We start from the raw sequence: 115343 nt of genomic DNA on the forward strand, positions 1-115343 counted from the left end.
TCAAGAAGCTAATCATGGACTACGATCCAGATGTTATCGAGGTTATGGTCCACCTTAACCCTTGGAAAGCAAGCAAACACACGCTGCTGTCCTAATCACTTACCCACACACACCCACCACACTAACAATTAATCAGCGAACAAAAAAAGAGGAGAAGGTCTAGCCCCATCGGGCGACCTTCTCCTCTTCCCTTATACAAATAACCTCACTTCATTTACGCCACTTTATTAAACGTCATAATCCAGATGGAGCCTGCGACGATCGTCAGAACAATGATCAGCCCAAGAATAAGCACCATGAGATTATACCGCGGCTTACCCTCTTCCTTCAGATGCATAAAGTAAACCAGCTGCACTACAAATTGAAGGATTGCAAATCCGAGCAATACAACTGTAGCTGCTGTACCTTCCAGCATATCGTTCAGGACTATAATGAGTGGTATTGCTGTCAGTACAAGCGACAAAATGAATCCAATGACATAAGACTTGAGCGATCCATGTGCTTCATGAGCATCATGGGCACCGTGCGAGTCGTGAGCCTGATGTTGCGCCATCTTATATCACCTCCAACATATAAACGATTGTAAAGACAAAGATCCATACCACATCTAGGAAATGCCAGTACAAGCTAACAACCTTCACCTTGCGACGAGTGACGGAATTAATGCCATGTCGACCTAGTTGTATCATAATCGCGATCATCCATACTAGACCAATTGATACGTGAAGACCATGTGTCCCAACAAGTGTGTAAAAGCTAGACCAGAATGCACTTGTAGAAATTGTCGCACCTTCATGTACCAGGGTCACAAATTCCGATATTTCCAATGTAAGGAACGTCGCACCCAGCAACACGGTAACAATCAACCAACCAATAAGCCCTTTGCGATCCCCTTTGTTCATCGCCAGAACAGCCAACCCACTTGTGAAGCTACTCGTTAGGAGGATGAATGTTTCAGCGATAACCCCAGGCATTTCAAACAACTCAGCCCCTGTTGGACCACCCGCAAAGCTTCCACTAAGCACCACATAAGTGGCGAATAGCGTCGCGAACATAATACAGTCCGTTATCAAGAAGAACCAGAAGCCCATAAACCGCAGTTCTTCTTGGTCATGATGCTCTTCATGAGCATGCTCATCATGATGCTGTGGCTTGGCAATAATATGGTTTCCTGAATTCGCCATTAGACAGTCCTCCCTGCAGCAGCTTCCGTGCGTCTAATTTCTTCAACCGAAATATAATAGTCTGTTTTGTAGCGGAACGAGTGAACGAGCATACTTGCAGCCACACCGATAAGCCCAGGTATCGCTAGCCATAACCAATCAAATACGAATCCGAACCCTACCAGGAAGAAGAATCCGGACATCACAATAGGAATTCCTGAATTTTTAGGCATATGGATCGGTTCGAGCTTAGGCTTCGGTTTTGGGGCATGCCCTTGAGCAATACGTTGCTTCTCTTCCCACCAAGCATCCGCCTCATCTACACGCGGCAATATTGCAAAGTTATACACTGGAGCTGGAGATGGTATAGACCACTCTAACGTCCGTCCATCCCACGGGTCGCCCGTTGTATCTTTCTTCATGAACTTAATGCTGTGCAGGATTTGCCACACTTGGAACAGGAACCCGATTCCCATGAGGAAACCACCAATTGTAGAAGTAAGGTTAAGCTCATAAAAGCCTCTATCCCAACCGTAAGTGCTGACACGGCGGGTCATTCCCATTAAACCAAGGACATATTGCGGCATAAAGCATACATAGAAACCAATGTTCCACGTCCAGAAAGCCCATTTACCAAGCTTCTCGTTCAGCTTGAAGCCGAATACCTTAGGCCACCAGTAATACAGTCCAGCGAAGAATCCGAATGCAACACCACCGATTAACACTTGATGGAAGTGAGCGATTAGAAAATAGCTATTGTGGAACTGGAAGTCTGCAGGAGCGACCGAAAGCAGCACCCCTGTCATCCCACCTACAACGAAGCAAGGAATGAAAGCAATCATCCACATCATCGGGGTTGGGAAGGAAAGCCGTCCGCGGAACATGGTGAACAGCCAGTTAAACACCTTGACCCCGGTCGGTATGGCTATGATCATGGTCGTAAGCGCAAAGAACGCGTTGACGTTCGCCCCCGATCCCATCGTGAAGAAGTGATGCGCCCAAGTAAAGAATGACATTAAACTAATGCTCATTAAGGCGAATACCATCGATTTATAGCCAAACAGCCTCTTCTTCGAGAAGGTTGCCGCGATTTCAGAGAAAATCCCAAAGGCAGGGAGGACAACGATGTAAACCTCAGGATGTCCCCACATCCAGATCAAGTTAATATACATCATCGGATTACCGCCACCATCTAGGGTAAAGAAATGTGCCCCCAAGTAGCGATCTAAGAAGAGTAAGGCTAGAGTAATCGTCAAAATCGGGAACGCCAGGATGATGGTTAGACAGCTGGAAAGAACGGACCAAACAAACATTGGCATCTTCATCAGCTTCATACCCGGCGCACGCATTTTAAGAATCGTAACAATAAAGTTGATCCCCGTCATCAAACTCCCGATCCCGGAAATCTGAATGCCCCAAATGTAGAAGTCCTGTCCTACACCAGGACTATGGGAAAGCTCCGACAATGGCGGATACGCCAGCCAACCCGCATCCGGTGAACCTCCAATAACGAACGACATGTTAAACAACATCGCTCCAGAGAAGAATAGCCAGAAGCTTAGTGAGTTAAGGAACGGAAACGCAACATCCCTTGCTCCGATATGCAGTGGAACGACTAGATTGAACAACCCGAACATTAGCGGCATCGCCATGAACAAGATCATGATGACACCATGGGTCGTGAAGATCTGATTATAGTGTTCCGGAGTTAAGAAATCTAATTCTGGAACCGCAAGCTGCGTACGCATGAGTAGAGCATCCACTCCGCCTCTGAAGAGCATTAAGAGAGATGCGATAACGTACATAATCCCGATTTTCTTATGATCGACGGTCGTCAGCCAATCCTTCCATAGCCACGTCCATTTTTTGAAATAAGTAAGTGCAGTAACAACCGCAACTAGAGTAAGCACGATGGAAACATCGGCTCCATAGATGAGCGGATCACCCGTAACGAAAAACTCGGATGAGAAATCCTTAATTTTGTCCCACATGCCGGCACCATCCTTTCCCTTTATTCATTGTTCATATGTCCTTCATGATTCATGGAAGGCTCTTCCTCTTTCATAGGCACGTCAGAATCATTCATTTTCTCGTGATCAGTCATGTTCTCGTGATCTGTCATGTTCTCGTGATCTGTCATTTCTTCATCACTCGAACCATGATTATGCGCACCGTACTTCGTCACAATCTTGTCGTACAGCCCCTCGGGAATTGAAGAAAAGGTTTCAACCTCCGACACACCCGGTATAGCCAATTGCTCATAGCCTTCCATCGTAAGCGCAGGGGAAGAGCCTTTAATGCCTTGTACCCAGGTGTCGAACTCCTCTTGAGAGGTCGCCTTCGCCTCAAAGTGCATTTTCCCAAATTCACGTCCACTAAAGTTAGCGCCCATACCTACATAGGAACCAGGCTCATCTGCAATAAGGTGCAGCTTCATCGACATTCCGGACATCGTATAAATTTGACCACCCAGCTGCGGAATCCAGAATGAATTCATCGGAGCATCCGAGGTCAATTCGAATCGGACTGGCACATCTTCTGGGAATTGAAGGTAGTTCACCGTTGCAATTCCTTGCTCTGGATATTGGAATAACCATTTCCAGTCGAGCGAGGTGACTTGAATGACTAGCGGCTCCGCCTCATGTTCAAGAGGCTTGGAGGGCTCGAGCTTATGAGAGTATTGAACTGTAATGACAGCCAATATCGCAATAATGACGATCGGAATCCCCCACCAGATGGTTTCCAGCTTCGAGTTATGTGACCATTCAGGATCATACTTCGTCTTGTTATTAGGTTTGTGTCGGTATTTCCATACTATATAGAAGGTAAGAATTAAAACCGGCACGATGATAATCAAACAAAGTACGGTAGAAATAATCATCAAGTCCATTTGTTGCTTAGCGATGATCCCTTTAGGATTCAGTACGATCAGCTCGTCCGTGCAGCCAGTCATTAGAATCGTCATCACAATTAATGATAGGACGGCCGTTAGGCGCCGTAGCCCTTTCATCATTTCCATCTCCTCCATCTTCACGTTGCCTTTGTGCTATTTATCACATTATCAGAAAAAAGAGGCTAGTTCCTTACAGTTAACAAAGGCGTCAAACAAACGTTGAAAATTCGCAATACTTTGTTCACCACTTCGACTAACTGTGACTTTTATTACACCACTACCCCCAAGCATAAACAGCTAACGCCATCCTTGAGGATGGCGGGAAGACGTTTATGTCGGAGGCGATTCAGATAACACAAAAAGACCATCTCCACAGAAATTCACATTCTGTAGGGATGGTCCTTATTTAATGTAGATGAATTGAGTTATTCCGTAGTTGCGGCCGCTGGGGTGACCTCTTGATTTTTCTGCATAAGAGGAGCAATTACACCGAACAGCATAATTTGAAACCCTCCAATTAGAAAACCAATGCCCACCATCAAGCCTAGATTTCGATCATTAAACTGCGTGAGGTTCATGACGCAGCAGAGAACACCTACCGCAATAACGACCATGGCAACCCACTTCAGCATTCGTGACATTTCTTTGTTCTTCATGAGGTCCAACTCCTCTCCGTTGAAAGCGCTATATGTGAACATTGTAGCACGGAGTTGTGACAAAATAAAGACAAAATTCACAAGTTGGACAAAAACTATTCTTTATTCCGCTACTGCTGATGATGAGGTCGTCCCACCCGTCACAATTGTAGTCGTCTGATCGGTACTCGGAGAGGCTTCTCCCGCATTCGTCGTATCGGCTTTCGCAGCGTTATTGAATTCTTCAGTCAATAGCTGCTGCCCTTTTACTTGAAGATTATCAAGCGCTTCTGAGATGGTAGCCTTTCCGTCCTTCACATTTTGGAACTCCTGCTGCGTCAATCCATCGAATTTTCCATAGAACTGCTGCGGGAGCTTATCATAATCCTTGTACATATTGTTCTGAGCCGGCTTCAAGCTATAGAAGGCTTCCATATGATGTCCTTCTTCATCGGCGACATATTTGGTCCGTGTTGGAAAGCCTCCGTTCTGGAGCTTCGATGTAACTCTTGCAAAGTTATCACCATTAATGTAGCTTACAAACTTCCATGCCGCGTCTACGTTTGCGGAATTGGCATCAATCGCGAAGATTTGGCTAAGGTTTACCGATGAGCTTTCATCCGGTGTCTGCGGATTGACCGGCATCGTAACGACATCCCAATTTTGCACACCTTTACCCTTAAGTACATTTTTCGCTTCTTTGATCTGATTGATTAAATAGCTGCTCTCCATGGTCATCGCGACCTTCCCGCTAATGAATGGATCCCTCATGAGATAATCTTCATAGCTGGAAGAGCCACCGTTCATTTGATTAGGGTCCTCTGTGAACAATGCCCCGGATTTAATCGCTTTATCCGCGGTCTCGAATGACGTTTTCCAAGAATCGGTGTTGATCATCAACTGCTTCGCTGTTGGATTAATGTACGATAAACCCATAGAGCTACCAATCGTCATACCCAACTGATAGAGATCTGACTGGTAGCCGGCCTTCAAGCCATATACCCGGTCTTCTTTCGATCCTGTCGTCGGGAAACGAGCAGCAATTTCCAACAGCTTCTCCCAGCTCATTCTATCTTCCGGCAATGGAATGCCATGCTTAGCAAAGAGATCCTTATTATAGAAGATAGCCTGACTGTAGAATTCCGGTGCTAACCCGTACAGAATACCATCACTTTTTTGTTTGATATAATCAACGACTCCCGGCGCAATTCCTTCGAGATCATACTTGTCCTTCTTAATAAAGGACTCCAAATTGTATAGCTTACCCTCACCCGCCATACGAGCATATTCATCCGTACCCAGCATGAGAACGTCCGGCTTCTGCTCCGCAATGAAATCCTGCATCGCCTTCTGCATGTCCTTGCCTTCTTCATAATTAACACTTTGTGTAGAAGCAACTTCGATCTCGATATTAGGATAAAGTGCGGAGAACAACATACCATATTGCTGGTAAAAGCTTCTTTCGTCGTAGTGCATCACTTTTATTTTCGTTATCGTATTGTCCTTGGAGTCATTGTCAGAGCTACTGCAGCCAGCAAGCAGTCCTGCAGTTAATACCACTGGCATCGTCATTAATAACACCTTATTAAAACGCATTTAAACACTTCCTCTTCCATTTGATTTACATATTGTACCATGATTGGACAAGCTCATATCTTAAGAATAGCTTAAGCATTTGATTTAAAGCCCATTTACAAGCCTTAAACCTCCCTCTATTTATTTTTAACCAGTACCTTGCATTATTCAATACCGCATGTTAAATTATAGATGAAACAGCTACTAATTATTAATCAGTACTGAATATAGACGCTTATTAGTCGAGGTAGGAGGCAGTGAACTTGGATATTAATACGCAATTTAAAAAGGGCGTTCTCGAGCTATGTGTTCTCGTTCTTATCCAGAAGAACGATCGTTACGGCTACGAACTCGCAGAGGCTGTATCGGAGCATGTCGAAGTCGCAGAAGGTGCGCTTTACCCCCTTCTACGTCGGTTAGTCAAGGACGGTTACTGTACGACTTATTTACAGGAATCTAATGAAGGCCCCCCAAGGAAATACTACCAGCTAACACCAGAAGGGCTGCTTTATGTCAAAGCTCTTACTATCGCTTGGAACGAGTTCGTGAAAAATGTAGGCAATTTGATCGAGCAAGGTAATTTCCCAAAATAATAGAACCTCCCCAACTTTAGTCTAGGTTTACTATCAACTCACGTCGGATATGAATCGGTTGATCTTACGATATAATTAAGAAATTAATGGAAGAGGGATCACTCATGAATAAACAGGAGTTTATTGAAACACTCCGCTACTATCTCGTCTCATTACCTGAGGATGAGCGGAACGAGCTAATAAGAGATTATGAATTGCATTTTATTCACGGCGAGCAGAATGGTAAGACAGAGACAGATATCTCTAGGGAACTTGGTGACCCCCTAACGCTGGCACGAGAAGTTATTGGCCACGACGCTCTACTCCCACCCCCGTGGACACCCTCACCGGCACGACAACGTCCGGATATTCCCCGGTTCGTCGGGGTGTCAATTGTACTCTTTTTTCTAAATCTAATCGCCATTCCTGTATGTGTAGCGTTATGGGCTACTTGCCTTGCATTAGGCATAGCAGCAATCGCTGGAATTCTGTCACCGTTGATACTCGTACTAGAAACGTATATGTACAATAGTTATGCGCCAGTCAAGTTGTTCACTGCAATAGGGATGGTTGGAATCGGGATGCTACTAGCTTCACTGACCCGTTATTTCAGTAAGGGGCTGCTAGTAGGTACAAATAAATATAGCCAATGGAATTACAAGACATGGAGAGGAAGATAATTAAATGAAAAAGTTTTGGTACTTTACTGCCATCTGCTTAATTGCAATCGGGGTTATAGGCGCTCTAGCCATTGGACAGAAATCAGATGGAGATCTCCCTAGCTTTGAGAAAAAGTGGACCTTCTCTGCTTCTGATCTGCGCAATCTACACGTTGTGAGCGACTACCCTGTTAATATTTCTTTTGTGAAGAGCACGGACGGTCAAAACTCTATTCACCTTAACGGGAGTGGAACGGAGAAAATGATTGAGAAGGCGATGGCAACTGAAATTTCCGACCAAAGCCTTAAGCTTGATCTAACTCGTTTACCTAAGAAGTATATTAATTTTTTTGATTTTAACTTCTCTAATCAGACGAAAGAAGAGCTCGTGATCTCTGTCACTGATGATTCCCTGTTGGAAAAGCTGAAGGTCTCACTGGATTCTGGGAATATCACAGTAACAGATGCAGCCCTTGTGCAAATCTCCTCAGCAGAATTGTCCACCGACTCCGGAAATATTACACTTGATCATTTCAAGAGCAATTATTTGAACCTTGATGCGGATTCAGGAAATATTAAAGGGAACCATGTGACTGCAGAATTAGTGGCCTCTACCGACTCCGGAAATATCACACTTGAGAACATGACGGGAAGCACCAATATCTCAGTCGACTCAGGTAACGTGAAGCTGTATAAACTAGATACATCCGATACCGATATCTCCGTTGATTCAGGCAACGCCTATGTTCAGGTGCCCTCTAGCTTCGCAGGATCTTACGATCTGAAAGTCGATTCCGGTAATATAAACGCCCCTGAATCCAAACATGAGACCAACGAATTCGTGAAGATTAGGACCGATAGCGGGAATATTAAAGTCGAACAACAGCAATAGGCATCATGAGAGCCCATTTATCCCACACACCGACATTTCTCTTCCCTACACGAGAGATGCGGTGTGTTTTCTTATGCTTATAACCTATGAAATCTTAATTTGTGGCTGGTATGTATCTCCAACTTTAGTCGGGGTCATCTCCAAACTTGAGGCGGTTACGACGAAGGTCCAGCAGAAGCTACAATAGAGTTATCGTTATCCAGCAGAGATTTACGGGGTAAAGACGCGGATCATATCAAGGAGGTTTCCCCTTTGTATTCTATCCTTCAAATTGTCATCTATTTCTTTGTATTTATTTTATTTATTCTATCTTGGTTTGCAGGCAGTAAAGCTTCTCGCTTACTCTATGGTGGATCGTCTGAAAGACAATGCCGCAAAACACGTAAGCAAATGGTTTGGGCAGTTTATGTTACACTCCCCGCTATTGGGGTTATCATAACTACACTTCTCATAGCGTCTTCTAAGGGATCAGCATTCTGGGAGCTTAGCTTGCTGCTACATCTCCCCTTAACGATCATTCCACTGCTCGCTATTTGGCTCCTATCCATGCCAAGACTTTGGAAGCTGTGGAGCTTAACTCGCAGAACAACCATTGCCCCATTGCCTGTAGACATCCGTAAGCTCGCAGGTCACCCTTGGATCATTGTCCCTTTTCAAATGTCGGCTCTTGGAGCGGCAACGGTTTTCTATTTCCTGATTGTAACGCCTGATCCGCTTCACTTAACGAAAGCAATCATTCCCATTGTCATTTGGGCGGCCACTTCCGTAGCAATATGGTTTGTGCAAGACCGACGTTGGCAGAGGGTTGCTCGTTCAAGTTCGAGCTCAGCTATCCAAGCAATCCCCTTCCAAGCCTTGAGAAGAGCCCTTAGGGTTTTCGGTATTTTCTAATTCACTGGAGATACCGCATCCTTCAGGAGTCGGTTCATGTCGTCCTGATACAGTTGCCTTTCTTCACCGTTCCAGCCCAGCAACTCAGACATTGCCAATGAGATGGCATCGCTCCATTGAAGCACGGAAGCCCTATCGAAGTAGAGTCTTCCTGTACGCCTGACCCAGAAGTCCTCTGGCTTAGCTGCCCCTTCATGCTCAATGGCATAGATGAGCTCAAGTGCCAATGTCAAAGGAATTCCGTACGTACTTGCCAGACCCTTGGCATCAGCCGCTATCCGATAGAGCATGGGTGCATTCGAGCCATAACGACGAGCAATTCTCACCGCCTCTTCTTGATTCAAACCACACGCCACTCCCTCAGCGACTCGACCCCTCACATAGCTTTCGAATGCCTGCGATCCCCCCACATCACCACCGGAAATCGTCATGTCTTTCGTTCTACACGTCGCGTTCGCGTTAATGGAATTCCCGTCTCCCTCCTTCACTCCAAGCTCCAGCACACGATTAACAACCGCTTCAGCCATCTTTCGATAACCCGTTAGCTTGCCTCCGGCAATAGACAGCATTCCAGATGTAGATAAGAAGATTTCGTCGCGGCGAGAGATTTCCGAAGGATCCTTGCCCTCCTCTTGAATAAGTGGCCTTAAGCCCGCCCAGCTTGATTCAACATCCTCTTCCGTAAGCTTCACACTAGGGAATATAAAATTAGCTGCCTCTAACAAATAGGCTCGATCTTGTGCTGTAAAGGTAGGGTGCGCAGTATCCCCTGCATAGTCCGTGTCCGTCGTTCCAAAATACGTTTTCCCATCACGAGGAATCGCGAACACCATTCGTCCATCCGGTGTGTCAAAGTAGATCGCTTGGCGTAGCGGAAACCGCTGTTGATCGAATACGAAGTGTACACCCTTCGTTAACCGAATCGTCTTCCCTTGCTTGGATTTATCCAGCTCCCGCAATTGGTCCACCCACGGCCCGGTTGCATTAACAATCCGCTTAGCACGAATCTCGTAGGTGTTCCCGCTTAGTAAATCCCGAACAACGACTCCTTTTTGTTGCCCCGCTTCGTAGATAAAGGACTCCACTTTGGCATGGTTCACCGCTGTCGCTCCATGCTCAACCGCTTTCTTCATCACTTCAATCGTTAGCCGAGCATCGTCCGTACGATATTCGACATAGTTGCCACTCCCCTTAAGTCCTGCTTGCTTGAGCAGTGGTTCCTTAGCCAACGTCTCAGCGACGTTCAACATCTTACGACGCTCCTGCTTCTTAACCCCCGCGAGAAAGTCATATACACGCAATCCGATCGAGGTCATTAAAGGTCCGAATGTGCCGCCCTGATAGAAAGGCAGCAGCATCCACTCAGGAGTCGTTACATGTGGCCCATTCTCATAAACGATAGCCCGTTCTTTACCGACCTCAGCGACAACCCCGATCTCAAATTGCTTCAAATACCGGAGTCCGCCGTGAATCAATTTGGTTGATCGACTAGACGTTCCCCCTGCGAAGTCCTGCATCTCCACTAACGCGGTGCGCAACCCTCTCGATGCGGAGTCCAGGGCGATTCCAGCGCCAGTAATCCCTCCTCCAATAACGAGCAGATCAACCTGTTGAGAGGACATTTCTACTAAACGCTCTGCTCTCTTCAAACTGGATAACGTATTAGGGCTAGGGATACTTTGTTTATGATTTGAATGTGATTTGTTCGACATGAGGTTTCCTCCTATGAATGAGAAAAAACCATGACAATGGCTTTCGTCACCCGAGAAGGGTTTCGAAAGTCTTGACATGGTTTCTCCTGTACTCCAACCGTTATTAACTTGTAGGATGAATATAACACTATTCGCCTTTGAAAGCTATCGCGGCTTTTACTGCACGGTGCCAGCCTTCGAACAGCTCGCTCCGCTTGGTCGCTGAAATTTGGGGTTCGAACGTTCGATCCACCTTCTTTAATCGGCGAATTTCTTCGCGTCCACTCCAGAAGCCAACGGCCAAACCAGCCAGATACGCAGCCCCAAGCGCTGTTGACTCATTCTCGACAGGTCTTTCGACTTGGATGTCTAGCATATCGCTTTGGAACTGCATGAGGAAGTCATTCATAACCACACCACCATCCACACAAAGCGACTTCAGCATGAGCCCCGCATCCTGCTCCATCACCTTCAGGACATCCTTTGTCTGGTAAGCAAGAGCTTCCAAGGTTGCTCTGACAAGATGTTCCTTCGTTGTTCCCTGTGATATGCCGAACATAGATCCTCTCACATCACTGTCCCAATGGGGTGTACCGAGACCAACGAAAGCCGGAACAAAATATACCCCATTCGTTGATTCCACCTTAGAGGCCAGAGCATCGGTTTCTCCCGCATCTGAGATTAGCTTTATTCCGTCGCGGAGCCATTGTATGGCAGACCCTGCAACAAAAACGCTGCCTTCCAGAGCATACTCCATGACCCCGTCGATTTGCCATGCAATCGTCGTCAACAAGCCATGCTCTGAGGATTTGGCTTCCTCTCCCGTGTTCATGAGCATAAAGCAACCGGTTCCATAAGTGTTTTTCGCTTCACCCGGCTGAAAACAACCTTGTCCGAATAGTGCCGCTTGCTGATCGCCCACGATGGAAGCGATTGTGATTTCCGCTCCGATGATCTCCTTATCTGTATGTCCATATACCTCAGAGGTTGATCGAACCTCTGGAAGCATCGAAGCAGGAATATCAAGAATCTGGAGTAACTCTTCATCCCATTGCTGAGTATGGATGTTATACATGAGCGTTCGAGAAGCATTAGAAGGATCCGTTACATGGATACGACCTCCCGTCAGCTTCCAGACTAGCCAGCTGTCGATTGTTCCGAACAACAATTGTCCCTTTGAAGCCTTCTCCCTAGCTCCTTCGGTTTCCCGCAGCATCCAAGCAACCTTTGTCCCTGAGAAATAAGGATCAAGCAATAGCCCTGTCTTACTCTGAAATAACGCTTGATGACCAGCCGATTTCAGATCCGTACATATTCCCTCCGTCTGCCTGGACTGCCACACGATGGCCGGCCGGATCGGGTTACCTGTGATACGATCCCAAATGACAGCGGTTTCACGTTGGTTCGTAATACCGATGGCTGCGATCTCTTCTAAGCTGACATCCGCGCTTAGTGCTGTCTTTCGAATGACCTGAATTGTGGATTGCCAGATCGCTTCCGCATCTACTTCCACCCATCCCGGCTTATCGTACAGAAGTGAAATCTCTTCTCTCGCCATATGAGAGATATGACCTTCTCTATCAACGAGTAAAGACCTGGTGCTCGTGGTGCCTTGATCCAATGCTAGTATATAAGTGCTCACAACAAGACTCCTTTCAAATATGAGACATGTCCATCGACCACAATTCCCGCCGCGACGTTGTTACCGCTACTGCCCCGGCACACAGCGCCTCCTCTTGCTCACTTACCGTGCGGATCATCCCACCCGCAATAACGGGTATGCTCGTTCTCTCCTTGACCTCTGCAATCAGATGGGGAATAACCCCCGGAAGCACCTCAATGAAATCGGGCTTAGCTTTGATAGCTAGCTCAACACTTTTCTCCATTGCTCCTGAATCTATGAGGAAGATTCTCTGAATAGATAACAGTCCATTCTGCTTCGTGCGCTGAATGACAGACATCCTTGTTGATATTAGCCCTGCAGGACGGATCTGCTGGCACAGAAACTCTGCCGCATATTCATCATTTTTGAGCCCATCGATCAAATCCGCATGTAATAAAATTTTCTTACCTTGGTGCTCCGCTAGCTCAATGATCGGCCGCAGCATTCCGATCTTCCCACCCAATAACACAATATATTCGAAGGGAGAGCTGAGGAGCTTCTCCAGCTCTTTCATCTGCTTGACTGCTGGTAATACCCTTTGCTTACCAAACGGCATGGAGTAATCCCCCTTCGTTAAGGATGATATTCCCTACCAATATGACAGATGTTATTAACGAAGACAATGATTTATTTATAAGCCATTTGCTCAAATGGGCACCTCTCTAGAACCTTTGTCGCTCCGCATAGCGCCCCCAATGCGGGCTTCTTCCATCAACATCAACAATTCCGTATTCGTCCGATAAGCCCCAAGATGTCAGTGCTTTTCCTGACATTTTCATGAGATCCGGGTCTGCAGCCAATGCAGCTAAACCACGACCAAGGAACAATGGAGTTTCCGACTGTAGAAAATGAGGATCCTTCTTCCCTGCATCCATCCAGTTGTTCTCCGTAACTCCGAAATGCTCCAGCATTTCCTCCGAACGCAGAAATCCCGGGGTCACAGATACAGCTGCAACTCCATGTGGACGAAGCTCAGCAGAGAGCGCCTCAGCCAGATGGATGACCGATACTTTGGCTAAACTATAAGGCAAATTACCACGGTAACGATAATCGTGTCCGTCCGTAACTTCCACAATAAGACCCTGTCCTCTCTTTACAAGAAGCGGAGCCCCGTAGTAGCTCGTAATCATATGAGATTGCACCGCTCGTTGCTGCATGAGGAGCGCCTTGTCCAGATCTCCATCCCAAAACGGAGTCCCCCATTCCGTCAGCTTCTCGCCCCCCCATACATCATTTACGAGGATATCTAATCTTCCTTCCTGCTCCTCATTCACTCTATCGAACAAAGCCTTTACTTGTTCTCCTACCGTATGATCCACCTGTACGGGAATGCCACGTCCTCCTTGCTTGGTCACAAGGTCCGCTGTTTCCTCAATCGTCTCAGCGCGCCCCATATCGGAAGGATTCCCTCTAACGCTTCGTCCAGTTCCATATACCGTAGCACCCGCTGCCCCAAGCATCATCGCTATCGCACGCCCCGCTCCCCTAGTCGCACCAGCTACAACTGCCACCTTACCCTTTAATGATTTCATTATCTTAACGCCTCCTCAGCTTCTGAATCCTGTACTACCTCAGTGTATCGTCTATATATGACAACTCCTGTCATATATAAGTGGTATGATTAAAAAAAGAAATAAGATGAGATGAGGAAACAACACGATGAGAGCGAACCGCCTTCTGATAATTATGTCTTTACTGCAAGCTCATGGACAGCTTTCTTCGCGCGAGCTAGCCGAGCAACTAGAAGTGTCTGAACGAACGATCCATCGCGATATGGAAGCATTAAGCCTGTCAGGAATACCCGTATATGCGGAACGAGGCTCCAAGGGCGGCTGGCTATTATCTGAAGGTTATCGAAATCAAATTACGGGAATGACAGCCGATGAAATTCGCTCCCTACTGCTCATCCATTCTTCCAGCGTTGTGAAGGATCTTGGCTTAAACGACCAAGTGCAGACTGCATTCCGTAAGCTACTCTCGGCGTTACCTATACCCGCGCAAAGAGACGCGGAATACGTACGTGAACGCATCCATGTGGATGGCGCCGGTTGGCATTCCCCGGCACCCTCCAATACGTCAATCCTCCAAACCATACAGCAATGTGTATGGGAGCAGCGAAAGTTGAACATCTCCTATCGTAGCTGGGATACCGATTCAGATACGCAGCGAACGGTTTCCCCGCTTGGGCTTGTAGCCAAACAAAGCATCTGGTATATGATCGCGCAAACGGGTGATAACGAGATCCGAACTTTCAGAATCTCCCGATTGAAGGTCGCTTATTCTCTCGAAGAAACCTTTACTCGTCCCGAAGCCTTTCATCTAGCTTCCTACTGGGAGCATTCGATGAAAAGTTTCAAATCAAGCCTGCCAAGCTACCTTGCTCAAGTAAGAATTGCCCCTACTCGATGGAACAAATTTTGTCAGGAGCGATATTTGACTGTTCAATCTCACGAATTATTGGAAGACAACAATTGGATTGAAGCGACCGTGGAATTTCAAGCCATCGAATCCGCTTGTGAAATCTTGCTTGGACTTGGAAGACATGCACAAGCTCTTGCTCCAGAGCCATTACGCCATGCCATCAACCAAGAAATCGAAGCGATGGCATCGTACTATGCCGATAGCACTCCGAGTATCCGATGACCTCTATAGCTGAATTCCTTAACTCGCAAAGAAAAAGAGAAGTCTGATCGACTTCTCTCCGCGTGCTTCTATTCATTCATCCAGCTAGAGATTTCTTGGAAGTACGCAATAAATTGATCCGAGGTCATTGGTCGGCCAGTGAAAAACCCTTGAATTCGATCGCACTGTAGCTGCTGCAATCTCTGTAGCTGGCCTTCCGTCTCAACCCCCTCCGCCGTTACGGATAAGCCTAAGCTATGCGACATTTCAATAACCGCCTTGGCAATCGCATCGTCATCCGAGTCCTCTATCATGTGCAGGATAAAGGACGGGTCAATTTTCACAATATGTACAGGCAGCTTCTTCAGCCATAGAAGCGAGGATTGACCGATTCCGAAATCATCTATGGCGATTTTGACGCCGATATCCACTAGCTCGCCTAGCATTCTAATGCTATGCTCCATATTCTGAACCGCCGTATGCTCGGTAATTTCTAAGCAGAGATTAAACGGTGCAATGCCTGTAGTCTGAAGAACATTCCTAACTATGCTCGGGAAATTCTCCTGTTGAAATTGTAAAGTTGAGATATTCACTGAAATAACCAAGGACGGCATTCCGGCGTGAATCCAACGCTTACATTCCATACAAGCCTTCTCTAGCACCCATTGTCCAATGGGTACGATGAGTCCTGTTTCCTCCGCTAAAGGAATGAATTCTCCGGGTTGAATGGTCTTTCCGTCCGGTGTATGCCATCTAATTAGAGTTTCCGCACCGTAAACCTTCCCCGTTAAGAGGGAAACCTGAGGCTGGAAATTCAGTGCGAGCTCATTCCGCTCCAGGGCATATCTTAGATTGTTTTCCATGTTGAAGCGTTCCACCCTCTTCGAGCTTAATGCTGGCGTATAAATCTCAAGACCATTGCCGCCGTTCTCTTTTGTATGATACATCGCCAAATCAGCATATTTAATTAAGGAATCTACATCCTCCCCATGATTCGGGTACAGGCAAGCCCCAATACTTGCCGATAAGTAAAATTCCTGACCCTCCAAGAGGAACGGCTTCGTCAGCATCCGAAGTATCCTGTCCGCAACAAGCTTTACATCTTCTACCCCTTCAATACGGGATAACAGCACGATAAACTCATCACCGCCCAGACGTGCGATAATATCATGCTCCCCAACGCATTCCTTCAGCGAATGTGAGGCGTGCTGCAGGAGTAAATCACCCGTTTGATGACCAAGAGTGTCATTGACGATTTTGAATCGATCTAGATCAATCATCATGACGGCTAATCTATTCCCATCCTGGACTCTATTTTCCATCGTGGTAAGTAAATGTTCTTTGAAGAACAATCGATTCGGGAGACCAGTAAGTGCATCTTGATAGGCTAGCTGAATAATTCTAGCTTCGTTTGCCTTCTTCTCTGTAATATCGGTCAACGAGCCAATAATTCGAGTCGGAATGCCCTTGGTATCGCAGATGATATCTCCAGCAATGTACAACCAGACAAGCTGCTTACCCGCGCCTTGGAACCGGAACTCTAATTGAATAGGCTTATCCTTCTGAAAAGGTTGTATGAAAGCTAAGCTAACTATAGGCTGATCTTCCGGATGAACAAAGGACAAGAACAAATTAGGGTCTGACGATAACTTCGTGGTTGCCCCGCTTAAGATCTTGTGGGCGCGGATGTTCCATTCGATTCTATTGGTGTCCAAGCTCCAATCCCAGATGCCATCATTTGTCGTTCTCGATACGACTTCTAGCTTCTCAGCAATCGATCGAACCTGATGAAACAGTAACTCACGCTCTAGTGCGACGGCCAGAATCGTAAAACTATGACGAGAAAGATCATTTGCGACATAATTGCTCAACGGGTCAAGCGGACCCGCTAGAGCGATATAACCCCAGTTCTGTAAATCTGATTTGACTGGATGGAGAATAACAACATCCTCTCCACCAGGTCGAGTCCTAGGCGGTAGCATATCAACGGGAGGGAAGTTTTGCAGCCGGTACCTCTCCCCTTCTGTGGGTACAGGATCTCCATTCTTGCTGAAGACTTGCCGCACAACCAGATGCCTCTGACCCTCCTCGTCTTCTTCCCATAATGCTAAGCAGCCCCAATGAGACAAATTCCAGAACAGCTTGGAAATATGGATCTTGTCGCTTTTCGTGGCTACGATTAGTCCCTTGGTCATTTTGTAGTTATTGTCTGTAATTTGATGAAGCGAGAGGCGTAGCTCCGATAGACTTTTCATATGACGATCGAAATCACTCGATGTTGAGAACTGCGTTCTTTCCGAGCAACCGCACGACGTCCTAGCCACGAATTGAGCTGCAACAATCGTTTCATTGCCCTCAGGAAGCTTTCCTTCAAGCTTCTCAAATACCCGATCGACCGCTTCTCTAGCCATATTCTCGAAAGGCTGTCTAACCGTAGTCAACGAAGGATAATTCACCGCAGCTTGATGAATATCATCAAATCCAATAACCGCATAATCCTTTGGGATAGAGTAGCCCTTAGACTGTAGAGCATCAATCGCTCCAAGAGCGTTTAAATCTGTACCCGCCACCACTGCGGTAAAAGAATTCCCAATCTGGAGCAGCTGCTCTAAAGCTCGCAACCCACCTTCTAATAAATTGTCTTCCGTTCTGACAACCAGACGTTCATCGAAGGGAATTCCTCTTTGCTCTAAAGCGTCCTTATAACCTAAATAACGTTCATACAAATCGTATTGATCAAGGTAGCCTATGAACGCAATTTCTCGATGACCATGATCGATGAGGTGATTTACCGAAATACTCGTACTCATCCGATTATTAACGAGAATGGAATGTCCCTGTGGATAAGGCGATTGATATCCGACACAAACAAAGGGCTTATCACTCTTACTCAGCATTTCAAGGAAAGAAGCACTAGCAGTAGGTAAGACTAATATCCATGCATCAACGAGCTCGAATGCAATCGGATCCTCCAATGCAGTTATTCCCAAGTAATCATCCGCCACCTGCACAGCAAACAATGTGGACTGCCTTTCACGAACCGCTTGGTGGATATGTGGCAATAACCGACCGTAGTACTCTCCGTCCAAATATGGTGCAATCACACCAAGTCGATATGCCATAGCCGCATTGCCCCCTAGCCTACAAAATGTTTCTATTATTTAAATCATATACTGACAAATTTCAACATATCCCTTCGAAATCCTCTTGTCTGTGTACATAATTCATGAAAAACTTGCAGACAAGCCACAAAAAAACATGAAACCCTCTATATTGAAGGCTTCATGTCTCCTGCACGTCTTAATCATTTGTATCGAATTCGCTTGATTTCGACACGGTTATTTCGACTCGAAATAAAATAAGTTCGGCTTGCTAAGGTACAGCTTACGGAATTTGAGGTAGGATACGATTCTCCATGGAATGACGTACCCGAGCAATACCGTCATAATTAATGCAGCCATCGTTTCCGGATCCATCCCACTTAAATAATCTCTGAGCAGAAAACGGATAGCGAGCACTCCTATGAAAGAGATAAAGAAGCCTATGTTTTTGACCGCATAGATTTGTTGGTCGTCTCTGCGTTCGTAGTTCGTTGTAAAGATAAGCGGCAAGGAGAGAAGTAATCCAATCGCCATCGCTGTGCTCCATTCCCAAGCGGGTGCATGCGCCTTCGGATTTAAGATCAGAAATAAGCTAGGTATTAAGAATAGCAAGGGCATAATGAGACGGCGTCCATCCCCTCGAATAGGTCGGAACATTCCGCGGGTTCTGCGCCAAATGACTAATAAAGTAACTAATATCGCAATTGAATATACTGAAGAATCCATGTGGGTCACCTCGTGTTTTTGATATTTTTAGCATACAAGAAAGCTGGGGTATCAGTTAGTGACTTTCGTCATGAATCGGCGTTGCCAAAAGTAATGGAACAAGCATAAACGGATGACGCCGTCCTTTCATGGCGTTCAACGTTTATATCGGAGACCTATCAGAAAAGTATAGAAAATTATATACTTTCTGATAGGTCAAGAAAACAGGATAGACTTCTCACAACCTCTTGCAGGCTTGCTTTTAATTTGGCTATGATGGATGAACAAGAAGTAAAAACTAGACAGTTCCAAAGAACAGGAGTGAGCCTGAGGATGAAGGTTGTTGTTGTAGGAGCAGGTGCAATAGGGGGATTCATTGCTGCAAGAATGCTAGAAGCGGGTCTAGATGTGACTTTATTCGTGCGAGAAGGAAGAAAGCGGGCACTAACGGATACGGGTCTTATTGTAAACAGTCCTACCGGTAATTATCTGGGTCATCCCCCGCTTCTTGTGAGCGGACAGCCCGGAGGTCCATTTGATTTAGTCATTATCGCTTCCAAAGCTTATGGACTTCCCGAAGTTCTTGTTCAATTAAAACCTTATCTTCATGAGAGAACCGCTATTATTCCCTTCCTTAACGGGATGAAGCATATGGAACAAATATCGGACGCATTTCCCGGACTTCCTCTGCTCGGAGGCGTTGCACGCATTGAAGCGACACTAGGGGAAGATGGGTCCATTAAGCATCTGAGCGCTCATCATCGTTTTACGTATGGAAGGTTCCGTAACTTCACAGACGAGGAGTACGAGGCATTAAGAGCCGTCTTAGCTACTGTGCCGTTGTTCATCGAGAAATCAGACATCGAAAGAGATCTCTGGGAAAAATATGCCTTCATTGCCGTACTGTCTGGATTAACGACTCTGTTCCAAGCACCTGTAGGAGACATACGCGATACTCCAGGAGGGATGGATACGTTCAGACGGGTTCTCACTGAAACGACCAATGTCATTCGTCATGCAGGAGGGGATCTGAAGGACGATCTCGTTGAGAGGCTGCTTTCGACGATTAGTGGATTGTCACCCCAAAGCACGTCGTCCATGTTGCGGGATCTCTTGCAAGGATTGCCTACAGAGTCTGTCCATATCCAAGGCTATCTCGTAGAGTTGGGGCATCGTCACAATTGTGATATTCCCCTGTTAGAAGTCATCTACCAACGGCTCGCTATCTACGAAAAATCCCGAATCGCCTCTCTCCTGAACTAGTATGCGAGCGAGACGTTAACTCGGGAGGAATTTGACCGCTCGGGGGCGGGTTAGCGCCCGCTTCCTCTCGGTTTTCGGTCCATCCAGTTACTATCCCGCCATTAGACCCAAATTATCCAGCATCACCTTACCGGGTCCTTCGTTAAAATAGAACGTAATGCGTGACCATTGTGATGGATCAAACTCCGCGTTTTCGTCGAGAAAGGCGTCAATCGGAAGCTCGTAAGTTTGAAATACTGGCTCCTCGACATCCTTGAACTTCCCTTTAGACAGGACAGACTCCATTCCCGGCAACCAAGTAAATTCCGTCGCCACCTGCGGCTTGACCTCCATAAATTGATCTAACGGCAACCTGACGGAGTTCCCCGAGTGATCTTCCACTTCAACGTCTATCGAAAGGTTGGATTCCATTAGCTCCTCGAGCGCCTCGACTTGCTCCGGCTCGCCGAACTCCTCCTCATCCTTAAGATCACGCACCATATTTGCTAAGGAGAACATCAGAATATCTTCCTCCTCTATATCGCTTACCGTTGATGAACTTAGATGTATCGTGTAAGAGCTTTCGTCTTCCCACTCTAGTTCAACCCCATTATCCCCCTTGCCCTTACCCTGACGATTCAAAGCATCCGTATGTTTCCACTCCGTCATATCGGTCGCTTCTGCAGCTATGCCAGGTGAAAGCACCTCTCTGTCTGACCCTGTAAAATCGGCAATGGCTCGGAAACTACCGCTCTCGTATTGATTGAAATATCTGGTTGCTGGAAGGAAATCCAGGCCCGCTCGATAATCTCGAAACAAGGAATCGTACTGCTCATTATCTTGCAATACCGCCTGCAGGAATGCCGAGACGTACACTTGAGCTACCCGCCTCTGTTGCTCCGGCTCAAGCAATTCCTTAGGTCGAATGAACAAACCTGCCGGCAAGGCATTGTCGGATTTCCCCCACTCCGTATTAAATTGGCTGTGGTTGGCATCCTCTATATAGAGTGATGCCTTGAACGCTTCTGTATTACCGGTAAAATTAACTCGCCCATACTGCCTGTCTCCATAGAAGTTGACGAGATCCGCATCCTTCGCACCCTGCAACGTTAAGTAAGAGACATCCTTAAGCTCCGTCCATTCCCCTTCTACAGCAGTATCCGTTGGCGCGAGTGCAACGACGGCTTTGATGGAATAGCTATCCTCATCCGGTAAGCTCTTGTCTTCCGCAAACCATGAGCTGCTATCCGCTGCCATCGCAGCAGCTTGACCGCCGCGGGAATGCCCTAGCAATGCGATCTGCTGGAAATCTATTCGGTTTTTGAAGGGCGAGCCTTCCTGCTCGCTGAACTGTTGAATTTGTTGGATATGCTTCAACAAAATCCATGCGCGTAGCTTCATGTCTTGCTCAGGAATGCCAGACCACACCGAATAGTTCAGATAGTTCTCATCGACCGATATCGCGACGATCCCTTTACTAGCCAATACTTCACCCAAATAGCCATAACCGCCATCCGAAAACTTCTCCATCAGATGATTGCCATGGACCATTAGCACAAGAGGAAAGGGGCCATCTCCCTCCGGCATCCAAACCCTGCCGTTCAACGGGAGATTCGTCTCATCGAAGCCCCAGAATTTGTCTCGCAACCAAGGCCAGCTACCGATATAAGCCGATGCATCCACCGACGTAGACAGCTCTCCGGCTTTCTCTCCGAATTCGGAGCGGTGCCGATCTTCTCCGCTTCCATAGGTGAAGGAGCTGACAACAAATTCGCCGGGCTCAGATGGATCGGAAGAGATAGCTGCTAAGGAATGCACCTCATTACCCTTGGCAGAGCCTGCTCCGTCAGCTCTATCAGCATCCGCGCTCGACATCGACGGAAGCAGACGCGGATAACCCGACGCTGCATAAGAAATGAAGAGGACGAGCGTCACCATCATGCCCAAAGCAATCTTCCTGAGTTGTGGCCGAAGGCGCACCACTCCTCCCACCAGGAGACCAAGACTTGCAGCACCCACGGTACAAGTTGCAGAGAACCCCAGCGCAGCCTTCCAACCGAATTCAGAAAAGTACAGTACGAAATAGACCAGCACTCCTGCGTAAATCAAACTGCCTACCGTAAATCGAGGCACCTTCGCGCCTATGATCGCAAGAATTGCTCCAATCCCTGCAGACGATATAGCAATGGTGATCGTATTCAACGAAACACCCATGACGACGTCAAACAAAGTGCCGAACCCGGTCGGCATGCCAAGCGCGGAAACGCCAACCGCCAAGCAGCTAATCAGCCACAGGGCAACGATTGTGAATTTCCAAAGCCCCGTATCCCGCTCATAGGCTACCGACAACCGTTGCTTCATCCATGATGCGGCTCTCTTGCGCCGGCTTAATGCAATATATTCAAGATTCATAGATTTCACCTCTAATCATGTAGACAATCTCTGTCTACCTTGATTATATCGCGATTTGCGAGTGTCGAGCTATTCCAAAGTCTAGAAATCACTTGGGAAGCAAGCATAAAAAAAAGGGTTACCCCTTAAGCAGCTCATTCAGCCGCCCTCGGAATAACCCTAGCTCACTCATTTACTTGCTGATTTGTTCTAACATTCTAAGCAAAACTGTAACAGCCTCTGCTCTTGTCGTTTGACCAGCAGGAACGAATTTGTTCGCGCCATTACCGCTTACGATAGCTAATTTCTTCAGTGCTGCCACTGAGTCTTTTGCCCAAGTAGGAATATCCTTGTCATCGGCAAAGCCCGCTTCGGCATTCGACTCAACCGTCACTTTAAGTGCAGTCGCGATCATTGAAGCCATCTCCGCGCGCGAAATTGCCGCATCTGGACGGAAGGTCCCGTCCTTATAACCTTTAATAATGCCTGCTTGTACAGCTTGCGCGACCGCTTTCTGTGCCCAAGCTCCGATCTTCGCTGAATCGGAGAAAGTCAACGCAGATCCTTCCTCTTGCGGCTTCAACGCATTCATCAGCATGACCGCGAACTCCGCACGAGTTACGGTTTTATTCGGTTTAAATGTTCCGTCTGTGTAGCCCTTAACGATTCCATTGCTTACCGCTTGCTTGATGTTAGCCTCAGCCCAGTGACCAGAAATATCACTGAATTTAACATCCGCTGTAGAGTCTGACGAATCTCCTTGGCCTACGGCGAGTACAGCAAATTTAGTAAAGTGATCTACATCGACGGTAATATGATTGCCGGTTACTTTGCCGCCGATTTCTACCCATACCTTCTTCACTTCGTCGTAATAGAATACGGACGGCTTTTGATCGCCCTTAAGTTTTGCTGGATCGAATACAAAGGTCAACGTTACCGGTTTACTGAAGTTCTCTGGGAAGTTTTTCAGAATCTCAAAAATTGAACTCGCTAGAATTTCTCTATTCGTTAACAGGTTCTGAGTTGTTAACAGCTTCTCTATCGTTAATTGCAGTTCTTTACTCGTAGCATTCGCAGGAATAGAGACCGTAATCTCATCTCCCAAGCTAACTACCCCTGTCCCACCTGCAGGAAGCGTTAATTTACCATTTGTGGAGGTTATTACGGATGGACCTCCACCTCCGAATCCACCACCTGAAGCGCGTGTCACGGATACCGAATAAGTTTTCGATGTACCGTTTTTTGCGGTTACGACAATCGAAATAGCGTTCCCGCCGACTATCAGACCGATAGCTCCGCTAGACTGCCCGCTTGCGACCGTAATTCCGTTCACAGTCATCGTAGCATTGATGTCGCTCACGCTTGCTCTCACGGTAACACTGGATACGTTATTAGCAACGCTTGCCGAATAAGCGGTTGTTCCAGGTGCGAAGGTGGGATTAAGATTGCCGGTCGACAGCGTCAGCCCGCTCAAGTCCGCATTGCCTAGAGCACCATTCGCCTCAACGACAAGATCTTGAGTACTTACGTCATTCCCTTGTCCGGCAACAATCTTGTACGTTCCCGCCGCTTCACCGCTACCTAAAGTAAACGAGATTGAAAACGTACTGTCAGCCGCGTTCACTTTCACAATATCGTAGAATACAACGCTATTACTAGGACGAACAACTTTAACATTAACTTCCGAGAATGATGACGTTCCCGAGATGGTTACGGATTCCCCAATATGAATCGATGAAACGGCATTCAAGGAAACGGAGGCACTTGCTGCGGATGCCGTGAATGGTACTAACCCGATGATAAGCATCAGGGTTAATATTAAACTGAATTTTGGAAGTTTCATTGAGGTCCCCCGCCTCCGTTTTGATTCAACATCAAGTCGTATTCCGTTTGCGTCACTAGCGTTGTCATCTTCAGACCAACATTTTCAAAATCGTTGCTGAAATGATTTACTACAAACGCTTTAACCGTATACTTATCATTCGTAGCTGCATCTATTACGTTGAACTGCGCAGAATATGTTCCTGTATACACATCCAACTCTGAAGCTACAATGCTTACAGGTGTATTTCCGTCCATCAATTCAAAGACAACCGTTTGTGTCGACCCATAATTACTATCAATATAAATATCTTCATTTCTAAGTAGATTGACTTTGGCCAGTATTCCGCCTTGCGTGCTGATTACCGGTGTAGTCATGTAAAAGAGTTCGGATGAATGAAATGCATATCCTCGAACTTCTTTCCTACTATAACCGTCCGCATCGATATATACGTAAAATTCGATACCTTTATCAAACACACCCTTATTGATCGTAAGCTTGCCTGCAGTTAAGGTGTATTCCGAGTCGGTTAAATTCCTCTCAACATTATTGTCATATCTTCTTACGATCACATCTCTTACTTTACTTCTCCATACCGCATCGTCCTCAAATATGAATTCACTTGCTGCATTACTGAAGAAATATCCCTTAAGGTCAGGAGTGTTGTGTGCAATCACTGTTTTAATTTCTAAGTTCTTCATACCACCAATGATATGCGAATAACTTACCGCTTCTTTTTCAACAATAACTTGAAGGGTGCCGCTTTTCTTCGGAATATCGAATAGAACGACCAATCTGTTTCCTTGGATTGTCACAACATCTTTCTCGGTTAAAGGTAAGAAAGTTACGCCTTGATCCGTTGAAACCTTGATCTTTTCTTTTAAATGCGATGACCCGGCAACAATCGTATTGTCCAAAAGATCGAGATTAAACTCTAGGTTTAACCAACGACCATTATGAGAGATGTTTGCTTTGTTAAAGTTTAATGTTTTTTGAGGGTACAGATCTAAGCTTGGTACATCATACAAAATATTTCCTGCTGTGTCTTTCAAAATGTTCGACTCAAAATAAATGTAATACCGAGTTTCATTCAATGGTGAATTAAACTGAAGAGTCATAGTATTTCCTGATATTACCACATCATTAAGGAGGCTGCTCCTCACATCATTCCAGTAATAATTACGTATATGTGTTTGGGACGCTATCGAATCTGTATTACTCACCACATCTTCATCAAACACATATGTCAGATTCATTAAATCACTGGAAAAATAGTAGTTTATCAGTTTCGGTGCCGTAGAATCTCCTACTCCTCCTGTTTGAAGCGTAGAGGTTACTGTATTATTTTGCGAGATATTTCCGTCCTTGTCCTTTAGCACATAACCATTAATAGCTATCTGATTATTTCCGCCTGTGAGGGCTTGCGCGAATCTTATGATAAGTTTCCCGTCTTCAATGGATACCGTATCACCAGCGATCAAAGTTGTTTCGACGTCATTCTTCAATAATTTAATGTAGTCTTTTAATTCACCTTCAATCGCATCCGTATTCTCGAAAACACTCTCGTTAAAAGTAATAGTCACCTGTTTGTTATCCTCGCTAATTACTGCGCTTTGAATAACTGGTGGTGTTATATCTAGATTCATCTCATCATTGAGATTACCTGCGTTATCCTTGAAGGTGCCGCTAGCAATTTTAATACGCGTATTCTTACCTAAAATAACTTTCATACCGTAATCATTTTCTAAATATATCCAATTTCCATAAAATTCAATATACATATGTTCCGGAAGTGCCTCAAAGGTCACTCCATCCGTCGAAATACTCAATTTGCTTCGTAAAAAGGTCTCTATATTTTCGGTAGTGTTATAATATAAATATTCATCAAAATACAAATCCACCCAAGAACCATCCCCGGAGTTTGACCCTACATAAGCAGGAGCCTTAAGATCCAACGGCTCTGTTGTTGCGTTGCCCTCATAATAAACACCAGGTTGGAGCACAAAATATTGACCTTGAATTTGAATCTGATTGACATCTCCTGTTAAAGGGACATCAAAAGTAAGGACGAACACGGTTTGATCGTTTCCATCGGGAGATGTCGGCGTAACAGTCACTGTATTCGCAGCAGAATCAGCCGTCATGCTCACAAATGCACCTGGATCGGTTCTTTTCACATATACAGCATCCGTAACAGACACATCTGATAAAGGGTTCATCAACACATTTGTAGTCAATGTAACCGTTTTATGATCCGCGCTGATGGTACCATCAATGATATTTTCATCACTGATCCATCGTGTATCAGCCGCATACGCCGTGCTTCCACCCGGTGTTAACAGTCCAGTCAACCCGCCCAGTACCATTAACATGGCCAAGAAGATCACTGTTGCTTTTTGTTGAATTTTTCTCATTTTATTCTTCCTCCTATAATTCTTTCATTTCAGACTAAAAATAAGTATATCCGACGCCAATGACGGCAAAATGACAAACTCCAACACAAGGAAATGCAAAAAATAAGAGCCCTCACGATCGGGGCTCTTGATTTTCCGTATGTCCTATTCTATGAATCCAGCTCTGACAGCAATTCATCGTATAAAGCAGCAGCTTCAGGAGAAGGTTCAATTCCAATTTCTTTATGTAAAGTGTCCTTATATTGCATATATCGCATTGTTAAAGCTTCCTTGTTCTTCTGTAATGCCAAAGCCTTCATAAGCAGCATCATGGATTGTTCGTCCAGCTCGTTGTGGGCAATGAGCTTCATCAATAACCGGATGGCCGTACTCGTCTCATTTCTATTTAACAAGCTGACGCATAAGCGATGGGAGAATGAAGTATATAGCAGTGATATCCGCTCGACCTCATTCCACGCCCAATCAAAGGCACGATCTCCAAACAAATTCCCCGTATAAAGCTGTTCAAGCTCTAACGCCTGTTCGATAAGGGTCTCATCCACTTCCGTCATCTGTCTGCAGCCTTCTTCAAAACGTAGAAGATCAACACGCACATCGTTAAGACTTAGCGCATAATGGTTGTTGTCGGAATGCAAATACTCCTTCAGTCCAACCGTATCCAATGCCTTGCGCAGTTGATAGACCGTCGTGTTTAAATAACTTTCAGCATTCTTCTGTGGCATGCCGCCAAACATATCTTCAATGATACGAATTCTAGATACGAATCTACCTTTATGGATGAGCAAATACCCGAACAGTTCCGCACTTTTACTTGATTTCCACTTGACCCTCTCGCCCCGTGAATTCTGAATATCGACCCCACCTAAGCAGTTGAACGCAACTTCATTAGAGGCTGGCTCCCGCTTCGCTAGCAATAAACGTTCTGATCGTTTTTCAGTAAGTGCTCGTTGAATTGTTTTGTGGAGCCTATCTTGATCAACAGGCTTTACGATGTAGTCGAAGGCATAGACATCGAAGGCATATATCGCATATTCTTTGTGAGACGTTACAAAGACCAGCTTCGTCTGTCTGCCATTCTCCCGTAATCGTTGGGCAAACTCCATTCCGCTCTCCCTCGGCATGCTAATATCTACGAATACCAGGTCCACCTCGTGGTTCATTAAATAGGAAAACGCAGTTTCCGTCTCAAAGAACCTTCCCACAATCTCAACATCTGAAGCCTTGGCAAGCATCCGGTTCATAATGAGATGCATCGCCTTTTCATCATCGATAATGATGACCTTCATCACATTGCCCCCTTCAAGCTCGATCTTATAGATGGAGCTTCGGGAGGAGTTGGGATAGAGAAATAAAAGGTGCTGCCTTGCGAAGGTACACTGTCAAACCAAATATCCCCCCCGTTTAAGCGAACAAACTCCCTACATAAGGTGAGTCCCAAACCTACGCCTCGCTCACCGGCAGTTCCGGCTGAAGAGACCGGATACGCTTCCTGCAGCAACGAGTTGGCTTGGTCTGCTGATATTCCTTCTCCTGTGTCACTCACAGATACAATCATTTTATCGCTAATACGTTCTGCTTTTAATCGGATGCTGCCTCCGTAATCAGTAAATTTAATAGCATTGGAAAGTAGGTTTCGGATAATCAAATCGAGCATTTCTTTGTCAGCATAAACAAACGTATCCCTAGGGATTTCGGATATCATTTGAATGTGCTTGCCCTCGCTACGAACTATCATTAAACGCAAACTGGTCTGAACCGTGATAGCCAAATCCCTTTCAATCGGTTTAAAAACCATGCCACCCCTTTGGCTCCGAAACCAATCCAGCAAGCTTTCTACTAATGTAAATGTATTCTGAATTTGCTGTCCCATTTCGTGTACGATTTCCTCATGCTTCTCGCCGCAAGCCTGCATCTCGTCCTCCATCAGTTCCATCAGATTGACGAGTACGGCAAGAGGATCGCGAATATCATGAGCAACAACGTTAAACATCTTATCCTTAAACGTATTCAACTCGCTTAACTGTCTCGCATTATCGAGCAGTCTATCCTCTGCCCGCACCACTTCCGTTACATCACTTAATCTAAGCATTTTGCCAACGGGCATTTCCTTGTTATTGCGAATTAGCGATAGTTGGACATTATAAAATGGTTCATCCGCTCGACCTGAAATTTGGACTTTGCTAACGGAGGAAGGCTCTTGCATAATCCTCTCAAGCAGTAGGGGATAACGGGAAAATACTTCAATGGCTGGGTGCCCCACTTCTTTTTTATGTAATCCTTCAATGACCCGATGTGCCGAGTCGTTAAAACTGATTAAATTGTGGTCCAGATCAAACACGATAACCGCATCCTGTATCGATTCAAATACTTTTCGCAGAGCTAATGGGGCTAATTTCAGCATGTCGAAATGATAAATACCTAACATATAGAATATACCTGAGAAAACAAATCCAAATGGAGAGAGGTCAATGGACACGCCGAATACACCGCTGAGATAAAGGAGTGGAAATCCAAAAGGACCACAAGAGCCGATCAACATTAAGGCTATTTGCTTCTTCATGTGAGGCTTCGCTTTTCGATACATTTGAATCAGTAAACCCATTCCTATTACAATAAGGATATAAGAATAGGCAATATGAAGTTGGTATAAGGGTCCTTTCACCAAAGAAACCAAGGGGAAACCTTCCGACTCATTTAACGTCATGCTCTTGTAAAACAAATGATGCCACTCATTCGTATAATGAGCCGTAAATGTAACCATAGGAATAGCCATCAACAGCGCAACAACCCATTTTCGAATGAACGATTGATAGCCCGTATACTGCAACAACATAATAAACCAAAGCACAGGTCCAAAAGGAATGCCGATATATTCAATGCGAAGCCAGAAGCGTATTTGCTCTAATGTCTCACTGACAACTTCAAAGGCATATCCGAATGAGTAAAATACACCGGTTAACAGAGCCAAGCCATAGCTAATCGCAATTGGAAGCTCTCTTCTTTTCCAAGATAGATAGCACATGACCAGCGAGCAGCAGGTGGCTGCTATCAGCAGTACGGATAGATACAGATTGTAATTCATAGATAATCCAAACCCCCGTGCAGGATCTTATCTTTCATTCTGCACTTCTATGCTATCAGAATTGAGATAAAAAACCATATAAACCTTTTTATTTGCTTGAATCACAGAAAAAGACCCTTCCAGCGTCATTTCGACGCATGAAAGAATCCTTTTTTTAATCCAAACTCGGAGCTTCACCGCTCGCTCTTCTCTTAACTCCGTTACCAAGACGTCGCAAAACCTCTTGCATCTCTTCTGGATGGAGGAGCTCAATCGGCGATACACCTTTATCGAATTGAAAGTTATCCCCTTCGATCAGGACAATATATCTACCATTCATTCGGGCAATATGAATGTTATTACCGTAGTCGTCCATATGCCCCTTAATCGTAACATCATCTAATTTGAACTTGAGCTCTAGATCAGGCTGCAACTCCACAATATGCTTAGTCGCCTCTACGACATGCTCATGTGTCCATTTTTCCTGCAAATCGCGTTTTTCCCCAGCCGCCCATACATCGAACAGTTGCTTTTCCTGACGCATGGCAATCGTTTCTTCCGTCTCCGATGTCTCTTCAACATTCTCGACGCTATGATAAGGAATATCGGCGCCTTGCCATTTGGTTTCCATATATTGATTGACCATTTCCATTACCTGCTCAGAGACGATTTCCGGCTTGGACTTCTCGTAGCTAACATACTTCAGAAAATCCTCAAAATATCTCGCATGAGAAGCCTGATGAATCTTGAGCTCCCATTCCTCCAGTATTCCCTCTTCTGGCATGTGCGGGTATTGAATGGACTTGATATTCTTCGCGTTAATCGCCATTTCCACCTGGGAGATCAGGCTCTTCTCATCCGACACCCGTGCGATCTTCGATTCGAAATCACACTTAAATAAGAAGAGGAACGGATCATCGAACAGCTCATTTAGCTTAGCCGAAGCCAGGACGAATGCCCCACCTCGGACCGAATTGGTGTCCATATAGATACGAAGCAGGTCATCGCTAAAGTTCTGAAATTCTGCTTTGTCCTCAGCCGTCCTCAACCTTTGAAACAAGTTATAGTTGGGATTGCTCGTCAGATCGTGCCCAGGCTCCACGACAAAACGTCCAATTTTCGTCGGCACTTGCTCCGACGCTGCGTTAATTTCCGCTTTTCTTTTGGCGATGCGCTTGAATTCTCCATCAAGGAACGACTTCAGCTCGCTATCCTGGTATTCCTCATGTGTTAGCGTTTGATAATGCTTGTATTTCTTAGGGCCATCCGGATCGGTTCCCTCTGTTTGAATAACAAAGAATGATAAATATTGAACGGCAAATTTCATATTGATCTCCCTGTCGGCTAATAGGTAATCGTACAGTCTAATCGAATATTATCAGGTTCGGCAAGGAACGACAACCCTTGTGTTACGACATACCCGAGTCAGATTGTGTAAATAGAAATCAACCCTTTGGGAATAGTATGGAGGTGATCTTAACTTTAGGAGGGACCTTTTTTCCAATGGACGACACGCATGAATTTGTAGAAAAATTGCATGATACACAGAAGAAGGACAAGCAGAACAAGAAGCGCCAAGGGGATTCCAGCGAGAAGGCCGGACAGAAGCTGCCAGGTAAGCAGCATAGCACAAATAAATAAGATGTTGTGATGCACAGTGGATTGAACAAATGGACTAAGGTACAAAGATTAGCCCCACACTCGGAAGAGTACTGGGGCTTTTGGCTATATTCAATCCTGATTCACTCTACGATATCCGTGGAAAAGAAGAAAGCCGGATCCTCTCGGTCACACTCCGCTAACGTAAATTCTGTTCCTTGCTGATTGATGCTTTTGCAGAATGTTATTACTTTAGTAGGGGAACCGAAGCTATCCCATGTATTATCAAAAGTGAACTCAATCGTCTCACCGTCGAATATCAGGTCTTGAAAAATCGCTCCTCCTTCGAGGGTGTAGGAAGTCATATGCACTTCACTCGGAGTCCCCTTCTTCACATCCTTCATAAATTGAGTCCACTTATCCAGATTCACTAATTTACCATGTTCGTTCACGACTTCTCCATTGTTCGCTGCCTGCTCGGCGGGATAGGTAATTCCACGGATGAGTTCACTGAGCTTATCCGCGGCTTCTTCTGACACTGTGTAGCCTGTACCCGTATTGGATACATAAGTATACATACCAGCGCTGTCTTTCTGCGGGCTCAACCATAAATGAACGGTAGTTTGTTGATCGTCCCCATCTACGAATATCAGGTCATAGTCAGGCTTCCTGACGTCTAGAATTCCATTTATTTCTACCGCAGATTCTAATGACTCCGTGAACAAAGCGATTTGTTCCGGTTCTTCAAATGTAGCCAGCACCGCGGGATTTACACTTCCAAAACGTTGCGAGCGGCTTATCGTCACTTGCTTAACATTCAGCTTGCCCCAGCTCACAGGTATGTATTGTTCTGCCTGAACAGGTGCCTTTGTTGAAGCTTCCCTAGGTGGATTTGAACTTGCACCCGAGTTTGCTGAGCTACACCCCGCAACCCCTATAGTCAGAACTAGAAGCCATATTAATCTAATCATTCTCATACACCCCCACTTGAACAGACGTTAACTTTGGAAATTTGTTGCAGATAACGCGAATTAACACTTACCTATTTGCATCTACAGCAAAAAGCCCCATCATCCTAATCCGATGATGGGGCCAGCTTTATGTTGAGACCCTTAATGCTTATGCTGAGTCTCCGCCAAACGTACGAGCATGTGCGCGAGCGTGTGCTGTTCTTCTTTCGTGCCGACCTTCCACAGCTCTTGGAGAAGCATCTCTTCATTATTGCGAGGCTCCTCATGACTAGCTAGATAATCCGCTACCTTCTGAGCAATCTGAGCCATTTGCTCCTCGTTCATCCCAATACTCTCGGCCAGCCTAATCCGCTTGTTAAGGTAAACCTTAAATTCACCAAAATTTCTTAGAATCCGATCTCTTTCTCCGGGGGCGATTCTTGAGATCGCGCTATCTACCTTACTCGGATCAATGTCACCGTCTTTAGCCACGACATGGTTGTACTCACTCATCTGAAATCCTCCTGTAGCCAAGTGCTTACATTAACATTTTATCCGAGTTTAATGGATTTGAACCGGAGACAGGTTTGATACACCTTTATAAGCCTTGATTTGAAAGCTTAACGACTTCCATCAGACTGATTTTACTTTTCGATAGATCCTCATATAGCCACGGCTCTTGGACATGATCGACGAATAACACCCCATTGAGATGGTCGATTTCGTGTAGCATACAACGAGCTAACAAGCCTTCTCCTGCTAGCTCAACCGTTTCTCCCTGGCGATTAAGAGTCGTTATTTTTACCTGATTAGCTCTATTCACATAGCCGTGATAGCCGGGAAAGGATAAGCAGCCCTCTGCCCCCTCTTGCTCCCCACTTCTCTCTATAATTTCCGGATTAATGAGCTCAATTAAGCCTTCTCCACAATCCATGACGACGATACGTCTAAGAATTCCCACTTGTGGAGCAGCAAGCCCCGCACGACCCTCCGTCGCATAGAGCGTCTCTGCCATATCATTGAGTAGCTTAATAATTTTGGGCGTTATCTCTTCAACTGGCTTGGCTTTCTTACGTAAGATCGATTCTCCAAAAGGTACAATATTCAACACGGACATCTCAATTATGCCCCTTCCGTATATTAAGGTGAAGTATGAACCTAATGTACTATACTGCAATCACTTCCACAACAGCCTACTATTCTACAGAAAAAAAAGGATTTCCGCGCAACGCAAAAACAACGAACAGGTGCATGAAGCAGGCAGCAACTGTTCGTTGTTTTATTATTTTACCCTTCGAATGTGAGCATCCCGAAACGACTTGGCACATGGAATTGGATTGCCCCAGTCGGCGACCAAGCCCAAAAATGTCGCTCTCCTTGCTGGTCATCATCGATCCGATATAAGTTCCAGCGCCATACTGTCCCGGGGGCAGGAACGTTGCCCACAGCGGAGAAGGGAATCTGTAGCTCACAGCTCCAACTTCCACCCTCTCCTACGACAACCGCCGTCCGCATCCCTTCAGCATGCCAAGAAGTGTCTGCCGTGAACGAACCCTGAAGATTGTTATGGACGATTGCATCAAAAACAACATTGCGTGGGCTGATCTCAAGCTCATAATAGACTTCTCCACTGCCGGAGGTGTCTATAAACACTTCTACAACATCTTCCTCGTAGAGCGGAGCGTCATGCTCCGTCATTGTCGCCACGACATGGTCATCCTCGCATTCAAATCGGATGATGAGCTCCTCCTTCGTCCAGCATGCTTTCACAGCTGTCCGAAGTCGTGGCTTGTCTCCTTCCAGAACATCCACTAGCTCAACTTCCTGGATCGTTGACCAATCGATTCGTGACGTATCTGATTCGGTACTAGGATAGCAGCTATAATTCATATCCGTAGGTAGCTCCCTTCGCACAAGGTTTACACCGAGGTCTAACTCCGCTGCCGCACCTCGGAATTCATGTATAGCAAAGGATTATTGCTTTACATTTACCCAAGCGCCACCGTTGTCAGCAGAAGCCAACTCAGCCTCGATAATATCGATACTTCCCATTGTACTCCTTGGTGTCGCCGTTAGGAATGGCTTTTCTTCCAATAACGTTTCAACGAAATACTTCAATTGGAAATAGTAGCCCATATCCGCAGATAGCTCTGGATTGAAGCCAGCACCTTCATTCGGATTAACCTTTACCGAGTCGCCTGTAAACTGCACATTGCCACGTTCAAAGTTAACTTTAAAGCCCATTTCAAACCCGAAATCGCCTTGAAGAGTCCAATCCACATGTGCATTCACAATCTTGCCATCTTCATAGCGATAGCTCGTAGACGCAATATCATATCCGCTGCCCGGAATCATGTTGCGACCGTTACAAGATACAGCCTCCGGCTTGCCAAACAACCAGTGTATAGCATCCGTGTCATGAACATGCATGTCCATTAGAGCGCCGCCGCCCTTTTCCTTTTCCAGAACCCAAGGTCCCCAAGATGGCGTGCTGCCACCACGGTAGAAATAACCACTTACTGCGTTTCCGAAGGTGTCGTTATCCACCAAATCCTTCAGGTAAACATAAGCTGGCCAGAAGCGCAGACATTGTCCAATCATGAGCTGCTTGCCGTTAGCTTCAGCTGCTTGAATCATCGCTTCGCAATCCTCAGCGTTCAGAGCCATAGGCTTCTCACATAAAACATGTACTTTGGCATCCAAGCATTGTACCGCTATCGCCCTGTGAAGAAACGTCGGCAACGTAATATCCACAACATCTAGCTGCTCCGCCGCTAACATCGACTCTACGGACGTGTATTTATTAAACTTGCTATAATCAATAGTAGACGACGAAGTATCAATGTTACCCGCCGCTCCGCCGCCATTCAGCTTCGATTCGTCCGCATCGCATATGGCAACGACTTGGATTTGCGCGCCTTCTTGCGCAAGTCGAATGTAATTTTCCAAATGAGTCTTGCCCATAAAACCTACGCCGATAAGACCAATTTTCAACATATTATCGTTCAGTCCTCCCTAAGATGGCATCCATAGAAGCCGATGTATTATAGATGATCTGTTTCGTATTTTGCTTGTAAGGAGGAATCATCTCCGCAGTGACATAATCGTCATATCCGATTGCTTTCAGCGCTTGAACAACTCCGTTGTAATCAACATCTCCGGCAAGAAGATCCACAAACCCGTGTAGGCCGCCGGCTTCTCTGCGGTAGTCCTTGAAGTGCACCTTTTTAATTCGTTTGTTCAAGATCGAAATCCAATGCTCGGGGTAACCCGAATATACGACATTGCCGACATCAAAGTATGAGCCAACGAATTCCGAACCGATTTTGTCGATAAAATCGCGCATTTCAAGTGGAGAAAGCAAAAATTTATTCCATACGTTCTCGATACCGATCGATACTTTATGCGCTTCTGCCTCGGAGGAAAGCTTGGAAAATCCCGCAAGTGCGTTATCATACGCCCGGTCGTAAGGCACAACCTCAGCATCTGGAATGAAATCAACGCCTACCGCGCCTGGCACGACCAGGATTGTATCTACGCCTAAGATTGCTGCGGTTTCCAACTGCTTCTTAACGATGTCCTGAGCCTTTTGACGAGTCTCAGCCCGTTCACTCGTAAGTGGGTAGCTCCAATATAGACCGCTGGCCAAGCTCGACAATGCAATACCAGCATCATCTGCATACCGGCGGATCTCACGAATTTCTGCTTCGGTACTCTCCAGACTTAGAGGCCCGTTCTCATTTAGGGATAGCTCGATTCCTTCGAACCCTGCATCGACAGCTAAAGAAATACTATCCTCGATGCTTAAGTCCGCCGGAAATGACCAAATATTAATTCCTTTTTTCATCCTCATCATCCTCCAGTTCTTCTCTTCTAACTGTTATTATATAGAGAAGATGTACCTGTACATTTAGCAAATCAGCCGATTTATTTGCACTATGAGATTGGCTAATCGCTAGAGAAGCCTCTAGTGCCGAAATGGAGACGGTTATGAATGGATTTCACCCCGCTTCTACTTAACGAAATGCTAACGATTAACAAATTAATCTCTTTTCATTATTTTGAGTATGCAAAAGGTTATGCATTTGAGGGTGAGCAGCATGACTTCTGGGAGTTTCTATACGTAGACAAGGGCTCTGTGGAAATTAGATCAGACGAACGCACCCTCGAATTGTCGCAGGGCACGATTATTTTCCATAAACCTGGGGAGTTTCATACGGTGAGAGTCGGGGAGCAGCATAAACCGCCTAACCTAATCGTAATTTCATTCGAGTGCAATTCGCACTATATGAGTCGTCTCGATCATCAAGTGATCTCGCTCGGAAGCAGGGAAAGAAATTTACTCTCCCTCATCTTACAGGAGGGCTTTCATTCCTTCTCTCCTCCCTTCGATGATCCGCATAGGCATAACCTGACAAGAAAACCAGAGGCCCCATTCGGAAGCGAGCAGGTGCTTAAAATTTATTTGGAAGCCCTACTCATACAGTTGATCCGAATCGGAGAAGAGGGGACAAGCACTGAGGGTAGCCGTAAGCCTTCCGCTATGCAGAGCGAGAAAGCCGAACAGAAGGTTGTACAGAACATAGAAGCCTACATGAAGGAACAGCTTTCCGAGCAATTAACGCTCGATCAGCTATGCAAAGCGGTGCATCTAGGCAAAAGTCGTCTGAAGGAGATTTTTCAATCGCAGAAGGGCACGGGTGCCATTGAATATTTCAAGCTACTCAAAATACAAGAAGCAAAGACGCTCATCCGCGAGAAGCACTACAACTACACAGAAATCGCGACTATGCTCGGCTACGCATCGATTCATTATTTCTCACGTGATTTTAAGAAATCTACCGGTATGTCGCCATCCGAATACGCGCGGACTTTGAAAGCACGAGCAGACTCCACCGGTAATTTAGACTAACCACGATGTAAATGAACGATTTCTTTGCAATTGTCCTCCCTCCCTTCTAACAATTCTAATGTTTAGCTGAGTTACTCAAGAGGGTAATGATTTTCAGCAACGCATATACAAAATTGTTCAACTTGGAGAGGGGTATTTCAATTATGGAAACCAATACGGCCAAAAAAAGATGGATCACTTTGCTTCTTACCGCTACGATGAGCGTAGCCTTACTGTTCGGCGCTACGGCTTGCAACGACAATAATAAGGACGGGACGGACATTATCGTTCCAGACACTGACCCAGTAGTGCCAAGCCCGACAGCAAGCGCTCCATTAGAATAAGGATATGACAAATAAACCGCGAATCGTGTCTCAACACGTTTTGCGGTTTATTCATGTTTCCATCCCTTTAACCTTTAACGTCTCCATTCCTCCGGCAACAACCGAGAATATTGCGGCTGTAAGTATCGGTCATCAATGAGCATGAGTACGCCTCGATCTTGCTCTGAACGTATCAGCCTTCCACCTGCCTGTAATACCTTGTTCATTCCAGGGTACACATAAGCGTAATTGAAACCGTTGCGACCTTCTTCGTCGAAGTAACCCTTGATCAAATTGCGTTCCAAGCCGAGCTGCGGCATCCCTACCCCAACAACGACAACGCCTCGAAGCCGATCGCCGACCAGATCGATCCCTTCCGAGAAGATACCGCCCATAACCGCAAATCCGATCAATGTCTGTTCATTGTCCGCGGCGAATGCTGCCAGGAAGCTCTCTCTAGCTTCTTCCACCATTTCGGATGTTTGCAGCAGCGTGCTCACCTTCTCATTGCACTCCATAAAAGACTCATATACGCCGTTCATATATTCATACGAGGGGAAGAAAAATAAATAGTTACCCGGCTGCTCATTAACCCGCTTCTGAAGCAAGCTGACAAGAGCCGCTTTCGTACGTTCACGATCCACATAGCGTGTAGAAAGAGGAACAACAGATACATCCCACTGCTCCTTAGCAAAAGGTGAACCTAGCGTTAGCGAATAATCCTCCTCCTCTGAGCCCAACATATCCATGAAATAGTTAAGTGGAGATAATGTTGCTGAGAAAAACACATGCGAGCGAAAGCCTTTCCCCATCTGTCTGAGCAGACTCGACGGATTCATGCAGAACATTTTCAACCGAACATCATTTCGCACGACTTCTGTATAAGTAACGTAGCTTTCGTCGTATAGCTTCCCGATTCTAAGGAAGCTTAGAGCGGCGAAATAGATTTCAAGCAGCATTCCACTTACCACACCCGAATGACTTCCCGCTAATTCCCTCTCCGCTTCGGCAACGAAAGCTTCCACCAATTCCAACAACTCATCCGGTCGTTCTTTGCTAACCGTAACTTGTTCGGCTGACTGCTTCTTAAGCGCAATAAACCACTTGTTTATCGCTTTGGCTGCAGCATGAATATTCGGACGAGCACCCTTGAACTCACGCTCCAGCCCGAGAAAATCCTTCTTCTCCAGCACAGCCGAGTACATTTCCCTAGCACGATCAATCAGGTTATGCGCCTCGTCAATAAGCAAAGTAGTTTGATGCTTATACTCTGCGGACAGCCGCTTCAATGCAACACGTGGGTCAAACATATAGTTGTAATCGCAAATGACCGCATCCGCACCGTAAGCCACATCAAGGGACATTTCGAACGGACATACCGTATGCTTCCGTGCATACGTCTCAATGGTGTCCCGATTCATTAAAGTTTCGTTGCCTAACAGATCTAGAATCGCACCATTAATCCGATCATAGTAGCCATCCGCATAGGGGCACTTTTCTTTCCGACAATCCACTTCCTCTTGGAAGCAGATTTTGTCTTTCGCCGTTACCGTTACAGAACGCAGGTTCAAACCTTGAGCTCTCATGAGAGCTAGAGCATCCTCCGCTGCAGTTCTTGTAATCGTTCTGGCCGTCAAATAGAAGAGATGCTGCACCTTCCCTAAGCCGATTGCCTTGATGGTCGGATACAATGTGGACATTGTTTTCCCTATACCCGTGGGCGCTTTAGCGAACAATTTACGTCCCTCTTCAATCGACTTGTAGACAGCGCCCACTAGCTTCTTCTGCCCTTCACGGTAACCCGGAAAAGGAAACACCAAATCTGCTATGCTTGCATCTCTTATTCGTTTGTTCCATTCAAGTAGGCGAGCATAGGGCGCATAGCGTTCGACGATGTCTGTTACATAGAGCAGCAATTCCTCGAAGGTTAACTCCTGATCGAACCGCTTCTGCTCCTCCGTCTCCACCTGGACATAAGTTAAGCGAACTCGAATGCGTTCTACTCCGTGATCCAAAGCGTACATATATGCGTAAAATTTGGCCTGCGCCCAATGAACCGGGGACGAATCGGCTTCCGTCATTGTACCGATATCCCTTGACGTTGATTTGATCTCGTCTACTGTCACGCTACCATCCTCGGCGAACAGTAGCCCATCACAACGTCCGTCCACGACAAAAAGGAGATCCTCATAAGGAATCTCCGCACTCACGTACACTTCCTTCTGATCCTGATCTTCATACTGCTTTTGTATTTTCTGATGTGCTTTCGTGCCCTCCGTCAGCGTACTCATTGTCCGAAACCCAGAGTCGAGGCTTCCACTACGGAACACATATTCGACAAGAGCTCTCACCGATAGGGCAACCTGATCCAGCATCATACCTAGTCTCCTAATAAAAAGAACATTTGTTCCTTTATTGTAGCACAATCGCTTACACATCGCTGAGGCTCGATCAGAGTTAGGGATAGCGTTAAAAAAAGGATCGATCAGCGGATGCCTTCGCGCCTCTCATAGCAACTCCCTGCACAACAGGAAAAGCCCACGACTCGGAAGCCGCGGGCTTAAACCTTTCATCCTATCGATTCAACTACACCAACCGATGAGACTTCACAACTCGATTACTTAAAAAACGCCGGAAGATACGGCTTGTTCTTCTCCAGCATCTCATCTAACATCGCCTTAGCTACATTGACTGATGGCACCAACGGATGGCTCGCCATCGCTTGAAGGGCAATCGCTCTGTCGCCAGTGATCGCTGCTTCAATCGTCAATCTCTCGTAGGTTTTGACCGCGTGGATCAATCCTTTCGCCTGCTCAGGCACCTTGGAAACCGGAAGTACAATCGGTCCTTGCCCAGTGACGACGCAATTGACCTCAATAGCTGCATCCTCGGGTAGGAAATCAAGAGTTCTTCCATTTGATACGTTGAGAGTCTGGATGTCACGTCTGTCGTTATATAGGGAAACCATTAGATTAACAGCTGCTTCCGAATAATAAGCACCACCGCGTTGCTCTAATTGCTTCGGCTTTTCTTGTAGATCCGGGTCCTTGTATAGCTCGAATAGCTCATCCTCTACCCGTTTCACGACTTCTGCACGAGTGCCGTTCGCTTTCAAGGAAGCTAACTGATCTTGGAGCATGACATCCGTCAAATAGAAATATTTCAAATAATAAGACGGAAACCCGCCCAATCCCCGTAGAAAATCAAGATCCCACTCCGTTGCTGGAACGTTCTTACCGGAATACTCTTCGCGTTTGTCCAGCAGCTCCGTGAGCTTATCTTCACCGTCAACTTCGATTCTCGTCACCCAGTGCAAATGATTCAAGCCTACAAACTCTGTATAGAGATGGTCTGGTGTCGTTTCGTATTTCTCACTTAACCACTTGTGCAATCCGATCGGAGCGTTACATAACCCGATGCTCTTCACTTTAGAATGACGAGCGATGGCTTCCGTCACCATGCCCGCCGGATTCGTGAAATTAAGCAACCAAGCATTAGGGGCGAGCTCTTCAATATCCTTACAAATATCAAGCAGCACCGGAATGGTGCGAAGAGCCTTCATCATGCCCCCAGGACCGGTAGTTTCCTGTCCGATTACACCGTATTTGTTCGGAATGTGCTCATCCCACTTCCGAGCTTCTAGCAATCCAACGCGCATCTGTGTGGAGATGAAATCAGCCCCTTCGATCGCTTTGCGACGCTCCAACGTTAAATGAACCTCAATTGGGAGCCCTGATTTATCGACCATACGCTTAGCTAGTTCCCCTACGATCTCAAGCTTATGCTTGCCTGCCTCAATATCGACTAGCCATAGCTCTCTAATCGGCAATTGCTCATAGTTTTTAATAAAGCCTTCTACGATTTCTGGTGTATAAGAGGAACCTCCACCAATGACTGCGATTTTCAAACCGTTAGCTTTTACCATCTGAGTCCATCTCCTTGTTAAATCTATCTATAAATTTGTTTATCCTTAAACTAAGCTATAGTCCGATATCATTGAAAGTTGTTTATATATCTGTTCAGGCAAGGCGATTCCGCTAGCTTCCACAGCAAGCCATACCGCACCGATCACTGGCTCTATCTGTAGCTTCGCTAATCTAGCATTCGGCGCTATTTCCTTCATCGCTTGCTCAATATAGGAATGGATGAAGTCTCCTTCTCCCCGAGTCAGAACACTTCCCGCAAGAACAACGTCAAAGGTGTCATTTTCCATAGCAAGCCGCTTAACGACCGCATGTACAGACTTACCGAGCTCCTCGCCTTGATGGCGCAAAATATTAATTGCAGCCTTATCCCCTTCGCTTGCTGCCACGAACAAGAGCTTAGTTACGCGAATCGGAGGTACTTTATTCTGATCCATAAAATCGTCAAACATTGTTTTCACATCATCGTATCCAAGATCTTCTAATAGGAGCTGAGTTAACAATGTTGGAGGCTCCCGTCCGTCCCAAGCACGTATTACCGTTCGGAAAACCTCAACACACAACGAACCTCCACCGCCGAAATCGCCAAATAGATACGTAAATCCACCGCACTGATAGAACTCTCCATTCGGATTCACACCTGCGCTATTCGTTCCAGTACCGCATATTAATACGATCCCGTACGGACGATCGGTTCCCGCTCTAAGAGCAATCATTGTATCGCAATTGATATCATGCTTTGGAAACCCCAGCTCCGCAATCATAGGTCGCAAAATTTGATAATCGAATTCCCTGTCCGCACCTGCTAATCCGAAATAAGCAAATTCGATATCCTGCTGCTTAAGTCCCGCCTGCGCTAATGCCATCTCAACGGATTCACGAATATTCGCTTTTGCTATTTCATAGCCCGTCTGATGGTTACCGTTACCACTATTCCCTTTACCTACAATCGTGCCTTCCTCATTGACGATTAAAGTATATGTCTTGCTTCCACCAGCGTCGACGCCTAGATAATACTTCAAAGCACCCACTCCTGCCTTCTATATCTCTTATGTTTTCCGTGCGGTTGATTCTCTAATAATGAGTTCGGGCTCTATTTGAATCGTTACGTTCCGTTTCGTTGAATCGTTAATTGCAGCTAACAGAAGCTCTACCCCGGCTGCGCCAATTTTATCTGCAGGCTGCCTGACCGTCGTTAACATCGGCCGAAACTCCGAAGCAAAGGTTTGATCATCGAACCCCACGATGGACATATCCTGGGGAATGCGATAACCCTCATTTAAACATGCGTCCATAACACCCAAAGCAATGTAATCATCGGCTGCGAACACCGCGGGTGGCAATCTACCTGAATCAATCCACTGCTTGGCAATTCGGTACCCCGTCGGTATATCGAATGTCCCTCTTTCAATACAATAGGGCTTTAATCCAGCTTCCTCTAATGCGAACAAATAACCCCGCTCCCGCTCCCTACTACTGAGGTAAGGGTCAGGTCCTGCGATATGAGCAATTTCCGTATGTCCAAGTTCGATCAGATGCTGCGTCGCTTCGTATCCCCCCTTGAAATTGTCCACGATTATGGAAGTTACAGAGGGATTCCTTCGTGAATTATCTATCAAAATAAATGGAATTTTCTTCTTCTTGAGTTCCATAATATATTCATCTTCATCACTTGGAGATAATAGAATGACGCCGTCAACTCGGTCTTCCTGGAACAATGAGCGATGAAATGCATCTTCGTAGCTCTTCGAAATGGACAACGCCAGAAAATAACCATGCTCAGCAAGCCTATCGTTAACCTCTTTTACAACAGCGTCGAAGAAAGAGTCTTGAAGCGTCGTTATCGTTAACCCTATGATTCCCGTTTTACCGCGTGCTAGACTGCGAGCGGATGCATTAGGATGATAGTCGAGCTCCTTCATGGCTTGCAGTACTTTTTCTCTATTTCTGAGACGTACCGATGGCGAATTATTGAGCACTCTTGATACCGTGACCACAGACAAACCTGACTTCTTGGCTACATCAAAGATATTGACTTTCATTAACTTACGCTCCTGTACGAAAAAGTGAATTTGTAATTAACGTACCACAGTTGGAGCAAATATTCATGTCCTGACTGCAACTGTATTACGGAGGAGGAATGAACCCTTCCCTTCCTCCCCCGTATTTGCCATTTACTTGTTCACACGCTCTAACAGAGCCTTCAATTTCTCCTCAATGCTAGGCAATACTTCCTCTACCTTCTTGTCACCATTCTCGACAACCGCTAGCTCGTTAATGAACAATTCATTAATTTGGGAGTAGTTAGAGATTAAGTGATTATAAGATTCAAAGCCGTATTTGTAAGCCCCTTCGAACACTTGCTTGATTTGCTCAGGATCGATACCTTCGAAGTTGCCGTAGTATTTCTCAGCTGCCTTCTGGTTCACTGGAGGATTACCTCCACTTAACTCGATCGACTTCTCTTGCACTTCGGTCGTAATCAAGTATTTGATCCACTCTAGCGCTTCCTTCGGATGCTTGGAATCCTTCAAGATGAACAATGGATCGACATACAGAACACTTCTTACTTTCTCATTCGGTCCTTGTGGAACAGCTGCTACACCAATCTTGAAGTTGAAATCGCTGGATGCAGCCAAACTCCATGAGCCAACGACGGACATTCCGATCTTGCCAGATAGGAACGGATCACCGAATTGACCGGATACGGATTTAGAGAATGCTGGTGTTGGAGAAACCTTCTGATCCCAGATGAGACCATAAACCTTCTTGTATGCTTCGATGACTTCAGGCTTGCTTAGATTAATTTCTGAAGGCTTACCGCCATTCGTCCATGTGTCGTCGGAATACACGTTAGCACCGAAGTATTGTGGTCTTTGATCCCGCTCTCCAAACCCGAAATCAACGCCATATTGCGCTTCCGCCAGATTTTTGGAGTCTACTGTCATCTTTTTCGCGTAATCGACCATTTTATCGAATGTCCAGCTCTTGTCTTCATAATCCGTTGGCGGATACTCGAGCTTCGCCTTGTCGAACAGATCCTTATTGTAGAGCATGACCGTAACGTAGCTGTTAAGTGGAATCCCATACGTTTTGCCATCTACTTTGTAGATGTTCATTACATCTTCAGGGATGTTATAGTCGGCACCCGTTAATCCATTGAGGTAAGGTGTCATATCCATAAGCATGCCTTTGTTATAGTATTCCATGAACCCGCCGTAGCCCCAGTGAGAAGTGACATCAGGCGCATTCTTAGCTGCTATGGAGGACTGCAGCTTGGAATCGAACTGCTCGTATGGCGCCTTCGTCACCTTGATCTTGATGCCGGGGTGACTCGCTTCGAAATCTGGAATGAGCTTCTCGACGAAAGTACGATCCGGCGAGTCAATCGTATAGTGGGTAATCGTAACCGTCTCTCCCTCTTTACTCTTACTGCCACCATTACTTGAGCATGCCGTCGCGACTAATCCGAGTGCCAAACAGCTTAGAACGACCTTCCCCATCTTCTTACTCATCTTTTTTCCCCCTAATAATAGTGATGACGTCTATGTGAGTAGTTACTTGATGCCGGTAAGGACAATTCCTTGGACAAAACGTCTTTGCGCAATTGCGAAAAGAACGACGATCGGTAGCACGGACAGCAACGAAGCCGCCATCATGAGATTCCATGGTGCAATCCGGAACTTCGATGACAGCATTGCCGCCATTCCGATTGGAAGGGTGAAATTTTCTTGCGAGTCCAGATAAAGGACTGGAGCAAGTAGATCATTCCAGCTCCAAATGAAGGAGAAGATCGCTACCGTCGATATAACTGGGCCGGATAAGGGCAGCGTTAAGCTCCAGTACAGGCGGATTTCTCTGCAGCCATCTATCCTCCCGGCATCGTACAACTCATTAGGAAGCGTAGAGAAGAATTGCTTTAATAGAAAGATCATGTAAGCAGACGCGAAAAACGAAGGCAAAATCAGTGGCAGCAACGAATCATGAAGACCAAGCTTCGTGAACAATAGGAATTGAGGGATCATAATCGCCGGATATGGTAGCATCAGCGTGCTAAGCACGAGTACGAATAGGAACTGGCTTCCCCTTGCACGATATCGAGCAAACCCGAATGCAACGAACGAGGAGGAGAATACTGTCCCTATGACCGTCATGATGGCTACAATTAAGCTGTTCATATATTGCTGGCCGAATTTTATTTCCTCATTGACGAACAGCTCCTTGAAGTTTCCCCAAGCGAAATCTGCTGGTATCATCGACGGTGGAAACACGAGCATCTCTTTCGTCGATTTCAACGAAGTGGATAACATGAACAATAAGGGCATAATCATTGCGACTGTGACTAGCAAGAGAATGAGGAAGCCCACAATCTGAGCGAGCTCTACTTTTGCCTTTTTCCGCTTAGGAGGTAACTGCTGCGCTAGTACAACTTCGCTCACCGTTCACTCCCCCCTTCGTAGTAGACATAGCGGTTCGACATCTTCATAATGACGAAGGTAATGGCCGTGATCGCGATCAGCAGTATCCATGACATAGCTGAGGCATAACCGTAGCGGAAGTTCTTAAAGGCATTGATATAGATGTTATACACGTAAAACCAAGTCGAGTAGTTAGGACCACCTTGCGTAATCGTGTAAGCTTGTGTGAACACTTGGAAAGATTCGATAAGACCAATAATCAACTGGAATAGAAACACAGGTGAGAGAAGGGGAAGTGTGACGTTCCAGAAGGAACGGAGACGACCCGCACCATCGAGCTTCGCGGCTTCAAGCAAATGTGCCGGAACCCCCTGTAAGCCTGCCAAGAAAATGAGCATTCCGCCTCCCAAGCCCCAGAAGGACATAATAATGAGCGCCCACATGGCATACTTCTCGTCTAGGAACCAATGGATCGGATCAATTCCGAATAACGATAAGCCGTAGTTGAATAGTCCCGCTTGAGGATTAAACACCCAGAACCATAACAACGCCATCGAAACCCCTGAGATCATGCTTGGAAAATACATCGCCGTCCGGAAAAATCCACGAAACGGAATCTTCTGATTGATCAGGATCGCGAAGATCAATGACAGAGCCAGTGTTAACGGTACGCTTATGAACGTATACTTCAGTGTCACCTTGATCGAATTCCAGAACTGATCATCGTGAAATAGCTCGCTGTAGTTGCCGAATCCGATAAATTCGGGCGCATGGATGATGTCATACTCCGTAAAGCTGTAATACAGAGATGCAAGTACTGGAAGTAAAGCGAACACGATAAATCCAATTAGCCACGGAGAAACGAAAAAATAAAACAATCTTCCTTCGCGGCGACTTTCCTTTGTTGACTTCACCCCATGAGCCCCCTTGAACAGAACTTTACTTCAGCTTCACTCTACTTCAACTCGAATCCCTTTGACGACCCTGATTTAGCAAACCAATCCCCATTCCAAACGGATCTCGATCCCCCTAAGCCGATGACCCTTGTTACATCTCATCTTCCAAAAGTTTAATCGCTTTAACTTTCGTGTTAAAAAAATAACCGATTAGCTACAGGTGAACATTTGATCAACAAGGAAATTAACCGAAAATTACCAATCTCGTTAACATTGATCATTCACCATAAGTTAAAGCGATTAAACTTTAGGTTTATTATATTATGGGTTGTTACCGTTTTCAAGTATAACTTTTCTCGAAAATATAAATTTCCTCTTCGGATCAAATACCGTTCAAACAATAAAGAGGTCCTCTCAGAAGCTGAAAAACTACCGAGAAGACCTCTAATCCTATTTATACGCCTAATTAACTAGCTTGCAAGCGACGAATTCTCTCCTCCAAATCAGGGTGGCTGGAGAACAAGGCACTACGCTTCTTGCCACTGATCTGTAAAGTCGTAATCGCCGTTTGCTGGCTATCCTTCATCCGCCCCTGATAAGCCTGCAGCCCACGCAGAGCGTGGATCATCTTATCTTTACCCGCTAAATGTGCTCCACCTGCATCCGCGTGAAATTCGCGGTGTCTAGAGAACGCGAGAACAACCATACTTCCCAGAATCGAGAACACGATTTGAAATACGATGACCGCGATAAAATGAACGATAGGCGCTATGTCATCCTTAACGAATCGAGAAACTGCCCAAGCAGCAATACGAGATAAGAATACAACAAAGGTATTTACAACACCTTGAAGCAGCGTCATTGTGACCATATCCCCGTTCACGATATGAGCTACCTCATGGCCAACAATCGCCTCGACTGCATCCTCGTCCAGCTCATTCAATAGTCCCGTCGAGACGGCAACGAGTGAGCGTTTCTTCGAAGGTCCTGTCGCGAATGCGTTCACTTCATTAGAGGGATAGATTCCGACTTCAGGCATATGCATCATACCTGCAGCACGGGACAAGCGGTGCACCATATCGACAAGCTGGCGCTCCCCTTGCGATAGATTTGCTTCCGGCTTCAGTACCTGAACATTCATCATTCGTTTAGCCATCCATCGGGACATCGCAAGCGAGATGAACGCTCCAGTAAAGCCAATAATTGCGCTGAAGGTAAGCAACGATCCAATATCGATTCCATCTTCAGTAATATAGTTGCCTACTCCGAACACGGAGAAGATAATGCCGATTGTCGTCATCACGAGCAAGTTGGTCAAGATAAACAATAATATACGTTTCATTGCTATTGTTTCCTCCTAAGGGTGAATAGAGTAGAGTACCTTGTCTTTCAATATTATATTAACTATATACGTAAGTAAGCCTGCTTCCGATTCAAAAAATCAAAAAAAAGGACGAACCCGCTACAGGTCGCCCCTCTCTATAGTCCGTTCGAAGCTAGCTTTACAGACGATTAAAGCCTTCTTCTCTGAGGTATTCTCTGGCCTCACCATATGACTCAAATGCCATTTCGAGATTTAAGCCTGAGAAAATATAGAACATGTCGTCCTCGAATTTCAGAACCAACTCATTACGATCAGAGTCAAACCACTTCTCTTCTCGTCCTTCTACCCACGACGTGTCTCCGGTCAAGGACTGAATCGATTGCTCAACAATAGATCGCAGTTCTTCCGCGCTATAATCCCTAACATTGACGAAGCCTTTGTCATCCGTCTCATAGCCATCAATCTCACCTGCAAAAATATATCCATTGCCATTCGGGTGGAAATGAAAGCCGACATTCTTCTTCTCAATTACGCTCTGGTCATAATGAAAATTAACGCGACCAAGCGATACGTCTCTACGTTCTAACTGGGGAAAGGATTCCAAGATCACGAGCTTCTCTTCAAAACTTAGCATATGTGCATTCCGCCTCACGGTGTATTGTCGCTTGTGATTATATCACGTTTCATCGCATCATGTGTAAACCACGACTCGATTTTCTTACTTACCCATAGTGATAAGCCAATAAATAGCACAACATACATAAGCTCAAAGGGATGCTCAATGAACCGGCCAAAGTCATGTCCAATAATCGATATCGACATAACCATGATCGCTTTACCGAACACAATCGCAATGAGAAACGATCGCACCCTCATTTGAGCGATTGCTGCTGCGATATTAATGACTACGAACGGTCCGACCGGAAAAAGGCTAAGTAGGAACACATAGCTGAAGGCATTCCTTCGAACCCACAATAAGCTTTTCTGTACCTTTGGCTTCTTCGACCACTTCACGAAATACGGATGCCCGGCAGCTTTACGTACAACTAAGAACGTAACCAAGCAACCACTAACAATACCTATCCAAGAATATAGAAAACCGAGCCACAAGCCGTATACCGCCGCATTAACCCCGACAATGAGAAGGGTAGGCAATGGAGGAATAAACGATTTCATGAACGTTAATGCTATGCCTGGAAAGGGACCAAACGCCCGATATTGCTCTAATAAATCCTTCAGATTCTCCTCTGTCAGATGAGACAGAATCTCAGAAATGCTCATGCTCGACATGCACCTATTTTCGATTTACAGTTGTGAAGTTATTATACCATGAGTTCAAATAAACTTCTTAATCGATAGAGAAAGGAAAGAGGCTGCCCAAAAGTTTTCACTTTGGGACAACCTCTTTCCTTGATCAACCTTATTTCTTAGCCTTGTCTGGCAGCTGCTTAACGTAGCTGTCCGACAGATTGAGAAGCTCGAGCGCATGCTCATACTGCTCAACAGTTGCTCCATTCTCGTTTCCTTCTTGCCCTGCGAATGGATAATTCTTTCCATCATCGAAACCGATTCCCGGTATGAATATACTCGAATCCGAAATAATCGAACCTGACGGAAGGAAATGCCTCATAGGCAACACGTTGGACGTCGTCTGATTAAACAAATCTTGCCCAAAATGAATTTGGTTCGCAATAGATATACCCATTAAATTTGCTACCGTTGGCAAAATATCAATTTGTCCACCGGTTTGCTTAATTTCTGCCGGATAAGTAACACCCGGAGCGTGCAAAATAAGTGGAATGTTGAACATTTCGGTATAGCCGTATTCATGACCGAGGATTTCCTCCATCAGTCCTTTTTCAGTGCTATCAAGAGAATACACGGGTAGTCCTTGATGGTCACCGTACAGCAGAAATACGCTATTGTCCCACAATCCGCTTTGCTTCAACTCATCAATAAACTTTCCAAGAGCATAATCGGAATAGTTCTGCGACAAGATATATCTCCCAACTAGCGTATCGTCGAACTGTTCCGGAAGCTCCATTTGATATTTTTCTTCTGGAATGTTGTAAGGATGATGCGAGCTCATGCTAAGAATCTGTGCGTAAAAAGGCTGGTCGCTTTCATCCATCTTCTTTAGTTCTTCAATGGTTTTCGAATATAACACTTCATCTGAAGCACCGAAGGCGACATGATCCTCATCTCCGAAGAAGCTCTTATCGTAGTATTGATCAAATCCGATGGCATCGTAAAGCTCTTTACGGTTCCAGAATTCAACATCGTTCGTATGGAACGTAGCTGTATGATATCCCTCTGCGTTCAGCAGTTTCGGCAAGCTCGGAAGTTCTTTTTTCACATAATTCTTAGTTGCTGGCTCGTGCTTGGGTACGTATAACGACGTATTCACCACGTATTCCGCATCGGATGTTGTACCTTGCCCAACCGACGTAAAGAAATGATCAAAGTTGAAGTTTTCCTTCGCCAGCTTATTCAAGTTCGGCGTGATTTCCTTACCGTCTATGGTGAGCCCGATTAGGAAGTCCTGGAAGGACTCCATCTGAACGATAATTACGTTCTTTCCTTTGGCCGCTCCGAAATACTGCGGATTCGATACAGCAGTAACACCCTTCAGGTTGTCGATTACAGGCTGCGTGATGTCCTTCATGTCCACCATCGCCTTATCCTCGGTACTATCGGCAAATATGGTGTATACCTCATAATTCAGTATACCCATTCCTTCCGCCTGCTTGTTCTCATTCATACTCGCCCGATTCGGCCAAATGCTAAAAAAGCATAATACTATGGAAACGATGAACAGCGAGGAAAGAACTGTTCTACTAATTGGTTTCAGGTTTATATGGATCCGTTTAGACTTATTTCTTAACCATACCTGAATACCAATTAAGACTACGATGTCCACAAAGATAAGCAAATAATAAGGATCCATGAGAGAATATGTGCTCTCTCCAACTTTAGTCACTTTGTCCGCTTGGCTAATCGCATGATAAGTTACGATGATTCCGTAGTATTTGTAATACATAAGTACTGTAAAATAGAGAAGCGTGAACAATAGATTAGCTATCGTATAATAGAGCAACTTTCTCTTCTTGGAAAACCATTCTATCATACAGAAAACGAGCCAGAAGAAAGGAATTTCCGTCAGCATTGTCATCATAGAAGGTCCATCTTCAAATACGACAAACCAGGCCAAACAGCATTTAAACAGCAAAAGAAGCGTAAACAGAGTAAACCGCTTGTTGCCTAATCGAATTAATAAACTCATTATGCCTCAATCCTTCCCCCTTCAGATCTTCTCTCTCTATCACATCCCTCTATTATATACGCAACAATACTCAAAAGGGATTATTAAAATTGTCTAAATTATTCCCAAAACCCGCAACTAATTCCGTCTAGCTTTCGTATACAACGCCGCATGTTGAATATCAACAAAAGAAGCGAAGAACCCTTTTACAGGCTCTTCGCTTCTTCTAATCCCGCTTAGCCAACCGTTCCTGAGCTAATCGGATCATCTCACGCACCATCGTCCCTCCGATTTTACCCCCAACCTGTCCGGCCTCTTCCGTCGTAAGATTTCCGTTATGCCCACGCGTTAATGGTACGCCCAGTTCCTCGGCTACCTCGTATTTAACGTCGTCAGGACGCTCAGGATCAACTGAGTACCCTTCCGCTCGCATGACCTCCGCCTTAAAATCTCGGACACCCTGCTCCGCACCCGGTACAGCCAGCTTTCTTCTTCTAGCCATATTCATTCCCCCGCTTCCGATCAAATCGAGTCCACCCTATATGATCCGTATTCCACTCACAAGCGGCACGGTTATTCAGGCTTCGATCCTATCGTACCCGGCAACGACCAAATTATTCGGCACACCTCTCTGTAGCTTAAATTTCAGCCTGTTCCATCCATAACTCATACAGTCGACTCAGATTGAGCTGAACTTCTTCCCGTTCTGCCCAGCTCCGCTCAAGCTCAGTTGGATCCTGATGATCTGCCGACTCGTGCAGAAGATTATCCCATTCAAGCAGCTTCTGCTCCAATCCAGCAATATCTTGCTCCAGTTGCTTCTGAGTACTCTCACTCTCCGGAACAGCCTTGGGTCTGGGAAGCTTCTTTGGTGCAGATGGATGAACAGATGCAGATGAATCTCTATCGTTCAGTGAATTCACTTTGGATATGGCTTTCTTTTTGCTTTTTCTTTTATATTCATCAAAATCACCCAAATAGACGCTAACCCGCCCCTGGTCGAGCTCCCAGATTTTCTGGGCCAGACGGTTGATTAGATACCTGTCATGCGTTACTGCTAGAATGGTGCCCGGGAATTCCTCTAACGCATCCTCTAAAGCTTCTCTAGACGCAATATCCATGTGGTTCGTCGGTTCATCGAGAATGAGCAAGTTCGGTTTGCGTAGTACAAGCAGTGCAAGTCTTAACCTCGTCCATTCTCCACCGGATAGCAAGCTCACAGACTTGAATACATCCGCCCCATAGAACAAATAAGCCGCCAGACGCGATCTCGCTTCTCCTTCCTCCAGTCCAGCCTCCTGACGAAAATACTCCAACACAGACTGCTTCGGATCCTCAGGATAATGCTGCTGGGCCAAATAGCCGATATCGACGCGAGAACCTAACACCAATCGCCCGTCATCCGCTTCTTCCTCCCCAAGAATGAGCTTAAGCATCGTCGTTTTGCCCGACCCATTGTGTCCGACCAGCACTACCTTTTCTCCGTATTCCAGCATGCCAGATGCTTTGTCCAGCACGGTGGATTCCCCAAAGCTCTTACTCACCTCTGCAAACTCGATGACGCGCTTGCCCGACCGGTCCTGCGGCTTCAAATCGAAATCAGCTTCCCTGCGATCAATCACAGGCCGCTTTAGCTTCTCCATCCGATCCAGCGCCTTCTGCATCGATGCTGCTCTTCGAAAGAATTTGCCGTTGTCGCCAATTCTGCCCCATTCCAACAGCTTCTTGATCGTTTCCCTCATCTTCTTGATTTTCTTCTGCTGCTCTTGATAATCCGCGAACTCGTGAAGCAGCCTCTCTTCCTTCTCCTTCACATATCTCGAATAATTCGTATGGTAAATCGAGGATTCTCCATCCTCCAGTTCGACGATCTTCGTGACAACCCTATCCAGAAAATAGCGATCATGGGATACGATCAAGCAAGCACCTTCATATTTAATCAAATACTCCTCCAGCCATTCGACACTCGCCATATCTAGATGGTTCGTTGGTTCATCCAGAAGCAGCAGGTCCGGTTTGCAAATCAATTGGGATGCTAATGCTACCTTCGTCTTCTCTCCACCTGATAATGAACGATAAGCTCTCGTATACCACTCCCGTTCAATCCGCAACCCATTAGCAACTTGATCAATTTGCGCATCCATTTCATATCCACCGTCGCGCTCAAAGCGCTCTTGAAGCGCTGAATATTCGCGAAGCAACCGTGACAGCTGCTCTGGATCGTCTGCGGCTTCTGGCTCGGACATCTGTCCCTCAAGCTCTGTCATCGCAGATCTGCATTCAAGTACCTCTCGATAGCCAAGAGCTAATACGTCATATACCGTACGACCGGCGACATCCTCCGGAATCTGCTCCAAATACCCAATGCGGGTGTCTTTACGAATGGTCAATAAGCCCTCGTCTGGTAATTCCAGCTTGGATACCAAGCGCAATAGAGTCGTTTTGCCGCTTCCGTTACGGCCAACGAGCCCGATTTTCTCCCCGTGATGAAGCTCAAACGTGACATTTTCCAGAATAAGCTGTGCACCGCTATATTTTTTAACACTTTGACAATTCATTGTTAACATGATGGGGTCCCCCTAATTTAGAAGGCCTCCTCACCAACCTTGTTCATGACAAATGACAACAAAAAAGACGTAGGGAAAATTCCCTACGCCCATTCGGATTTATCCGCTCTGGTTAAGGTAGGAGCCTTTTCGTGAGTTGTGAAATTGTATCGTTCCAAGTGGACAGACTTCTCCCGTCTTGAAAGAAACCATGAACGATGCCAGCCATCGCAAGGGGAAGCCGGCTAACTTGGTTATTCACGAACTCTCGATTCATCCTACCTTCACCTCCTTTAATTCAGTACTTTGAGATTACCATGAAGCACGCTATGCGCGCAAGGACAGATCGCCCTATAAATTATTATTCATTTACATCCGATTCCACATAACGCTTAAGCGCGTCGAGCTTGTTTTCCCAGAATCGTTCATAGAAGGCTAGCCAGCGCTTGAGCTCTTGCAGTGGGTCTGCGTCTAGACGATATCTCGTTTCTCTGCCGACCTTTCTTTCCGTAACTAAGCCTGCATCGGCCAATATACGCAAATGCTTGGAAACAGCGGTTCGTGTCATTGGAAAATGGCTGCTGATCGCGTTCACCGGTAGCTCCTGATCGACTAACAATCGAAGAAGACCTCGTCGAGTCGGATCGGCTATGGCCTGGAAAACATCATGCTTCTGCACAGAAGCCTCCGCACTAAGCCTGGACATGAGCCCCCAGCTTCTGCACCATCCCAGTCCAGCCACCATTCATCCGTTCGCGAACAACCTCATGAGGTTCTCCGAACTCCGTTGCTCCTTCGGCTGCCCATCCGCCATGGATCAGGGTAAATTCCGTTATATCCCCTTGCTCAACTAACTCAAACGTTAAAGTCCAGTCTTTACCCCAGTTGAAGGAAAGACGATTAGGCGGATCAATTACCGTAACTTTGCATGGGGACTTGCCGAAGGGACCAGCATCGAGATGGAATTCGTGTCCTACTACGGGTTCGAAATCGTTAGGCATAAACCAGACAGAGATTCCTTGGGCAGTCGCCACTGCATCCCACACCTTCTGTATAGGTGCATTGAACACTTGTGTTTGGCGAATATCTGGCAGCTTATTAGGCATTGGTTGAGTCATATGAGTCCCTCCTATTTATGAAACCTTTTGGTTTCCTTTTTGGATTATACGACACCTTTTGGTTTCGCGTCAATTTTGTTCTTCCCCCTTCGTCCTGACACCAGTACGTTGCGCATGAACAACCAGCTAAGTATTGGCGAACTTCCAACTAATAGAAGTAAGCTATTCAGAACGATTGGCGCCCGGCTAATAGATAAGGTAACCATGAATATAGCCATCCCAACAATTCTACCTACATTGAGGGCTAGCTCTCTAGCCACCACGTACTCCACCCGTTGTCGAACACTATTCTCGTCTTGCCCGATTAAGTCGAATACAGCTGAGGTCATCGGTAGCATATAGAGAGGGAAGAACAAAGCAGCACCCACACCGAAAATAAGCAAAGTCGTGAAGCTTATCCCGAAGAAGAAGGGAAGGATGACCATTGTTATTGCAATAACGCCAACCAACATACCTTTATTTCGCCAAGCAGGTTTCAGCCATATACCCGTAGCCAAGAAGCTTATGAAGCCTACGACTGACGTAATTAAAGCATAATTCCCCAGCTTTAATTCACTGCCCGTCTGAACGTAGATGAGCACTCCGATGATCACACCAAAGACACTTTCCCGAACACCCTGCGCGACAAGCGCACCTAATACAGGTCTCCATGCGGTTTTCGGTTTGCCCAAGAGTCGATACGGCAATTTCCAATCGTAATGTCCTTCCGTTCTTCTATTGTGAAGGAAGAAGCTCACCCCAATACCCGCTACGAAAATGACGAACGATAGGATAAAAATAGCTCTGTACCCGCTTTCGCCCGCCATACGAGAGATCAGGAAACCAGAGCACCACGGTATGATCATGCCCACAAGCGAAGCGATCACACCTGCCCAGCCATTATATCGATCACGATTATGAGCATCGGTCACTTCGAAATAGATCACGTTATAGGACAGCCAGAATAATCCCGTCGCGATTCCTTGAACGATACCTAGTACCCAGATCCATTGAAGGGCATGTCCTCCCAGCAACAGAACTAAGGCATAGAATAATGCAGATACCCCAATACCCAACCTTAAATAAATCATTTTATTGCCTTCTTTTACTCCGTTACCCGCTACCCAGAACGTGATCGCCATGAATAGATGGGACAGCAATGTAAACCACCCAATTTGTATATAATCATTACTGGCTTTCCATATGTAAACTCCGAAATACGTGCCTGAGAGCGCGCTTGCCATAATGAAAAGTCCATTAACTGCAAGCAGTAGCCATGTCTGTCGGTCCAAGTGTCCAGGATGATTGATCGACGGTTGCGGTTTAAGCATGTACGCCTCCTCTATCAGGATGGGGTAGGATCAGATTACCGTTATAACCTACCCCAAAGAAGCGTAAAGAAACCTTGCTATAGGAATGAATATTCACAACATGGCGGTGCTCCAAAAAAAGACTGTTCTCATGGCTATCATCAGATAGCTCTAAGAACAGTCTTTGCAGCTTACTTAGGACGTTCAATTTCGAAAATCTCACCTAGTCGCGAATAGGTGTTGCCAGCTAATCGGCTAATCGGATCGAGCTTTCCATGATCAATGTACCCTTGGTTATAAATGGCTTCATCCATATGAAAGTAAACGATTCGTCCGATCAGCAAATCGCATGCCGGTGAACCTTCTTCCCCACCGAGGAGGATCACTTGCTCCAGCACGCATTCCATTCGAACCTTCGCTTCGGCAATACCAGGAATGGCAACCTTCTCGCTCGCAATCGGTGTAAGCTCGGTTAGGGCGACTTCACTTTCCTCAGGCGGGAGATTAGCTGCTGTTTCGTTAATCTGCGCGATGATCGAATGATCTGAGATATGGACAACGAACTCTCCCCTCTCCACTGCATTCCTTGCAGTATCCTTGCGCTCCCCATTCCTTCTCTGTACGGATATAGAGATCATCGGAGGATTAGCTGTGACGATATTGAAATAGCTATAAGGTGCCGCGTTCAAGATTCCGCTCGAAGACAAAGTCGTCACGAACGCGATAGGTCTCGGGATGATGCTCCCGATCATCAGCTTATAGTTATCCCGTTCGCTCTGATCGGCTGGATTAAGGGAGATCACGGCTGCACCTCGAATCGACTTCTGAACCACGCCGCTGCAGCGTCGACTTCCGTTGCGGTCAATCGGTGACCAAATCTTTCCCAATGGACGGTAACATCGGCTCCCGCCTCAGACAACAAAGCCCTAAGGTCTTCCGTCTCTTGTGGCACGCATATCGGATCATTCTCACCCGCGGCGATGAAGATAGGCACTCCCGACAGGTCCGGTAGAGTCACGTCCCTAATCGGAACCATCGGATGGTGGAGGATTGCGGCCTTTAAGGAACCCTCATAGTGGAACAGAATACTCCCCGCAATGTTAGCTCCGTTGGAATAACCAACAGACACGAGATTGTGACGATCAAAGCCGTATTCCTTCGAAGCCTGCTCTAAGAAATCGTTGAGCTCTTTCGTACGGAAGCGCAGATCCTCGATATCAAACACTCCCTCGGCCAGTCTCCGGAAATACCGTGGCATGCCATTCTCCAGCACATTTCCTCTAATGCTCAGAACCGAGGAATCAGGCGATATTATTTCTGCTAGCTGCAGAAGGTCATGCTCCGTACCCCCTGTACCGTGAAGAAGAACGAGTACCGGTGCACTCTTACCTTGCTTGTAAATATGCTTCATTGTTGATCAGCCTCCAATATGCGTACTTGAATAGGTGGAAGTCCCTCTTCGATCTGTGCACGTTGATTCTCGAACCATTCCGGCAGCATCAGCTTCTCGCCCATCGTCTCCGCCGGCTCATCCCGCGCGAATCCCGGTGGATCTGTTGCGATCTCAAACAATATTCCACCCTCCTCACGAAAATACAAAGCATTAAAATATTGACGGTCAATGAGGGGCGTCGGCTGAAATCCACTTTCCAGCACGAGATTTCTCCATCTCGCATGATCCTCATCGTCTTGCGCACGCCAAGCAATATGATGGACAGTTCCCGCTCCGCCAACACCTGGGGCCATCGGTTCCACGTTCACATCGATAATGTTTCCTAAATCTCCAGTCGCTTTGAACCGAACAAAGTCACCCTCCTGAGCAATTTTCTCAAGACCTAACACCTGTTCAAGCGTCGTAGCCGTCCTAGCTGGAGCCGTGCTGAATAGAACGGCACCTCCGAAGCCTTTAATCGCTTTATCTACGGGAACACCACCAAATGTCCATTGGCTTGCAGGTCCTTCATCGCGCTCAACGATCTCAATCCGCAAACCATCCGGGTCGGCAAGCTGCACAAGCTCCTCGCCGAATCTCGTCGTTAGCGTTATCGGAATATTCATTTTCGTGAAGCGTGCTTTCCAGAAGTCGAGACTTCCCAACGGTACAACGTAGGAGGTGATTCCCACTTGTCCTCCCCCGATGCGACCTTGGCGTGAATGAGCCCAAGGGAAAAATGTAATAATGGTACCTGGGCTCCCCGCATCATTGCCGAAATACAAGTGATACACCTCTGGCGCATCGAAATTAATCGTTTTTTTCACAAGTCGCAATCCTAACACTCCCGAATAGAAATCAACGGTTGCCTGCGCTCCTCTTACAAATGCCGTCACATGATGAATACCTGTTGTTTGCTGTCTCATATCGTTTACCCCCTCCAAAATAAGTGCATAACTTTAAGAATCTTCAATTAAAGATATTATATCAAACAAGAAATGGTTTAATTCTTGAAAGAAGGGGCTGTCCCAAAGGTGAAAACTTTGGAGCAGCTTCTATTTTTTACAACGCATGACGTGAAATAAGCTTTATAAAACCGTAAGAAAAACGGAGCTAACACAAGCCTGCTATCACCAAGAACATAGACTTACTTATGGACATACAATCCCTTATTTGTACAAATCCCCTCTATTTTCGATAGATGCGGACATATGTTCCGTTATTTGCTTTAAATCATAGAATTAAGGGGTTATTCCCCCTATATAACGGCTCTCATGTCCGCTTCACTCCTAAAACCCTATTGAAATTTCAAATAACGGATCTGATGTCCGATCAGACTTTTGAGACACCCTCTTAAGACACCCTCTTAAAGCCTTCCTACTTAAAGCTTTCTTCCGCATGCTTACCTAGCTTCTTAAGGAGCTCGCTAACCACTTTCTTCTCATCGTCGTTCAACACGTCTAATACCTGATGGATGACTTGAGCATGTTGCGGGAATGTATCCTCGATGAATTGTTTGCCTGCATCTGTAATCTCCGCATAAACGAGGCGTCTATCCTCTGTGCAAGCCCTCCGCTGTACGAAATGCTTCTTCTCAAGCTTATCAACAACGTAAGTAATGTTGCCGCTGCTCATGAGCACCTTGCCTCCAATTTGCTGGAGTGGCTGCGATCCCTTATGATATAGCAGCTCTAGCACACCAAATTCCGTCCGATTCAACCCGTGCTGCTTAATATCCCGGTCTGCGTGTGCATTGGTCCATTGGAGTGCTCTATTTAAGGCAATGAAAAGGTCCAGTGAAAGCTCGTGATTTTCAGCCATCTAGCAACCCTCCCCCTCTAATCATTAGACTTACTTTCCTCAGTGCTAATATCTTAAATTTAAGATAATACAATTTGAAGAGAATGTCAACATCTATCGCTCGTTATTCTGTAAACTAGAACAATCGCCCACCCCCATTACAGGAGTAGGCGATTATATTTTGTACCCATTAATACTTGCTTAAGCATAGAAGACCAGCTTATCGTTCTTTACCATCCGCAAATACCGAGGTACCCCGTTGCTCACGAGCCCAAGCCGCAACCCGTGCAGGGTCACCTTCCCAAAGTCTTTCTTTGCCCCATTGGTTTGCTGCTGGTTTGCTCTCACATTCAACTCGAATGACTGGGAATAGTCTTGTAGGAGCTTCCCTCGGTAAGCCTTTAATCAAGAGCTCTTCACCGTTTTGTTCAAAATCGAGCTGCGTGCCCGTCGTTAACAACGTTACGCACTTCACACGAGTGGTCAGATCCGCAAGCCGCATGACCGGACGACCATCCCAGAATCGGATGATCAAATAAAGATTGTTTCCACGTGTCGTCTGACGACCCCTTGTAATAAACTCCGTCACAGAGCCTCCATCGGAGCCATAGATCGCTTCGCCGTGCACTTCTAGCCATCGCCCGATCTCCATTGCGCGCTGTACGAATTCCGGCGGCAATTGGCCATCCGCTGTTGGTCCAACATTCAACAGCAAATTCCCACCATGCTCGCCGCCCTTCTCCGCACTTTCACAGAGCATGTCCAGCAAGTAATCCGCAGGACGCCAGCGTTCGCCAGTCACATGGCTCCATAGCCGCCAGGTTGTGACCTGACAAGATTCCCAAAGACGGTTCTGATCTACAGAGATCAAGTGCTCCGGTGTACCAAAGTCGCCAAGTGTATCGGAATCACCCGCGCCGATTCCTCCATCTGCTAGAACGCCATCATGCTCAACGGAATAACCAAGGCGATTGTTAATCATGATGCCCGGCTGTAGCTTACGCATCTCTTCAACGAGCTTCACACTATCTAGATCGTCAGCATCACGCGGCCAAACTCCGTCGAAAAAGAAATGATCGATTTGTCCGTAATTCGTAAGGAGCTCCTTGACCTGGTTATGCAAATAGGTTTTCACCTTTGCCCAACCCTCTGGGTCCTTCTCAGGACCATCGAAATAAGCAGGCAGTCTCCAGTCAATCCATGAATAATATAGACCTACACGCAGTCCTGCCTTACGGAAAGCATCTACATACTCACGGACAAAGTCCCTTTTTGGAGCCTGCTGGGCACTAGAATAGTCGGTATAGGCACTATCCCACATACAATAGCCATCATGATGCCGCGTTGTGAAGCATGCATACTTAAATCCAGCGTTCTTAGCGGTTTGAGCCCACAACTCCGGATCGTAGTGCTCCGGATTCCAATCACAAGCTTGCTTAGCATACTCTCCGTGATCCAAGTGCTCGCGAAACAGAACCTGCTCCCCACGAGCATACTGGGCATAAGGGCCCCAATGAATAAACATGCCGTATCGACTCTCCGTAAACCACTTCCACTTATCAGGTACAGTAAACATTTTTGTTGTCATTGTCGTTTCCCCCTCCCCTTATTGGGCTGCTGCAGCTTTACGCACTTCGTAAGCTTCTTGATAGATTTCGAGATAACGAGCCAAGTTCATACCCTCTAATGTTGAAATATATTTGTCCCATTCCTTATCTAATCTCGCATCTCCGATGATGAATCGAGCCATCATTTCATTCGTGTAATCGTAGATTGTTTTGGATAGATCTGCGACTTCTTGAGATTGATCTACAGTCAGGCTAAGTGGTGGCAAAATATTCTTGATATCTGCCCGGAATGGAGCGTATTTGTTCTTCGTTTCGTTATAAAGCATCGCTTCAAGCGGATTTTCAGGATCAGCTACTGCTCCTAGACGTAGTGAGTTCGGGCGATAAGTGATTCCTGTTTGCGACCAATGCTTGTTCTGAGTTACTCCGAAATGCGACATGTCCTTGTACACAGCTTGATTACCATCAAGTCCGATGTCTCCCGTTTCCGCCCATTTCCAATCCACACCTAGCTCACCGACTGTAGAACGCAACGTGGTCTCACGATCATACAATGCATCTGCGAATCGGAATGCCGCTTCTGGATTTTTAGCTTTATTCGTAATAACGAATTTACCTGGCGCAACTTGATAAGGATCATATTGAGCTAGCTGTACTCCACCCGGTCCTTTCAAAGGCGGAACCGCAACATAATCCTTCCATCTTCCGCTAGCTCCGAACAATTGGGAAACCACGCTCATATTAGGGCCAGAAGCTGCACCAAGAATGGCAACATCCGGATTCTCACCAAGCTGTACAAGCTGTGCCGCATCACGTGTTAACGCTTGAGGATCCATTAAGCCTTCTGAATACAGCTTGTTCAAGAAAGCAAGACCTTCCTTCCAGCCATCTTGAACGAACGGAACAGTAACCTTGTCCTCATCATTGATATACATACGGTTGTACGGTGCATACGTAAATGCATTCATAAGGAAATTCTCGACACTTGTTGTTACCAATGAGGTTTGGGAAATTTGTGGAGCGCCCGAGAATGGGATTTCATCTGCTTTGCCATTTTTATTAGGATCCTTGGTTTTGAACGCTTTCAATACTTCATAGAATTGTTCTGTCGTCTCCGGCATTTCTAGACCAAGCTCCTTAAGCCATGGCTCATAGATCCACAACTTCTGACGACTCGAGCAGTGATAGCACTCATTCGGTGCAGGAAGAGCGTAAATATTTCCGTCCGCCGACATAATGGTTGGTTTAATGAGCGGGCTTTCCTCGAACATTTTCTTCGTGTTAACTCCGTATTTCTCAATGTAATCATTTAACGGTAGGATTACGCCTTGTTGGCCATACAGCGCTTGTTGCTCTGGCGTCACATCCATAGACATGATCACATCGGGCAATTCTCCACTTGCCAGTGCAAGGTTTAACTTTTCCGTTACCATGCTGATCGGAACGATTTCCCACTCCACATGAATGTTCGTTTTTTCCTCAAAATACTTCGTAAACTCGTTCGTTTTGAAATCCTCAACAGCTGTGTTTGCACCAGTCATGACACGAAGAGTAATCTTCTCATCTACGATCGGGAATGTTCCCGCTTCTGTAACTTTAGAACTTGCACCTGCTCCAGTTGAAGAAGCACCGTTATTATTCTCGTCATTGCCGCACGCCGACAGAACGCCAACTAGCATAGCGCTAGCCAATCCTATTGATACGATTCTCTTGATGTTCATATTTAATCGTCTCCTCTTATCCTTTAAGTGAGCCTACCATAACACCTTTAACTAGGTATTTCTGTACGAACGGGTAGAACAACATGAGTGGAACGGTAGAAATAACAATCAATGAATACTTCAACAATGTCTTTAATGCCTCGCGTTTAGCTGCATCCGCAGGATCTCCCGAGAGCATGGAAACATCGACATCGTTCTTGACGAGAATATCCTTCAGTACAAGCTGGAGGGGATAGAGATCTTGAGACTTCAAGTAAATCATCGCGTTAAAATATTGATTCCAATTGGCTGCTGCATAGTAAAGTGTAATAACCGCCAGAATCGGCCCCGATAACCGGATGACAATTTTCCATACGAATTGATAATCGTTACAGCCATCAAGCTGAGCAGCCTCCAGCAGTTCATCAGGAATGGACATTTGAAAATAAGTTCTGGCGATAATGACGTTCCACACCGTTAGTGCTCCGGGAATAATAATCGCCCATATCGAATCAAGCATACCCACATTTTTGACGAGCAAGTAGTTTGGAATGAGACCGCCAGTGAACATTGTCGTGAACATGAATAGCATCATAAATACGTTTTTTCCAAACAAGTCCTTCCGCGATAAGGGGTAAGCCGCAAGCACCGTCATAAAAATGTTTACTGCCGTACCGGTTACCGTGTAGATCAATGAATTCTTGAAGCCGACCCACACTTGGCTATAGTCGAATACTGCCGCATATCCATCTAGCGTCGGACGAACTGGCCATAACCACACTTCACCGGAAACAACCGCCTGAGAGTCACTAAAAGAAGCGCTAACAATGTAGACAATCGGATAGAGAACGCTTACAAACAGAATGGAGATAATCAAGGCGTTTATAATCGTAAACATCTTGTCCGTTATCGATTCATTACGAAACGTAACATTCATATATTCACCCCTTTACCACAAGCTTGTCTGCCTAGTTTTTTGCGCGAGTTTATTAATACTCAACAACAGTACCAGGTTAATAACGGATTTGAATATTCCAATTGCCGTCGAATACGAGTAGTTAGCTACTTGCGCGGTCAAACCTACCTTGTATACATACGTATCAATGATTTCGGATGTCTTTACGTTAATTGGATTTTGAAGCAATAGCACCTTTTCGAAACCAAGATCCAGAATGTGTCCGGTATTCAGGATGAGTAGGATAATAGCCATAGGCATGATTCCAGGTAAATCGATGTGCCACATTCGGCGGAACTTACTTGCTCCATCTACGACCGCTGCTTCATGCAGCGAAGGATCAATAGCGGCTAATGCGGCAATAAAAATAATACAGTTAAAGCCCACATGCTGCCACACATCAGACCATACATAGATAGAGGAAAACATAGACATTTCGCCCATGAAGTTAATCGGTTCGAATCCAAAAAAGCCAATAATCTTGTTCACAATCCCGATTCTTGGATCCAGTAGCTCCTTAATGATCCCGACAATAACGACGATAGAAATAAAATGCGGTGCATACGTAACCATTTGAATGACTTTTTTGAAAAACCGATTACGTAAATAATTAAGTCCAAGCGCCAACATAATCGGAAATGGAAAGCTAGCAACCAAATTATAAAAGCTGAGAAATAGCGTGTTTTTAAGAATACGCCAAAAATCATAAGAATGAATAAATCTCTCGAAGTTTTTTAACCCTACCCAATCACTGCCCCATATTCCCTTCGTCACAACAAAATTCTTGAAAGCAATCTGTGCCCCATACATAGGGACGTACTTAAAAATGATTAAGTATAGTAATGGGAGCGCTAACAAAACATAAAGTTGTTTGCTATTTATTAATTTCTTAATTGTAGGAGAACGTTTGGCAGGTGGGTGGGTTACACCTATTTTATTATTGATGCCGGGATTGATATTTGACGTGCTCATTCCTCTTCTCACCTCCCTTAGTAGTTGTCCGTCACAGCCAGGCAAGAGCAATAGCCTTGTGGTCTATGTCGTAATCACAGCATAGGATTGGTGGGCAACAAGTGTAAATTGTATGATGACCTTCTACTTTGCAATTGATTAGAAAACGCACTTTACATCTGCTTTTCTCTTATACATTTCGTTAGAAATAGCGATTTTTCCATCATAATTCGGAAATAAAAAGGTCAGGAATAATTATTCCTGACCTTCGCTATCCAAGCCTTCGTCCGACGTAAAATGGATTACCCCATTTCCTTGTGAGCCGATTCACGGAAGGACGTTGCACTAACTCCGCTTCCACGCTTAAATGCTCTGCTGAAAGTACTGGCGGATTGATAACCGACTCTTTCTGCAATCTCACCAATAGGTAGAGAAGTGCTCGCCAGCATATGCTTAGCTTTGTCCATTCGCAAGTTCTCTAGATAATCAGAGATGTTAGCACCCATTTGTTCTTTAAAGAACTGTGAGACATACCCTTTCGAAATATGCATGTGGTCTGCCACCATTTCCAGACTCATGCTAGGCTGCCCATATTGGTCCTGCAAATAAGCAACAATATCTTCAATCAACCTAACATTACGGCTTTTCTTACGTTTGTCGATCTCCGTACAGATGAATAGAAACTTCTCAACAGCTCTATTGTAGATTCGCTTCGGATCCTCCGTTGCGTTTAACTGCTGAAGCAATGGCTTGATGTCATCCTGATTTGGCAGCATAAGCTGATCCATTATTTTGACCAGACAACTGACAATCTCGTAAAAGAAGAGCTGTTGCATCGCTAGCGGGAGCCGTCGTTCTTGATAATTCTCATAGTACAGAGATTGCAGAAGTGTTTGAACCTCTTCCACTTCTCCAGCCTTTGTGTAATTGATAAGGCGATTTTCTATGTCTCCGGGAAAATAGAAGCCGGCGTTTGTATGAGACAAATCGCTAAACCATATGGCTTGCCCTTCTTCATTATAGTTAATAGAAGATAAGGATTGTCGCGCCTCTTCGAAGGAACCTGTTACATCTAACAAAGAAGTACGAAAACCACCGATCGCAAAATGTAGCTTGATCTCCATATGCTTATGAATACTAGCTGCTATATTCGTTAAATCCATTTCTATCCGCTGTCTGAACAAGTCGTTATCGCCATTGTAGTCCATGAACAGTAAGGCAATCTTGTCTTCTGCAATATTGTGAATAAAACGATTGTCTTCCATGGCGCCCCTTACAGCTTCATGGATCAATACCCTTTCAATATCCAGTTTGTGAAGATCATCCTCATTAAAGCCATAACCGTCTCCAAGAAAATGAATTATGCCAACTGCATACCCAACGCCTTGAATCTCAACGTGTTGGTGCTTTAATAAGGAATTAATTTCGTTCAGAGTGAGGAAATCACCCTTAAGTAGTCGTCCCATGAATGATTCCCACAGCAACGGGGCTTGCCTCTCTACTGCGTCCTGAAGGACATTATTATTATCAATAAGCAGATCCAAGGAGTTATGGATGAAGCCATACATATCCTTCAGACGCTTCGATTCTCCCCCACTCGTCCTCCTCGTCAATTTAGAGGCAATCATAACTAGGGGCTTACCACTTCGCGTTGCAAATAAATAAGCCATTACGATCCCAAGAACGAGAAATATTAATAAGATGATGATAGTCGTCTGTTTGATTGACATGACCTTGCCCAGTACAACATGAGGCGGCTGTGCTACGACATACGACCACCCATTATAGGATGATGTGGTATACGTAATCATCATGCCATTCGTTGAAGAGCTAGCTTCGATGATGCCAGAGTTGGCAGGATAGGCAGCGATATCCAAGTTAGGCGCAGCTCCGTCTTCCGACAATGAGCTGACTAAACGCCCCTTATTATCTACAATGTACGCCCAGCCTCCATCTGTTACATCAATCCCGCTAAGCAGATTTTCTAGGTTCTGATTGTCCACTAGAATAATAAGGGCACCTTGAATACGATTCGGATAACCGAGGGACTGAACATAAGTAAGTACTTCATGAGACTTACCTTCATATTTCGTTGCCCCCGCCATCATCAATTCTTGATTGCGATAAGTGTGGAACAAATCGTTACTCCACGTCTTATAGTCCATATCGGCATAGGAAAGCACATCTCGATAAAATGTAGGCAGTTCATAGGTAGACTTGGTAGATAGCGCTAGCTCGCTATTCTTAAAGACGACATAATAATCAAGGACAAAATTATTAGAAGCATTATACGAGTACAAGCTTTTCTGCGTCTCAATGACCTTATATGTTGTTGTCCGATCGAACGGATTATGCACGAGCTGAAAGCTTTGCAGCATTGGATTGTCAGACAGCTGCGTAGAAATTCGGTTAATTTCCGAGAAACGGCTATCCATTGTATCCTTAACCTGATCTAACAATTGCATATTATTGCGCGTGACTTCACCCTTAACAAGATTATACGTTTGATTATAAATCAACCATCCGAGGAACATAGCAAATAGCATAAATAAGAGATAGGGGACCATCAAACGAACAAACAGCTGTTGTTGTGCCAAACGTTTCTCTAGTTGCATTCTCTACTGTCGCTCCTTCTTCAGCACTAACGAGGGTAAACCTATACACATTGTAAGCGCACACATTCCCTTTATCAAGACTCTCACCGAAGGTGCCTACGGTATAAGTAGCTATTATGGGACTTTAGTGGGGATTGTAAATGTCCTCCAGCAAGCATAAAAGGGTGGTGCAGGAATAACCCTGCACCACCCTTTTATAGCTTCTTATACCCTCGCATTTTGCAAGGGATTCTCTTATCCCGCTCATTGTCGTTGTTGGTTCACTTAGTCGTTATTGCCCAATGAACGCATTCAGCATCCAGACATGCTTTTCTAATCCAGTTTTGATCCCCAGTAGAAGATCAGCTGTGTCCTCATCATCGCAAGAATCCGCGATTTTGATCCCTTGTCGTAACTCCCCGATCAATTGACCATAATCGCTCGCAATAGCCTTCGTCATTTGCTCTGCTGTTTCTCCCCCAACGGCTTCACTCACGGAAGCGATTCGAAGCGTGTCTGTTAACGTGGCTACCGGCTTGCCCCCAACAGCAAGCAGTCTTTCTGCCAATACATCGATATGTGTAGCCGCTTCTGTATACAACTCTTCAAATTTCACATGTAACGTGAAAAATTGAGGACCCTTCACATACCAATGGAAGTTGTGTAGCTTCATGTGCAATAAGTTCCAATTGGCAATCTGCTGATTGAGTACAGCGCTCATTGTAATTGTATTTGTGTTATTGGTCATCTGAATTCCTCCCGGTTTTTTAATTTATACTTAATCTAAATATAAATTAATAATAACACGGGGGAATGGGATCTTCATGAAATTCATATGAAGGTTTGATGAAGATTAGATGAAGCCCCGATTTAATGAGCCGCAATTATAGGCAGATCAGCTTCCTTCACCTTATGAGATCGCACTTCATCTGCTTTACGCAAATATTTCTGCCCCCTCCACCTTTGAAGGACAAGCAACCCACGTACTAACTCATCCGCTATCATGCAGCAGTAAATCCCAATTAATCCCCAACCCGCATGAATACCAAACCAATAAGAACAGCCAGTCGCGATAATCGACATAGATGCTAGCGCTGTCACCATCGTATACCGAGTATCTCCAACCGCATTAAGTGCGTTATTGAGTGCCATGTTGAGCACTTTGGCTGGCTGAAGGATGAGATTGAGCACGAGCAACGATTGTCCAAGCGAGAGAATGACCGGATCTGTCGTAAACAAGCCCAGTAAATGCTTCCCTAATAGAAATAACAGCACCGCATTCGCCGTTACGACGCCCAGACTGATGTAGAGCGCCCGGAAAGCACTTCGGTAAGCTTCTTTCGTCTTAGCTGCACCGTAAAGATGAGCAACCTGGATTTGAATGGCTAATGCAAAAGCATACCCCAGCATGAAACAGAACGACTCCATCGTGTTCATATAGGTCCGCGCTGCCAACTCCTTCGCCCCAAGCATGGCGAGGAACGTATATATCGCGAGCTGCGAGCAAACCCAACCGGACATATTCATCCCAAGCGGCCACCCAATCTTAATAATTTCCTTGAACAGCTTGGGATTGAAGATTCGTAAATCTGCAAGCTGAATTTTACGCTCGAAGGAATGGATGAATACATAGAACAACAGGACTACCGCGAGGATCCGACTGATATTACCGGATACTGCAACACCGTACAATCCCCATTCTGGGAATCCAAACATTCCGAATATAAGCACATAGTTCATCGCGATATGGATGACATTCATCCCAATCCCAATATACATAGGAGCTTTAGTATTGCCGGTATTACGAATCACTGTGCTAAGCGCAGCAATCAGCGCTGCTAGGAACATTCCGCCGCCGAAATAAGACACGTACACATCCCATAACGGAAGTAAGTCATCCGATAGATGGAGCATCCTCGCTAATGCACGAGGCTGAGTAAACAGCAAAATACTAATCCCAATTCCAATCACCATGCTGACGGTTACACCCATGATGGCGATTGTGCGAGCATCCTCGCCGCGCTTAGCACCAATTCTCTGGGCGATAAGAATACCCGCTCCACTGGCTATCGTCATAAACAATGTTGTCATCGCTCCGAACAGCTGTCCGGCTAGTCCAACAACAGCTACCGCATCATCTGAAATTCGACTAACCATAATCGTATCCACAGTTCCAAGTAACGTCTGTAGAAACACCTCAATAAATATGGGCCATGTTAATGTCCACAACCCATATCTGTTATAAACCTTTTTCATAATTCCAACTCCTAGTACGCAGGCTACAAAAGCGATAGATTTCAGTTATACAGGATATCCATAACAAATTATAGTAGGATTACAGATAAACATGTGTCATTATACAAACCAAAAGCTTCACTATACCAACCTCAATTAGGGAGTGGCTTCCTTTGCACATACTTGAATTTACAGTACCCCCGCTTCTTCATTACATCACAAGTGGTCATACCAAATTCACCGTAGGAGACCGCCATGTCAGCCGACGCAATATTAGAGTGTTTGATTTATTAGTTGTACAACGTGGCTGCCTATATATTGGGGAGGAGACTGATCTCTTTGAGGTGTCCGCAGGAAACGCACTCATTCTCCGTCCGGATTGCTACCACTATTCAACAGATAGCTGCAGGGAGCCAACAGAATACTATTGGCTTCACTTTCAGACTACGGGAAGCTGGATCACTACGAATAGCGCCCCCACTAGCCGTCAGCCTCAGCCTTATGATTCACTGACAGAATCCCAGCTCTTCGATGCGAGGACTTTTCCGTTCAGACTTCCCCAATATACTAAGCTCGCTCAACCCGGTAAGCTTGAGCAAGTATTGGATCAGATCATCGCAATGGGCCCCGAAGCCCATTTAAGCGCCTCCCAGTTCAAACAGCAAATCCTGTTTCAAGAAATGCTTCGACAGTTGTCCTCCAGTATCGAGACTGATCGTTCTACACCCGCGACAGCTTGCGCCGAACAAGCTGCTGCTTATTTGCGAAGCCATTATCGCGAAGAAATAACTGCCCAAGCTTTAGGTGAGGCCCTTAATTTCCACCCCATTTACATTGCACGCTGCATGAACAAGGAATACGGTCATTCCCCGACGGATTATCTTCTGCGATATCGAATCGAACAAAGCAAGCTGCTTCTGATGCAAACTGATTTTACAATTGCCCGAATCGCAGAAGAAGTTGGCTTCAATCAAGCTCCCTATTTCAGTTCCTGCTTCCTGAGAATGGAAGGCATATCCCCTCGCAAATATCGCCAGCGTTTTTCTCAAGGATAAAAGATGTATAGGTAACCCATATAAACCGGCGGAGTCCCTCTTCCGGTTTATATGGGTTACCTTTAATATGAAATTTCTTCGTTAATGTGACAAAATTCGTGTCTACAAAAACAGGAAGGGGAAATACTTGGTATGTAATACAAACAAGATGAGTGAGGATGACATGTGATGAAATCCAAGGATCAACGTTCAAATAAGCCCTTGGAATTGAATCTCCAGACAAACATTAGCTATATCCGTGAAATCCTCGGGAATAGTAGCGATATCGTTATTCGAGAAATTCGTATTGGTAACAATGTCGATGTTGGAATTATTTTTACAGATGGACTGGTCGATTCCGCAGCGATCAGTAAATTTATTATGGAAACGCTAATGATGGATTTCCCACAGGTCGAATCACAGGATCTGGATCTACTTCCTCTATTGAAGAACAAGGTACTCACTGTTGGGGGCATTAAGTATGTAGCTGAATTCGATGCCGTATTTGACGCGATATTATCGGGCGATGCCATTGTTCTATTCGACGGATATTCGCAAGGCTTTAACATTTGCGTGAGAGGGTGGGAAACCCGCAGTGTAACGGAAGCGACAACGGAGACGATCATCCGTGGCCCAAAGGAAAGCTTTAATGAAAACCTTCGCACCAACACAGCGATGGTTCGGAGAAGAATTAAAGATCCTCGCCTATGGATGGAGAGCAGACAAATCGGCACCCTCACTAAAACCAATGTAGAAATTATGTTCATTAATGGAATTGCGGATGACAAAGTCGTGGATGAATTGCGTAAACGTCTCGATCGCATCAATATTGATGGCATCCTCGAAAGTGGATATATCGAGCAAATGATTCAAGATGAAACATTAACTCCATTTCCGACCATCTATAACACCGAACGTCCAGATGTTGTCGCTGCCGATCTAATGGAGGGGCGAATTGCTATCTTCGTGGATGGAACCCCATTCGTTCTCCTCCTTCCGGTTGTATTCATACAATTTTTCCAGGCGGCAGAAGATTACTATCAACGATCGGACATTGGTACACTCCTGCGAATCCTACGTTTTATTTGTTTTTTTATCGCGCTTGCAGGTCCGTCCCTGTATATCGCCATTACAACGTTCCATCAAGAAATGATTCCTACAGATATGCTGATCAATCTAATGGCACAGCGTGAAGGCGTTCCGTTCCCCGCATTCGTAGAAGCGTTCCTCATGGAGGTTACCTTCGAGATTTTACGTGAAGCCGGAATTCGAATGCCTCGGGCTATCGGGCAAGCCGTCTCTATTGTCGGAACCTTGGTCGTTGGAACGGCGGCAGTAGATGCTGGTATGGTATCTGCTGCGATGGTCATCGTTGTCTCGATTACAGCCATATCTAATTTCGTGTTTCCTTCGACCAATATGGCCATTCCCATCCGAATTCTTCGTTTTCCATTAATGGCTCTTGCTGCCTCTTTCGGATTGCTGGGTATTTTTGTAGGTGTGATCGCTCTGCTCCTTCATTTATGTAGCTTACGTTCATTCGGTGTTCCTTATATGAGTCCAATGTCTCCGCTTAGCCTAGGTGACCTGAAGGATACACTCATTCGGGTGCCAACTTGGGCTATGTCTAAGCGTCCCCATTTCATCGGTCAGAAGAACAACATTCGTGCACGGACGCCCAAACCGAAGCCACCTAAATCAAGGGAATAGCTTCCTTAGTATGAGGAGGGGTACTCATTGAACAATCGGATATTTGTATCGATTATCTTAATCTCCTTCTCTCTGCTCCTCACTAGCTGCTGGAGCCGCAAGGAGCTGAATGACATGGCTATTGCTTCAGCAATTGGGATTGATAAATCGGGTAAGCAGTACCGAGTTTCCGTACAAATTGTCGTTCCGAGTGAGGTCGCTGCGAAGCAGGGCGGTGGCTACGAAACTCCTATAACTCTATACACAACAACAGCCAAGACCATATTTGAAGCCGTGCGGAAAATGACCACCCTAGCTCCTCGCAAAGTGTATCTCGCCCAGCTCCGTGTCGTGGTGTTCGGTGAAGCGATAGCAAGGGAGGGGATTGGACCGGCACTTGATTATTTAGCTAGAGATCACGAAATTCGCGAGGAAGACCTATACACACTTATTGCCAAAGGGAATACTGCTGAGGATACCTTAAAGGTATTAACTCGTCTAACTAAAATTCCAGCCGTTAAAATGTTCGGAAGCCTTAAAACACTAAATAGATATTGGGCTCCAACATCCGTCGTCCAATTGAGTGATGTCATGTTTGATCTGATCACCGAGAATAAGCATCTCGCCATCGCGGGGATTCAAATCGTCGGGGTTAAGGAGCAAGGGGATACGAAGAAGAACGTCGAGGCCGTGGACCCTGCTACGTATTTGCAGTTTGCAGACACCGCCGTCTTTCATGATGACAAGTTAATCGGATGGTTAAACGAGTCGGAAAGTAAAGGATACAACTATATCACCGACCACGTAAACAAAACGGCAGGCCATGGTACTTGTCCCAATGGGGGGGGCACCTTTGCTATCGATGTCATCCGCACTAAAACGAAGGTCACTGGATCTATTGAAGACGGAAAACCACGAATTGATGTGGCGGTACATGCGGAGGGAAACATAGCCGATATTGAATGCGACATCGATCTCACTCAACCCAAATCCATAGAGCAATTGCAAAAAGAAGCTGGAGATAAGGTGTCTGAGGTCATCAAAAAAGCACTCAATAAAATACAGCATGAGTACAAGAGTGATGTTTTTGGATTTGGAGAAGTTCTTCACCGAGACACTCCACGCGCTTGGAAAAAAATCAAGAAAAATTGGAACGATATATTTCCCACTGTTTCCGTGAACGTAAATTCGGATTTTAAGATTCGAAATATAGGAACGATGGGCAATTCGGTGTATCAGCCATCAGAGGAGTAAAGACGTATGTTCCCTATTCTAGGAATCATTGCAGCCGCGGCCGTGATCACCGCCATTGATATGCCCACCCTGTGGCGTAAAAAGTATGTGAAGGAGATGTGGGTCTTCTCCATTCTACTCCTCATCGGAACCGGATTAAGCATCGCATGGGTATTGCATGTAAAGCTACCAAGCCCTTTAAGCTTATTGGCGATAATCTATCATCCGTTTAACGATTTTGTAACACGACTTCTAACGTAAATGAGGGAACACAATGCCTAGCACCGCCAAAATTAGTCCGCGCCAACTGACCATTCTGGCTGCAATTATTACGGTTGGGGACTCCATTCTGATCCTGCCGTCAATTCCCACCTATGAAGCCAAGATGGATGCATGGATTTCTGCAATGATTGGCTTAGCCGTAGGTTTGCTGGTCATCCAATTGTTCGTAACGGCTGGAAAGCTGAATCCCAAATTAACGTTGGTTGAGTTAAACGAGCACATTTTCGGCAAATGGTTCGGAACGACGATTTCCCTGTTATTTCTAGCCTACGGATTACTTTCAATCAGCGCGCACTTAAGAGAGATTGGGGATTTTTCCGTGTCCCAGACGATGCCGGATACCCCAATAGAAGCCATTCATATTTTACTGCTTTTCATCATGATTTTAGCCGTCCGGCTGGGTCTTGAAACCTTTACTCGCTTAGCAGAAATTATTTTCCCATGGTTCATCTTGTTCTTTCTTATCTTCACTATCTCGTTACTCCCCGCAATCGACATTAACAAAATACAACCTGTCTTCGACAATGGGATTAAACCTATCCTGCGCGGCTCCATCTCTTCTATTGCTTTCCCGTTCATGGAATTGGTTGTCCTAATGATGATATTTCCGAATGTGAACAATGCGAGTCAAATCAGGAGAAGCATGTCCATAGGAGCACTGATCGGAGGCATCATCCTATTCATCATCATTACCTTAACCATTCTCGTCGTGGGAGCTGAACCTGCATCTAGGAGCATGTATCCGAGTTATGATTTAGCGAAGCGAATAAACATAGGGGAGTTTTTTCAAAGAATCGAAGTGGCATTGGCTCTTGTCTGGGTGTTAACCACGTACTTCAAGCTTACCGTATATTTATATGTCTTTTCTCGAGGGTTGGCACAGATCCTTAGACTTAAGGATTACAGAATGCTCTTGCTGCCAACAGGAATGATCATCGTTGTTCTTACTCTCGCAGTCGCCCCTAACATCTCCTTTTATAATGATTATACAGATAAATACTGGCCCTTTCTGGATACGACTTTCAGTGTCTTCTTGCCTTTGTTGCTACTAGCTGGATATGCCGTTCGGAAAAAAATGAAATCCTCGCACTAATAATTAACCTCACACTGAGAGCCTAATGGGATGATCTCTGATAAGTATCTGCGGATAAGCTCCTTCTCTATTTCTGTCAGAATAGTTGTCGTGTGCACATTAAAATAAAGGGTGCCCGTATTAAAGTCGTATCTGCTAAAAGCCATCCCTCCACTGTCGAGCATCGTATTAATGACAGAAACGACCCCGTATTGATCCAAATCCCTCGTCATTGCCGTCTGGACAATGGCTTCCGGTAGCTCGTGCACTTGTGGAATCCGATCCTCTCTAATCATGGAGTATGCTTTGATCTGATAACAGACATAGGGAGGCAAATAACCGGAAGCAAACCGTTTCAGCGCATCGATCTCCGTATCCGGCAGCTCCAGGTTATCGTTCCAGGCGTATAAAGTCGCTCTGTTTTTCCCACTTGTATGCACTCTTACATATCTCAGCTGTGGATTATATTTCTTAATTAAATGCTCTGATAGCAACCGCGTCCCCATCGCTCTCACCTCCATTTTTTTAAGAAAAATATGATTGCGCTTACATTTGCGGAGTCACCTTATATTCTACTCGCACGATATCACTTTCAGACTACACCCAGTAGGATTTCAGATTCATATTGTATAATGCATTGGGCATTATGATGCTTTTTTATTTGTGTTCCTTACATATCCATACCGGAAACGGGCTTTTTTTGATATGATCAGTAAACGTTTACAGTGTATCGCCAGATTCAGTCATCAAGGAGAGGTTCACATGTTAAAAGAAGACCGCGGAAGCATTAAGGTTTGGATCCACTTCTTCATTCCATACGCAATATTGCTTGCTGGGTTTCTGATCGTAGGCTTATACGCTTACGATAAAACCTCTTCTTTAGTTGAAACCCATTCCAAGGAAACGGCTTATGCAGTCATGGAGCAAACCAAGGAAATTATGGATCGCCGCTTCGATGAATTGGAGACGATATCCAAGCAAGTGGCTAACAATACGAAGGTCCAATCTTTTCAATATGTGGACAAACCCTTTTACGGGACGAACCCCGCTCGAATCCTTGAGCTGAAGAAGGATTTGTTTGACTATTCCCTATCGAACCACTTTATTTTGGAGTATTACATCGCATATCCGAAAAGTGAAGTGGTCGTCTCCCCCAGTAAATCTTTTTCACTCCGGCAATTTTACGACCTGGAGTTCCATTACAATGACCAATCCTACGAGGAATGGTTAATAAATCTGACGAATCCGATACGTACGAAGTCTTTCCACCCCGGTCAACCGGCTACCTTCAAGTCAAAAAGACATTCCATAGTAACCTACATGCAGCCTTTCGGCACGAAGGAACGATCGGGTATTGTTCTTATGCTCATCGACAACACTCAAATTCAAAGCCTGCTTCAGAAGCTTGATTCAAGCAATGGCGGTTTCGCGATCATTACAGATGGCAAAGGTGAAATCATCAGCCGTACAGGGACTCAAACCGACATTGATTGGGCGACAAACCTAAAGGATGGATTCACCCCGCTCAAAATTGACGATAAGAATATGCTCGTAACGAAAACGACATCCCGTTATAACGGTTGGACGTATTTATCCGCGCAGCCTGAAGCCTATGTACTTGGGAAGGTGCTCTATTTTAAACAGCTCATACTCTCGATTATTATCATTAGCTTGATTGCCGGTCTTCTGGCAGCCATGTTGTTCTCCTATCGCAACAGCCGTCCGTTATGGACGCTTCTTCGCGTACTGCCTTCTCAGCGATTGGGCATGGAAGCCGGCTCAAACCGTAATGCTTGGGATTACGTACGTTCTTCCGTAACGAATCTCATTCATAGCAATGATTATTTATCAGAAAAGATGGAGCAGCAAGTCCCCCTTATAAGGAGTGGATTCTACGACCGTCTGCTTAGAGGCCATTATTTGTCCAATAAAGATATCGCAGTTGCTATGGAGCATTCCCGCCAAGCGTGGGAGGGCGATTACTTCGCTGTAGGGATTCTAGTCATTGTCGGTTACGACGGTACTTATAACGAAGAAATGCTAACTGAGCTCGATCTTCGAAAAATTGCGATAAGAGATATCATTAATAAAGCTTATGGCCGAACCATCTCGACACATGATCTCGGGGAAAACCAGATCGGTCTGCTCATGAATGGTGACTCTGAATCGACCACCACTTTCTTGAAGGAAATCGAGCTTAACCTTAAGGAGCTTCATGACCGACTAGCTTATTCGTTGAACGTTCTAACATACATGCCTGTCGGAGGCTGCTATCTTCAGATGACGGAAATAAGCCGCTCTTATGAGGAAGCACGAATGCTGCTGCATAGAGAGAGCTGGTCTGAAGAGCGTCCTATTATTTTTCATGATGACGAGAGCTCCGCGCTTCCCGCTTACTATTATCCGCCAGACGTTGAACTCCGTCTTATTAATTTAGTGAAATCCGGTAGCTTACCGGAAACGGAAGCATTACTAGAACAAATTCGGGAGAACAATCTTCAACAAAATAACCTTCCAGCTGCAGTATGCAAAATTCTTGTTAACGAAATGACGGGAACGCTGCTGAAGTGCTGCGAGCAATCCGGTGCCAATACCGACCGGCAGAGCGAGGAAGTCGAAGCGGCCCTACTCGCTTCCGAGTCCGGGCGTTCGCCAAAGGTCGCTTTCGAGCAGCTTACGACTGCCTTCTTGCAATTGTGCCGCAAGCAATTTGATCGTAAGAAAAGCCATAACAAACAATTAAAGGACGAGCTTGTCCGTCATTTGGAAGAGCAATATATGCAAACTGAGCTGAGTCTGACTATGCTTGCCGACCAATTCAACACTTCAGAAGCTTATGTTTCCTATTTTTTCAAAGAACAAACCGGTGTCAACTTCTCAGATTACTTAGAATCCATCCGTATGACTCACGCCAAAAGAATGCTAATCGAGAGCGATATGCCCATTAGTGAAATCTCTTCTTGGGTCGGTTATTATTCCTTAAACTCGTTCAGCCGAGCCTTCAAAAGAGCCAACGGCCTTAGTGCCACGGAGTTTCGTAGAAATTCGCGTAATACTATCTAAACAAATGAATAGTCCATGAATACGGAATAATAGCGCTTACAAGCCCATTCTAGAATTATGCATAACTCATGAATTTGTCAGATTTACGAAACCGTTTACATCCCCCATACTTCGACTTACCGGCCGGATTACACCAAGTCAGACCCGAGGGGGGATCGTAGCTGAAAACTTTGATCGATGTTAGGAAAGGTTGGCAATTGTACGCTCTGTTTGCTTTACCGCTGCTCTATATCATCATCTTTAAGTACGTGCCGATGTTCGGTAGCGTTATCGCATTCAAGCAATTCACTGCTACAAAAGGCATATTAGGAAGCCCGTGGGTAGGATTCGCACATTTTGAGCGCTTCTTTCATTCCTATGATTTCTGGCGTTTGTTGAAAAACACACTATCTATTAGCATCTATACGCTAGTAGCCAGTTTTCCATTTCCAATCATGCTGGCATTAGGATTGAATTACGTTAAGAACGAGCGTTTCAAAAAAACGGTGCAGATGGTTACCTACGCGCCATATTTCATCTCATTGGTCGTAGTCGTAGGGTTACTATTCCAGTTTCTTGACCCTCGGAAAGGTATTGTCAATGTCATCCTTGGTTGGTTCGGCGTAGATGCTATCAACTTCATGGGAGAAGCATCGATGTTTCAATCGATCTACGTCTGGTCCCATGTATGGCAGAATGTCGGTTTTGCCTGCATCATCTATTTAGCAGCCCTTGCGGGTATCGATCCATCGCTTCATGAGGCAGCTGTTATGGATGGTGCGAACAAGCTACAGCGCATGCGCCATATCGATATTCCTGGTATTATGCCGATTGCCATTATTCTATTGATCCTCAACACAGGACAAATTATGGAAACCGGATTCGAGAAAATCCTTATTATGCAGAACCCGCTGAACCTACGGGCATCCGAGGTTATCGACACCTATGTCTATAAGGTTGGGCTTGTTTCCCAGGCGCTTAACTTTTCTTATGCGACCGCCATTGGACTGTTCAAAGCCGCCATCGGATTTATTCTGCTCATCGTCGTTAACCAGACCGCTAAGAAGGTCGGGCAGGAGAGCCTATGGTAGGAGGGACAAAAAAAATGAAACGATCCATCATTCGAGAGTCGGGCAGCGATCGCGCATTCACCATCGTAAACTACGTAATGCTATCCATTATTCTTATCGTTGTTCTGTATCCACTCATCTATGTCGTCAGCGCTTCCTTCAGTTCTAGCTATGCCGTACTATCTGGCAAGGTGTGGCTGTGGCCCGTTGATCCTTCACTAGATGGCTACAAGGCCGTATTTAAGAACAAAAATATAGTTACTGGGTTCCAGAATACGTTCATCTATACGATAGCCGGGACAATAATCAATGTCATCATGACCATATTAGCCGCGTATCCAATGTCTCGCAAAGACTTCCGGGGGCGTAATACGTTCATGCTGCTATTCGTATTCACGATGATGTTCAGTGGGGGCCTCATACCGACTTACCTCGTCATCAAGGACCTTCATATGATTAACACCATCTGGGCGATGTTGATTCCAACTGCCTTATCCGTATGGAATGTCATTATTATGCGAACTTATTTCCAGACGACTATTCCTGATGAGCTCCTAGAGGCATCACAGCTAGATGGCTGCAACGATTTCCGCTTTCTATTAAAGATCGTTATCCCGTTGTCGGGACCGATTGTGGCGGTTATTGCACTGTTCTACGCAGTTGGACACTGGAACCAATATTTTAACGCCATGATTTATTTGAAGGATCCACAATTATATCCATTACAGCTCATTCTCAGAGATATTCTCGTCCAGAATGAAGTCAAAGTGGATATGTTAGGCGACTTGAAGACAGCTGCTGCCCGCCAAGGACTTCGCGAGCTGTTGAAATACTCTCTCATCGTCGTATCTTCTGTACCTTTGCTTATTATTTACCCGTTTGTTCAGAAGTTTTTTGTAAAAGGCGTCATGGTTGGATCTATTAAAGGCTAAATCACTTTGCAAACACTACTGGAGGGTCTATATGAAAAAGTCATTGCTTACCCTAGCGTCTGTAATTATGCTTTCGACAGTTCTATCTGCTTGCTCTAGCTCTAACAAAGATAATAATGCTTCTTCCAGCGCTGCTGCGGGAAACGCAGCCGAGAGCTTGCTAACAGAGCCAGGAACCTACCCGATCACGAAGGAAAAAGTTACGCTTAAAGTCATGGTCCGCGGTAATCCGATCGTCGAAGATCTTGCGACCAATGAATTTACAAAATGGTATGAAGAAAAAACAAACGTCCATATCGAATGGGAAGTCGTTCCTGAGCAAAGCATGCAAGAAAAGCTCAACCTTGTTCTAGCTAGTGGAGATTATCCGGACGTGCTTCTCGGAATGAACGTCTCCCCTGCTCAAGAAATGATTTACGGCACTGAGGGTGTTTTCTTACCTTTGAACGATCTAATCGAGAAACAAGGAACGCAAACGAAGAAGCTGTTCTCAGACAGACCAGAAATTAAAAATGCGATTACTGCACCAGGCGGTAACATTTACTCCTTGCCAGAGGTTAATGAGTGCTACCACTGTGTGTATAGCCAGAAGATGTGGATTTACGAGCCTTGGCTACAAAAGCTGAATCTGCAAATGCCGACAACAACTGATGAATTTTACAATGTACTGAAAGCCTTCAAGACACAAGATCCTAACGGCAACGGTAAAGCTGACGAAATCCCATTGTCTATCTCACCAAAATCGTGGAGATCCTCCATCGATGCATTCCTAATGAACTCATTCGTATATAACCCTATGTACGGTACAACCAAGCATCTGTTCGTCCAGGATGGCAAGATGGATGTTTCCTTCAACAAGCCAGAATGGAAAGAAGGCTTGAAGTTTATGAACAAGCTTTACTCCGAAGGCCTTCTTGCTCCAGAATCCTTTACACAGGACGACAACCAACTCATGCAGCTTGGCGAAAATCCTGAAACTGTTATTCTTGGCGCTTCCACTGGTGGACACCAAGGGGTATTCACACAATTGCTTGGAGAAAGCGGACGTTGGAATGAGTATAAGACCGTTCCTGTATTGAAAGGGCCTGCAGGTATTCAATATGCACCGGCTGACGCAACTCCATTGACGACTGGCTCGTTCCTTATTACTAATAAAGCAAAAAACCCTGAAATCGCACTTCGTTGGGCAGATGGATTGTACGAGTATGAGCACACCTTGCGCAGTAACTATGGACGTCCAGGCGAAGAATGGCGTGAGGCTACTGAAGGTGAAATCGGTATTAACGGTGAACCTGCGAAATGGTCCGAGCTCAAATCCTTCGGAGAAATACAGAACGTGAACTGGGCACAAACAGGTCCTTCACTTCGTTCTCACGATTTCCGTCTAAGTGCAGTTAGTAAAGGCGATGACGATCTCGAAGTGATCTTGTACAACGAAACGAAAAACAATTACTTGCCATACAAAGCAGCAAACATTCAAACCGTTCCCCCATTGTTCATGACGAACGAGCAAGCGACTGAGGTAGCTGATCTTTCTAAGACGATTAACGATTACGTTGACGAAATGCTTGCGCGCTTCGTTATCGGCGATGCGAATATCGATAAAGAATGGGATACCTATGTTAAGACGCTTGAAAGCATGAACATTAAGCAACTGATCAATGTATATCAAGTCGCTTATGACGCGCAAAACAAATAATTAAGTTATGGAGGACCCGTTACGTTCTTGGAACGGGTCCTTTCCATTCATCTAGGATACCTACACATTGGAGGCTACTAAATATGAGTACTAGAGAAGAGAGAACACGTTTATTTTTACAAAATCGGTACGGCATGTTCATTCATTGGGGCTTATATTCGATATCCGCTAGAGGGGAATGGATGCGGGGTAACGAAAAAATGACTTACGAGCAATACAAAGTCTATTTCGACGAATTCGATGCATCTAGATATGATCCTAAGGCTTGGGCACGAGCGGCTAAGGCAGCCGGACAGAAGTATGCTGTCCTGACGACGAAGCACCATGACGGATTCTGTTTGTTCGATACCAAGCTTACAGATTTCAAGGCAACGAACACACCAGCCGGACGCGATCTTATTCGGGAATATGTTGATGCTTTCCGCGAGGAAGGCATATCCGTCGGCCTCTACTATTCGATCATCGACTGGAATCACGACGACTATCCGGGATATGGTGACCGAATTCATCCCGAACGCGATCTTGAGTCGGCTAAGGATAAACCGATCGACTTCGATCGCTACTTGGAATATATGCACGGACAAGTTCGCGAGCTGCTTACGAACTATGGCAAGATCGATATTATGTGGTTTGATTTCTCCTACGACAAGATGACCGGAGAGAAGTGGAAAGCGACAGAGCTCATCCGTATGATTCGCTCCATTCAGCCGGATATTATTATTGATAATCGACTTGGCGGAAATATTCGCGCAGCAGAACCAGAGGAATACGCGGGTGACTTCTTCTCCCCTGAGCAGATTATCCCACCAGGTGGAATCGTGGACGCCAATGGCGTTTCTATTCCATGGGAAGCTTGTATTACCTTAAACGATAACTGGGGATATCATTCTGGCGACAATGCCTACAAATCTCCGCAGCAAGTCATCCGTACTTTGGTCGAATGCGTAAGCAAGAATGGAAATTTGCTGCTTAACGTAGGTCCAGATGGCAAAGGCGAAATGACCCGCGACTCCCTTGACGTATTGGCAGAGGTTGGCGAATGGCTACGTCTGAACGGCGACAGTATTTACGGCTGTGGCGCATCCGAATTGGCGAAGCCGGAATGGGGACGCTATACTCAGAAGGGCAAGAAGCTCTATGCTCATGTATTCGACCGTGGAGTCGGACCCATCTATTTTGCAGGCTTGAAAGGTAAAATCAAGAAAGCTCGTCTACTGAAAGACGGTACTGAGCTAAAGGTTGAGTTGCCTTGGATGGCGGAGGAATACTCGGATATCGATAGCGGCGCATTCATTACCTTGAAGGGTGCAAAGCTACCGGATGAAAGAGACACGGTAATCGAGCTGGAGCTACTATAATGATGGCAGATAATAAAAAAGACCTAACGGATATTGGACTTACGAATGGCGCGGAGCCCCTTGTTTTAGAGTATCGTGGCGGTCATTTGGAAAATGTGCATTATGGTCATGTATGTGGAGTAAATGACTCCGGAGATACCGCTTATCAGTACGGTAATCCGGAATGGATTACGTTCATGCGTTCCGCGGCTAAGCCGATTCAAGCCATCCCTTTCTTCCTAGAGGGATTTGACGAGAAGCTTGGCTTTACCTCCGAGGAAAAAGCGATTATGATGGCATCACATCGTGCTCTTCCCTATCATGTTGAAGCCTTGGAGAGCATGTTAAGTAAACTGGGCTTGGACGAGCAATCGCTCGTCTGCAAGCCTACCTATCCATTAGATGCAGAGGCCCGTGATGTGCTAGTCGCTGAACACAAGCCGCAACGGCGAATTTACCACAATTGCTCAGGCAAGCACCTCGGTGTACTCGCCTATTGTATTGGAATGGGACATTCTTTGGACGATTACTATTCAGCAGATCATCCTGCACAGAAACGGATTGCCCAAATCGCGGCTGAGTTATCGGAATGTCCCGTTGAGGAGATTAGAATAGGCACGGATGGCTGCGGCTTCCCCGTATTCGGTATGCCACTCAAGAACATGGCATTAGCATTCCTGAAGCTGGCATGCCCTGATCTGATTGAAGACAAACAGCTAAAGCAAGCCGTCGAGAAGGTGACGGCTCTCATGAATACGTATCCGAAAATGATCTCTGCAGACTATCTCATTTGTCCTAATCTTCTAATGGATGACAATATTGTCGCCAAAGGTGGGGCTAAAGGGATTTACTGCTTCGCTCTGAAGAAAGAGCGTTTGGCATTCGCTTTGAAAGTCGTTGATGGCTCCGAGGACGAGTGGCCAATCGCCGTTGCTTCAATTCTTGAGCAAATCGGTTATCCCAACAAGGATACGATCGCACGTATGTATAAGATCGGCTCTCCTGAGATACGGAATGATAACGGTCTAGTCATCGGAGAAAATCGCAGCGTATTCACACTACGTTAGGAGTGGGAAATATGAAAGACATCGATTGGAGCTCCGAAGTCACGCGACGGCAAGACGCGCTTATGCGCGATTTGTCGTCGCTCCTTGCTATTCCAAGCGTTAAGGATGTAGCAACAATAGCGCCTGGTATGCCCCTTGGCGTTGAATCTGCTCGTGCTCTGGCTTATATGCTGGATTTGGCCAAGCGTGAAGGGTTGCATACCGCCACTATTGATGGAATCGTCGGTTATGCAGAATATAAGAGCACTGAATATGAGGAGAAGACAGAAGTAGCGCCGGAAACGGCGGAAGAATTGCAGGACGACTACATTGCCGTTCTGTGCCACGTGGATGTCGTCCCCGCCAGCGGTGAATGGACCTCTCCTCCCTTCGAGCCAACGATTCGCGATGGCAAGCTCTATGCGCGTGGTACGATTGACGACAAAGGTCCGGCTATTGCCGCATTATATGGACTTCTCATTGTGAAGGAGCTTGGATTGCCGCTCCGCCACCGTGTCCGGCTCATCGTTGGAACCGATGAGGAAACCGGAATGAATTGCATGGAGGCTTACAACCGTCATGAGCATCCACCCTTAGCCGGGTTCACTCCGGATGCAGACTTTCCAATCGTCCATGCCGAGAAGGGACAAGTTAACTCCCGGATGACTTTGAATTTGCAGCGCTTGGGAGATGGCGATCAACTCGTTGACCCTAACCAAGATTTCTTTAAGCTGCAATCCTTCCAATCCGGAACCGCTGAGAATATGGTTCCAGATTTAGCGGAAGCCGTAATTCATGCGACTGCTCCTCGATTAGAGACCTTAAGCACCTCCTTCAAGTCTTATTGTGCTAATAAGGGGCTTGTAGGCGAGATCGTATTCGACTCGAATGAGCAGAATGCTGACACTGCTATACTCCGCATGGAAGGCAAATCCACTCACGGAATGGCTCCGGAAACGGGCAATAACGCGGGTCTACGTTTGATGGAATTTCTATATGAGCATTCTTTTACCGGCAACGATGAGCATTTTATTAAAGGAGCGGTTGAGTTACTAGCCGGGGACACATCAGGGGAAGCACTCGGAATCGCATGCAGCGATGAGGTAATGGGGCCACTAACCGTTAATGTCGGATTACTCCGATATGAACCGCTTAACGGAGAAGCCTTCTTCCATTTGAACATTCGCTTTCCGGCTTGTACGAACGGAGAAATCATCGTCTCGACAATGGAGTCACGAATTGGGGGATATGGCTTTGGGTTAACACCCCCGACGTTAAAGCCTTCCCATCAGGTCCCAGCAGATCATCCGATGATTACGACACTTCAAGCGATTTACACAGAGCAAACCGGACAAGAAGCAACACTTCTCTCGACCGGCGGCGGTACTTATGCCTGCAAGCTGGCGGGCTGCGTCGCATTCGGACCGTTATTCCCTGGCGAATTAGACACTGCTCATCAGGCGGATGAATTCATTGCTATCGACAGCCTAATGAAGGCAACCGCGCTATATGCAAGAGCGATCTATGAGTTAGCGAATTTGGATTATCCTGAACAGATAGCGAGATGAGAAATACATGAACATAACAATAACTGGACGCGATAGTGATACCGTGGCCGTGGATAATGCTGAGATCATTCTCCACCTCGTTATGGATGGAGAGGATACACTGTCTAAGCTCGACTTCGAGCTTAAACCCGCAATGACTTCTATAGGAAAAATCACATTCTTGTATGGCGTACGAGGTGAACAGCATCGTGCGCTTGTCGGTCTTGGCACTCTAGCTAAGCTCGATGTCGAACAGCTACGCCGAGCCGCTGGTTGTGCAGCCCGCGCGATCAGTCGGGAAGGCTACCGCTCTGCTGCTGTTCATCTAAATCTCTCTACAAATGTGGAGAGGGTAACACCTGAATCGCTTGTCGAAGCATGGGTGGAAGGCTGGCTCCTCGGGGGTTATACCTTTGATAAATACAAGCAGCATCCACGGGAACAGGTCATCGATAAATTACTTCTCATTAGCGAGAGCAACGATCCTCAATCGTTTAACCCGTTGATTGCGCGGTCAGTAAGTCGTGCGGAAAGCACTATGCTCGCAAGAGATTGGTGCAACGAACCAGCCAATGTGATGACCCCTTCACATTTGGTCGAGCAAGTACAACAATTGTTCGCTGAGCGAAATGTCGAGACAAGGGTTTTTCAAGGTGAAGAGCTTGTGCACTTTGGAATGAATGGTCTTCTCGCTGTTGGACAAGGCAGTCGCCACCAACCGGCACTCGTAGAACTTACATATGTGACAGATCCCTCTTTACCACTGCTCGCCTTAGTTGGCAAAGGGATGACATTTGATATGGGCGGCATGAACATGAAGACGGGACGAGATCTTAGTGAGGCTCGCTTCGATATGGGCGGAGCTTGTGCGGTCATCGGAGCATTGGATTATCTGGTCTGTAACGAAGCTCGCGCCAATGTTGTCGCCCTCATCGCAATCGCAGATAATGTTCCAGGATCAGGGGCGCTCCTCCCCTCCTCTACTGTTCGATATGCGAATGGATTAACCGTCCAAGTTAGCAACACCGATGCCGAAGGCCGGCTTATTCTAGCCGACGCTCTGCTTCATGCAGAGCGTCTAGGTGCGGATGAGATCATTGATATCGCAACGTTAACAGGGAGCGTTGGACATGCCCTTGGTCTTCGGGTAGCTGGTGTATGGGGGGATCGTAGCTGTACAGAGAAGCTACATAGCCTAGGCGAGCTTAATGGAGATCGGGTATGGCCAATGCCGCTCATTGACGATGATGAGGACCTGTTACGTAGTGATTACGCGGATCTAAGCAACATTAGCTCAAGCGCCTATGGTGGAGCGAACGCGGCCGCACTCTTCCTGCGGAGATTCGTTGACGATTCGATTCGTTGGACACATATCGATATGGCAAACACAGTTCAATCCCCCGCCGACCGAGGATATGAAGCCGCGGGAGCAACAGGATTCGGAGTACGACTGCTCGCCGATTATGTGATTCATTACAGTACGAATAGATAAAGAAGCAGCACACCATAAGCTCTAATTTCATACTCGGCCATATCTTTGGTAAAATAACATCAAGGAGCTGAGTGATACATGAAAACCGAGATTATTAAGAGATTTACGAAATATGTTCAGGTGGATACGCAGTCTAATGAGAGCAGTCAGACCTGTCCGACTACTGAGGGTCAATTAACATTAGGACGCATGCTCGTTGAAGAGTTGCAGCAGATCGGCATGGAAGAAGTCACGATCGACGCCAACGGTTACGTCATGGCCACTCTTCCCTCTAATACAGACAAAGAAGTCCCTACTATCGGTTTTCTAGCCCACTTAGATACTGCTACCGATTTCACAGGCAAAGACGTTAACCCCCAACTCGTCGAAAACTACGACGGTAAGGATATTGTGCTGAACGAGGCTCAGCACATCGTTCTATCTCCACGGGAATTCCCCGAGCTGGTCGACTACACGGGCGAAACCTTGATTACGACGGATGGCACAACCTTACTTGGTGCGGATGACAAAGCGGGTATGACCGAGATTATGACCGCGATGGCTTACTTGATCCAGCATCCGGAGATTAAGCATGGCCGCGTACGAGTGGCTTTCACGCCTGATGAGGAAATCGGAAGAGGACCTCACCGCTTCGATGTGGCTGCTTTTGACGCTAGTTATGCTTATACAATGGATGGCGGGCCTCTAGGCGAGCTCCAATATGAGAGCTTCAACGCTGCCGTTGCGCGAATTACGTGTACAGGTAAGATCGTTCATCCCGGAACAGCTAAGGGGAAAATGGTGAACTCTGCGAAGATCGCGATGGAAATTAACAATAGGTTACCTGCCGAGGAAGCTCCTGAGTACACCGAGAATTACGAAGGGTTCTTTCATCTGATTTCTATTCAGGGTGACGTGGAGGAAACAAAGCTTCACTACATCATTCGGGATTTCGACCGAGAACGGTTTGACGAGAGAAAAGCTGAATTGATCAGCATTGTCGAGGAATTGCAGGAGACTTACGGGGAACAACGGATCTTACTGGAAATTAAAGATCAATATTTCAATATGCGTGAGAAAATCGAACCCGTGATGGAAATCGTCGATATCGCCCACCAAGCGATGGTGAACCTGGACATTAAACCGATCATACGCCCGATCCGCGGCGGTACGGACGGTTCTCAGCTCTCCTATATGGGATTGCCGACTCCGAATATTTTCACGGGTGGCGAGAACTATCATGGTCGATTTGAGTATGTCTCCGTGGATACAATGATCAAGGCGACTAACGTCATTATCGAGATCGTTAAGCTTTTTGAACAGAGATCGGCGGATTAAACCGGTATTCATCGAGGTCAATTCGGCCGTCCAACCCGATTTCGACACCTTCATTTTCTAAGTAAAGCTTCTGCATATAACGCGACTCCTCTTCTTGGATCGCAACCTCACCCTTAATATTCACGACTCTATGCCAAGGCAGGTTATGCTTCGCACTAAGCGAATGCAAAATCCTCACGACCTGCCTGGCCCCTCTTGGGCTCCCCGCACATTCCGCGATTTGACCGTAAGTCATGACAAACCCTTCAGGGATGTTCTTAATAATCTCGACCACTCGCTCCGTAAATGGCTTCATGCATTTTCCCTCCATACTCCAATGGTAAGCTCATTCTAGCACATTTGGTTAAGCATACAATGTGGCTATCGATATTGTTGGCTCACTCGATCGGCTTCCTCTCGAACTCGCAAGCGTAGCGATTCCGGTTCTAGCACTTTAACGTCAGCCCCCCATCCTAGTACCCAATGAAGCACATCTTCAGGCGCACGCACCCTTAGTATGATAAGTAAACCTTCAGAAGTATCTATCATCGATACGATGTAAAAGTTTCTAGACTCCTTCACCCTATCCGCGACAATCGATCTGGCTAGCAGCCGAACCTCTAGATGACGGTCGTCATCAGGGGTGTATTTAGACAGATTAAAATCTGGAGGAAACGTAAACGTCTCTTCCAGAAGACTAACCTGAGTCATCCGCGTAAGGCGAAAGTGGCGAATGTCTTGCCGAAGCTCGCAATACCCGACCAGTATCCACGAACCCTTCACAAGCACTAAACCATAAGGGTGAACCGTCCTGTCACTTTGACGATTTCCATCCTTATCGGGACTCCATCTCGTATATTCGAAGCTAACCTTAAGACCCTCTAATATCGCACACCGAAGCTTATCCATGCCAATACTTTCACGTTCATAATCTTCTTTTCCCGCAGATTTAACCAACTTCATCGTTCCACGAATATGTTCTGCCTCCTTACGAATACCCAGTGGCAGAACTCCTTCGATTTTCTCACGAGCAGATTTAGCTAATTCCCCGTAGTCACGATCAAATGTCTTTTCTATAAAATCTGAACCGATGAGTAATGTCACTGCCTCTTTCACGGAAAAGCTTATCGGCGGCAGGAAGTATCCTTCCATCAAGGAATACCCAGTACCCGGTGTGCCAATAATCGGGACGCCTCCCTCACTAAGAGCTTGAACATCGCGGTAAATGGTTCGCACACTCGTCTCGAACGTGCTTGCCAAATCCTCCGCTCGTTGCATGCCTTTACGCTGGATTTCCAATAGGATCGCTAGCATGCGGTCGGTTTTGTTCATGAGGCTCCAGCGCCTATGGACTGTTGTAGCCGATGCAGTTGCTTCAGATGATGACGGAAATGGAATTCCGCCAGTACAAACCATTCTTGGGCATTCAATGCACCTAGACGAGGATGATTCATCGCTCGTTCCATTGGAATCCCGTTTATGGCTGGCTCGATTTCTTTCATTCGTTGGATGATATTATTGAGGCCTTGTGACAACTCTTCTTTACCGTTTGGTTGCTGCGGCGTATATTGCGGCGAAGGGGGTACAGAGATCTTCACATCGGGGAATCCGTTATTCAGAAACATCGCTTCTCCCGCCTCTGTCTTTGTGCTTGCTACAATTGTATCCGGGTTACCTTCCTTGCAAAGGTCAATATTACGAAGGCTCATATTCTGTGTCGCTTGAATTAAATGAACAACCATTTGCCCAATCGACCAATCATCTTCACTAGGCTTGAGTATAAGCTGATCTTCACTGATCCCCCTCAATTGCTCCAAATAATAAGCGATCGTTTCTTCCAAACATTGCAAGCTATCTCTTGTTTGCATTACCGTCCACCTAACCTTCCTTTGATTTAATTTAACTATACAAAAACGCTACTGACAACAGTATGTCAGTAGCGTTTTCTAAGAATGATAAACTATTTCAGCAAGTTCCAAATCGCCTGAGCCGTTTCTGACCGAGTTACCTTGTCGGACGGGCTAAACAAACCCTCTTTCTTGCCCTTCATTAATCCTGCTTGAATCGCTTGGTCGACTGCTTCTACCGCCCAGCCCGAGACTTTATCTCGATCTTGGTAACCACTCAGCCCCGAATTCCCTGTTGTTAATTCCCGCTTCATATACTCTGAGGCTCTGACAATTAATGTTGCCATCTGCTCACGTGTGATTTGTGCGTTGGGAGCAAACTGTTCATTAGCAACACCTTGAATCAAACCTGCCTCATAAGCTGCTCTAACAGAGTCTGAATACCATGCATTTGAAGCTACGTCCTTGAATGGAGCTGTTGCCGCCGATGCTTTTATATCGAATGCGCGCACAAGCATCGCCGTAAACTCGGCTCTAGTCGTCAGTCCGTTTGGTTTAAAGTTCTCGCTATCCGCACCCGAAACTACATGTTTTGCAGCAAGAGCTTTGATCGCCTGCTCAGCCCAATGTCCAGAAGGTAAGTCGGTGAAGGACTTATTAAATTCCATTACCGCATACTTGCTGAAATGACTAAGCTCTACGGAAATAAGTCCTTTGGCCGAGTCTACGATGCCTCCAACATATTCCCAAACACGTTTTGTTTCATTGTAATAATAAATACCGATAAGCTCAGAGTTCTGCGTACGATCATATGGAAGGATAATACGTACCGGATCGACGAATGAATCAAGCTTCGACGTCTTACCGTTCGCATACTCAATGTACATTTCGAAGATGTACGCATGCGTTCCCGGTTTCAGAGAAGCATCGCCGCTATCTCCAGTCACCTGATTCTGCTTGAGCTTAAGCACGATCGTACCTTGATCTCCAACTGCAGAGCCCGATAGCTTCTTCAATTCCTTCAATACGGATGATGGAATCTCTACCGAGGTCAGACCAGACTGGATGATCAGTGGACGATCTTGTAATTGCTCTATCGCATTAATAGGTAGCTTCAAGCTTTCCATATTCGGCTCTAGCTTGACGATGCCGTTGCCGGATTTCAATTGCTCTTCCGTTACCTTCTGCTCGCTAGTAACTTCTGGATTCGGAACAATTGCACCACCGCCTCCGCTGACACCTCCATTGCTATTGCCATTGCCGTTACCTTCACCATTACCATTACCATTGCCGTTGCCGTTACCATTTCCGTTACCTTCACCATTGCCGTTACCTTGACCATTGCCGTTACCATTACCATTGCCGTTGCCGTTACCTTCGCCATTACCATTGCCGTTACCATTGCCGTTACCGTTGCCATTGCCGTTGCCATTGCCGCCGTCCGTCGAATAATCGGACGTTTGCCATTGCGGTATTGTAGCTTGGATAGCAGAATGGCGTGTCGGTGATCCCGAGAAGTGTGCAAGCCCGCCTGTTAGACCCTGTTCCAAGAACACTACAGATACTGTCGATGCAGTTTCAGTACCATTAATCGGAGTCCATACTCCATTTTTCAAATAGTACCCTGTAAATGAATCTTTGCTCTTCACCAGTTTCAATTGCGTAGGCAGAGCAGTATACACTCCAGACACAGCAATTATCGGTGATCCGCTACCTTCACGAGTTTCCATTCTTAGCTTACCGTCCGGAGCAAGAGTCAAGTTAACCCAAGTCGCGCTATCAGCGTTGGAATCACGCATCATCAGTCCCACACGGCCTTCTGTTCCTGCCGCGACGTTCGGAATTTGATAGCGGTTCACCCCTACGGACAACTCATTGATTTTCGCAGAATCCAATTCCCTGTTCACATAGATGAAATCATTGTTCATCAGCCCTGTTCCAGTTGCTTCTACCTGAAGTGGACCGTATACCGTATTTGCTACGCTCCAAGCCGAACCATAAGTTTTCAACTTCCATGGAGCAAGCAAGGCGTCAACCGCTACCTGGATCGTTGTCGTATCCGAGCCATCTGCCGTCGTTACCTGCACCGTTGCCGTTCCCGGTGCTATACCCGTCATCACACCCGCAGAATCGATGGTCATGATCTCTTCGTTTAAGCTCGTGAACGTTGCTCCTATTATCGGAAGAAGGCTTCCGTTCGATTGCCATGACCCTACACTCAATGTAGAGATTCCACCTACCGTTAAGCTTGCAGGAGTAGCCTGAACATGCAAGCTCGTGTTGGGATTAGCGAGGTAGATTTCTATCTCAGACAATTGGAATGCATAATCATTGTTACTATCTTTTCTCATCTTACTCGCTTCAATCTTGACATAACGTGCATCCACGCTATCAAAAGTAATGGATTGTACTTTACCGTCGTTCGGTATTGGAGCATTGGTTCGTTGGGCTACTTCTGTCCAACTCTGCTTGTCCTTCGAAACGAGAATTCGGTAATCGATCGGAAATCCAGCGCCGATGGAAGTTCCCAAATCATTACGTGGCCATAAGTCTACCTTGCTAACCGGAAGAATACGACCAATATCCACACTGATCCATTCCGTTGGTGCCGGCACCTTAACAGGGTAGCTTGACCATCCCGCGAGGTTGTCGTTTACTTTCGTTCTAGAACCATCAACGGCATTATCCTTAGCCCAACCCCAGTGTCCGATATCTGAGGATACATCCACAGTACGTTTAAGAGCCATATTAAGGAAAGGGCTCGTTGGTGCTTCAACTGCCGGGATAGTTTCAGGTGTTTGTGGCCCGTAATAACCACCATCACCGTTACTCAGAGCATATAATCTTCCTTCTCCCGGTAGGAAGGTCGCATTTAATAGACCAGTCTGTGGATCAAATGCAGCGTTATTTTCTAACCCTGTATCGCTTGAAATTTCTGTTACTACTTTGATCGTCGAATCCAAGGAAAAGCTTAATTCTTTAGACTCCGTGAATGATTTATTAACGATCATGACATAGCTATTGCCGTTCGACTTGTTTACCAAGTGTGAAACGATTAAATTATCCTGCGTATTGAGCGGCTGAAGAAGGAAAGACTGGGGCAAGCTCGGAACTCCCGCAGCCAACTGATTCCCTGTATGATAAACCTGAACAGCATCCAGTTTACCTAAGGTTTGACCTAACATTTTGATCTTTCCGTTAATCTTCTGGAATGCAGGGTATAAATCCGTTTTATTACCTGCTGGGTCGATAATCGCGTTCGTGAATGGCTCACCACGGCCTGATGGCGTCCAGTAAGTAAACCAAACGATGTTTTTAATACCGTAAGCGAGATTGGCGTAGGCCAGAAAATCCATTTCTGAGGCAACTGGTCTTCTTAATGCACCCGGAATACCGATGGATTGCAGGTATGCGGAAGTTTTAATTCCGTAATCCAACCCTGCAGTGCGAATTGTTTCCAGATTCTTGAAATAATCTCCTCTAAACCCGTTATTCTCTTGTAACGGATAATGATCGAAGGATAAGTATTTCATATTTTGCGCGCCAACCTTTTCGATCCACGCACGCACATAATCCCGATCGTAATTGGGAACGGCCCAATTGGGTAACAAATTCACAAAAGGACTATGATCGGGATCGGCAGCAAGTACTTTGTTATGCCTCTCGGCTAGAGCAGATAAATCTCCGATGGACGGCTCATCCCAGAGGTAGTAGCCCCCATTAGCTGGATGATCCATGTAAGCTTGCGCCATCTCCTGAATTTCTCGATCAGTTCCTTTCATCCGAGGATCGGCAATTAAGATTTTCAAACCATTGGCCGCCGCCAAGTCGAGAACCTCTAAGTTCATCTCCTCAGAGTCTAGGCCGGTCCCGTAGACATTCTCGACAAAATCCACGTTGCCTTCCTTGATCACTTTATACTGTTCGTTGTTCGTAAACTCTAAGACAGGAGGCCAGAAAATACCGACATGGACTTCGTCCTTCTCCTGCTCTAATAGCGGCTTAGCCTTCACTACAACATCGAATATACGTTCAACTGTTGCTAGCCCTTTGCTTACGGATGCCGTAAGCGTTAACGCCGCATCCGGTTGACCGACTGCGGGCCGTTGAACAATATCACCATGATTACTGAGAACACTCGGATTTGAGCTTATCCACGCAATGGTCGTCGATTCCTCTCCGAACAAAGGAAGCTTCAAGTTACGAGTGATACCGATGGTATCGCCTAGAACAATCGCATCCTTATCTTTAATGACAGCGTCTTCATCCGTCAGCAAACTTAATGCCTGCATGACTTCGATTTCCTTAAGCTGCATAACGATATCACCATGATTATCTACATGAAGCTTCGTCGCTTCAACCCGAACATACCGAGCATTCGTTTTAGTAAAATCGAACTTTTGTGACAAACCACCGCTTGGATTCGGGTAGCTCGTTTGCGTAGCTACATCGGTCCAGCTGGCTTTATCTGAAGAAACCTGAATCTTAAAATCAACAGGAAAGCCTACCCCTACGAAAGTATTAGCTCCACCGCTGTTGTCACTCCGCGGCCATAGAACGACTTGATGAATCGGGAAGACTGCCCCTAGGTCAATTACAACCCATGTAGGTGATCCTACCGCAGGTTGAACTTTTGCCGGGTTAGACGTCCATCCATTCGGTCCAGGGCCCGATTGTACACCGTCTACTAGATAGTTAACTCCAAAACCACCAGGAGCCTCAATACTAGATGAAGCCGTAACTGTCTTCCCCAGCGCCAAGTTGAACGGCTGCGCATCTGCCGCCGATACCCTACCTATGGGCATCATCGTGAACAGCATACTGAAAACAAGTAACAATGCAAGAGAAGCTTTTTTAGTCTGTTTCATTCATTACCCTCCCATTTCGCATAAAATATAATTGTAACCCCTTTCATATTGTAGATTCTAATAGAGGTTCACTTAAACCATACAAAACACGGATTTAGTTGGTTAAATTCAGAACCTGTCCGTCTTATGGAAGTCATTTACTGGTGATTGGAGCAAGTAATAACGGATTATCCCATTTAGTCGAAATTGTTCGATAAATAAACTAAACGCTACTGACAAGAATGCATCAGTAGCGTTTGGCGTTCTATGATTCCTTATTGCAATAAATTCCAGATGGCTTGAGCCGTTTCCGCGCGGGTAACCTTGTCGGAGGGGCTAAACATGCCCGCTTTCTTACCTTTCATTAATCCTGCTTGAATTGCCTGATCAACCGCTTTCGTCGCCCAGCCCGATACTTTATCACTGTCATGATAACCGCTCAAGCCCGGATTGCCAACAATTAACTCCCGCTTCGCATAATCTGCAGCCCTAACGATTAGCGTTGCCATCTGTTCACGAGTGATTTGTGCGTTAGGATCAAATCGATCAGCGGCTACGCCTTGAATGATACCTGCCTCATAAGCCGCCCGAACGGCGTCAGAATACCATGAATTTGAAGCAATGTCCTTGAAGGGAACGCCTGCCTTTGAGACTGTCAAACCAAAGGAGCGGACAAGCATCGCCGTAAATTCAGCTCGCGTCGTCAGTCCGTCCGGCTTAAAGCTTTCACCATCCGCACCCGAAACGACATGTTTTGCAGCAAGCGCTTTGATCGCCCGCTCAGCCCAATGTCCAGAAGGTAAGTCGGTGAAGGACTTATTAAATTCCATTACCGCATACTTGCTGAAATGACTAAGCTCTACGGAAATAAGTCCTTTGGCTGAGTCTACGATGCCTCCAACATATTCCCAGTCGCGTTTTGTTTCATTGTAATAATAGATTCCGATAAGCTCAGCGTTGTGCGCTGGATCATATGGAAGAACAACGCGCACAGGTTTGACGAAAGAGCTCAATCGAGTTTGGGTACCCCTCTCATTCTCCGCATATAATTCGAGTACGTAACCTGACTCCCCAGCTTTTAATTCGGTATTGTCTGTGTCCGAAGATAATTGAATTCGTTCAAGCTTTACAATAATCCTCTTCGCATCCATTAATTCCTTGCTTGCTTGTTCTCGCAACGCTTTAAGCAATTCAGAAGGAATAGTCACTGAAGCTTGACCAGATTGAATAGTTAAAGCATTCTGAAGCACTCCTGCCGCGTTAATCGGTAAGGACAAGGAGGTGATCCCCGACCCAAGAACCACATTACCTTGGCTACTCTTCAACTGCTCTTCGGTTACATTCTGGATGGCTTTACTTTCCGGGATTGGCGTAACCGACCCGCCGCCATTGCCATTGTTATTATTGACCGGACCCACGGAAGCTGCCGCTACGGCTGTTGTTGCTGAACTGATCGAAGGGTTCCCCGCAAGCCCATGGTTATCCACTGGCGTCACTTCGACCTTAATATACTTTCCTTGGTCACCGGAAAACGGAGTATAAGCTGTACTCGTCGCTCCCTGAATCGCGGTATACGTTCCAGCCAGTGTACTGCTAATGAGCCAACGGTAAGTCGATACCCCTTCTGTATCACCGACATCAGGATCGCTGAAAGTGTGCGTGCCCGTTAATGTCGCGCCCACTTGCGCAGTTCCCGTTATACTTGCCGTTGCGGTTGGCGCATGATTTACCAACTGGTCATCGGTCTGTATCAACTTCAGATCATCCACATATACGGTACCCGATGTCCCTGCCTTCGTGCGAACCGTTACTTGCAGCGATGCTGTCGCCGGATTTAAATGGTCGATAACCGGGACACCGTAAATCTCCCAATCCTTTGTTCCTCCCGTCGTTAATTGACCCATATCAGGAACATATAACCCAATGCGATTGCCTTCATAGTCAAGCTCATCAATCTCCACTTGCACTCCGTCTAAATCCGAAATTCCATCCGTCTTTAACCATAGCGATAAAGCGTATGCTTGCAGCGGATCGACTCGGGTTGCATAACTCCCGATAAAGCTTCCATCCGCATCTGCCGTGATCTTAACACCTGCATTGCCGCTATGCTTGACTTCAGTATCCAGAGTAGCCCCCTGATGATTCGGCCATATGCCTGCTTCGAATCCCGAATTTTTCAGCAGGCTCACCGGTGGAGCCAATACATCGTCTCCATAGCCGCTCGTAATAGAAATACTTCCTATCTGCGGGTACCAGCTAAACTCATTATTTCCTCGAACGACCATCTTCAAATAGTTCATGCCGGGAGGAACGCTTACGGAGGATTTGGTTAGCTTAAACCATCCTCTGTTAGTTTCAACCTTGTCCGAAGTGTTGACCTCGACTTGTGTCCAATCTGCATTATTCGGAGATACGTAAAAATCCACATAATCCGTGCTACCTGTATAGAGTTGAGCGGAAAATTTGGTGATTGCCTCTTTGTGATACACAAGATATTCATCGGTATCCGCCGTTCTCGTCAACCTGCTCTCGTCACCTTCCGCAATGTCGGGATTTGTACTATCCAACCAGATGTTGTTTGATTTCTCCAATACGGCATCAAAGCTTGAAAGTTCATCCCTTAACGTTCCGTAGGCCGGTATATCCGTAAGATTAACATCATCCATCCATACTGTTCCTGAGATCCCCGAAGTTGTTCTGACAATGACCCTTACTCCAGGTGCAGCAATGCGGACTCCTTCAAGATTAAACTGCGTCCATTCCTGCGTCCCTCCGATTTCTATCCGTCCGTTAGGTTCGGTAATCAGACCGATATCATTGCCGTTCGCGTCAACCTGCATCAATTCAATCCGAACGCCTTTCGGATCCGTTATGCCGTCTGTTTTTAACCAGACTGACAAGTCGTGCCTTTGAGCAGGATCTGGCGTGGCAATTGCGCTGGACATCCAGTTGCCGGTAGGCCCCGCTTCGAGTTTCGCACTAGCGTTCCCATAATGTTTGACGCTGGTATCTAGAATGGCTCCGCGCTGCATGTTCCACAAGCCATTCTCGAAACCGCTGTTGTCAATCAGACTATTCCCTTCAGCAGCATCGGATCCATAAGTAATCTTCATCTGTCCTAACTGTGGGTACCAGTTATACTCATTGTTTGCTTTGAATACGACCTTCAAATAATTCATGCCCGATGGTATGCCATCGGATGATTTGGTTACCGTAAACCACTCGTTGCTCGTATTCTTCTTATTGACATCCTTTACAGTTACGGGAGACCAAGTCACATTATCCGGAGATACATAAAAATCGACATAGTCCGTATTACCTGTATATAATTTGGCCTCAAACTTGCTAATTGATGGTTTGTTATAGACGATATACTCATCGGTATCCGACGTTCTCATCAATCTGCTTTCATCGCCGTCAGCGACAGTTATGTTCGACCCGTCGAACCAAAAATTAGCGGATTTCTCGTAGATGTGATCAAAGCTTAATAGTTCATCCGTTAATATCTCGATTGCTGATGTGTCTGTAAGAACAGCTTCATCTGCCCATACTGTCCCCTCTACTCCTGGTAGCGTTTTAACGATAACTCTGATACCTGATGCGGACGTCTGCAAATTCGGTATCTCGTACTTCATCCAGCCTGCTGTTCCGCCGACGGTAACAGATCCCGGATAGAGTCCCACATCGAATCCATTGGCATCTACCTGCATCAGTTCAACCTTTACGCCATTACCCGTAGAAATGTTGTCGGTCTTCAGCCATATGTTGAAGGAATGGCTGTTCTGTCGGCCGATTTTTGCAACCGAGCTCTCTACATAAGCCTGCTCACCCGCAGCTGTAAGCTTTACGCTTTGTCCCTTGCGTCGTATTGCGGTATCCAGTGTCGCTCCCTTATGGTCCGGCCATAGACCATTCTCGAAACCGCCATTCGGAATGACATTGGACTGATCCTTCGTTTCAGTGTAAGTATAGCCCGCGGGAAGCGCATATAATTTGCCTTCGCCCGGGAGAAAATCAGCCGATATCGTATTTTCGCTAGCATTGATCGTTGGAATGACCTCACTGCCTCCGGATACAGCAGAGACTTCTTTGATATCCGCTGCGTTAAGAGTCGGATCCAACTGAAATGTAAGCGCTTTAGAATTGCTGAGCGATTTGTTGACTACCATGACATAGCTTTTCCCGTTATTTGGATTAATGAAATAAGTAAGAATCAAATCATCGCTAGAATTTTGAGGAAGCCAGATAAAATCCTCAGGAACGGACTTCGTCCCCTTCTGAGCAACACCCTGATGATATACATACTTCGCATCCAAATGGATCAACGTGCGTCCAAGGCTTTTCATGTCTGCATTTAATTGCTTCACCGGTTCGTAGAAGTCCGTCTTGTTCCCTTCTTTGTCGATAATTCCATCGACGAACGTTTCGTTCTGGGATTCCGGCGTCCACCAAGTAAACCAGATTGGGTTTTTCACCCCATAGGACAGAAGCGAATAGACGTTATATCGCATTTCGTTCTCATTCGGCCTCCTGTATACGCCAGGAATGCCGAAGGATTGCAAATAGCCAGCCGTTTTGAGATTGTATTTAAGACCTGCTTCTTTGATGTGCTCTAGAGTGACATAATAGTCCTCACTTACGCCCCCGGAAGGAGAATCGGGGAATGGATAAAAATCAAAAGAAAGCAGCTTTAGGTTCGAAGCTCCAACCGCATTGATCCACCCTTCTACATACCCTTTGTAGTTAGGTATCGCCCACGTTTTTGGAAGTAGATTTAACGAGGGGATCCGCTCAGGATCAAGCTGAAGAACCCTATTGTAAGCGATTGCATAATCTTCAAGCTCACTCGGTGTTGGCTCGTCCTTGACGTAGTATCCGTAGGTTGCTGGATGATCCTTGTAATCATTAACCATAGCCGCGAGCTCTTCATCGGTAAGATTCAGGATATTTTTTACGCGATCGTCAGAGACTTGTACTTTCAATCCTCTCGCTTCTGCTAAATCCAACATCGCTAAATTTTTCTCGACGGTATTCAAGTCTGTCGAGGATACGTTCTGGATGTAATCAATCTTAGCCTCCTTAATATAGTCATATTGCTCATCGTTCGTATTTGCCCAAGTAGGAGGCCAGAAGATGCCGATTGGGAAGGTTTCTTCATCCTGGCTACCGTTCGTTTGGATGCCGCTGGCTCTTGCCGGAGTGAATGTGCCTGATAGGATCAGAATGAATGTCAGTAGGGAAAATGTATATTTTTTAGTGTTTTGCCCCCACCTAAGGGTCATTAAAAGTGTATTTTTCATTTACTGTCCTCCACTGATGTAATTTTGAAAGGGAGGGGAATCCCCCTCCCCGTTCCTTCAACTACTTACTTAATCCGTGCAGCATCCGCCCACGCTTTATCCATGTTCTCGAGCATAACCGCTGGCGTGATCACTTTGAGATAAACGCCTTGCGCGGAAGTCATCATTTCCGTGGTGGCAGCGCCGCCATACCGCCATCCTTGATCCAAGAATGGGTAGCTGTGGCCGCTCGCCACGACATCGGCGATTTCCTTAAACGCTTCGTCGATATCGCCGGTTTCGCCATTGATCGTCATGAAGCCTTGCTGACTCTTCGCCCATACCTTCTGATTGTCCGCTTGGCTCCAGAATTCCAAATACTTCTTCGCCGCATCGGCTACCTTGGTATCCTTGTTAATTGCAAAGGTCGTGCCTACTGCAGCAGACGCCACGACATCTTGCCCTGCCGCATTGGACGGCATCGCGAACATGCCTAATTTCAAGTCTGGATTTGTCTTCTTAATTCCAGCTAAAGACCAACTTCCGTCGATGTACATTGCCGCTTTGCCAGTCGCGAAAGCTTTTTGCGCTTGGTCAAGGTTGACGCCCGTGCTCTTCTCTGTCAGGTAGCCTTTATCGTTTAAGGAGAACCATTTGTTAACTGTGTCATCCCATGCTCCTGCGAACGTTGCTGTACCTTCATTCAATTTGGTATCGAAATCAGGTGTCGAGCCGTAGACGAGTGACGGAGCAACGGTGTAGAGCGCAGCTAAAGTCATCCAACCGTCGTTGTTACCGATCGCGATCGGCAACACGCCCGATTGCTTGATCGCTTCCGCTGCAGCAACAAATTCATCCCAGTTTTTAGGAGTGGCCAAGTTCAGCTTCTCAAAAATTTCTTTGTTATAGTACACGCCCATGACGTTCATATCATTCGGAATCGCATAGGTTTTACCTTCTAATGAAGTCGCTTTCAAAGATGCTTCGGAGAAATTAGAAATCCAGGATTCGCCTGCAAGATCTAATAAATATCCGGCTTTGCCATAAGAGATCACATCGGACAGGCCTGGATGCATAAGGATGACGTCTGAAGCATCTCCCGCTGCAAAACGTGTCTTGATGAATTCCTTGAACTGTCCGCCCGGCATTCCTTCATATTTCACTTTAATGCCCGGGTTTTCTTTCATAAACTTCTCGTTCAATTCGGGTATCGCCCCAAGCTCTGTACCTGATTTGTACCCTGTCACCTTTAGTTCTACTACCTCTGCGGGTGAAGCTGACGGTTCTGTGGATTGCGATGCCGGAGCCGTTCCGCTAGCGGGAGCACTAGCCTCTGTAGTCTCATTGTTCTTGCCTCCACAAGCGCTCAGTACCAGAACCAACATCATTGTCATTGCCAACAAACCTAACCCTCTTCTTCTCATTGTATAGCCTCCAGTTGGTTACTTATTTCTTCTTCATCCTAAGAAAAAGAGGCGCTCATGGAAATCACGTAAACTTCTTGTTTCTTCTCTTATTTTCGGAACCTTATGATCAGTAGAAGTAAGCCTCTCAACCCTACCTAAAAAAACGAACCGAATCCCAAAAAACCATCCTATAGGCAGCACTGACCACAATGCCGGAAGGTTATGCACGGTCTGTTTCCATACCGGGTCCGTCCCTGTACATCGTCGGAGTTACATCGAATTTCTTCCTAAATAAGGTGCTAAAATATTTCGAGCTCGTGTATCCGACGGATAAACATACCTCGTACATCTTTAGATCTGTATCAAGCAACAACCTGCGGGCTTCATCTAGCCGAATATCCGTCAGGTAATCAATGAATTTGCGGCCCGTCGTATCCTTGAACAGTTCACTCAGATAAGTGGGATTCAGATGAACGAACAAGGCCGCCTGTTCGAGGGAAAAGTCCGGATTCCCATACTCTCTCCGCATCATTTCCTTTACCTTGCTTATAATTTTCCGCTCATCGAAGCTATCTGGCTTAATAAGGGCGACATTCTCGATAAATTGGTCGATGGTGGACAACAACGTGACTGGATCCCCTGTGAACAGCAAGCGTCCCGAAAGTCGGGTAATATCTGCGTTCATCCCCGTGAGCAATGCGGATGGTGTTCTTGAGGCCTGCAAACCGACGAAGAAGGCTACAAAACGGAAGAGGCGTGCAAACTCCCATACCGGATGATGCTCCCTCGCTTGCCTTAAGTCCCGCTGCCATAGCTCCAGTAGATGATTCACTAATTTAAGATCATTCATTTCAATTGCAACAATAAGTCGATTTATACGCTCTGCTTCTTCCTCTGGAATAAACTCTTCTAAGGGCTGCACATTCCGGTACATCATCTCCTGCGCCTGACGGAATGCCGAAGGCAGAAGCCTTAGATCGTCCACTAGCTCGCCATATCCAATAGGCGCCAATTGGACGGATTTTCTGTCTACTTCTTGTTCCCTACATTCCAGCCACGCCATAAGCGTAGTTAAATCACGTCCCGCAACGAATGTCATCTCGCAGACGTTTGACAAAGACACATCCACAGTCTTGAGAATACCCTTATGCGTCTCCTTATAATGAGCCATCCAGTAGGCATTAGGTAGCACTGTCTTCTGATCCGCTGTTTCCCGATCAATATCGCATTGAAATCTGAGGATAACCCCGTAACGAACATCCTCATCAAGCAGCCCTTCAGCATCCAACAATTGCTCTAGCAAACTCATGCTCCCGACCTTCTGGTTAATCGTCCACTCCGACACTGTCTTCTCTAGCCGCAGCCTCGACTGCCGATCGCGCTCGGCGAGCAGCTCCTCCACTTTCCCGAAAGCATCTACCAGTTCGTCCCGTTGGACGGGCTTGAGTAGATAATCGGTCACTCCCGCTCGCAGCGCCGTTTGAATATACGAGAATTTATCGTATCCCGTCAGCATGATCTTGTTAACCTCGGGCTTCTCCTTGTTTAACCTCAGCGCAAATTCCAAGCCACTCATCCCGGTCATACCGATGTCGATGATCGCCAAATCTGGGGAGCAAGATTTCACTTGCTCCCATGCTTGTTCCGCGTCCTCGCAGCTTCCAATGACTTCCCAATGGGGGAGAAGCCTGTTCACCATGCTCGTCAATCCGGCACGGATCGTCTCCTCGTCGTCCACAATTAACAGCTTAGGCATCGCCTTCCGCCCCCTTCATCGTCCGCAGCCGAATTTCAGCGTTCGTCCCGCCATCTGGACGATTTTCTATTCGCAGCCCGTAACCTTGTCCGTAATAATGCTGAATTCTCCTATGAACGTTATTTACCCCGATGTGATCTCCTGTTTCATCAGATTCCTGCGCTTTTAGAGTCGAAATAAGCCACGTCATCCTGCTTTCACTGAGACCGATGCCACTGTCGGCGACTTCGATGATAATATCTTCCTCAATCCTCTTAGCCGACACCCGAATCCACCCTTCTCCCTTCATCGGGGTTAGCCCGTGGATGATCGCGTTCTCGACGAGCGGCTGAACGATCCACGGCAAAATTTCCATCCGCATCAGCTCAGGGGCGACATCGACGATGTATTCCATCTTAGGAAACCGTACGGTTTGAAGACCCATAAATACGTTGACATACTCCAATTCCTTGAACAACGGAATCCGTTCCGCCGTCTGTCGAAGCGACAGTCGGAATAGCTTACCTAGCGAAGCTACCATATCAGCCACTTCGTAATCGCTATTAATCTCCGCTTTCATATGGATCGATTCCAACGTGTTATAGAGGAAATGAGGGTTGATCTGACTGCGCAGAACCTGTACCTCTGCTTGCTGCTGATAGATTTTCATCTTCAACACTTTATTTACGAGCTCTCTGATCTGGAAGACCATGACGTTAAAACTATGTCCAAGACGATTCACCTCATCACTAGATCGCACCTGGAATTGAACTTCGTAATCCCCAACCTCCACGCGACGCATCAACCTTTTCATTTCTTTAAGAGGTTTAATAATCGTAAAGGATAGCAAAGCGAACAGAATGGTAGATACGAGCAGCATAACTCCCGTATAGGAGAAAAGCAGGTTCCGCAAAATACTAAGCTCATCCGAAAGCTGATTTACCTCGATCGCATTCACGACCGTCCATCCTGTAACGGAAGAACGAACATAATGAATCATCGTCTCCTTGCCGTCGATATCATCCGTATAATATCCATACGGTTGTGTCGCCTTAAGCGGAAAATGACTGCGCCTCAGCGAGTCATCAGGGTGATAAACGACTTTATCCTTATCATCGAGAATAATCATCGTTCCTGCGGATTTGCTTTTCATATTGCCGACCAGGTCCCGTAACCCGTCCATGGAAATGTCAAAAAGCAGCACCCCATAGGACTGCCGATTTTTGACATTTACAATACTTCTTGCGTAAGAGAATATGTATTGACCACTGTCGTTCTGCAAGGGATACGGGGAAACGAGCACGCCTTTTCCGTCCTTCGCCAACGAATCCCTGTACCAGTCTTGTTTCTCAAAATCGCTATGATCGATCCATTCTCCATTACCATACTGAGAATAGAGCACTTCCCCATCATTGATCCAGTAAGCACCGAGAACGTCGGAAAAAGGAATGACGACCATAATACTTCGTAGGGCGCGATCGATCGATACCTTCTCCATGAACAAATCCTTCGGATTGCTGCGATCAGGATTCAAGCTCAGGTTCTCCCACACGTCCAGATAGAAGGTCAGGGACAATCGGTCAATCTGCTGGATATAAGTGTCCAGGTTCTTGCTCACTTGATCCGTCAGATTAAGACCATATTCCCCGACCTTCACCTTCAAGTTGTCGTTGTAGCGGTTAAAGCCTAATAACGTCACGATAATGACAGGAATGAATATCGTCAGCGAATATACCGATATCAGCTTCGAATTCAAATTCCAATTACGAAATGGGACTACCCGTAGCTTCATAGTTAACGGCTCCCTATCTAGTTGTTGTGCGTTACCCTTTAACCGAGCCTGCCGCTATGCCTTTAATAATATATTTTTGCAAGAAAAGATACGCAATCAGAAGGGGCACTACGGATAGAACCATGCCGGGAAACAGCAGGGACCAATTTGTGACATGCTCCCCTACGAACATATACAGCTGAATCGTAATCGTTCGTCTTGCCTCGCCTTGCAGGAACAACATCGGAATAATGAAATCATTCCACGTACTTAGAGAAGTGAGAACAGCTACTGTAGCCGTGGCTGGTTTAATGATCGGAAACACAGCCACCCAGTACGCACGAATTTTCGAGCAACCATCGATCCAAGCCGCTTCCTCCAATTCTTTAGGTGTCGACTTCAAGAAACCAGTGAACAGAAATATAGCAAAGGGCAAGTTGATCGCCGTATAAATAAGCACCGCGCCGTGATATGTATTGACTAGATGCAACGTATTTACAAATTTGTATAGCGGAACCATCGCAAGTTGGAAGGGCACCATAATGCCCGCTATAAAGTAAATATAAACCAAATAATATACGCTGCCTGTTTTTCTAGCAAGAGGATAAGATGCTAGTGAACCAATGACGATCAACACCAGTACAGTTAACGCGGTAATAAGCAGCGTATTGCCAAGCACTTGCGTAAAGCGCATGAGCTCCCACGTCTCCACATAATTCCCGAAGTGCAAGGAGGAGGGAAGCGACAGCGGGAATCCCGCCATTTCCTCCGGCGTCTTAAACGTCATCGACAGAATAAAATAGAACGGAATGAAGAATACGATGGCCACTGCGATTGTGACCGCTTCTACGACATAGAGACCCGACGATTTCGCTCTCATGACTCTCCCACCTCTCTCCTTCTAAGCAGTAAGATTTGAACGACGGATATGAGGAAAATAATTAAGAACATAATGACGCCCATCGACGTCCCGTAGCCGAAGTTATCCTTCTTGAACGCCGTCGTGAAGAGCAGCGTCGTAATCGTCTCCGTAGCTTGGAAGGGTCCGCCTTTCGTTGTCACATAGATGATATCAAACGCTTTCAAAGATCCGATACTGGCCAACACGACATTGATCGTCATGGAGGGGGCAAGCAATGGAAAAGTGATGTATCGAAATTTCCGATAGCCTCCCGCGCCGTCGATATCCGCCGCTTCGTACAAGTCACCAGGAATCGTTTGCAAATTTGCTAGGAAAATAATCATGGAGTAACCCACATACTGCCATAACACCATGACTACGATAGCGTACAATGCGAACTTCGGATCTCCCAGCCAGGTTTGTTCCCATCCACCGAGCCCAATAGCTCTCAGGAGCATATTAAGCATGCCTTCCGGCTCGTAAATATACAGCCACGTATAGCCAACGACCAGTGGGCTCAGAATGGCTGGTGCGAAGAAGACCACCTTTAGCAGCGACTTCGTCTTGATCTTGGAGTCGAGTGCTAGTGCAAGTGGAATAGCAAGCCCATTCTGGAAGATGACAATAAGCCCTGCAAAAACAAACGTATTGCGCATCGCCTTCATGAAGGTAGGATCCGTAAACATATGCGCATAGTTACTAAACCCGATGAAATCCATCGTCTTCGTAAAGCCGTTCCAGTTCGTCATACTGTAATAGAAGCTTGAGATGACAGGTCCAAGAAAAATAACGGTGTAAATTAGAAAAGCAGGCGCGATAAAACCGACCCACCACATATGCTCCTTGGTGCGGAGCGACAAGTTCCTCAACGTGACCCTCTCCTTATCCTGATGCGTTACTAAGATGCATCCGTCTTTCATCATAGATATAAGGTTACTAGGGAACGCCTTCGTTAGAAATGATGTAAAATTCATTTCTTTTCTCTTTTTTTCGGCTATATTTCCGGCAAACAAAAATCCCCCATACCATGCTTAGATAGCACGTAAAAGGGGATCAAAGGTGTTATTTTCTATGCGAGATTACCGCCACCAAGCCAGCGAAGGGACTGCCGGGGAACCGACTCTAACGACCTCTCCAATTCTAGGTGTAGCAATAACGGTATTACGTTGTTGTGCAGCACTCGCCGCGCGTTCGACCGGATCTGTCCAGTCATGCAACGCAAGCGTAAAAGCACCCCAGTGAATCGGAATCATTACTTTTCCTTTGACATCGATATGTGCTTGAACCGTTTCTTCCGGAAGCATATGGATCGCCGACCAACGCGTGTCATATTGACCGCATTCCATCATGGTGAGATCGAATGGCCCGTATTTTTCTCCGATTTCCTTGAAATGAGGGCCATAACCGCTGTCCCCGCTAAAGAACACTTTGGACTGCTCGCCTTCGATTACCCATGAGCACCATAACGTCGTATTACGATCTCCGATGCTCCTGCCCGAGAAATGGCGTGCCGGTGCACTTGCCAGCTTAAGCCCCTCAAACTCGATCTCCTCCCACCAATCATGCTCACTGATCTTAGCGGGATCAACACCCCATCTTACTAAGTGTGCACCGACGCCAAGCGGGACGATAAACCTTCTGACTTTATCTTTCAGCTTCTTAATAGAGCCATAATCTAGATGATCGTAATGATCATGCGATAACAGCACCACGTCAATGGATGGAATATGATCAATTTCAATCGGTAATTGTCTGCTGTAACGTTTCCCTCCGAATACAGGAAATGGGGAAGGCGCTATCCCTAACATCGGGTCTATGAAGATCGTTTTACCTTCAATCTGTAGCCATAACGCCGAATGACCAAACCATGTAACCTTTGTGTGTTCATTGGCATGAAGCTGTTGGGGAGTCAGTGGGACGACTTGTATAGGCTCGTTTGGCTTTCCTTTGGGATTGCCTCTTACAAAATCGATAAGTACTTTCATCATCGATCCCAGATTCATATCCATAGATGTTGGAATTTGATTAACAAATTTGCCCCTTACCCGATTAGGAGATTGGTTCATCCGGTGTTTACTCTCTTGTGTTGCTTGTCCCCCTAACGTTGGATAATATCTCACGACTAAATAGCCCAAAATTACGATTCCAGCTAAAATTATAATTGCTATCCACATTTGAATTCCCTCTTTTCACAGCGATATCCGACTTATAAAATGAATACTATCGTTCATCGTATACCGATTTCAATCAGAAATCCAATCGTGAATAAAGGCGTGTACAAAAACGCTTCGTCCCCGAGGAGACGAAGCGTTTGTTCTGAGCTTACTAGCGTAGTTCAGAGTTCTTAATCTTGGCTACCGTACCCGTGCCCCTTGGAGCTTTCCGGGGTGGCTGAAGGCGGCTGATTACCGCCAGTGCCTCCGCCATAGCCTTGGTTACCGTTGCCTTTTTCTTCTTTAACTTTACCTTGTTCTTCTTGCTTAACTTCCCCTTGTTCTTCTAGCTTGATCTTGCCTTTCTCCTCTTGCTTGATCTTCCCGTGCTCTTCTTCTTTCATCTTTCCATGCTCTTCTTGTTTCATCTTCCCATGATGCTCTTGCTCTTCCTCTATCCCTTGACCTGTTCCGCCACCTTGGCCTTGTCCACCGCCAATACCTGTTCCGCCACCTTCGCCTTGGCCACCGCCAATGCCAGTTCCGCCGCCTTGACCTTGTCCACCGCCAATACCTGTTCCGCCACCTTGACCTTGTCCACCCCCAATGCCTGCACCGCCGCCTTCGCCTTGGCCACCACCGATACCCGCACCACCGCCTTGACCTGCACCGCCACCACCTTGACCTGCGCCGCCACCCCGACCTTGGCCGCCGCCTTGGCCTTTTCCGCCTTGGCCGCCGCCCCAAACCCCATATTTTTGCTTACTATACACATACACAAGCGATGAAAACGTCCGTTTGTCTACGTTCCCTGTAACGGGTAGTGCATGCTTTTTCTGAAAATATTTGACCCCTCGAACCGTTGCGTTATCATAGTAACCACTGATCGGTCCGGAATAACTTCCAATCGACACCAACATTCCTTGGATAACAAAAACATCTGGTCCATTCGCGCCTTTGCCCACTGCTGAGCTCAGCTTAGGCATGCTTACCAAAAGGGCGATGGTAAGTATCGCAATCCCGAGTAATTTCCCTGCTAACGATACAATCCTCTTTTTCGAGTGCTGAGAGCCGTGGCTCCCACTTCCATATTCCATCTTCGTAAACATCTCCTTTAGGGTTTGATCATTTTGCCACAGCTTTTACTATTCCCAAAATCTCATTTTTATCCACTAGCGCCCATAAAAATTTAGCACGCTACTCCATCTCCACTGCTCATAGAAATCAGCTCCAAGATCGATGTTCTTGATCCAGACGGAGGGATGCTTGCCGCCTTGACCTGATATTAAGACATCTGATTTGTTTCGATCAGATCTAACCCAGGCAAGCTGATGCACAGACGGAAGGAATTGCGGATTAAAATCACCAAACTGCTTAGGCGGCTGAGTCAACGGCTTAAACCGAGGTCCTTGCAGCTTAATCTCTACCAGATTAGGGAGCGGCTTCGTTGCCGATTGTCCTGGTTGTCCTGCTCCCTTCCACTCCGCTGCTCTGGAAACCACGATATGCTGCTCCCCTTCCCATGTGAAGTTCTGATCTACGTAACCACCTGGCGTATAGGAGACCGGCTTCCCAGAAGGAAACTCGAGCACCTTAAGCTGTTTGTTACTCGTAGCCTCTCTCCCCACGCCTCCGATATAAGCAAGCTTGTCTCCCCGATCTGCCCAAGCAAACCAATCACTATTGTGGACCATCAGATCAATCCTCTTAAAAAATGCCCCGTCCGATGACAAAATACATAGCGTATTGCTATCCGCCGATAACGAAGCGGTAGGTGTCACAAAGAATGCGATCCACTTCCCAGTTGCAGAGAACTTGAACACACTCGTTCCAACGACAAAGTTATCGTCAGATTGCCCTGGAAGCTCATAAAGCGTCTTCGCTTGGTTATGTTCGATTTCCCCCCTCAGTGGTATTTCAACGATGCTAACCGGTGTCCATCCTTCAGGTAGTAGCTCGGCAGCAGACGATGCAATAAACCCATTTCCGTCCGGCAGCCAGGAATAATTGCCGAGGCCTCGTGAGACTTCAGTTGGTTTATCCGGATGATCCACCTTGATCCAATACAGCTTCTGTTCAACTAGGAAGGCGAGACGATTATGCTCTGGCGACCATTGGAAGTTGCCACCGCCTTCCTTCGATACTAGATGGCTCTGTCCAGTCGAGATATGCCAAATCCATACTTCCCGTTCCTCCTGTCCTCTTGTATAAGCAATCCACTCCCCATCAAATGACCATTTCGGATTTCTTATGTATTCACCCTTAGTTAATTGTTGTTCACCACTGTTTGTTTGAATCCACAGATCCCCACCTCTTACGAAAGCTGCTTTGAGAGAAGTCGCAGGCTTTGCCGTAGCAGCTGCAGGACTAACTAGCATCATTAGAAGGGTTAACATACCCAACGCAAGGGAAATTCTTCTCGTTGCAAACATGATGTCTATCTCCTCTAAACGATTATTTGCACAGATGTGCCATATCAACCGTTCTAATTTTTCCACATGATGGCAATATTATGCGAGGGGCATGACATAAAAAAAACCAAGGTACGCCTACTTTCGGCAGTCCCTTGGGGATATCGGGCTATCTATTTTCTGAGCAGCTCCCGAGCTAAAGTGAGTGCGGAGCGCACTTTCGACGCTCGACCATACTTACGGATGTAATCATAATTGGTAAGGATGACTCCAGCATCTTTAATCGCATAAGAGAAATCCTCATCCAGCATCAGTTGGTATTCCCACACCCTTTTCTCCCAATGAGGGACTCTCTCTAACATCTGTTCGTCTTGGACAGCAGGATGAATGTATGTTTCACTAATCCCTTCTGGCAGGTCATACATTTTCGCAATCATAGATTGCTTAAACCGCTCGTAAGTCTCACCTTCCTGAATATGAAAAGGGTGCGATAACAAATAATCCGGAATAGCTACCCCCAGCACACCTGCAAGCGATGATGCTTTGGCCACAATACGCTCCACACCTGCTATCGAGGAAAGCAGCGGGTCTGCAGGATGGACTTTGCGAAACAAACGGAAAGGTAAATTCCACTTCGAGCATTGCCTAAGCACCTGCGGAATATGGCTTCTTCCAGTAGCCATCCCATACAGACTGCCCATATGATTATCCGCATGGGTAAGTTGAATTCCTAATCGCTGGACTGCCTCATATTGGGCGGTGAGCTCCTTCATGACTGCACTCGTGTCGGCCTTGTTCTCAAACTCCTCGACCGACTTATGCATATAGCCACTCTCATCGTGAAGCGAAGGATGATCGGTCAGGCTCTTCCAGCGAATCGCATCAAACTCGCTCGTAAGTGTCAGATGAAGACCAATATTCGCTTGCCCTCTTCGCCTACACCAATCAGCAGCTTCCTCGAAGCCAGGAGCCGGAGCCATCATCGTCGCCGATGACACCTTACGTTCTTCAAGTAAATGCATAATCGCTTTGTTCATCGGAGGGCTTTGCCCGAAATCGTCGCAATTGATAATTAGATGCTTAGGACTCATCCTCAGACTTCCTCTCTAATCTCACGAAGAGGGATACGATAATCGATATGATAAGTAAACCAAATGGAACAACACTAATCAGATACTTGAAGGTCGACTCCGGGTCAGGCCCTGGGTTGTCTCCACTCTCGTAGCCGAATATAAGACCCACGATAAGAAAAGCAACCGCGGAAATCAAACCACTAGAACGTGTAATGAATCCACTAACCGCCGTATAGATACCTTCCCGTCTGCTGCCTGTTTTTTCGGAGTCCCGATCAATAATGATTCCGCTTACAACAGCAGGCGTAACAAGGAATCCCGCTAATCCGAAGCCCACAAGTACACCAGCAAGTATTCCCGATAAGAGGCTTGTTCCAAACCACAAGGGAATAACGGAAAGCGCATAGGCGGCAAGCGATAATCTCCAGCCTTTGACGGGATCCATTTTACGAATAATCCAGAACCACACTCCAACAAGAGGAATGACAGAGACGAAGATAGCGCCGAGTAGAACTGCGTTCTGAGCCTCTGGAATTTTGAGCACATATTTGGCGTAAAAGGGGATCATAGAGCTAAGTAGACCATTAACCGTTTGAGCGAATGAATTCGCGATATTAAAAATCAAAAATGTCCTGTTCTTAAACGTTTCCCGGAATGCCTCCTTGAGACCTAGCTGAGGCAATTTACTCGCTTCTTCGTCTTCTTTAACGTTTCTTAAAAAGATGAGCATTAACACTGCAAAAACCAGTGCATAAACAATCGCCATGTTGCTAAAGCCCATTGCATCGAACAACACCGGAGTAAGAGATGCACCGATCAGTAGAGCGACAATCTGATAGCCTTGTTGGACAGCAGATGCTTTGGCCCGTAGGCGATTCCCCTTGAACAGCTCAGGGAAAAGAGCGCCATAGTTGACCCAAATGACGGTTGCCACCGCCTCGTACAGCACAAGTGCAATGAGGAACCATGTGAACAATCCCATCTCAGACAAGCCTTGCGGAGGAGAAAAAACCATGATGAATGTTAGCATGAATAACGGAATTGCACCAAATATCCACGGACGCCTTCGCCCGTATTTGGTTTTCGTCCGGTCGGACCAATAACCGAATAACGGCTGGTTAACGGCATCCCAAATCAGAAAAATCGTGCGAGCTAACGTCGCCAAGCCGATGCCAAGCCCTAGCTTATCCACGTAATAGTAACTGTAAAAGGAGCTGAAGGCTTGGCTTGGAATCATCATCGCAAGCATTCCGAACGCGTACATCATTGGGGAATTCATATATTTTTGCCTCATACAACATCCTCCGCATTCAAATAAATTTGAACTCGTCTATCTACTAGAATGTATGCAGCAAACCTTCCAATAATGGCTAGGTTATGTTGTATTCCCATGATGAAGAAGATCGGCTTATCCTCCTATATCCGTTAGCAAATGCATGTTTTTTTCTTCTTACCGACACGTCCCATTTTAACAATCTTCTCAATATATTCCGATGCTAGAGGAACTTTGCACGCTGTCTGACCGACATTCACCTGCACTTTGCCAATCATCTCTGCAACTCTAGCCGCCTCTTCATGAAGCAAAGGAACATAAGAGCCTACGATAATAACAAAGTTGTTCATGTTATAGCGTACACGATTCCGCTCCTCATGAACGGCCTCCTCAACCCGACGCAATAGAACACTGATCTCCGCCATATCCAACTGCTCATCCGGTGTGATGGTTATATAATTCCCGTAAGTGCTCCACCCGCATGTCGCGATTTGCTCATGAGGAGATTCGATCCACTCTCTAGCTAACTCAATAGCATAAGGGCTTTCCGCGGCAACTTTGGCCACCGTATACTCAGAGATCATATACCAATAAGCAAGCTTCACCCACTCCTGCAGCGTCTCTTTCGTTATGGTCTTCGGGTTCACGGTCAAGCCCGCCAAATACATGGCATCACTATTTCCAGTTGCATAGAGCGCATTCGCAACTTCCTGGTTCTTCTTCACGTCCTTAACCAGCTTCTTCATATCCCCAACAAGAACACCAAACAAAGGCTCCTGTGCACCGTGACGGAGGAATGTCTTCTTCGTTTGTTCCGTTCCCATTTCTTCTAGCTGAGTCATGACTTCATCAAGTGTTAGGGTCATCTGAACCTCTCCGTTTCTTCCGACTTTATTGTACAAGCATAAACGGCTGCCACCGTCCTTAGGGATGGCGGGGAACGTTCATGTCTGAGACGATTCTGAAAAGGGGAGCGAATCTTATTAGGTCTGAATCGTCAAAAAGCCCCTTCTAGAGCACACATATGCTCTAGACGGGACTTCTTCACCTTCTTACAGGCTCGCCGTCAGGATGCTCAATACATCATCCTTGTTCAGCTGCTTGAAGGTGCCAATCGGGCCGAATTGAGTCGCTTCCTCGGCCATCCGATCCAGTTGCTCGTCATTAATACCGAGTTCCCCTAGTGTCGCAGGTGATCCAATACGCGTAAAGTAAGCGCGGGTCGCCTCTATACCCGCTAACGCGATTTCATCGTCACTCTTACCTGCTGGATCAACATTCCATACCCGTACTGCATATTGCACGAACTTGCTTACACGCTCTTTATATACAAACTTCATCCAATTCGGAAAAATAATCGACAATCCTGCACCATGCGCGATGTCGTAGATCGCACTTACTTCATGCTCAATGCCATGAGTTGCCCAGTCGGTTGTTACACCGTTTGGCAAAGTCCCATTCAAGGCATAGGTACCCGCAAGAAGTAGATTAGCTCGCGCATCGTAGTCAGAGCCGTCGGCAATTGCCTTCTCACCGTTCTCGATGACTGTGAGTAGAATTGATTCCGCGAATCTTTCCTGCAATGGAATGTCTGTCGTTAAACTGAAATATTGCTCAAACACATGCGACATGATATCAACAATTCCGTTAATCGTCTGATTAACAGGCACCGTATAGGTCAGCTTGGGATCAAGAATTGAGAATTGCGGATAGATGAGCTTGCTGCCCAGTCCACGCTTCTGTTTGGTCTCCCAATTCGAGATGACGGCATTACCGTTCATTTCCGACCCGGTAGCCGCAAGAGTCAGTACCGTTCCAATAGGAAGTGCCTCTTGTATAATCGCCTTGTGAACCGTGAAGTCCCACATATCCCCATCGTAGAGAGCCCCTGCCGCAATCGCCTTAGCTGCATCAAGAACACTTCCGCCTCCAACAGCGAGTACGAATTCAACCTTCTCCTTGCGACAAATCTCGATTCCCTTGTTGACCGTAGAAAGGCGCGGATTGGGTTCAATACCGGAAAGCTCATGGACGGTTGCACCAATTTTACTTAGCTGCTCCAACACGTCATCGTAAAGCCCCGAGCTCTTAATACTTCCTCCGCCATAGA

At 46.1% G+C, this 115343-nt stretch carries 94 protein-coding genes (2 of these 94 only partly in view); 24 read left to right on the top strand and 70 right to left on the bottom strand.

Annotation, left to right across the window (positions count from 1 at the left end; translation table 11 throughout):
* Positions 1-95, top strand: the final stretch of a protein-coding gene (locus M1K58_RS12695) for a cation diffusion facilitator family transporter (protein WP_256759226.1). It extends 814 nt beyond the left edge of the window; 95 of the gene's 909 nt are visible here — the last part of the coding sequence; the start codon falls outside the window, past its left edge; its stop codon occupies positions 93-95.
* A gap of 119 nt (positions 96-214) precedes the next feature.
* Here M1K58_RS12695 and cyoD read toward each other — a convergent pair whose 3' ends face one another.
* The 6 genes from cyoD to M1K58_RS12725 form a co-directional block, all read right to left on the bottom strand.
* Positions 215-553: a cytochrome o ubiquinol oxidase subunit IV gene (gene cyoD / locus M1K58_RS12700; RefSeq protein WP_256759227.1), complete on the bottom strand. Its 339-nt coding sequence runs from the start codon at positions 551-553 to the stop codon at positions 215-217.
* Between the two features lies 1 nt (position 554).
* Positions 555-1184: a cytochrome o ubiquinol oxidase subunit III gene (gene cyoC / locus M1K58_RS12705; protein ID WP_256759228.1), complete on the bottom strand. Its 630-nt coding sequence runs from the start codon at positions 1182-1184 to the stop codon at positions 555-557.
* A complete protein-coding gene (locus M1K58_RS12710) occupies positions 1184-3154 on the bottom strand; it encodes a cbb3-type cytochrome c oxidase subunit I (protein WP_256759229.1) in 1971 nt (656 codons plus the stop codon). Before M1K58_RS12710 ends, cyoC begins: the two co-directional genes overlap by 1 nt.
* Positions 3155-3174: 20 nt before the next feature.
* The gene (gene cyoA / locus M1K58_RS12715; RefSeq protein WP_372339154.1) at positions 3175-4176 is read right to left on the bottom strand and encodes a ubiquinol oxidase subunit II; all 1002 of its coding nucleotides are present in this window, start codon (positions 4174-4176) and stop codon (positions 3175-3177) included.
* A gap of 305 nt (positions 4177-4481) precedes the next feature.
* Entirely contained in the window at positions 4482-4712 is a 231-nt protein-coding gene (locus tag M1K58_RS12720; protein WP_256759231.1) for a hypothetical protein, read from the bottom strand.
* A gap of 102 nt (positions 4713-4814) precedes the next feature.
* Complete coding sequence (locus M1K58_RS12725; protein WP_256759232.1) at positions 4815-6287, bottom strand: ABC transporter substrate-binding protein; 1473 nt, start codon at positions 6285-6287, stop codon at positions 4815-4817.
* Positions 6288-6529: 242 nt separating this feature from the next.
* Here M1K58_RS12725 and M1K58_RS12730 point away from each other — a divergent pair, with 242 nt between their 5' ends.
* The 4 genes from M1K58_RS12730 to M1K58_RS12745 all read left to right on the top strand — a co-directional run bounded on the left by M1K58_RS12730 (position 6530) and on the right by M1K58_RS12745 (position 9280).
* Positions 6530-6859 carry a PadR family transcriptional regulator gene (locus M1K58_RS12730; RefSeq protein WP_256759233.1) on the top strand — a complete coding sequence of 110 codons (330 nt, stop codon included), beginning with the start codon at positions 6530-6532 and terminating at the stop codon, positions 6857-6859.
* A gap of 104 nt (positions 6860-6963) precedes the next feature.
* A complete protein-coding gene (locus tag M1K58_RS12735) occupies positions 6964-7518 on the top strand; it encodes a DUF1700 domain-containing protein (RefSeq protein WP_256759234.1) in 555 nt (184 codons plus the stop codon).
* Positions 7519-7522: 4 nt separating this feature from the next.
* Positions 7523-8389 carry a DUF4097 family beta strand repeat-containing protein gene (locus tag M1K58_RS12740; protein WP_256759235.1) on the top strand — a complete coding sequence of 289 codons (867 nt, stop codon included), beginning with the start codon at positions 7523-7525 and terminating at the stop codon, positions 8387-8389.
* 252 nt (positions 8390-8641) lie between these two features.
* On the top strand, positions 8642-9280 hold the full coding sequence (locus tag M1K58_RS12745) for a hypothetical protein (RefSeq protein ID WP_256759236.1): 639 nt from the start codon (positions 8642-8644) through the stop codon (positions 9278-9280).
* Here the strand turns inward: M1K58_RS12745 and M1K58_RS12750 are convergent.
* The 4 genes from M1K58_RS12750 to M1K58_RS12765 form a co-directional block, all read right to left on the bottom strand.
* The gene (locus M1K58_RS12750) at positions 9277-10992 is read right to left on the bottom strand and encodes a glycerol-3-phosphate dehydrogenase/oxidase (RefSeq protein WP_256759237.1); all 1716 of its coding nucleotides are present in this window, start codon (positions 10990-10992) and stop codon (positions 9277-9279) included. The two genes, M1K58_RS12745 and M1K58_RS12750, sit on opposite strands and share 4 nt — an antisense overlap.
* A 127-nt stretch (positions 10993-11119) precedes the next feature.
* Positions 11120-12613 (bottom strand): glycerol kinase GlpK, encoded by a 1494-nt coding sequence (gene glpK, locus M1K58_RS12755; RefSeq protein ID WP_256759238.1) that lies wholly within the window; start codon positions 12611-12613, stop codon positions 11120-11122.
* 13 nt (positions 12614-12626) lie between these two features.
* Complete coding sequence (locus M1K58_RS12760) at positions 12627-13190, bottom strand: glycerol-3-phosphate responsive antiterminator (RefSeq protein WP_256759239.1); 564 nt, start codon at positions 13188-13190, stop codon at positions 12627-12629.
* A 106-nt stretch (positions 13191-13296) separates the two neighbouring features.
* Positions 13297-14166, bottom strand: coding sequence for an SDR family oxidoreductase (locus M1K58_RS12765; RefSeq protein WP_256759240.1), 870 nt, complete (start codon positions 14164-14166; stop codon positions 13297-13299).
* 127 nt (positions 14167-14293) lie between these two features.
* Between M1K58_RS12765 and M1K58_RS12770 the strand changes: the two genes are divergently transcribed.
* Positions 14294-15277 (top strand): helix-turn-helix transcriptional regulator, encoded by a 984-nt coding sequence (locus M1K58_RS12770; RefSeq protein ID WP_256759241.1) that lies wholly within the window; start codon positions 14294-14296, stop codon positions 15275-15277.
* A gap of 68 nt (positions 15278-15345) precedes the next feature.
* Here the strand turns inward: M1K58_RS12770 and M1K58_RS12775 are convergent, their stop codons facing one another.
* Positions 15346-18378, bottom strand: a complete 3033-nt coding sequence (locus tag M1K58_RS12775; protein ID WP_256759242.1) for an EAL domain-containing protein — start codon at positions 18376-18378, stop codon at positions 15346-15348.
* 216 nt (positions 18379-18594) lie between these two features.
* Complete coding sequence (locus tag M1K58_RS12780) at positions 18595-19083, bottom strand: cytochrome c biogenesis protein CcdC (protein WP_256759243.1); 489 nt, start codon at positions 19081-19083, stop codon at positions 18595-18597.
* Between the two features lie 312 nt (positions 19084-19395).
* Between M1K58_RS12780 and M1K58_RS12785 the strand changes: the two genes are divergently transcribed.
* Positions 19396-20325 carry a ketopantoate reductase family protein gene (locus tag M1K58_RS12785; RefSeq protein WP_256759244.1) on the top strand — a complete coding sequence of 310 codons (930 nt, stop codon included), beginning with the start codon at positions 19396-19398 and terminating at the stop codon, positions 20323-20325.
* Positions 20326-20415: 90 nt separating this feature from the next.
* Here the strand turns inward: M1K58_RS12785 and M1K58_RS12790 are convergent, their stop codons facing one another.
* From M1K58_RS12790 to M1K58_RS12815, 6 genes are all read right to left on the bottom strand, one after another.
* A complete protein-coding gene (locus M1K58_RS12790) occupies positions 20416-22716 on the bottom strand; it encodes an alpha/beta hydrolase (protein ID WP_256759245.1) in 2301 nt (766 codons plus the stop codon).
* Positions 22717-22888: 172 nt separating this feature from the next.
* A complete protein-coding gene (locus M1K58_RS12795) occupies positions 22889-24538 on the bottom strand; it encodes an S-layer homology domain-containing protein (RefSeq protein WP_256759246.1) in 1650 nt (549 codons plus the stop codon).
* Positions 24535-26931, bottom strand: coding sequence for a hemoblobin-interacting domain-containing protein (locus M1K58_RS12800; protein ID WP_256759247.1), 2397 nt, complete (start codon positions 26929-26931; stop codon positions 24535-24537). The genes M1K58_RS12795 and M1K58_RS12800 overlap by 4 nt, the downstream gene beginning before the upstream one ends.
* A 149-nt stretch (positions 26932-27080) precedes the next feature.
* Positions 27081-28217: a response regulator gene (locus M1K58_RS12805; protein ID WP_256759248.1), complete on the bottom strand. Its 1137-nt coding sequence runs from the start codon at positions 28215-28217 to the stop codon at positions 27081-27083.
* Positions 28217-30013: a sensor histidine kinase gene (locus M1K58_RS12810; protein ID WP_256759249.1), complete on the bottom strand. Its 1797-nt coding sequence runs from the start codon at positions 30011-30013 to the stop codon at positions 28217-28219. Before M1K58_RS12810 ends, M1K58_RS12805 begins: the two co-directional genes overlap by 1 nt.
* Positions 30014-30167: 154 nt before the next feature.
* Positions 30168-31319, bottom strand: a complete 1152-nt coding sequence (locus M1K58_RS12815; protein ID WP_256759250.1) for a DUF3900 domain-containing protein — start codon at positions 31317-31319, stop codon at positions 30168-30170.
* A 176-nt stretch (positions 31320-31495) separates the two neighbouring features.
* On the opposite strand from M1K58_RS12815, the gene M1K58_RS12820 reads away from it, so the two are divergent.
* Positions 31496-31633: a DUF4023 family protein gene (locus M1K58_RS12820; protein ID WP_256759251.1), complete on the top strand. Its 138-nt coding sequence runs from the start codon at positions 31496-31498 to the stop codon at positions 31631-31633.
* A 101-nt stretch (positions 31634-31734) separates the two neighbouring features.
* Here M1K58_RS12820 and M1K58_RS12825 read toward each other — a convergent pair whose 3' ends face one another.
* The 6 genes from M1K58_RS12825 to M1K58_RS12850 form a co-directional block, all read right to left on the bottom strand.
* Complete coding sequence (locus tag M1K58_RS12825) at positions 31735-32562, bottom strand: DUF4362 domain-containing protein (RefSeq protein WP_256759252.1); 828 nt, start codon at positions 32560-32562, stop codon at positions 31735-31737.
* Positions 32563-32703: 141 nt separating this feature from the next.
* Positions 32704-33054 carry a DUF3243 domain-containing protein gene (locus tag M1K58_RS12830; RefSeq protein WP_256759253.1) on the bottom strand — a complete coding sequence of 117 codons (351 nt, stop codon included), beginning with the start codon at positions 33052-33054 and terminating at the stop codon, positions 32704-32706.
* An 85-nt stretch (positions 33055-33139) separates the two neighbouring features.
* Positions 33140-33658: a peptide deformylase gene (def, locus tag M1K58_RS12835; protein ID WP_256759254.1), complete on the bottom strand. Its 519-nt coding sequence runs from the start codon at positions 33656-33658 to the stop codon at positions 33140-33142.
* A gap of 170 nt (positions 33659-33828) precedes the next feature.
* Positions 33829-34431: a carbohydrate-binding family 9-like protein gene (locus M1K58_RS12840; RefSeq protein ID WP_256759255.1), complete on the bottom strand. Its 603-nt coding sequence runs from the start codon at positions 34429-34431 to the stop codon at positions 33829-33831.
* 84 nt (positions 34432-34515) lie between these two features.
* Positions 34516-35538: a Gfo/Idh/MocA family protein gene (locus tag M1K58_RS12845; RefSeq protein WP_256759256.1), complete on the bottom strand. Its 1023-nt coding sequence runs from the start codon at positions 35536-35538 to the stop codon at positions 34516-34518.
* 1 nt (position 35539) lies between these two features.
* Entirely contained in the window at positions 35540-36388 is an 849-nt protein-coding gene (locus M1K58_RS12850; RefSeq protein ID WP_256759257.1) for a sugar phosphate isomerase/epimerase family protein, read from the bottom strand.
* A gap of 147 nt (positions 36389-36535) precedes the next feature.
* Between M1K58_RS12850 and M1K58_RS12855 the strand changes: the two genes are divergently transcribed.
* Entirely contained in the window at positions 36536-37453 is a 918-nt protein-coding gene (locus M1K58_RS12855; protein ID WP_256759258.1) for a helix-turn-helix domain-containing protein, read from the top strand.
* Between the two features lie 143 nt (positions 37454-37596).
* Complete coding sequence (locus M1K58_RS12860; RefSeq protein ID WP_256759259.1) at positions 37597-37776, top strand: hypothetical protein; 180 nt, start codon at positions 37597-37599, stop codon at positions 37774-37776.
* A gap of 74 nt (positions 37777-37850) precedes the next feature.
* Here the strand turns inward: M1K58_RS12860 and M1K58_RS12865 are convergent, their stop codons facing one another.
* From M1K58_RS12865 to M1K58_RS13000, 28 genes are all read right to left on the bottom strand, one after another.
* The gene (locus M1K58_RS12865; protein ID WP_256759663.1) at positions 37851-40130 is read right to left on the bottom strand and encodes an ATP-dependent DNA helicase; all 2280 of its coding nucleotides are present in this window, start codon (positions 40128-40130) and stop codon (positions 37851-37853) included.
* 242 nt (positions 40131-40372) lie between these two features.
* Positions 40373-41680: a 6-phospho-beta-glucosidase gene (locus M1K58_RS12870; RefSeq protein ID WP_256759260.1), complete on the bottom strand. Its 1308-nt coding sequence runs from the start codon at positions 41678-41680 to the stop codon at positions 40373-40375.
* 45 nt (positions 41681-41725) lie between these two features.
* On the bottom strand, positions 41726-42700 hold the full coding sequence (locus M1K58_RS12875; RefSeq protein ID WP_256759261.1) for an N-acetylglucosamine kinase: 975 nt from the start codon (positions 42698-42700) through the stop codon (positions 41726-41728).
* Between the two features lie 27 nt (positions 42701-42727).
* Positions 42728-43720, bottom strand: a complete 993-nt coding sequence (locus M1K58_RS12880) for a LacI family DNA-binding transcriptional regulator (RefSeq protein WP_256759262.1) — start codon at positions 43718-43720, stop codon at positions 42728-42730.
* A gap of 132 nt (positions 43721-43852) precedes the next feature.
* On the bottom strand, positions 43853-45193 hold the full coding sequence (locus M1K58_RS12885; protein WP_256759263.1) for an ABC transporter substrate-binding protein: 1341 nt from the start codon (positions 45191-45193) through the stop codon (positions 43853-43855).
* Between the two features lie 42 nt (positions 45194-45235).
* Positions 45236-46117 carry a carbohydrate ABC transporter permease gene (locus tag M1K58_RS12890; protein WP_256759264.1) on the bottom strand — a complete coding sequence of 294 codons (882 nt, stop codon included), beginning with the start codon at positions 46115-46117 and terminating at the stop codon, positions 45236-45238.
* Complete coding sequence (locus M1K58_RS12895; RefSeq protein ID WP_256759265.1) at positions 46114-47010, bottom strand: carbohydrate ABC transporter permease; 897 nt, start codon at positions 47008-47010, stop codon at positions 46114-46116. The genes M1K58_RS12890 and M1K58_RS12895 overlap by 4 nt, the downstream gene beginning before the upstream one ends.
* Positions 47011-47458: 448 nt before the next feature.
* Positions 47459-48334, bottom strand: coding sequence for a protease HtpX (gene htpX, locus M1K58_RS12900; RefSeq protein ID WP_256759266.1), 876 nt, complete (start codon positions 48332-48334; stop codon positions 47459-47461).
* Positions 48335-48494: 160 nt separating this feature from the next.
* Positions 48495-48950: a hypothetical protein gene (locus M1K58_RS12905; RefSeq protein ID WP_256759267.1), complete on the bottom strand. Its 456-nt coding sequence runs from the start codon at positions 48948-48950 to the stop codon at positions 48495-48497.
* Positions 48951-48964: 14 nt separating this feature from the next.
* Positions 48965-49597 carry a TVP38/TMEM64 family protein gene (locus tag M1K58_RS12910; protein WP_256759268.1) on the bottom strand — a complete coding sequence of 211 codons (633 nt, stop codon included), beginning with the start codon at positions 49595-49597 and terminating at the stop codon, positions 48965-48967.
* A gap of 139 nt (positions 49598-49736) precedes the next feature.
* Entirely contained in the window at positions 49737-51599 is a 1863-nt protein-coding gene (locus tag M1K58_RS12915; protein WP_256759269.1) for an LTA synthase family protein, read from the bottom strand.
* 205 nt (positions 51600-51804) lie between these two features.
* Positions 51805-52080 carry an alpha/beta-type small acid-soluble spore protein gene (locus tag M1K58_RS12920; RefSeq protein ID WP_256759270.1) on the bottom strand — a complete coding sequence of 92 codons (276 nt, stop codon included), beginning with the start codon at positions 52078-52080 and terminating at the stop codon, positions 51805-51807.
* A gap of 136 nt (positions 52081-52216) precedes the next feature.
* Positions 52217-54145 carry a ribosomal protection-like ABC-F family protein gene (gene abc-f, locus M1K58_RS12925; RefSeq protein ID WP_256759271.1) on the bottom strand — a complete coding sequence of 643 codons (1929 nt, stop codon included), beginning with the start codon at positions 54143-54145 and terminating at the stop codon, positions 52217-52219.
* Between the two features lie 112 nt (positions 54146-54257).
* Positions 54258-54401, bottom strand: coding sequence for a hypothetical protein (locus tag M1K58_RS12930; RefSeq protein ID WP_256759272.1), 144 nt, complete (start codon positions 54399-54401; stop codon positions 54258-54260).
* Between the two features lie 84 nt (positions 54402-54485).
* Positions 54486-54830, bottom strand: a complete 345-nt coding sequence (locus M1K58_RS12935; protein ID WP_256759273.1) for an ArsR/SmtB family transcription factor — start codon at positions 54828-54830, stop codon at positions 54486-54488.
* Entirely contained in the window at positions 54817-55242 is a 426-nt protein-coding gene (locus M1K58_RS12940) for an SRPBCC family protein (protein ID WP_256759274.1), read from the bottom strand. Before M1K58_RS12940 ends, M1K58_RS12935 begins: the two co-directional genes overlap by 14 nt.
* Positions 55243-55286: 44 nt before the next feature.
* The gene (locus M1K58_RS12945; protein ID WP_256759275.1) at positions 55287-56552 is read right to left on the bottom strand and encodes an MFS transporter; all 1266 of its coding nucleotides are present in this window, start codon (positions 56550-56552) and stop codon (positions 55287-55289) included.
* 170 nt (positions 56553-56722) lie between these two features.
* A complete protein-coding gene (locus tag M1K58_RS12950) occupies positions 56723-57334 on the bottom strand; it encodes a flavin reductase family protein (protein ID WP_256759664.1) in 612 nt (203 codons plus the stop codon).
* Complete coding sequence (locus M1K58_RS12955; RefSeq protein ID WP_256759276.1) at positions 57331-57942, bottom strand: alpha/beta hydrolase; 612 nt, start codon at positions 57940-57942, stop codon at positions 57331-57333. The genes M1K58_RS12950 and M1K58_RS12955 overlap by 4 nt, the downstream gene beginning before the upstream one ends.
* Complete coding sequence (locus M1K58_RS12960; protein ID WP_256759277.1) at positions 57939-58889, bottom strand: ring-cleaving dioxygenase; 951 nt, start codon at positions 58887-58889, stop codon at positions 57939-57941. Before M1K58_RS12960 ends, M1K58_RS12955 begins: the two co-directional genes overlap by 4 nt.
* 451 nt (positions 58890-59340) lie before the next feature.
* Complete coding sequence (locus M1K58_RS12965; RefSeq protein WP_256759278.1) at positions 59341-59784, bottom strand: MarR family winged helix-turn-helix transcriptional regulator; 444 nt, start codon at positions 59782-59784, stop codon at positions 59341-59343.
* Between the two features lie 199 nt (positions 59785-59983).
* A complete protein-coding gene (locus M1K58_RS12970) occupies positions 59984-61351 on the bottom strand; it encodes an alpha-L-fucosidase (RefSeq protein ID WP_256759279.1) in 1368 nt (455 codons plus the stop codon).
* A gap of 18 nt (positions 61352-61369) precedes the next feature.
* A complete protein-coding gene (locus tag M1K58_RS12975) occupies positions 61370-63052 on the bottom strand; it encodes an extracellular solute-binding protein (RefSeq protein WP_256759280.1) in 1683 nt (560 codons plus the stop codon).
* A gap of 16 nt (positions 63053-63068) precedes the next feature.
* Entirely contained in the window at positions 63069-63968 is a 900-nt protein-coding gene (locus tag M1K58_RS12980) for a carbohydrate ABC transporter permease (RefSeq protein ID WP_256759281.1), read from the bottom strand.
* 12 nt (positions 63969-63980) lie between these two features.
* Positions 63981-64958, bottom strand: a complete 978-nt coding sequence (locus M1K58_RS12985; protein WP_256759282.1) for an ABC transporter permease — start codon at positions 64956-64958, stop codon at positions 63981-63983.
* 281 nt (positions 64959-65239) lie between these two features.
* A complete protein-coding gene (locus M1K58_RS12990) occupies positions 65240-67552 on the bottom strand; it encodes an AraC family transcriptional regulator (protein WP_256759283.1) in 2313 nt (770 codons plus the stop codon).
* A gap of 271 nt (positions 67553-67823) precedes the next feature.
* Positions 67824-68279 (bottom strand): Dps family protein, encoded by a 456-nt coding sequence (locus M1K58_RS12995; protein ID WP_256759284.1) that lies wholly within the window; start codon positions 68277-68279, stop codon positions 67824-67826.
* 122 nt (positions 68280-68401) lie between these two features.
* Positions 68402-69787, bottom strand: a complete 1386-nt coding sequence (locus tag M1K58_RS13000) for an MATE family efflux transporter (RefSeq protein WP_256759285.1) — start codon at positions 69785-69787, stop codon at positions 68402-68404.
* A gap of 152 nt (positions 69788-69939) precedes the next feature.
* Here M1K58_RS13000 and M1K58_RS13005 point away from each other — a divergent pair, with 152 nt between their 5' ends.
* The 5 genes from M1K58_RS13005 to M1K58_RS13025 all read left to right on the top strand — a co-directional run bounded on the left by M1K58_RS13005 (position 69940) and on the right by M1K58_RS13025 (position 75097).
* Entirely contained in the window at positions 69940-70821 is an 882-nt protein-coding gene (locus tag M1K58_RS13005) for an AraC family transcriptional regulator (RefSeq protein WP_256759286.1), read from the top strand.
* 168 nt (positions 70822-70989) lie between these two features.
* A complete protein-coding gene (locus M1K58_RS13010; protein WP_256759287.1) occupies positions 70990-72510 on the top strand; it encodes a spore germination protein in 1521 nt (506 codons plus the stop codon).
* Between the two features lie 27 nt (positions 72511-72537).
* Positions 72538-73743, top strand: a complete 1206-nt coding sequence (locus M1K58_RS13015; RefSeq protein WP_256759288.1) for a Ger(x)C family spore germination protein — start codon at positions 72538-72540, stop codon at positions 73741-73743.
* Positions 73744-73749: 6 nt separating this feature from the next.
* Positions 73750-73983, top strand: coding sequence for a hypothetical protein (locus tag M1K58_RS13020; protein ID WP_256759289.1), 234 nt, complete (start codon positions 73750-73752; stop codon positions 73981-73983).
* A gap of 13 nt (positions 73984-73996) precedes the next feature.
* Positions 73997-75097 carry a GerAB/ArcD/ProY family transporter gene (locus M1K58_RS13025; protein ID WP_256759290.1) on the top strand — a complete coding sequence of 367 codons (1101 nt, stop codon included), beginning with the start codon at positions 73997-73999 and terminating at the stop codon, positions 75095-75097.
* On the opposite strand, the gene M1K58_RS13030 is transcribed toward M1K58_RS13025, so the two are convergent.
* Positions 75094-75582: a hypothetical protein gene (locus M1K58_RS13030; RefSeq protein ID WP_256759291.1), complete on the bottom strand. Its 489-nt coding sequence runs from the start codon at positions 75580-75582 to the stop codon at positions 75094-75096. The genes M1K58_RS13025 and M1K58_RS13030 overlap by 4 nt on opposite strands.
* Positions 75583-75838: 256 nt before the next feature.
* On the opposite strand from M1K58_RS13030, the gene M1K58_RS13035 reads away from it, so the two are divergent.
* The 9 genes from M1K58_RS13035 (at position 75839) to pepT (ending at position 88558) form a co-directional block, all read left to right on the top strand.
* Positions 75839-78139, top strand: coding sequence for a helix-turn-helix domain-containing protein (locus M1K58_RS13035; RefSeq protein WP_256759292.1), 2301 nt, complete (start codon positions 75839-75841; stop codon positions 78137-78139).
* Between the two features lie 197 nt (positions 78140-78336).
* The gene (locus M1K58_RS13040) at positions 78337-79209 is read left to right on the top strand and encodes an ABC transporter permease (RefSeq protein WP_256759293.1); all 873 of its coding nucleotides are present in this window, start codon (positions 78337-78339) and stop codon (positions 79207-79209) included.
* 14 nt (positions 79210-79223) lie between these two features.
* Complete coding sequence (locus tag M1K58_RS13045) at positions 79224-80120, top strand: carbohydrate ABC transporter permease (RefSeq protein ID WP_256759294.1); 897 nt, start codon at positions 79224-79226, stop codon at positions 80118-80120.
* Between the two features lie 31 nt (positions 80121-80151).
* Positions 80152-81819, top strand: a complete 1668-nt coding sequence (locus M1K58_RS13050) for an ABC transporter substrate-binding protein (protein ID WP_256759295.1) — start codon at positions 80152-80154, stop codon at positions 81817-81819.
* Positions 81820-81902: 83 nt separating this feature from the next.
* On the top strand, positions 81903-83177 hold the full coding sequence (locus M1K58_RS13055; RefSeq protein WP_256759296.1) for an alpha-L-fucosidase: 1275 nt from the start codon (positions 81903-81905) through the stop codon (positions 83175-83177).
* Positions 83177-84223, top strand: a complete 1047-nt coding sequence (locus M1K58_RS13060) for an asparaginase (RefSeq protein ID WP_256759297.1) — start codon at positions 83177-83179, stop codon at positions 84221-84223. The genes M1K58_RS13055 and M1K58_RS13060 overlap by 1 nt, the downstream gene beginning before the upstream one ends.
* Before the next feature lie 11 nt (positions 84224-84234).
* Positions 84235-85770 carry a dipeptidase PepV gene (gene pepV, locus M1K58_RS13065; RefSeq protein WP_256759298.1) on the top strand — a complete coding sequence of 512 codons (1536 nt, stop codon included), beginning with the start codon at positions 84235-84237 and terminating at the stop codon, positions 85768-85770.
* Positions 85771-85777: 7 nt separating this feature from the next.
* Positions 85778-87241, top strand: coding sequence for a leucyl aminopeptidase family protein (locus M1K58_RS13070; RefSeq protein WP_256759299.1), 1464 nt, complete (start codon positions 85778-85780; stop codon positions 87239-87241).
* A gap of 78 nt (positions 87242-87319) precedes the next feature.
* Positions 87320-88558 carry a peptidase T gene (gene pepT / locus M1K58_RS13075; RefSeq protein WP_256759300.1) on the top strand — a complete coding sequence of 413 codons (1239 nt, stop codon included), beginning with the start codon at positions 87320-87322 and terminating at the stop codon, positions 88556-88558.
* On the opposite strand, the gene M1K58_RS13080 is transcribed toward pepT, so the two are convergent.
* From M1K58_RS13080 to M1K58_RS13165, 17 genes are all read right to left on the bottom strand, one after another.
* Complete coding sequence (locus M1K58_RS13080; RefSeq protein WP_256759301.1) at positions 88527-88853, bottom strand: MGMT family protein; 327 nt, start codon at positions 88851-88853, stop codon at positions 88527-88529. The two genes, pepT and M1K58_RS13080, sit on opposite strands and share 32 nt — an antisense overlap.
* Before the next feature lie 65 nt (positions 88854-88918).
* Positions 88919-89869 (bottom strand): helix-turn-helix transcriptional regulator, encoded by a 951-nt coding sequence (locus M1K58_RS13085; RefSeq protein WP_256759302.1) that lies wholly within the window; start codon positions 89867-89869, stop codon positions 88919-88921.
* The gene (locus tag M1K58_RS13090) at positions 89866-90405 is read right to left on the bottom strand and encodes a DinB family protein (RefSeq protein ID WP_256759303.1); all 540 of its coding nucleotides are present in this window, start codon (positions 90403-90405) and stop codon (positions 89866-89868) included. The genes M1K58_RS13085 and M1K58_RS13090 overlap by 4 nt, the downstream gene beginning before the upstream one ends.
* Before the next feature lie 92 nt (positions 90406-90497).
* Positions 90498-95252, bottom strand: coding sequence for an S-layer homology domain-containing protein (locus tag M1K58_RS13095; RefSeq protein ID WP_256759304.1), 4755 nt, complete (start codon positions 95250-95252; stop codon positions 90498-90500).
* Between the two features lie 254 nt (positions 95253-95506).
* Complete coding sequence (locus tag M1K58_RS13100; protein ID WP_256759305.1) at positions 95507-100531, bottom strand: S-layer homology domain-containing protein; 5025 nt, start codon at positions 100529-100531, stop codon at positions 95507-95509.
* Between the two features lie 65 nt (positions 100532-100596).
* Entirely contained in the window at positions 100597-101934 is a 1338-nt protein-coding gene (locus M1K58_RS13105) for an ABC transporter substrate-binding protein (RefSeq protein WP_256759306.1), read from the bottom strand.
* Positions 101935-102136: 202 nt separating this feature from the next.
* Positions 102137-103672 carry a response regulator gene (locus M1K58_RS13110; RefSeq protein WP_256759307.1) on the bottom strand — a complete coding sequence of 512 codons (1536 nt, stop codon included), beginning with the start codon at positions 103670-103672 and terminating at the stop codon, positions 102137-102139.
* On the bottom strand, positions 103665-105443 hold the full coding sequence (locus M1K58_RS13115) for a sensor histidine kinase (protein ID WP_256759308.1): 1779 nt from the start codon (positions 105441-105443) through the stop codon (positions 103665-103667). Before M1K58_RS13115 ends, M1K58_RS13110 begins: the two co-directional genes overlap by 8 nt.
* A gap of 31 nt (positions 105444-105474) precedes the next feature.
* Positions 105475-106302, bottom strand: coding sequence for a carbohydrate ABC transporter permease (locus tag M1K58_RS13120; protein WP_256759309.1), 828 nt, complete (start codon positions 106300-106302; stop codon positions 105475-105477).
* Complete coding sequence (locus tag M1K58_RS13125) at positions 106299-107192, bottom strand: carbohydrate ABC transporter permease (RefSeq protein WP_256759310.1); 894 nt, start codon at positions 107190-107192, stop codon at positions 106299-106301. Before M1K58_RS13125 ends, M1K58_RS13120 begins: the two co-directional genes overlap by 4 nt.
* 210 nt (positions 107193-107402) lie before the next feature.
* Positions 107403-108497, bottom strand: a complete 1095-nt coding sequence (locus M1K58_RS13130; RefSeq protein ID WP_256759311.1) for an MBL fold metallo-hydrolase — start codon at positions 108495-108497, stop codon at positions 107403-107405.
* Between the two features lie 170 nt (positions 108498-108667).
* Entirely contained in the window at positions 108668-109573 is a 906-nt protein-coding gene (locus M1K58_RS29475) for a peptidoglycan-binding domain-containing protein (RefSeq protein WP_306220386.1), read from the bottom strand.
* Positions 109574-109648: 75 nt separating this feature from the next.
* The gene (locus M1K58_RS13145; protein WP_256759312.1) at positions 109649-110908 is read right to left on the bottom strand and encodes a TolB family protein; all 1260 of its coding nucleotides are present in this window, start codon (positions 110906-110908) and stop codon (positions 109649-109651) included.
* Between the two features lie 152 nt (positions 110909-111060).
* A complete protein-coding gene (locus M1K58_RS13150; RefSeq protein ID WP_256759313.1) occupies positions 111061-111978 on the bottom strand; it encodes a polysaccharide deacetylase family protein in 918 nt (305 codons plus the stop codon).
* Complete coding sequence (locus M1K58_RS13155; protein ID WP_256759314.1) at positions 111968-113254, bottom strand: MFS transporter; 1287 nt, start codon at positions 113252-113254, stop codon at positions 111968-111970. Before M1K58_RS13155 ends, M1K58_RS13150 begins: the two co-directional genes overlap by 11 nt.
* 131 nt (positions 113255-113385) lie before the next feature.
* Complete coding sequence (locus M1K58_RS13160; RefSeq protein WP_256759315.1) at positions 113386-114099, bottom strand: DNA alkylation repair protein; 714 nt, start codon at positions 114097-114099, stop codon at positions 113386-113388.
* A 186-nt stretch (positions 114100-114285) separates the two neighbouring features.
* A protein-coding gene (locus M1K58_RS13165; protein ID WP_256759316.1) for an iron-containing alcohol dehydrogenase crosses the window boundary here: on the bottom strand, positions 114286-115343 show its 3' portion. Its footprint extends 106 nt past the window's final position; only the last 1058 of its 1164 coding nucleotides appear in the window; its start codon lies beyond the right edge, outside the window; its stop codon occupies positions 114286-114288.

The organism is Cohnella sp. WQ 127256, assembly GCF_024519285.1.
In the GTDB taxonomy this organism is placed as follows: domain Bacteria; phylum Bacillota; class Bacilli; order Paenibacillales; family Paenibacillaceae; genus Cohnella.

Excerpts from the sequence above, each read along its gene's own strand:
- cyoD (WP_256759227.1), bottom strand. The coding sequence starts at position 553 with ATGGCGCAACATCAGGCTCACGACTCGCACGGTGCCCATGATGCTCAT.
- cyoC (WP_256759228.1), bottom strand. The coding sequence starts at position 1,184 with ATGGCGAATTCAGGAAACCATATTATTGCCAAGCCACAGCATCATGAT.
- M1K58_RS12710 (WP_256759229.1), bottom strand. The coding sequence starts at position 3,154 with ATGTGGGACAAAATTAAGGATTTCTCATCCGAGTTTTTCGTTACGGGT.
- cyoA (WP_372339154.1), bottom strand. The coding sequence starts at position 4,176 with ATGATGAAAGGGCTACGGCGCCTAACGGCCGTCCTATCATTAATTGTG.
- M1K58_RS12720 (WP_256759231.1), bottom strand. The coding sequence starts at position 4,712 with ATGAAGAACAAAGAAATGTCACGAATGCTGAAGTGGGTTGCCATGGTC.
- M1K58_RS12725 (WP_256759232.1), bottom strand. The coding sequence starts at position 6,287 with ATGCGTTTTAATAAGGTGTTATTAATGACGATGCCAGTGGTATTAACT.
- M1K58_RS12735 (WP_256759234.1), top strand. The coding sequence starts at position 6,964 with ATGAATAAACAGGAGTTTATTGAAACACTCCGCTACTATCTCGTCTCA.
- M1K58_RS12740 (WP_256759235.1), top strand. The coding sequence starts at position 7,523 with ATGAAAAAGTTTTGGTACTTTACTGCCATCTGCTTAATTGCAATCGGG.
- M1K58_RS12750 (WP_256759237.1), bottom strand. The coding sequence starts at position 10,992 with ATGTCGAACAAATCACATTCAAATCATAAACAAAGTATCCCTAGCCCT.
- M1K58_RS12760 (WP_256759239.1), bottom strand. The coding sequence starts at position 13,190 with ATGCCGTTTGGTAAGCAAAGGGTATTACCAGCAGTCAAGCAGATGAAA.
- M1K58_RS12765 (WP_256759240.1), bottom strand. The coding sequence starts at position 14,166 with ATGAAATCATTAAAGGGTAAGGTGGCAGTTGTAGCTGGTGCGACTAGG.
- M1K58_RS12770 (WP_256759241.1), top strand. The coding sequence starts at position 14,294 with ATGAGAGCGAACCGCCTTCTGATAATTATGTCTTTACTGCAAGCTCAT.
- M1K58_RS12775 (WP_256759242.1), bottom strand. The coding sequence starts at position 18,378 with ATGGCATATCGACTTGGTGTGATTGCACCATATTTGGACGGAGAGTAC.
- M1K58_RS12780 (WP_256759243.1), bottom strand. The coding sequence starts at position 19,083 with ATGGATTCTTCAGTATATTCAATTGCGATATTAGTTACTTTATTAGTC.
- M1K58_RS12785 (WP_256759244.1), top strand. The coding sequence starts at position 19,396 with ATGAAGGTTGTTGTTGTAGGAGCAGGTGCAATAGGGGGATTCATTGCT.
- M1K58_RS12790 (WP_256759245.1), bottom strand. The coding sequence starts at position 22,716 with ATGAATCTTGAATATATTGCATTAAGCCGGCGCAAGAGAGCCGCATCA.
- M1K58_RS12795 (WP_256759246.1), bottom strand. The coding sequence starts at position 24,538 with ATGAAACTTCCAAAATTCAGTTTAATATTAACCCTGATGCTTATCATC.
- M1K58_RS12800 (WP_256759247.1), bottom strand. The coding sequence starts at position 26,931 with ATGAGAAAAATTCAACAAAAAGCAACAGTGATCTTCTTGGCCATGTTA.
- M1K58_RS12805 (WP_256759248.1), bottom strand. The coding sequence starts at position 28,217 with ATGAAGGTCATCATTATCGATGATGAAAAGGCGATGCATCTCATTATG.
- M1K58_RS12810 (WP_256759249.1), bottom strand. The coding sequence starts at position 30,013 with ATGAATTACAATCTGTATCTATCCGTACTGCTGATAGCAGCCACCTGC.
- M1K58_RS12815 (WP_256759250.1), bottom strand. The coding sequence starts at position 31,319 with ATGAAATTTGCCGTTCAATATTTATCATTCTTTGTTATTCAAACAGAG.
- M1K58_RS12820 (WP_256759251.1), top strand. The coding sequence starts at position 31,496 with ATGGACGACACGCATGAATTTGTAGAAAAATTGCATGATACACAGAAG.
- M1K58_RS12825 (WP_256759252.1), bottom strand. The coding sequence starts at position 32,562 with ATGATTAGATTAATATGGCTTCTAGTTCTGACTATAGGGGTTGCGGGG.
- M1K58_RS12830 (WP_256759253.1), bottom strand. The coding sequence starts at position 33,054 with ATGAGTGAGTACAACCATGTCGTGGCTAAAGACGGTGACATTGATCCG.
- def (WP_256759254.1), bottom strand. The coding sequence starts at position 33,658 with ATGTCCGTGTTGAATATTGTACCTTTTGGAGAATCGATCTTACGTAAG.
- M1K58_RS12840 (WP_256759255.1), bottom strand. The coding sequence starts at position 34,431 with ATGAATTATAGCTGCTATCCTAGTACCGAATCAGATACGTCACGAATC.
- M1K58_RS12845 (WP_256759256.1), bottom strand. The coding sequence starts at position 35,538 with ATGTTGAAAATTGGTCTTATCGGCGTAGGTTTTATGGGCAAGACTCAT.
- M1K58_RS12850 (WP_256759257.1), bottom strand. The coding sequence starts at position 36,388 with ATGAAAAAAGGAATTAATATTTGGTCATTTCCGGCGGACTTAAGCATC.
- M1K58_RS12855 (WP_256759258.1), top strand. The coding sequence starts at position 36,536 with ATGGATTTCACCCCGCTTCTACTTAACGAAATGCTAACGATTAACAAA.
- M1K58_RS12860 (WP_256759259.1), top strand. The coding sequence starts at position 37,597 with ATGGAAACCAATACGGCCAAAAAAAGATGGATCACTTTGCTTCTTACC.
- M1K58_RS12865 (WP_256759663.1), bottom strand. The coding sequence starts at position 40,130 with ATGCTGGATCAGGTTGCCCTATCGGTGAGAGCTCTTGTCGAATATGTG.
- M1K58_RS12870 (WP_256759260.1), bottom strand. The coding sequence starts at position 41,680 with ATGGTAAAAGCTAACGGTTTGAAAATCGCAGTCATTGGTGGAGGTTCC.
- M1K58_RS12880 (WP_256759262.1), bottom strand. The coding sequence starts at position 43,720 with ATGAAAGTCAATATCTTTGATGTAGCCAAGAAGTCAGGTTTGTCTGTG.
- M1K58_RS12885 (WP_256759263.1), bottom strand. The coding sequence starts at position 45,193 with ATGAGTAAGAAGATGGGGAAGGTCGTTCTAAGCTGTTTGGCACTCGGA.
- htpX (WP_256759266.1), bottom strand. The coding sequence starts at position 48,334 with ATGAAACGTATATTATTGTTTATCTTGACCAACTTGCTCGTGATGACG.
- M1K58_RS12905 (WP_256759267.1), bottom strand. The coding sequence starts at position 48,950 with ATGCTAAGTTTTGAAGAGAAGCTCGTGATCTTGGAATCCTTTCCCCAG.
- M1K58_RS12910 (WP_256759268.1), bottom strand. The coding sequence starts at position 49,597 with ATGAGCATTTCTGAGATTCTGTCTCATCTGACAGAGGAGAATCTGAAG.
- M1K58_RS12915 (WP_256759269.1), bottom strand. The coding sequence starts at position 51,599 with ATGAGTTTATTAATTCGATTAGGCAACAAGCGGTTTACTCTGTTTACG.
- M1K58_RS12920 (WP_256759270.1), bottom strand. The coding sequence starts at position 52,080 with ATGGCTAGAAGAAGAAAGCTGGCTGTACCGGGTGCGGAGCAGGGTGTC.
- abc-f (WP_256759271.1), bottom strand. The coding sequence starts at position 54,145 with ATGTTAACAATGAATTGTCAAAGTGTTAAAAAATATAGCGGTGCACAG.
- M1K58_RS12930 (WP_256759272.1), bottom strand. The coding sequence starts at position 54,401 with ATGAATCGAGAGTTCGTGAATAACCAAGTTAGCCGGCTTCCCCTTGCG.
- M1K58_RS12935 (WP_256759273.1), bottom strand. The coding sequence starts at position 54,830 with ATGTCCAGGCTTAGTGCGGAGGCTTCTGTGCAGAAGCATGATGTTTTC.
- M1K58_RS12940 (WP_256759274.1), bottom strand. The coding sequence starts at position 55,242 with ATGACTCAACCAATGCCTAATAAGCTGCCAGATATTCGCCAAACACAA.
- M1K58_RS12945 (WP_256759275.1), bottom strand. The coding sequence starts at position 56,552 with ATGCTTAAACCGCAACCGTCGATCAATCATCCTGGACACTTGGACCGA.
- M1K58_RS12955 (WP_256759276.1), bottom strand. The coding sequence starts at position 57,942 with ATGAAGCATATTTACAAGCAAGGTAAGAGTGCACCGGTACTCGTTCTT.
- M1K58_RS12960 (WP_256759277.1), bottom strand. The coding sequence starts at position 58,889 with ATGAGACAGCAAACAACAGGTATTCATCATGTGACGGCATTTGTAAGA.
- M1K58_RS12965 (WP_256759278.1), bottom strand. The coding sequence starts at position 59,784 with ATGGCTGAAAATCACGAGCTTTCACTGGACCTTTTCATTGCCTTAAAT.
- M1K58_RS12970 (WP_256759279.1), bottom strand. The coding sequence starts at position 61,351 with ATGACAACAAAAATGTTTACTGTACCTGATAAGTGGAAGTGGTTTACG.
- M1K58_RS12975 (WP_256759280.1), bottom strand. The coding sequence starts at position 63,052 with ATGAACATCAAGAGAATCGTATCAATAGGATTGGCTAGCGCTATGCTA.
- M1K58_RS12980 (WP_256759281.1), bottom strand. The coding sequence starts at position 63,968 with ATGAATGTTACGTTTCGTAATGAATCGATAACGGACAAGATGTTTACG.
- M1K58_RS12985 (WP_256759282.1), bottom strand. The coding sequence starts at position 64,958 with ATGAGCACGTCAAATATCAATCCCGGCATCAATAATAAAATAGGTGTA.
- M1K58_RS12990 (WP_256759283.1), bottom strand. The coding sequence starts at position 67,552 with ATGCAACTAGAGAAACGTTTGGCACAACAACAGCTGTTTGTTCGTTTG.
- M1K58_RS12995 (WP_256759284.1), bottom strand. The coding sequence starts at position 68,279 with ATGACCAATAACACAAATACAATTACAATGAGCGCTGTACTCAATCAG.
- M1K58_RS13000 (WP_256759285.1), bottom strand. The coding sequence starts at position 69,787 with ATGAAAAAGGTTTATAACAGATATGGGTTGTGGACATTAACATGGCCC.
- M1K58_RS13010 (WP_256759287.1), top strand. The coding sequence starts at position 70,990 with ATGAAATCCAAGGATCAACGTTCAAATAAGCCCTTGGAATTGAATCTC.
- M1K58_RS13020 (WP_256759289.1), top strand. The coding sequence starts at position 73,750 with ATGTTCCCTATTCTAGGAATCATTGCAGCCGCGGCCGTGATCACCGCC.
- M1K58_RS13025 (WP_256759290.1), top strand. The coding sequence starts at position 73,997 with ATGCCTAGCACCGCCAAAATTAGTCCGCGCCAACTGACCATTCTGGCT.
- M1K58_RS13030 (WP_256759291.1), bottom strand. The coding sequence starts at position 75,582 with ATGGGGACGCGGTTGCTATCAGAGCATTTAATTAAGAAATATAATCCA.
- M1K58_RS13035 (WP_256759292.1), top strand. The coding sequence starts at position 75,839 with ATGTTAAAAGAAGACCGCGGAAGCATTAAGGTTTGGATCCACTTCTTC.
- M1K58_RS13045 (WP_256759294.1), top strand. The coding sequence starts at position 79,224 with ATGAAACGATCCATCATTCGAGAGTCGGGCAGCGATCGCGCATTCACC.
- M1K58_RS13050 (WP_256759295.1), top strand. The coding sequence starts at position 80,152 with ATGAAAAAGTCATTGCTTACCCTAGCGTCTGTAATTATGCTTTCGACA.
- M1K58_RS13055 (WP_256759296.1), top strand. The coding sequence starts at position 81,903 with ATGAGTACTAGAGAAGAGAGAACACGTTTATTTTTACAAAATCGGTAC.
- M1K58_RS13060 (WP_256759297.1), top strand. The coding sequence starts at position 83,177 with ATGATGGCAGATAATAAAAAAGACCTAACGGATATTGGACTTACGAAT.
- pepV (WP_256759298.1), top strand. The coding sequence starts at position 84,235 with ATGAAAGACATCGATTGGAGCTCCGAAGTCACGCGACGGCAAGACGCG.
- M1K58_RS13070 (WP_256759299.1), top strand. The coding sequence starts at position 85,778 with ATGAACATAACAATAACTGGACGCGATAGTGATACCGTGGCCGTGGAT.
- pepT (WP_256759300.1), top strand. The coding sequence starts at position 87,320 with ATGAAAACCGAGATTATTAAGAGATTTACGAAATATGTTCAGGTGGAT.
- M1K58_RS13080 (WP_256759301.1), bottom strand. The coding sequence starts at position 88,853 with ATGAAGCCATTTACGGAGCGAGTGGTCGAGATTATTAAGAACATCCCT.
- M1K58_RS13085 (WP_256759302.1), bottom strand. The coding sequence starts at position 89,869 with ATGAACAAAACCGACCGCATGCTAGCGATCCTATTGGAAATCCAGCGT.
- M1K58_RS13090 (WP_256759303.1), bottom strand. The coding sequence starts at position 90,405 with ATGCAAACAAGAGATAGCTTGCAATGTTTGGAAGAAACGATCGCTTAT.
- M1K58_RS13095 (WP_256759304.1), bottom strand. The coding sequence starts at position 95,252 with ATGAAACAGACTAAAAAAGCTTCTCTTGCATTGTTACTTGTTTTCAGT.
- M1K58_RS13100 (WP_256759305.1), bottom strand. The coding sequence starts at position 100,531 with ATGAAAAATACACTTTTAATGACCCTTAGGTGGGGGCAAAACACTAAA.
- M1K58_RS13105 (WP_256759306.1), bottom strand. The coding sequence starts at position 101,934 with ATGAGAAGAAGAGGGTTAGGTTTGTTGGCAATGACAATGATGTTGGTT.
- M1K58_RS13110 (WP_256759307.1), bottom strand. The coding sequence starts at position 103,672 with ATGCCTAAGCTGTTAATTGTGGACGACGAGGAGACGATCCGTGCCGGA.
- M1K58_RS13115 (WP_256759308.1), bottom strand. The coding sequence starts at position 105,443 with ATGAAGCTACGGGTAGTCCCATTTCGTAATTGGAATTTGAATTCGAAG.
- M1K58_RS13120 (WP_256759309.1), bottom strand. The coding sequence starts at position 106,302 with ATGAGAGCGAAATCGTCGGGTCTCTATGTCGTAGAAGCGGTCACAATC.
- M1K58_RS13130 (WP_256759311.1), bottom strand. The coding sequence starts at position 108,497 with ATGTGGATAGCAATTATAATTTTAGCTGGAATCGTAATTTTGGGCTAT.
- M1K58_RS29475 (WP_306220386.1), bottom strand. The coding sequence starts at position 109,573 with ATGGAATATGGAAGTGGGAGCCACGGCTCTCAGCACTCGAAAAAGAGG.
- M1K58_RS13145 (WP_256759312.1), bottom strand. The coding sequence starts at position 110,908 with ATGTTTGCAACGAGAAGAATTTCCCTTGCGTTGGGTATGTTAACCCTT.
- M1K58_RS13150 (WP_256759313.1), bottom strand. The coding sequence starts at position 111,978 with ATGAGTCCTAAGCATCTAATTATCAATTGCGACGATTTCGGGCAAAGC.
- M1K58_RS13155 (WP_256759314.1), bottom strand. The coding sequence starts at position 113,254 with ATGAGGCAAAAATATATGAATTCCCCAATGATGTACGCGTTCGGAATG.
- M1K58_RS13160 (WP_256759315.1), bottom strand. The coding sequence starts at position 114,099 with ATGACCCTAACACTTGATGAAGTCATGACTCAGCTAGAAGAAATGGGA.